This is a genomic window from Erwinia sp. B116 (assembly GCF_002865965.1).
In the GTDB taxonomy this organism is placed as follows: Bacteria; Pseudomonadota; Gammaproteobacteria; order Enterobacterales; family Enterobacteriaceae; genus Erwinia.
In genome coordinates, this window is sequence record NZ_JRZZ01000005.1 from 1 (window position 1) to 115343 (window position 115343).

The 115343-nt window shown below is 60.9% G+C and carries 94 protein-coding genes and 1 pseudogene (1 of these 95 running past the window's edge); 45 read left to right on the forward strand and 50 right to left on the reverse strand.

Annotated elements, in window-relative coordinates; translation table 11 throughout:
- The 5 genes and pseudogenes from NV64_RS05345 to kdpF all read right to left on the reverse strand — a co-directional run.
- A pseudogene (locus NV64_RS05345) lies at positions 1-569 on the reverse strand (two-component system sensor histidine kinase KdbD); the annotation flags it as partial.
- Between the two features lie 193 nt (positions 570-762).
- On the reverse strand, positions 763-1335 hold the full coding sequence (kdpC, locus tag NV64_RS05350) for a potassium-transporting ATPase subunit KdpC (RefSeq protein WP_101505478.1): 573 nt from the start codon (positions 1333-1335) through the stop codon (positions 763-765).
- Positions 1336-1346: 11 nt separating this feature from the next.
- Positions 1347-3395: a potassium-transporting ATPase subunit KdpB gene (gene kdpB, locus NV64_RS05355; protein WP_056240639.1), complete on the reverse strand. Its 2049-nt coding sequence runs from the start codon at positions 3393-3395 to the stop codon at positions 1347-1349.
- Between the two features lie 14 nt (positions 3396-3409).
- A complete protein-coding gene (gene kdpA / locus NV64_RS05360) occupies positions 3410-5095 on the reverse strand; it encodes a potassium-transporting ATPase subunit KdpA (protein ID WP_101505479.1) in 1686 nt (561 codons plus the stop codon).
- On the reverse strand, positions 5095-5184 hold the full coding sequence (gene kdpF / locus NV64_RS05365) for a K(+)-transporting ATPase subunit F (protein WP_082502391.1): 90 nt from the start codon (positions 5182-5184) through the stop codon (positions 5095-5097). The genes kdpA and kdpF overlap by 1 nt, the downstream gene beginning before the upstream one ends.
- 189 nt (positions 5185-5373) lie before the next feature.
- Between kdpF and NV64_RS05370 the strand changes: the two genes are divergently transcribed.
- Positions 5374-5658, forward strand: a complete 285-nt coding sequence (locus tag NV64_RS05370; RefSeq protein WP_056240646.1) for a hypothetical protein — start codon at positions 5374-5376, stop codon at positions 5656-5658.
- On the forward strand, positions 5655-5954 hold the full coding sequence (locus NV64_RS05375) for a type II toxin-antitoxin system RelE/ParE family toxin (RefSeq protein ID WP_101505480.1): 300 nt from the start codon (positions 5655-5657) through the stop codon (positions 5952-5954). The genes NV64_RS05370 and NV64_RS05375 overlap by 4 nt, the downstream gene beginning before the upstream one ends.
- A gap of 55 nt (positions 5955-6009) precedes the next feature.
- On the opposite strand, the gene NV64_RS24460 is transcribed toward NV64_RS05375, so the two are convergent.
- On the reverse strand, positions 6010-6336 hold the full coding sequence (locus NV64_RS24460; RefSeq protein WP_056240654.1) for a hypothetical protein: 327 nt from the start codon (positions 6334-6336) through the stop codon (positions 6010-6012).
- 230 nt (positions 6337-6566) lie between these two features.
- Here NV64_RS24460 and NV64_RS05385 point away from each other — a divergent pair, with 230 nt between their 5' ends.
- Complete coding sequence (locus tag NV64_RS05385; RefSeq protein ID WP_056240657.1) at positions 6567-6962, forward strand: hypothetical protein; 396 nt, start codon at positions 6567-6569, stop codon at positions 6960-6962.
- A 188-nt stretch (positions 6963-7150) separates the two neighbouring features.
- A complete protein-coding gene (locus NV64_RS05390; protein WP_101505481.1) occupies positions 7151-8068 on the forward strand; it encodes a nucleoside hydrolase in 918 nt (305 codons plus the stop codon).
- Positions 8069-8168: 100 nt separating this feature from the next.
- Here the strand turns inward: NV64_RS05390 and fhuB are convergent, their stop codons facing one another.
- From fhuB to NV64_RS05415, 5 genes are all read right to left on the reverse strand, one after another.
- Complete coding sequence (gene fhuB, locus NV64_RS05395) at positions 8169-10064, reverse strand: Fe(3+)-hydroxamate ABC transporter permease FhuB (protein WP_199177624.1); 1896 nt, start codon at positions 10062-10064, stop codon at positions 8169-8171.
- Positions 10065-10072: 8 nt separating this feature from the next.
- A complete protein-coding gene (locus tag NV64_RS05400; RefSeq protein ID WP_072166449.1) occupies positions 10073-10969 on the reverse strand; it encodes an ABC transporter substrate-binding protein in 897 nt (298 codons plus the stop codon).
- Complete coding sequence (locus NV64_RS05405; RefSeq protein WP_101505483.1) at positions 10969-13335, reverse strand: TonB-dependent siderophore receptor; 2367 nt, start codon at positions 13333-13335, stop codon at positions 10969-10971. The genes NV64_RS05400 and NV64_RS05405 overlap by 1 nt, the downstream gene beginning before the upstream one ends.
- Before the next feature lie 88 nt (positions 13336-13423).
- Complete coding sequence (locus NV64_RS05410) at positions 13424-14479, reverse strand: FecR family protein (protein ID WP_056240669.1); 1056 nt, start codon at positions 14477-14479, stop codon at positions 13424-13426.
- Between the two features lie 4 nt (positions 14480-14483).
- Positions 14484-14984: an RNA polymerase sigma factor gene (locus NV64_RS05415; protein ID WP_056240671.1), complete on the reverse strand. Its 501-nt coding sequence runs from the start codon at positions 14982-14984 to the stop codon at positions 14484-14486.
- Positions 14985-15280: 296 nt separating this feature from the next.
- Between NV64_RS05415 and NV64_RS05420 the strand changes: the two genes are divergently transcribed.
- Positions 15281-15490 carry a YdgH/BhsA/McbA-like domain containing protein gene (locus NV64_RS05420; RefSeq protein ID WP_056240674.1) on the forward strand — a complete coding sequence of 70 codons (210 nt, stop codon included), beginning with the start codon at positions 15281-15283 and terminating at the stop codon, positions 15488-15490.
- Between the two features lie 143 nt (positions 15491-15633).
- Here NV64_RS05420 and NV64_RS05425 read toward each other — a convergent pair whose 3' ends face one another.
- On the reverse strand, positions 15634-16098 hold the full coding sequence (locus NV64_RS05425) for an OsmC family protein (RefSeq protein WP_056240677.1): 465 nt from the start codon (positions 16096-16098) through the stop codon (positions 15634-15636).
- Positions 16099-16208: 110 nt separating this feature from the next.
- On the opposite strand from NV64_RS05425, the gene NV64_RS05430 reads away from it, so the two are divergent.
- Positions 16209-16856 (forward strand): GntR family transcriptional regulator, encoded by a 648-nt coding sequence (locus NV64_RS05430; protein ID WP_101505484.1) that lies wholly within the window; start codon positions 16209-16211, stop codon positions 16854-16856.
- 44 nt (positions 16857-16900) lie between these two features.
- On the opposite strand, the gene NV64_RS05435 is transcribed toward NV64_RS05430, so the two are convergent.
- Positions 16901-17764: a helix-turn-helix domain-containing protein gene (locus tag NV64_RS05435; protein WP_233208928.1), complete on the reverse strand. Its 864-nt coding sequence runs from the start codon at positions 17762-17764 to the stop codon at positions 16901-16903.
- Positions 17765-17766: 2 nt separating this feature from the next.
- The gene (locus NV64_RS05440; RefSeq protein ID WP_072166462.1) at positions 17767-18384 is read right to left on the reverse strand and encodes a TetR/AcrR family transcriptional regulator; all 618 of its coding nucleotides are present in this window, start codon (positions 18382-18384) and stop codon (positions 17767-17769) included.
- A gap of 191 nt (positions 18385-18575) precedes the next feature.
- Here NV64_RS05440 and NV64_RS05445 point away from each other — a divergent pair, with 191 nt between their 5' ends.
- The 6 genes from NV64_RS05445 (at position 18576) to NV64_RS05470 (ending at position 25058) form a co-directional block, all read left to right on the forward strand.
- A complete protein-coding gene (locus tag NV64_RS05445; RefSeq protein WP_056240687.1) occupies positions 18576-19643 on the forward strand; it encodes an ImmA/IrrE family metallo-endopeptidase in 1068 nt (355 codons plus the stop codon).
- A gap of 33 nt (positions 19644-19676) precedes the next feature.
- Positions 19677-20111 carry a DUF3368 domain-containing protein gene (locus tag NV64_RS05450; RefSeq protein WP_233208929.1) on the forward strand — a complete coding sequence of 145 codons (435 nt, stop codon included), beginning with the start codon at positions 19677-19679 and terminating at the stop codon, positions 20109-20111.
- A 153-nt stretch (positions 20112-20264) separates the two neighbouring features.
- A complete protein-coding gene (locus NV64_RS05455; protein ID WP_056240690.1) occupies positions 20265-21299 on the forward strand; it encodes a LacI family DNA-binding transcriptional regulator in 1035 nt (344 codons plus the stop codon).
- 202 nt (positions 21300-21501) lie between these two features.
- Positions 21502-22932 carry a sugar porter family MFS transporter gene (locus NV64_RS05460; protein WP_233208930.1) on the forward strand — a complete coding sequence of 477 codons (1431 nt, stop codon included), beginning with the start codon at positions 21502-21504 and terminating at the stop codon, positions 22930-22932.
- Positions 22933-22949: 17 nt separating this feature from the next.
- Positions 22950-23870 (forward strand): TIM barrel protein, encoded by a 921-nt coding sequence (locus NV64_RS05465; protein WP_101505487.1) that lies wholly within the window; start codon positions 22950-22952, stop codon positions 23868-23870.
- A gap of 15 nt (positions 23871-23885) precedes the next feature.
- Positions 23886-25058 (forward strand): Gfo/Idh/MocA family protein, encoded by a 1173-nt coding sequence (locus NV64_RS05470; protein WP_101505488.1) that lies wholly within the window; start codon positions 23886-23888, stop codon positions 25056-25058.
- A gap of 208 nt (positions 25059-25266) precedes the next feature.
- Here the strand turns inward: NV64_RS05470 and NV64_RS05475 are convergent, their stop codons facing one another.
- From NV64_RS05475 to NV64_RS05485, 3 genes are all read right to left on the reverse strand, one after another.
- Complete coding sequence (locus NV64_RS05475; protein ID WP_056240706.1) at positions 25267-25803, reverse strand: cysteine hydrolase family protein; 537 nt, start codon at positions 25801-25803, stop codon at positions 25267-25269.
- A 727-nt stretch (positions 25804-26530) separates the two neighbouring features.
- Complete coding sequence (mntP, locus tag NV64_RS05480; protein WP_056240710.1) at positions 26531-27103, reverse strand: manganese efflux pump MntP; 573 nt, start codon at positions 27101-27103, stop codon at positions 26531-26533.
- Positions 27104-27457: 354 nt separating this feature from the next.
- On the reverse strand, positions 27458-28054 hold the full coding sequence (locus NV64_RS05485) for a short chain dehydrogenase (RefSeq protein WP_056240713.1): 597 nt from the start codon (positions 28052-28054) through the stop codon (positions 27458-27460).
- Between the two features lie 101 nt (positions 28055-28155).
- Between NV64_RS05485 and NV64_RS05490 the strand changes: the two genes are divergently transcribed.
- Both NV64_RS05490 and NV64_RS05495 read left to right on the forward strand, forming a co-directional pair.
- Positions 28156-29043: a LysR family transcriptional regulator gene (locus NV64_RS05490; protein ID WP_056240716.1), complete on the forward strand. Its 888-nt coding sequence runs from the start codon at positions 28156-28158 to the stop codon at positions 29041-29043.
- Between the two features lie 78 nt (positions 29044-29121).
- Positions 29122-29364 (forward strand): DUF1158 family protein, encoded by a 243-nt coding sequence (locus NV64_RS05495; protein ID WP_101505489.1) that lies wholly within the window; start codon positions 29122-29124, stop codon positions 29362-29364.
- 64 nt (positions 29365-29428) lie between these two features.
- Here NV64_RS05495 and mgtA read toward each other — a convergent pair whose 3' ends face one another.
- A complete protein-coding gene (mgtA, locus tag NV64_RS05500) occupies positions 29429-32176 on the reverse strand; it encodes a magnesium-translocating P-type ATPase (RefSeq protein WP_072166450.1) in 2748 nt (915 codons plus the stop codon).
- 771 nt (positions 32177-32947) lie between these two features.
- Here mgtA and NV64_RS05505 point away from each other — a divergent pair.
- The 3 genes from NV64_RS05505 to NV64_RS05515 all read left to right on the forward strand — a co-directional run bounded on the left by NV64_RS05505 (position 32948) and on the right by NV64_RS05515 (position 35096).
- Positions 32948-34276, forward strand: coding sequence for an MFS transporter (locus tag NV64_RS05505; RefSeq protein ID WP_101505490.1), 1329 nt, complete (start codon positions 32948-32950; stop codon positions 34274-34276).
- A 165-nt stretch (positions 34277-34441) separates the two neighbouring features.
- Positions 34442-34813, forward strand: coding sequence for a type II toxin-antitoxin system RelE/ParE family toxin (locus tag NV64_RS05510; RefSeq protein ID WP_056240725.1), 372 nt, complete (start codon positions 34442-34444; stop codon positions 34811-34813).
- A complete protein-coding gene (locus NV64_RS05515; protein WP_056240727.1) occupies positions 34794-35096 on the forward strand; it encodes a helix-turn-helix domain-containing protein in 303 nt (100 codons plus the stop codon). Before NV64_RS05510 ends, NV64_RS05515 begins: the two co-directional genes overlap by 20 nt.
- A 39-nt stretch (positions 35097-35135) precedes the next feature.
- Here NV64_RS05515 and NV64_RS05520 read toward each other — a convergent pair whose 3' ends face one another.
- The 4 genes from NV64_RS05520 to NV64_RS05535 form a co-directional block, all read right to left on the reverse strand.
- Positions 35136-37196 (reverse strand): AsmA family protein, encoded by a 2061-nt coding sequence (locus NV64_RS05520; RefSeq protein WP_101505491.1) that lies wholly within the window; start codon positions 37194-37196, stop codon positions 35136-35138.
- Between the two features lie 58 nt (positions 37197-37254).
- Positions 37255-38031: a cyclic-guanylate-specific phosphodiesterase gene (gene pdeH, locus NV64_RS05525; protein WP_056240733.1), complete on the reverse strand. Its 777-nt coding sequence runs from the start codon at positions 38029-38031 to the stop codon at positions 37255-37257.
- 151 nt (positions 38032-38182) lie between these two features.
- The gene (locus NV64_RS05530; RefSeq protein ID WP_101505492.1) at positions 38183-39478 is read right to left on the reverse strand and encodes an alginate lyase family protein; all 1296 of its coding nucleotides are present in this window, start codon (positions 39476-39478) and stop codon (positions 38183-38185) included.
- A 140-nt stretch (positions 39479-39618) separates the two neighbouring features.
- The gene (locus NV64_RS05535) at positions 39619-41115 is read right to left on the reverse strand and encodes a pitrilysin family protein (RefSeq protein ID WP_101505493.1); all 1497 of its coding nucleotides are present in this window, start codon (positions 41113-41115) and stop codon (positions 39619-39621) included.
- Here NV64_RS05535 and NV64_RS23110 point away from each other — a divergent pair, their 5' ends adjacent.
- Positions 41116-41370 carry a hypothetical protein gene (locus tag NV64_RS23110; protein ID WP_146005453.1) on the forward strand — a complete coding sequence of 85 codons (255 nt, stop codon included), beginning with the start codon at positions 41116-41118 and terminating at the stop codon, positions 41368-41370. It abuts the gene before it with no gap.
- A 9-nt stretch (positions 41371-41379) separates the two neighbouring features.
- On the opposite strand, the gene NV64_RS05540 is transcribed toward NV64_RS23110, so the two are convergent.
- Together NV64_RS05540 and NV64_RS05545 are read right to left on the reverse strand one after the other, a co-directional pair.
- Positions 41380-42654: a dicarboxylate/amino acid:cation symporter gene (locus NV64_RS05540; RefSeq protein WP_101505494.1), complete on the reverse strand. Its 1275-nt coding sequence runs from the start codon at positions 42652-42654 to the stop codon at positions 41380-41382.
- Positions 42655-42883: 229 nt separating this feature from the next.
- Positions 42884-44371, reverse strand: coding sequence for an EAL domain-containing protein (locus NV64_RS05545; protein WP_101505495.1), 1488 nt, complete (start codon positions 44369-44371; stop codon positions 42884-42886).
- Positions 44372-44664: 293 nt separating this feature from the next.
- Here NV64_RS05545 and bcsE point away from each other — a divergent pair, with 293 nt between their 5' ends.
- Positions 44665-46071, forward strand: a complete 1407-nt coding sequence (bcsE, locus tag NV64_RS05550) for a cellulose biosynthesis protein BcsE (protein WP_101505496.1) — start codon at positions 44665-44667, stop codon at positions 46069-46071.
- A 47-nt stretch (positions 46072-46118) separates the two neighbouring features.
- Here the strand turns inward: bcsE and NV64_RS05555 are convergent, their stop codons facing one another.
- The 15 genes from NV64_RS05555 to NV64_RS05625 all read right to left on the reverse strand — a co-directional run bounded on the left by NV64_RS05555 (position 46119) and on the right by NV64_RS05625 (position 68331).
- Positions 46119-47111, reverse strand: a complete 993-nt coding sequence (locus NV64_RS05555) for a glycosyl hydrolase family 8 (protein ID WP_199177625.1) — start codon at positions 47109-47111, stop codon at positions 46119-46121.
- A 16-nt stretch (positions 47112-47127) separates the two neighbouring features.
- Entirely contained in the window at positions 47128-47592 is a 465-nt protein-coding gene (gene bcsD, locus NV64_RS05560; protein ID WP_056240752.1) for a cellulose biosynthesis protein BcsD, read from the reverse strand.
- Positions 47593-47594: 2 nt separating this feature from the next.
- Positions 47595-51635, reverse strand: a complete 4041-nt coding sequence (locus NV64_RS05565; protein WP_101505555.1) for a cellulose biosynthesis protein BcsC — start codon at positions 51633-51635, stop codon at positions 47595-47597.
- Entirely contained in the window at positions 51635-54490 is a 2856-nt protein-coding gene (gene bcsB / locus NV64_RS05570) for a cellulose biosynthesis cyclic di-GMP-binding regulatory protein BcsB (protein WP_233208932.1), read from the reverse strand. The genes NV64_RS05565 and bcsB overlap by 1 nt, the downstream gene beginning before the upstream one ends.
- Positions 54487-56586 carry a UDP-forming cellulose synthase catalytic subunit gene (gene bcsA / locus NV64_RS05575; RefSeq protein WP_101505497.1) on the reverse strand — a complete coding sequence of 700 codons (2100 nt, stop codon included), beginning with the start codon at positions 56584-56586 and terminating at the stop codon, positions 54487-54489. Before bcsA ends, bcsB begins: the two co-directional genes overlap by 4 nt.
- 89 nt (positions 56587-56675) lie before the next feature.
- A complete protein-coding gene (gene bcsQ / locus NV64_RS05580) occupies positions 56676-57473 on the reverse strand; it encodes a cellulose biosynthesis protein BcsQ (RefSeq protein ID WP_101505498.1) in 798 nt (265 codons plus the stop codon).
- Positions 57464-58498, reverse strand: a complete 1035-nt coding sequence (bcsO, locus tag NV64_RS05585) for a cellulose biosynthesis protein BcsO (RefSeq protein WP_101505499.1) — start codon at positions 58496-58498, stop codon at positions 57464-57466. The genes bcsQ and bcsO overlap by 10 nt, the downstream gene beginning before the upstream one ends.
- Positions 58499-58796: 298 nt before the next feature.
- Positions 58797-59804: a dipeptide ABC transporter ATP-binding subunit DppF gene (gene dppF / locus NV64_RS05590; RefSeq protein ID WP_101505500.1), complete on the reverse strand. Its 1008-nt coding sequence runs from the start codon at positions 59802-59804 to the stop codon at positions 58797-58799.
- Positions 59794-60780, reverse strand: a complete 987-nt coding sequence (gene dppD / locus NV64_RS05595; protein ID WP_101505501.1) for a dipeptide ABC transporter ATP-binding protein — start codon at positions 60778-60780, stop codon at positions 59794-59796. Before dppD ends, dppF begins: the two co-directional genes overlap by 11 nt.
- 8 nt (positions 60781-60788) lie before the next feature.
- Entirely contained in the window at positions 60789-61691 is a 903-nt protein-coding gene (gene dppC / locus NV64_RS05600; protein WP_056240772.1) for a dipeptide ABC transporter permease DppC, read from the reverse strand.
- Positions 61692-61699: 8 nt separating this feature from the next.
- The gene (gene dppB / locus NV64_RS05605; RefSeq protein WP_056240776.1) at positions 61700-62719 is read right to left on the reverse strand and encodes a dipeptide ABC transporter permease DppB; all 1020 of its coding nucleotides are present in this window, start codon (positions 62717-62719) and stop codon (positions 61700-61702) included.
- A gap of 191 nt (positions 62720-62910) precedes the next feature.
- Positions 62911-64521, reverse strand: coding sequence for a dipeptide ABC transporter periplasmic-binding protein DppA (gene dppA, locus NV64_RS05610; RefSeq protein WP_056240779.1), 1611 nt, complete (start codon positions 64519-64521; stop codon positions 62911-62913).
- A gap of 651 nt (positions 64522-65172) precedes the next feature.
- A complete protein-coding gene (eptB, locus tag NV64_RS05615) occupies positions 65173-66867 on the reverse strand; it encodes a kdo(2)-lipid A phosphoethanolamine 7''-transferase (RefSeq protein ID WP_056240782.1) in 1695 nt (564 codons plus the stop codon).
- A 466-nt stretch (positions 66868-67333) separates the two neighbouring features.
- Positions 67334-67762, reverse strand: coding sequence for an organic hydroperoxide resistance protein (locus NV64_RS05620; protein WP_056240785.1), 429 nt, complete (start codon positions 67760-67762; stop codon positions 67334-67336).
- A gap of 110 nt (positions 67763-67872) precedes the next feature.
- Positions 67873-68331 carry a MarR family winged helix-turn-helix transcriptional regulator gene (locus tag NV64_RS05625; protein ID WP_101505502.1) on the reverse strand — a complete coding sequence of 153 codons (459 nt, stop codon included), beginning with the start codon at positions 68329-68331 and terminating at the stop codon, positions 67873-67875.
- A gap of 62 nt (positions 68332-68393) precedes the next feature.
- Between NV64_RS05625 and NV64_RS05630 the strand changes: the two genes are divergently transcribed.
- The gene (locus tag NV64_RS05630; protein WP_056240792.1) at positions 68394-68999 is read left to right on the forward strand and encodes an HD domain-containing protein; all 606 of its coding nucleotides are present in this window, start codon (positions 68394-68396) and stop codon (positions 68997-68999) included.
- Positions 69000-69131: 132 nt separating this feature from the next.
- Positions 69132-69755: a hypothetical protein gene (locus NV64_RS05635; RefSeq protein ID WP_056240796.1), complete on the forward strand. Its 624-nt coding sequence runs from the start codon at positions 69132-69134 to the stop codon at positions 69753-69755.
- A gap of 60 nt (positions 69756-69815) precedes the next feature.
- On the opposite strand, the gene NV64_RS05640 is transcribed toward NV64_RS05635, so the two are convergent.
- From NV64_RS05640 to fepB, 7 genes are all read right to left on the reverse strand, one after another.
- Entirely contained in the window at positions 69816-70160 is a 345-nt protein-coding gene (locus NV64_RS05640) for a CaiF/GrlA family transcriptional regulator (RefSeq protein WP_056240799.1), read from the reverse strand.
- A gap of 82 nt (positions 70161-70242) precedes the next feature.
- Positions 70243-73443, reverse strand: coding sequence for an autotransporter outer membrane beta-barrel domain-containing protein (locus NV64_RS05645; RefSeq protein WP_158239877.1), 3201 nt, complete (start codon positions 73441-73443; stop codon positions 70243-70245).
- Between the two features lie 691 nt (positions 73444-74134).
- Entirely contained in the window at positions 74135-76372 is a 2238-nt protein-coding gene (locus NV64_RS05650; protein WP_101505504.1) for a condensation domain-containing protein, read from the reverse strand.
- Positions 76373-76461: 89 nt separating this feature from the next.
- Positions 76462-78597 carry a TonB-dependent receptor gene (locus NV64_RS05655; protein ID WP_101505505.1) on the reverse strand — a complete coding sequence of 712 codons (2136 nt, stop codon included), beginning with the start codon at positions 78595-78597 and terminating at the stop codon, positions 76462-76464.
- Between the two features lie 363 nt (positions 78598-78960).
- Positions 78961-80007, reverse strand: a complete 1047-nt coding sequence (locus tag NV64_RS05660; RefSeq protein WP_056240812.1) for an iron chelate uptake ABC transporter family permease subunit — start codon at positions 80005-80007, stop codon at positions 78961-78963.
- On the reverse strand, positions 80004-81014 hold the full coding sequence (locus NV64_RS05665; RefSeq protein WP_056240815.1) for an iron ABC transporter permease: 1011 nt from the start codon (positions 81012-81014) through the stop codon (positions 80004-80006). Before NV64_RS05665 ends, NV64_RS05660 begins: the two co-directional genes overlap by 4 nt.
- Positions 81011-81970 (reverse strand): Fe2+-enterobactin ABC transporter substrate-binding protein, encoded by a 960-nt coding sequence (gene fepB, locus NV64_RS05670; protein WP_199177626.1) that lies wholly within the window; start codon positions 81968-81970, stop codon positions 81011-81013. Before fepB ends, NV64_RS05665 begins: the two co-directional genes overlap by 4 nt.
- Before the next feature lie 138 nt (positions 81971-82108).
- On the opposite strand from fepB, the gene NV64_RS05675 reads away from it, so the two are divergent.
- On the forward strand, positions 82109-83413 hold the full coding sequence (locus NV64_RS05675; RefSeq protein WP_056240817.1) for an NtaA/DmoA family FMN-dependent monooxygenase: 1305 nt from the start codon (positions 82109-82111) through the stop codon (positions 83411-83413).
- 117 nt (positions 83414-83530) lie between these two features.
- Positions 83531-88120: an amino acid adenylation domain-containing protein gene (locus NV64_RS05680; RefSeq protein ID WP_101505506.1), complete on the forward strand. Its 4590-nt coding sequence runs from the start codon at positions 83531-83533 to the stop codon at positions 88118-88120.
- A gap of 97 nt (positions 88121-88217) precedes the next feature.
- On the opposite strand, the gene NV64_RS05685 is transcribed toward NV64_RS05680, so the two are convergent.
- Complete coding sequence (locus NV64_RS05685; protein WP_158239878.1) at positions 88218-89549, reverse strand: condensation domain-containing protein; 1332 nt, start codon at positions 89547-89549, stop codon at positions 88218-88220.
- A 243-nt stretch (positions 89550-89792) separates the two neighbouring features.
- Between NV64_RS05685 and NV64_RS05690 the strand changes: the two genes are divergently transcribed.
- The 11 genes from NV64_RS05690 (at position 89793) to NV64_RS05740 (ending at position 100102) form a co-directional block, all read left to right on the forward strand.
- The gene (locus NV64_RS05690) at positions 89793-90896 is read left to right on the forward strand and encodes an ABC transporter ATP-binding protein (RefSeq protein WP_101505508.1); all 1104 of its coding nucleotides are present in this window, start codon (positions 89793-89795) and stop codon (positions 90894-90896) included.
- 38 nt (positions 90897-90934) lie between these two features.
- Entirely contained in the window at positions 90935-92215 is a 1281-nt protein-coding gene (locus NV64_RS05695) for an ABC transporter substrate-binding protein (RefSeq protein WP_101505509.1), read from the forward strand.
- A gap of 9 nt (positions 92216-92224) precedes the next feature.
- A complete protein-coding gene (locus tag NV64_RS05700) occupies positions 92225-93136 on the forward strand; it encodes a carbohydrate ABC transporter permease (RefSeq protein WP_056240832.1) in 912 nt (303 codons plus the stop codon).
- Complete coding sequence (locus tag NV64_RS05705) at positions 93133-93975, forward strand: carbohydrate ABC transporter permease (RefSeq protein ID WP_101505510.1); 843 nt, start codon at positions 93133-93135, stop codon at positions 93973-93975. Before NV64_RS05700 ends, NV64_RS05705 begins: the two co-directional genes overlap by 4 nt.
- An 11-nt stretch (positions 93976-93986) precedes the next feature.
- The gene (locus NV64_RS05710; RefSeq protein WP_056240839.1) at positions 93987-94961 is read left to right on the forward strand and encodes a metallophosphoesterase; all 975 of its coding nucleotides are present in this window, start codon (positions 93987-93989) and stop codon (positions 94959-94961) included.
- 137 nt (positions 94962-95098) lie between these two features.
- Positions 95099-95872, forward strand: a complete 774-nt coding sequence (locus NV64_RS05715; protein WP_101505511.1) for a hypothetical protein — start codon at positions 95099-95101, stop codon at positions 95870-95872.
- A 274-nt stretch (positions 95873-96146) separates the two neighbouring features.
- Entirely contained in the window at positions 96147-96893 is a 747-nt protein-coding gene (locus NV64_RS05720) for a sulfite exporter TauE/SafE family protein (protein WP_056240854.1), read from the forward strand.
- A gap of 302 nt (positions 96894-97195) precedes the next feature.
- On the forward strand, positions 97196-97654 hold the full coding sequence (locus tag NV64_RS05725; RefSeq protein WP_056240858.1) for a helix-turn-helix domain-containing protein: 459 nt from the start codon (positions 97196-97198) through the stop codon (positions 97652-97654).
- A gap of 16 nt (positions 97655-97670) precedes the next feature.
- Positions 97671-98246 (forward strand): PIN domain-containing protein, encoded by a 576-nt coding sequence (locus tag NV64_RS05730; protein ID WP_056240864.1) that lies wholly within the window; start codon positions 97671-97673, stop codon positions 98244-98246.
- A gap of 309 nt (positions 98247-98555) precedes the next feature.
- Positions 98556-99098, forward strand: a complete 543-nt coding sequence (locus NV64_RS05735) for an isochorismatase family protein (RefSeq protein WP_056240867.1) — start codon at positions 98556-98558, stop codon at positions 99096-99098.
- A gap of 62 nt (positions 99099-99160) precedes the next feature.
- Positions 99161-100102 (forward strand): GlxA family transcriptional regulator, encoded by a 942-nt coding sequence (locus NV64_RS05740; protein ID WP_056240871.1) that lies wholly within the window; start codon positions 99161-99163, stop codon positions 100100-100102.
- A gap of 179 nt (positions 100103-100281) precedes the next feature.
- On the opposite strand, the gene NV64_RS05745 is transcribed toward NV64_RS05740, so the two are convergent.
- Complete coding sequence (locus tag NV64_RS05745; RefSeq protein ID WP_101505512.1) at positions 100282-101277, reverse strand: acyltransferase; 996 nt, start codon at positions 101275-101277, stop codon at positions 100282-100284.
- Between the two features lie 238 nt (positions 101278-101515).
- Between NV64_RS05745 and glyQ the strand changes: the two genes are divergently transcribed.
- From glyQ to NV64_RS05760, 3 genes are all read left to right on the forward strand, one after another.
- Positions 101516-102427: a glycine--tRNA ligase subunit alpha gene (gene glyQ / locus NV64_RS05750; protein WP_056240879.1), complete on the forward strand. Its 912-nt coding sequence runs from the start codon at positions 101516-101518 to the stop codon at positions 102425-102427.
- Between the two features lie 9 nt (positions 102428-102436).
- Entirely contained in the window at positions 102437-104506 is a 2070-nt protein-coding gene (gene glyS / locus NV64_RS05755; RefSeq protein WP_056240883.1) for a glycine--tRNA ligase subunit beta, read from the forward strand.
- Between the two features lie 273 nt (positions 104507-104779).
- Complete coding sequence (locus tag NV64_RS05760) at positions 104780-105832, forward strand: NAD(P)-dependent alcohol dehydrogenase (RefSeq protein WP_056240886.1); 1053 nt, start codon at positions 104780-104782, stop codon at positions 105830-105832.
- A 33-nt stretch (positions 105833-105865) separates the two neighbouring features.
- Here NV64_RS05760 and NV64_RS05765 read toward each other — a convergent pair whose 3' ends face one another.
- Both NV64_RS05765 and NV64_RS05770 read right to left on the reverse strand, forming a co-directional pair.
- Entirely contained in the window at positions 105866-106159 is a 294-nt protein-coding gene (locus NV64_RS05765) for an HTH-type transcriptional regulator (protein ID WP_056241193.1), read from the reverse strand.
- A gap of 326 nt (positions 106160-106485) precedes the next feature.
- On the reverse strand, positions 106486-106740 hold the full coding sequence (locus NV64_RS05770; RefSeq protein ID WP_101505513.1) for a hypothetical protein: 255 nt from the start codon (positions 106738-106740) through the stop codon (positions 106486-106488).
- Positions 106741-106986: 246 nt separating this feature from the next.
- On the opposite strand from NV64_RS05770, the gene NV64_RS05775 reads away from it, so the two are divergent.
- From NV64_RS05775 to NV64_RS05810, 8 genes are all read left to right on the forward strand, one after another.
- Complete coding sequence (locus NV64_RS05775; protein WP_101505514.1) at positions 106987-107703, forward strand: DUF3053 domain-containing protein; 717 nt, start codon at positions 106987-106989, stop codon at positions 107701-107703.
- A gap of 518 nt (positions 107704-108221) precedes the next feature.
- On the forward strand, positions 108222-110147 hold the full coding sequence (locus NV64_RS05780) for a PTS mannitol transporter subunit IICBA (protein WP_101505515.1): 1926 nt from the start codon (positions 108222-108224) through the stop codon (positions 110145-110147).
- Between the two features lie 90 nt (positions 110148-110237).
- Complete coding sequence (locus NV64_RS05785; RefSeq protein ID WP_056240897.1) at positions 110238-111386, forward strand: mannitol-1-phosphate 5-dehydrogenase; 1149 nt, start codon at positions 110238-110240, stop codon at positions 111384-111386.
- Between the two features lie 95 nt (positions 111387-111481).
- Positions 111482-112006 carry an MltR family transcriptional regulator gene (locus tag NV64_RS05790; protein WP_056240901.1) on the forward strand — a complete coding sequence of 175 codons (525 nt, stop codon included), beginning with the start codon at positions 111482-111484 and terminating at the stop codon, positions 112004-112006.
- Positions 112007-112078: 72 nt separating this feature from the next.
- Entirely contained in the window at positions 112079-112441 is a 363-nt protein-coding gene (locus NV64_RS05795) for a YibL family ribosome-associated protein (RefSeq protein WP_056240904.1), read from the forward strand.
- A gap of 387 nt (positions 112442-112828) precedes the next feature.
- Entirely contained in the window at positions 112829-113458 is a 630-nt protein-coding gene (locus NV64_RS05800; protein WP_056240907.1) for a LuxR C-terminal-related transcriptional regulator, read from the forward strand.
- A 10-nt stretch (positions 113459-113468) separates the two neighbouring features.
- Positions 113469-113933 carry a hypothetical protein gene (locus NV64_RS05805; RefSeq protein WP_146005455.1) on the forward strand — a complete coding sequence of 155 codons (465 nt, stop codon included), beginning with the start codon at positions 113469-113471 and terminating at the stop codon, positions 113931-113933.
- A gap of 242 nt (positions 113934-114175) precedes the next feature.
- Positions 114176-115343, forward strand: partial view of an FKBP-type peptidyl-prolyl cis-trans isomerase gene (locus NV64_RS05810; RefSeq protein WP_158239879.1) — the 5' portion only. 320 nt of this gene lie beyond the right edge of the window; only the first 1168 of its 1488 coding nucleotides appear in the window; the start codon lies at positions 114176-114178; the stop codon falls past the right edge of the window.

Below are 115343 nucleotides of genomic sequence, written 5' to 3' on the forward strand. Positions count from 1 at the left end.
TTCAGCCGCTGGCGCAGGTCGTCCGGCGGCAGATCCACCAGCACGATCTCATCGGCGGCGTCAAAAAACGGGTCCGGCACCGTTTCGCGCACGCGGATGCCGGTGACGCCGCCGACCACGTCATTCAGGCTCTCCAGGTGCTGCACGTTGACGGTGGTCATCACGTCAATGCCGGCGTCGAGCAGCTCGTCGATATCCTGCCAGCGTTTAGGATGGCGCGAGCCGGGGGCGTTGCTGTGCGCCAGTTCATCGATCAGGATCACCGCCGGATGGCGCGCCAGCGCCGCGTCCAGATCGAACTCCGCGTGCCGCTGATGTGCGGTCGCGCGGCGCGGCAGCAGGGTCAGCCCGGCCAGCAGCGCGGCGGTCTCCGGGCGGTCGTGGGTTTCCACCACGCCGACCAGCACCTCCAGCCCCTGCGCCCGCAGCCGCCGTGCCTCCTGCAGCATCGCCCAGGTTTTCCCCACTCCGGCGCAGGCACCGAAGTAAATTTTCAGCTTGCCGCGCCGGCTCTCCGCCGTCTGGCGCAGCAGCGCGTCCGGATCGGGGCGCTGAATGTCATCGTTCATCGTCATCCTGTTAGCCCCTGTCAAAGGGTGATCTTCCTATGCTGGCAGCGCACTGAACATACCGTTCCGCACCGGCTGGATTGCGCAGAGCGCGCCACTGAGCCGACCATGATCCGCCTGCTCACCCCTTCCTGCACGGTTAGCCTGGTTGAGCCTGCTCGTCAGCGCGTCAGTGCGTCAGTGCGTCAGTGCGTCAGTGCGTCAGCTTATCCAGCGCCAGATTTAACTCAAGCACGTTGACCACCGGGTCGCCGATAAAGGCCGGGCGCGGCGTCACGGTATGTGCATCAATCAGCTGCTGCACCTGCTCCAGCGGCAGCTGGCGGGCAGCCGCCACCCGTGGAGCCTGCCAGTGCGCCGCCGCCGGGGAGATCTGCGGATCCAGCCCGCTGCCGGAGGCGGTCAGCAGATCCACCGGGATCGCGCCTTCCGCCTGCGGGTTCTGCGCCCGCAGCGCCTGTACCCGCCCGACGATGGCCTGGTCCAGCGCCGGGTTGCTGGCCGCCAGGTTGCTGCCGGAGGAGGCCAGCGCATTGTACGGTGCGTCACCTGCCGCCGACGGGCGGCCGTGGAAATAGTCGGCGCGGACAAAGTTCTGGCCGATCGGCGCCGAGCCGCGCGTCTCTCCGGCCACCTCAATCAGCGAGCCGTTGGCCGGCAGCGGCAGCAGCCACTGCGCCAGCGCGGTGGTTAACAGAGGATAGAACACGCCGGTGACCAGCGTCAGCAGCAGCAGTAAAATCAGGGCAGGACGTAACTGACTCATAAGGGTTCCTCTTACACCAGGCCGCTGACGGTCAGCAGCAGGTCAATCAATTTGATGCCGATAAACGGCACCAGCAGCCCACCGACGCCGTACAGCCAGAGGTTGCGGCGCAGCAGCGCGGCGGCGCTCAGCGGACGATAGCTCACCCCCTTCAGCGCCAGCGGGATCAGAAACACGATCACCAGCGCGTTGAAGATCACCGCCGACAGGATCGCCGAGTCCGGCGAGTGCAGCCGCATCACGTTCAGGCTGTTCAGCTGCGGATAAGTGACCGCAAACGCCGCCGGGATAATGGCGAAGTACTTCGCCACGTCGTTGGCGATGCTGAAGGTGGTCAGCGAGCCGCGGGTCATCAGCATCTGCTTGCCGATATGCACCACCTCCAGCAGCTTGGTCGGGTTGGAGTCGAGGTCAACCATGTTGCCCGCCTCTTTCGCCGCCTGGGTGCCGGAGTTCATCGCCACCGCCACGTCGGCCTGCGCCAGCGCCGGGGCGTCGTTGGTGCCGTCACCGGTCATCGCCACCAGCCGCCCCTCCGCCTGATACTGGCGGATCAGCGCCAGCTTGGCTTCCGGCGTCGCTTCCGACAGGAAGTCGTCGACGCCGGCTTCGGCGGCAATCGCCGCGGCGGTCAGCGGGTTATCGCCGGTGACCATCACCGTTTTGATGCCCATGCGGCGCAGTTCGGCAAAGCGCTCCTTAATGCCGCCTTTAACGATATCCTTTAACGCCACCACGCCCATCACCCGCGCGCCGTCACAGACCACCAGCGGCGTGCCGCCGCCGCGCGCCACCTGCTCCACCAGCCCGTTCACCGCCGCCGGGAAGTCGCCGCCGTTGCTGTCGATATAGCGTTTTACCGCATCGACCGCCCCTTTACGGATCGCCCGCTCGCCGACGTTCACCCCGCTCATCCGCGTCTGCGCCGAGAACGGGATAAAGGTGGCGTTGAGGCTCAGCAGGTCGCGTTCACGCAGGTTAAATTTCTGCTTGGCCAGCACCACGATGCTGCGCCCTTCCGGGGTTTCATCGGCCAGCGAGGCCAGCTGCGCCGCGTCGGCCAGCTGCTCTTCGGTCACGCCCGGCGCGGGCAGAAACTGCGACGCCTGGCGGTTGCCGAGGGTGATGGTGCCGGTTTTATCCAGCAGCAGCACGTCCACGTCCCCCGCCGCCTCCACCGCGCGGCCGCTGGTGGCAATCACGTTGGCCGCCAGCATGCGGCTCATGCCCGCTACGCCGATCGCCGACAGCAGGCCGCCGATGGTGGTGGGGATCAGGCACACCAGCAGCGCCACCAGCACGGTCACGCTGACCGCGTTGCCGCCCCAGGCGGTAAACGGCCACAGAGTGGCGGTCGCCAGCAGGAACACGATGGTCAGCGCCACCAGCAGAATGGTCAGCGCGATTTCGTTCGGCGTTTTACGCCGGGTTGCCCCTTCCACCATGGCAATCATCCGGTCAAGGAAGGTTTCACCGGGGTTGACGCTGCACTGCACCACCAGCCAGTCGGAGAGGATGCGCGTACCGCCGGTCACCGAGGAGAAGTCGCCGCCGGACTCGCGGATCACCGGCGCGGATTCGCCGGTAATCGCGCTCTCATCCACCGAGGCGCCCCCCTCCAGCACCTCACCATCGCAGGGGATCATGTCGCCGGCTTCCACCAGCACCCAGTCGCCCTTGCGCAGGGTGTCCGCTGCCACCGGCTGGTGCGCGGCACCGTACTTCGCCGCGGCCAGTTTTTTCGCCATGCTGGTCCTGGTGACGCCCTTCAGGCTGTTGGCCTGCGCCTTGCTGCGCCCTTCCGCCAGCGCTTCGGCGAAGTTGGCAAACAGCACGGTAAACCACAGCCACAGCGCGATAGCGGCGGTGAAGGCGGTATCGCCCGGCGTTTTACCTGCGGCCATCGCCGCCGCCAGCAGGCTGGTCAGCACGCTGCCCAGCCAGACGACAAACATCACCGGGTTGCGCAACTGGGTGCGCGGGTCGAGCTTCTTCAGCGCGTCCAGCAGGGCGACGCGCAGCAGCGCAGCATCAAACAGCGCCTGTTGATTACGACTCATGGTTTTCTCCGCCCTTAACGACTGAGCATCTGCAGATGTTCCGCCACCGGCCCTAGGGCCAGCGCCGGGATAAAGGTCAGCGCACCGACCAGCAGCACGGTACCGATCAGCAGCGCGACAAACAGCGCGCCGTGGGTCGGCAGCGTGCCGGAACCGGCGGGCTGGACTTTTTTCAGCGCCAGCGATCCGGCAATCGCCAGCACCGGAATAATGATGCCGAAGCGGCCAGCCAGCATGCAGAACGCCAGCAGCAGGTTCCAGAACGGCGTACTGGCGCTGAGGCCACCGAAGGCGCTGCCGTTGTTGTTAGCCGCCGAGGAGACGGCGTACAGCACTTCGGAGAAGCCGTGCGGCCCCGGGTTGAGCATCGCGCTGCGCCCGGCGTCGGTCATCATCGCCAGCGCGGTGCCGAGCAGCACCAGGCACGGGATGACGAGGATCGCCAGCGCGGTCATCTTCATCTCCCAGACGGTGATTTTTTTGCCGAGAAACTCCGGCGTGCGGCCGATCATCAGCCCGGCGATAAACACCGCCAGCAGCACGAACAGCAGCATGCCGTACAGCCCGGCCCCGACGCCGCCAAACACCACCTCACCGATCTGCATCAGCCACAGCGGCACCATGCCGCCCAGCGCGGTAAAGGAGTCATGCATGGCGTTGACCGCGCCGCAGGAGGCAGCGGTGGTGATCACCGCAAACAGGCTGGAGTTAAGGATGCCAAAGCGCGCCTCTTTGCCCTCCATATTGCTGGCGCTGTCCGCGCCGAGGCTGAGCAGGTGCGGGTTGCCGTTCAGTTCGGCCCACATCACCAGCGCCACCGCCGCGATAAACATCAGCGACATCGCCCACAGCAGCATATGGCCCTGACGACGGTCGCCCACCGCGTCGCCGAAGGCGAAGCAGAGCGCGGCCGGGATCAGCAGGATCGCCAGCATCTCGATCAGGTTGCTGACGATCGTCGGGTTCTCGAAGGGGTGCGCCGAGTTGGCGTTAAAGAAGCCGCCGCCGTTGGTGCCGAGCATTTTGATCGCCTCCTGCGAGGCCACCGGCCCCATCGGCAGCGTCTGCTTCGCCCCTTCCAGGGTGGTCAGGTCGACATAGCCGTGCAGGTTCTGAATCACCCCCTGGCTGACCAGCAGCAGCGCCATAATCAGCGACAGCGGCAGCAGCACACAGAGGGTGATGCGGGTGATATCGCGCCAGGCGTTGCCGAGATCGGCCAGCGCGCGCCGGGTAAAACCGCGGATCAGCGCAAAGGCCACGGCGATACCGGTGGCGGCAGAGAGGAAGTTCTGCACGGTTAAGCCGACCATCTGGCTGAAGTAGCTCAGGGTGCTTTCCCCGGCGTAGGCCTGCCAGTTGGTGTTGGTGACAAAGCTGACCGCGGTGTTAAGCGCCAGGTCCCAGCGGAGGTCCGGCAGCTGCTGCGGATTCAGCGGCAGGCTGGCCTGATTCATCAGTAGCACAAACAGCAGCAGCAGCCCGCCGGCGTTAAACAGCAGGATCGCCAGCAGATAGCGGGTCCAGTGCATACCGTCAGGGCCCACGCCGCTGACCCGCCACAGCATGCGCTCAACGCCCGCCAGACCGGCCAGCGGCCGGTCGTCAATCAGCCGTGCCAGCCCTTTCCCTAACGGGCGGGCCAGCAGCAGCAGCAGGACCAGATAGCTGGCCAGCAGTAAAGAGGCAGAAGCGGCCATCAGAATGCCTCCGCATTGATCAGTGCGTACACCAGGTACGCCAACAGCCCAGACACCAGCACCATGCCGGTAATTACAGCAGCGCTCACAACACACCTCCACAGGCGTTTTACGTTGCAGCTATTGTTGCGAGCGGCGTGCAAAGTTGATGTAAAAATGCAGGTGCGGGGCGTAAAAAAAGTATAAAAACGCTGAGAGAACGATTGAAATTTACGCTGCCGGTGGCGGAAAAAGGAGACATAATGACAACACAAATGACACCACAAAGGATCGCCCCGATGCCGACTATCCATTTCCGGATTGATGAAGCCACCAAACGCCTGGCTATGCAGGCTGCAGAACGGCTGAATATCAGCCTGACTGAGCTGATGCGCCAGCGCGCGGAACAGCTGGCTGCCGAAGAGCAGGCATATCAGGCCGAAAGCCATGAGCGCTGGCTGGAAGCGCAGATCGCTGAGGCCTTTGAGCGTTACGATGGTGGCGAGACGCAGTTTGTCAGTGATGAAGAGGCTAATAACCATATGGATCGGTTGAAGACGCTGGCAGCAAAGGGGGAGCTGTGAATTTCACCGTCCGCTGGGCAACGTCGGCGCTGGCTGACCGGGAAGGGATCTTTCGCTACCTTAACCGTGAAGCTGGGTTTCAGATTGCTCAGCAGACCGATGATAAATTCATCTCCATGAGCCGTTTACTGGCAGAGAACCCGCTCATGGGTGTTGCCACCGTAGCGGGTGAACACCGCCGCCGGTTAACCGTTGTCCATTTTCCCTTTATTATGGTTTATGCGATTGAAGCGCAGCAGATCGCAGTGCTGCGCGTACTGCACACCTCGCGCAGGGTGGCCGATTTTTATCGCTAACGGAAATCCGGCAGAAAGCGCTTCACGTCCACCTCCTGAAACTGACAGCGGCGGCTCAGGACCTGCTGTTCAGCTCACGGATTTGCGCTGCCGGTTTTGCCCCGCCGGTCACCAGCCACACCGCAACGATAATCACCAGCCCGCCGCTGATAAAGCCGCCGGAGAGCGTTTCGCCCAGGAACAGATAGCCCCACAGCACGCCAAACGGCGGGATCAGGAAGGTCACGGTCAGCGTTTTCAGCGGGCTGAGGCAGCCAAACAGGACGCGTAAAAAGGCGGTATTCACCGAACCAAACACCGGCGTGGCCACGCGCATAAACATAAAGCTGGCGCCCCGGATGGCGGCCAGCAGCAGCAGACGCCCGAAATCCCCTTGCTTCACAGAGTTCTCCTGATTTTTATTCACACGCGGGCAGCCCGGAAGTGGTCAGCCGTGCGGCAACACACTGTTACAGGCGGAGCGTATGACTGAACGCAAGCCGTTATCGGACGGGGAATTCGCCATGCGAAAGTGCGAGCTGTGTCGCGATCGGGAGATATGCGTGGGGCAAAGGCTTCTCTTGCCCTCTGCGGGGTGCTTAAATCGGCTGCTGATCACCAAACGGAGGTTTTATGCTGTCCTCACAAACCCTTAGCCTGGCCATCCACCGTAACTGGGTGGATCTGTACGAAACCATCTGGAAGCCGGAGTTTTTCCCGCGCTGGGCGTCCGGACTCAGCCAGGGGCCGCTGGTGCAGGAAGGCAACAGCTGGAAGGGTCAGGGGCCGCAGGGGGCCGTTAAGGTGCGTTTCACCGATCACAACCCGTTCTGCATTATGGATCACTGGATCGACGGCGGTTACAGCAAAGAGATCTTTGTGCCGATGCGCATCGTCGCCAACGAACAGGGTTCACAGGTGCTGATCACCGTCTTCCGCCAGCCGTTACTGTCAGATGAACGCTACGCGCAGGAGCTGGAGTGGGTGAAGCGCGATATGCAGGCGCTGCAAACGCTGCTGACCGGCTAGCCGGCCCCGTCGGCTGAGCTGGCAGGCGGGCCAGTGCTGGCAGCTGAGCTGGCCTGCAGGCAGACGCGTCGGGGCTGGCGGCTGAGCTGCAACCCGGTTTATTTACCTCTGCGGCCAGCCTGCTCTGTCGCCGCGTAATGCGGGCGTACGCCCGCACGATCTACCCGTTTCAGGATAAGGAGTGTCTGATGGAAAAGATTATTTTTGATACCGACATCGGCGTCGACGATGCCTTTGCCCTCGCTTATGCCGCGAAAAGCTGTGACATCCTCGGCATCACCTGCGTATTTGGTAACGTCGCCGTAGAGCAGGCGGTGCGTAACGCCCGCCTGTTCAGCCATAAAATCGGCCTCGATGTGCCGGTGTACCGCGGCAGTTCGCGGCCGCTGGCCCACCTGCCGACCCCGTCAGCCTGGGACGTACACGGCGCAGACGGGCTGGGCGGGGTGTTTGATAACCCGTGGAGCGGCGCGGCAGAAAACGCCATCGACTTTATTATCCAGAGCGTGCGCGATAATCCGGATGCGCTGACTATTGTGGCGATCGGCCCGCTGACCAATATCGCCATGGCGATCAATCAGGCACCGGATATTATCCCGCAGATTAAACGGCTGGTGGTGATGGGCGGCGCCTTTGGCAGCCACGGCCACAGCGGCAACGTCACGCCCTTTGCCGAGTTTAATATCTGGAAAGACCCGCACGCCGCCGACCAGGTGCTGAGCTCGGCTATTCCGGTAGTGATGCTGCCGCTGGACGTGACGCTGGAGGTCACCGTCAGCGGTGACGATATTCGCAGCCTGAACCATCCGGTGCTGAGCACCATCTCTCAGGGCTACCTTGCTTACAGCAAACAGCACGGTGTCGAAGGCATGGCGCTGCACGATACCCTGACCATCGCTTACCTGAACCACCCGGAATGGTTTGGCGTCACCACGTCACCGGTACGGGTAGTCACCGACCGCATTAACCGCGGGCAGACGCTGCGCCAGCTTAACAGCCCGGCAACGCGGGACGACCCGTTTGCCGGCTGCCGCCCGCAGTCGCTGTGCCTCACCGTTGAGGCCGAGCACGTGAAAGCGCATTTTATGGCGGCGCTGCGCCAGTAAACCTGCTGCTGCGCGACAGCTGCAATATCGGCAGCGTCAGCAGCAGCACCAGCACCAGCAACATCAGATGCAGCAGCGGAGCAACTTGCGTGGCGTAACGCTAAGCCTGTACGCGCCGCAGCAGCCATAAAAACCACGGTGCCCCCAGCAGCGCGCAGACGATACCGGTGGACACCGGCCACGGCCAGGCGATATTGCGTCCCAGCCAGTCGGCCAGCACCATCAGCGTGGCCCCCAGCAGCGCCGCCAGCCCGGTCTGCTCCGCCACGCTGCGCGCGCCGCTGTAGCGCGCCAGCTGCGGTGCCATCAGGCCGACAAAACTGATCGGTCCGACCAGCAGGGTGCCGGCCGCCGTCAGCGCGGCCGCCAGCAGCAGAATCAGTAACGTACCCTGCCTGAGATTCACGCCCAGCGTGCGGGCCGTTGCCGCGCCCAGTCCCAGCAGCTGCAGCACGCGGCGCAACAGCAGCGCCAGCGGGATCAGCAGCAGCGCCTGCACCAGGCCCGTTACGGCCGCCGCCGCGCTGATACCGGCGGTAGAACCGGTACCCCAGCTGAGCAGCTGCAGCGCGCGCGGGTCGCCGCTCAGCATCAGCAGGCTGGTTAACGCCCCGCTGATGCTGGTGATGCACAGCCCGGTCAGCACCAGCCGCTGCGGCTGAAATCCGTTACGCCCGCCGAGCCACAGAATGGTTGCCGTAACCAGCAGACTGCCGGCCGCCGCCGCCGGAAACAGCAGCGGCAGCGGCTGGCTGACCAGCATAAACAGCAGCAGCACCGCCAGCGAGGCACCGCTGCTGATGCCAAGCAGCTCCGGGCTGGCCAGCGGGTTGCGCGTCAGCCGTTGTACCAGCACCCCGGCCACCGCCAGCATGGCACCGGCGGCCAGTGACCCGACCATCCGTGGCCAGCGCCACGCCAGCAGCAGGCCGTCCGCTATCTGCCGGTTACAGCCCAGCGACAGCCCGACCGCCAGCAGCAGCAGGCCAGCTAACAGAATAACGCGCCCGGCGCTAAGCGACGCCCCGCAGGCGGGCACCGTCTCCGCCGCCTGCGGCAGACGGATAATGCGCTGGCGCGACAGCAGCAGCAGGATCAGCGGTGCGCTGAACAGCGCGGTGACCGCGCCGGTCGGCACGTCTCCGGCGGCGGGTGAGAGCGTCTGCGCCAGCCGATCGATAAGCCACAGCAGCAGCGCGCCAAACCCCGGCACCCACAGCAGCTGACGGCTGAAATGCCGTACCCCGAGCAGCCGCACCAGCGCCGGGGCCGCCAGGCCAATAAAGCTGATAATACCCAACTGACTGGTGACCAGTGCGCTGAGCACCACGGCGATCAGCAGCGCAAGCAGCCTGACGCGCACCGGCGAGGCACCAAGACTGGCGGCGCTCTGCTCCGACAGGCCGATTAATGCCAGCGGCCGCGCCAGCAGCAGACTCAGCCCGCCGCACAGCAGCAGCGGCAGCGTTAACATGCGCACGCTCTCCCAGCCGTTCTGGCTGAGCGAGCCGGCCTGCCAGCTGAACAGATCGCTGAGGTAGTCGTGGTTGAACAGCACCAGCAGCGTGGAGAGCGCCCCGGCGTACAGGCTCAGCACCATGCCGGCGAGGATCACCTGCAGCGTAGCCAGCCGCTGGCGCGCCACCAGCAACAGCAGCAGCGTGGTCACGCCCGCGCCCGTCAGCGCCACCGGTGCCAGCCCGAACGCCAACAGGCCGGGTGCCAGCACCAGCGCCAGCGCGACGGCAAGGTTGGCCCCGGCAGCCACGCCGAGGGTGGCCGGTTCCGCCAGCGGATTGTGCAGCACCTGCTGAAACAGCAGCCCCGCCAGCGCCAGCGCGCCACCGGCCAGCAGGCTGACGGCCAGCCGTGGCAAAAAGCTGTAGATCAGCAGCAGGTGACCGCTGTGATGGTCTTGCAGCAGCGGCCGCAGCTGCTGTACGGTCAGCGCCAGCGCGGCCAGCAGCAGCAGTAAAAACAGTTTCAGCGGGGTCATGCGCAACATCAGGGCTCACTCAGCAGCCGCAGCGCCAGGCTGTCGGCAAGACGCAGGGCGGTATGCACCCCGCCAAACGGGAAAAAGGGCGGCAGCGCGACGACGTTGCCCTGCTGTACCAGCGGCAGATGCTGCCACAACGCGCCGGACTGGCGTACTTTGCGCAGCCGGTCGGTGGTGGTCGGCAGCTCAACGTAAAACAGCCGGGCGTCCGTCAGCGAGGCCAGCCGGTCGAGACCGACGTTGGCCAGCCCCATGCTGCTGACCGGCTGCTGCCAGGCGTTAACCAGCCCCAGCCGGTCAAGCACCGCCTGCACCAGGCTGTGCTGCCCGTACACCGTGGCGTGTTTACCGTCCTGATTGAGTACCGCCACGCACACCGCCGGGCGCGGCCGCTGTGCCAGCTGCTGCCGGTAGTCCGCCAGCCGCCGTTCGCCGTGGGCGATCAGCTGCTGTGCCACGGCCAGCCGGTTAACCCGCTCACCAAGAGCAAGCAGATAGCGGCACAGCGACTGCCAGGCATCGTCCGCCGCCGGATATACCGTGACCACCTCCAGCGGGGCGATACGCTGCATCGCCGCCATCATCGCCGGTGCCAGCGCATCGCTGAGGATCAGCGAGGGCCGCAGCTGTGCCAGATACTCAAGGTTGGGTTCCCAGTACGGCCCGATATCCGCCACCGCCGCAGGCAGCGGCGGCTGCGGAATGCGCCGGCGAAAGTAGCCGCTGTCCGACAGCGCCAGCGGCGTAATTCCCAGCGCCAGCAGCAGCTCCGCCGCCACCCAGTTGATCGCCACAATCCGCTCTGCCGCCAGCGGCTGCCCGCGCACCGCGTGGCTGAACGCCAGCGGTGCCAGCAGCAGCGCCTGCAGGCAGTCCCGCCGCCGCCATGACCCCTGCTGCATCAGAAGTTGTATTTAACCGAACCGATCAGCGTGCGCTCCTGGCCCGGGTAACAGCTGGTGGCGTCGTCACAGGTACCGACGTAATGATGGTCCAGCAGGTTCTGTACGTTAACGCCAAAGGTCAGATGGTGATTCACCCTGTAAGAAGCACCGGCATCGACCAGCGCAAAGTTTTTCACCGGAATGGTGTTAGCGTTGTCGCCGTACATGCTGCCAACGTAGCGCGTACCGCCGTTCAGCGTCAGGCCATCCAGAACGCCGCGGGTGAAGTCGTAGCTTAGCCAGGCCGAGGCCATGTGTTTCGGTACGTTGGCCTGCTTGTTACCCTGGACGCCATCATTGCTGCGGGCGATCTCCGCATCGGTGAAGCTGTAAGAGGCCAGCGCGTGCAGATTCTCGCTCAGCTGCGCCTGCAGTTCCCACTCCACGCCGCGTGAACGCACTTCGCCGGACGCCACCTGATAACCAGTGGCCACGCCGTTCACCAGCTCGTTGGTCAGCACGTTGGTTTTGGTGATTTCAAACGCCGCCAGCGTCATCAGCAGGTCGGCATCCGGCTGGTACTTGATCCCCGCCTCATACTGGTGGGCCTTGCTCGGCGTGAAGGTCTGGTTGTCGCGGTTGGTACCGCTGTTTGGCGTAAAGGATTCAGCATAGCTGATGTACGGTGCCAGCCCGTTGCCCGCCAGCCAGGTCAGCCCGGCACGCCCGGTCCAGGCATCTTTATCCAGCCAGCTGGTGTTGCCGGTCAGGTTGTTCTGCGTGCGCATGCTGATATCGTCATGGCGGCCACCGAGGGTCAGCAGCCATGACGGGGTCAGGTGGATCTGATCCTGCAGGTAGACGCCGAGCTGAGAGGTGGTCTGATCGTTATTGTTCACCGCGTTGGTCGGATCGGCAATCGCCATGCCGTACTGCGGCTGCCAGACGTTCAGCACCGGTGCCGCCGCGCTGAACCGTTTGGCGTTACCGTCCAGCCAGCTGTAGTCGACGCCCCCCAGCAGGGTGTGGCTGAACGCGCCTGTATTGAAGTCGGCCTGCAGCTGGTTGTCGAGATTCAGCGTCTGCATATGCTCATCAAAACGGATGGCGTTGCGCGACTGCTGGCCGCTGGTGAAGTCGATGGCGCCCGGCAGCAGGTTGTTAAGGATGGTATCGGTCTGCCCGACGCGCAGATTCTGCCGCAGCTGGACTGTTTCTGTCAGCTGGTGGCTGAACTCGTAACCGGCGGTGAACTGTTCGTTACGGAAGTGGTTGTAGCTGTAGTCACCGAGCAGGGTATCCGTTACCTTGCCATCCGGCTGCGTCAGTACCGAGATAGTGCCACCAGAACTGTCGCGCAGGTAGTCCGCGCGCAGCGTCAGGCTGGTGTCTTCGTTCGGCAGCCAGCTGAACGACGGCGCGAGATAGAGGCGATCGTCTTTCACTTTCGGGCCGTTGGCATACTGGAACTGGGTGTTGCTGTCCCGCGCCACGCCGACCAGGCGGTAGAGATAGCGGCTGTCACCGTTGATTTTATCGCTGAAGTCGAACTGCAGCTGTCGGCGGTCGAAATTGCCAAGCTGGGCCTCCACCTCATGTACGCCCTGTGCGGTGGGCAGTTTGCTGACGCGGTTGATGATTCCACCGGCATCACCGAGGCCAAACAGCGTCGATGACGGGCCACGCACCACGTCGATGCGCTCCAGCGCGTAAGGCTCGGTGCGGAAATAGCTGTAGCTGTTGTTGAGCTGGCGCAGGCCGTCGCGATAGTCGTTGGTGGTCAGGGCGTTGAAGCCGCGGATGTAGATCCAGTCATAGCCTTTCGGGTCAACGCCGTAGGTTTCAGTCTTCACCCCCGGCACGTAGCGCAGCGCTTCGGTCACGCTCTGCACGTTCTGCCTGTCCATCTGCTGGCGGCCGATCACCGAGACGGACTGCGGCACCTCCAGCAGCGCGGTATGGGTTTTGGTGGCGCTGCTGGTCTGCTGCGGCACGCTGCCACCCAACGCCCCGCCACGGACGGTCACCGTCAGGGTGTCACCCGCGTCACCCGCAGCGGGCGAGATGGTGATCATATCGTTTTGCCGCTGCCAGATCAGGCCGCTGCCCAGCAGCAGGCGATCGAGTGCACTCTCCAGCGTCATGGTGCCGCTGACCGCCGGGGCTGACTTATTTGCCACCGCCGCCGGTGCCACGATCAGCTGAACGCCGGCCTGTTGCGCCAGCGCATTCAGCGCCGGGGCCAGCGGCTGGGCGGGCAGCGACACGGCTACAGGGGCGGCAGCTACCGCCAGCACCGGCTGGGAACCCAGAGTGACAGCCAGGGCCAGCAGGCTGAATCTAAAGGTTTTTTCCACAGGTGAAGTTAAAGAAAACAGGGTCATGTATCGGTTCCCAAAGGTATGTAATAAGAATCATTACCTTTGAAGACGCTGTGACGGACAAAACCCTGACGTCAGGATGACGTTTTTTTTACGATTTTTTTTCCGCCGTGCTGCGCGGCACGATGAGCGTAGTGTCACCCTGCTTTTTCAGCGTGACCGGCAGCACGGCAGGCAGCGCCCGGGCAAAACTGTCCAGCCGCCCCAGCGCGAAGCTGCCGGTGATGCGCAGTTCCGCCACCCGGGGATCGGCCTGATAGTGCACGCTGCCGTAACGGGCGAACTCGGCCAGCGCCAGCGGCAGCGGGGTGTTGTCGAAACTGACCCGCGCCTGCTGCCACGAGGCCACCGCCTGCGGGGCGATTGCACTCTGCCCCGTCAGCAGGCCGCTGCCGTCACTCTGGCTCTGCTGACCGGCGCGCAGCACGCGCAGATGCGCATCGGTGCGGGCAATCCCCAGCCTGTTCACCAGCCGCCACCAGCCGTAGCGCCAGCCCGCCTGCGGCCCGACGCGCACCGCACCGGAACGCACCGCCACGCTGACGCCCTCTCCGCTCATCGAGTGCGGAATGTAGCGCACGCTGAATTCAGTGCCGAGAACCGTGACGCGCAACGTACCGCTGCGCACCGTCAGCGGGCGCTGCGCCTGATGGGCCACCTGGAAAAAAGCCTGTCCCTGCTCCAGCCAGATCTCGCGATGCTGCGGCCAGTACGCCACCCGCAACCGGGTTTCCGCATCCAGATTCAGTGTGCTGCCGTCCGGCAGGGCGATCAGGCGTTGCTCGCCGCGCTGCGTAGCGTAAACCTGCTCAAACTCTGCCGGCGCCAGCTGCCGCCACAGCGGCCAGATCAGCACCGCCAGCAGCAGTACCGCCAGCGCGGGCCACAGCAGGCGGCGCGGCCGCCGGGCAGGAGCGGCCAGCTCCCGCCGCACCTGCTGACGCAGGCGCAGTTTCTCACTTTCGGGCAGTTCACCAAGCTGTTGCCACAGCGCCGTGGTACGGGCAAACGCGGCGGCATTGTCGCCCTGGGTCAGCCAGTGGTTAAACTGCTGTTGCTGTCCGGCGCGGAAACCGGCCTGCTGTCGCAGCAGCCAGGTTTCCGCGCTGTCAGCCTGTTCGGGCCGTAAGGCATCCGGGGTTTTCATCGCATTATCCTTTGCTGTCCTGCCCGCTGGCGCTGCCTTCCCGGCAGGCCACCATCGCCCGAATAATATGTTTCTCTACCATATTGGTGGAAATCCCCATCTGCTTTGCGACCTCGCTCTGCGACAGCCCGTCAATGCGGTGCAATACAAACGCCTGACGACAGCGCGGCGGCAGCGCCTCGATGATTGCCACCAGTCGGGCAGCGTGCTGGCTGCTCTCCGCCTGCGCCTCTGGCTGCCAGCTCCCGGGAGCGACAATAGAGGACTCATCGATATCCTCAAGATTTTCATGGGATTGTCGTTTACTGCTGCGGTAGCGGTCAATCAGCAGATTGCGCGCAATCTGATAGAGCAGGCCGCGGGGCGAGGCGACGTCCCCGCCGGGGGGCAGCGTTAACGCGCGGCTGAAGGTCTCCTGCGTCAGATCCTGAGCACTGTCGTGGTCACGCAGTTTACGCGTCAGAAAGCGCAGGACTTCAACGTAATACTGTTCAAACGCTGACACGATAACTTTTCTCAGGCGACAGGCAACGGATGGGCGAATGAGCGTAGCATCATGTTGAATGATTATCATTGTTATTTTAATGCTGCCCGCCACCCTTTTCAGCCCGGTAAACGGCCCGGATGTCAGCATTCTTCAGCCAACAGGCCTGAACGTAAATCAACGTCAGATATTGAACAAATTATTTGAATGATTTAAGCAAATCACTCCGCTATCAGAATCGCTTCAATGCGCCTATTATTGTTTTCAACGAAGGCAAACAGCCTTCTCCCAAACAAACTTACTGAAGGAATGACCCTATGAAATCTATCAAAACTATTGCTGCTGTTACCGTACTTTCTCTGGCCTCTTTCGGCGCATTCGCCCAGACCGTGGTCGCTACCGGTTCAACCATTGAGAGCGCAGAAGCCCAAATCGCCGCTCAGGCACAGCAGGCCGGCGCGTCTTACAAAATCATCGAAGCCAGCGGCAATAACACCGTGCATATGACCGCCGAACTGGTTAAATAAGCATCCGGCAATGCCCGAACCCTGCCAGACAGGGGACGGGCATGCCCGTTTTTCTGTACCTGCTGCCCCCCACCACTCACACCGTCCTGCCCTGCTCCGCGCGTACATTCCGCGGCTACCTGCCCGATACCTGAAGACTACCGCTAGCAAACGATCGTTGGCTCACACAGCACCGGGAAGTTCAGCGAATTAGCAATATAGCAAAGCGCATGCGCCTGATGATGCAACTGCCGGGCCTGTTCCAGGTCATTGCCTGCGGCAATGGTCACCTGCGGCCGCAACACCACCTGCGTAAAGCGGCCGGTTTTGCCTTCCACCATGGTTCCCTCTGCGTCGTCGCGGTAGGCCTGCACACGAATCCCGGCTTCCGCACACAGGTGCAGATACCATAATTTATGGCAGGCGGAGGCGGCAGCGACCAGCAGATCTTCCGGATTCCAGCGCAGCGGATCCCCTAAGAACGCCGGATCGGACGAACCAGCAATCGGTGGTTTCGCGCCCGCGTTAAGCACAAAATCCCGGCTGTAAGCCTTGTAGGAAGCCGTTCCCTGCCCTTTGTTGCCTGTCCATTCAACCGCAACCCGATAGTGATGTTCACGCTGTGCCATGATGCCTGCTCCGAAATAAGCTGAGAAAAATGCGCTTTGCTGTGGCGACGGATTGAGAAAGTAAAGCATATGGTATACCATTATTCCAAATGTTTTTCAGAGAACCTGTGATGCTGAATAAGCCAGACTCAACGGCGGAAGTGATTGCCGCTTCACTGCGCGAAATGATTAACCGGGGTGAACTTGCCGAGGGTACACGCCTGATCGAGCGTGAACTGGCCAGCCAGTTTTCAGTCAGCCGTATTCCGATGCGTGAGGCTATCCAGCAGCTGGAGAGGGAAGGTCTGGTCGAAAGCCAGCGTAACCGTGGTGCCGCCGTCAGCAGGCTGACCGCCCGTGACGTCAATGAAATCTATCAGCTGCGTGCGCTGGCAGAAGGGGAAGCGATCGCGCTCAGTGTGATGAACCGCAATGACGAAACGCTGGCACGCGCCGGGCTGGTACATCAGCTGCTGGAAACGGCGCAGACGCCGCAAAAACAGGGCGAGCTGAACCGCGAGTTTCACCACATTCTCTACCAGGGCTGCAATAACGGCAGGCTGCTGAAAATTATTGCCGAATTATGTGCCCAGATTGAGCGCTACGAACAGCTGCAACACCGGCTGCTGGTCGATACGCCGGTGTTTCAGCAACAGCATGCCGCCATTCTGGCGGCTTACCGCCAGGGGGATGCGCAGCTTGCCCGTGAAGAGACGGTGCGGCATCTTGCCTCTGCCCGGCAGCGGGTACTGGAAATCATTGCCCGCCAGCCCGGCTGACAGCGGTAAGTCGCTCCGGCGGCCCGGCGTCAGTGACCGCAGGTTCAGATCATCACCGGAACGAAATAATCGATCTTCAGCTGCCGCCCCTGATGCTGTTCAAACCAGCGTTGGTTGATGCGCTCAATATCGTGGCCGTCGCGGCGCACCGCGCGGGCCAGCGGTAGCGCATGCTCATAAATCAACCCGATAAATTCCGCATAGTGCTGTGATTCGCCGCAGTAGCTGAACTGCAGATAGGTCTGGCGCTCAAGGGTGACGTCTATCTGCTCCACCTCCGCCGACACGGCGGTGGCCGTCAGGCACGTCAGATACTGTAGCGTTGAATGCTCCTCCCCCGCCTTACCGCGCACCACGTTAATCAGCCCATACAGATCCTCCGGCGGCGCGGCCAGCGCGGCCAGCCGCGGCTGCCAGAACTGCTGGCGCTTCTGCCAGCAAAAGTCATCGATGGTGTGCAGCGTAAAGGGGAAGTGGTTGAGCTGGCCGCTGAGCGACAGCGCCTCCAGCTCGACCAGCTGCCCGCTGGGCACCGCCTGCGCGGTCAGGTTCACCGGCGGACACAGCCCGGCGCACGACCAGTCCACGGCATCGCGGTACTGCGCAGGGGTAACGTTAAAGTGGCGCTTAAAGGTTTTATGGAACACGTTGTGGCTGGAGAAGCCATGCTCGCTGCCCACCGTATCAATCTGTTTATCGAACAACCGCAGCATAAAGGCGGTGGAGGTCAGCCGCCGCTGGCGGGCGTAGGTGGCCAGCTTCTGCCCGGTCACTTCCTTAAAAATGCGCTGCAGGTGCCACTTGGAGTAACCGGATTTGGTGACAAAGTCATCGATGGTCAGCGGCGTCTGGATATTTCCCTCCAGCCACTGCAGCAGCTGTTGCACCACTTCTTCTTTGAACGTCATTTTCATATTTCACCGCTACGTCGGGTAGTGGCCAGAAGCCTTTCTCTCAGCGCCAGCGGCGCGCCAACGGCAGAGTGAAGTTTAAGGGAGTGCACCAGCCAGGCGCCGTCGGCGGCCAGCCTGGCTGTCTCATGCTGCGGGTCGCTATCGGTAGACTGATGACGCTGCAGGCGCCCGGCCAGCCACTTCGACCAGCGTTCACACAGCTCCGCAGACGCCATCATCGACAGCGAAAGCGGCACGTGCAGACTGGCTTCTTCCTGCAAAATATCCCGAAAAGACATCATCACATAGGCACGGGTAAAGCTGCCCCAGGCCTCCTCATCAGCCGCCATCAGCCGGTCGATTTCCCGGTCATGTTCGGCTTTAAAGGCATCAAACACCGCATCCAGCAGCGCCTGCTTATGCGGGAAATGGTGGAAGAAGCCGCCCTTGGTCACCCCCGCCGCCTGCGCCACCGCCTGTACCGTCACGGCGGTCAGCCCCTGCTGCGCCGCCATTTCGGCAGCACACTGGATCAGCGCCGCCCGCACCTGCTCCGGCTGTTTTTTACGGTACCAGCCGCGCAGGCAGCATCGGCCGCCATCGTCATTTTCGTCAGTCGGGGGGAGTTTCGACATCATGTCCTCATAAAAGATACCGTACGGTATGTTTTGTGAAGATAGCATAAAGCCCCGCCGGTGAACGCAGCTTTTTTCTTCAGTTCAGGTAAATGTTGTACCGGCTAAATGGACAGTTTACCCATCGACACTGCCCCCCGAGGGTTTATAATAAGTTAACATTTAAATTTTTTATAAACCTGAGAGGCATCATGATTGGAGAACGCTTGCTACGCGCACGCTCAGCTGCAGGTCTGTCGATGCAGGCGTTGGGTGAAGCCGCAGGGGTCAGCGCCAACATGATCAAAAAGTATGAGCACAATCAGAATATGCCCTCTTCCGGCGTTCTGCTTAAGCTTGCAAAAGCATTAAATGTGCGTAGCGAATATTTTTTCCGCCCTTATCAGGTTGAACTTAAAGGGATTGAATATCGCAAACGGGTAGCAACACCCGTTGCGCTGCTAAAACGCATTGAGGCCGATGTTATCGACCAGGCCGAACGCTGGCTTGAACTGGCTAACCTGTGGCCAACGTTTCCGGTAACCCAGTTTGTCCCCCCGCGATACGAGCTGCAATATATCAATGACTGGGATGATATTGAGACACTCGCCGGGCAACTTCGCGACAGCTGGCAGTTGGGTTCAGCACCAATTGCAGATCTGATCGATCTGCTGGAAACACGCGGTATTTTAGTGATTGTTACCGATATCGGTAAACAAACCCGCTTCGACGGTTTGCAGGCAGACGTTGCCGGCAAACCCGCTATTATCGTTTCTTCAAACTGGCCGGGCGATCGTCAACGCTTCACGCTGGCACATGAACTCGGACATCTGCTGTTGCAGGGGCGTTTGTCTGCAGATATGGATGAAGAAAAAGCCTGTAATCGTTTCGCTGCTGCCTTTTTATTGCCAGCCTGCTGCGTTCGACAGCAGACAGGCCAGTATCGCCACCAGATTGAATTTCGTGAACTTTATCTGCTCAAGCAGGAATACGGCATCAGCATGGCCGCCTGCCTGTATCGACTGCTGAGTCTGGGTATTATCAGCCCTGCCCTGCATAAAAAATTAGTCATCCATTTTGCCCGCCAGGGTTGGCGCAGCACAGAACCCGGCACCCCGTACCCACAGGAGAATACCTTCCTTTTTCAGCAGCTGGTTTACCGCGCACTGGGCGAAGACATTATTGGGGAAGCTAAAGCTGCCGAATTACTGGGTCTGTCATTAAGTTCATTCCATCAGGCACGCAAGCTGGAGCCCCCCCATGAGACTATTAATCAGTGACGCCAATATCATTATTGATCTGGAGGAAGGGGGTTGCTGGACGCCTTCTTCACCCTTCCCTGGCAGATCATGACGCCGGATATCCTGTTTTACGAAGAGCTTGAGGCATTCCACCCTACACTGCTGGCGAAAGGCCTTAAACTACAGGAGTTGCTCCCGGCAACGATGGAGTTTGCCTGGCAGCTAACTCAGCGGGTTACAGGCCCAGGCCGTCATGATTGCTTTGCCCTGGCACTGGCAAAGCAGGAAAAGTGCCCTCTGCTGACCGGCGACAGGGCGCTGAGGAAAGCTGCCGAGAGTGAAAAGCTGACCGTCATGGGATCCCTCTGGGTGGTAGAGCAACTTGTCCTGCTGGGGACCATCTCACCTGCACAGGCCAGAACGGCTTACCGACGAATGAAAGATGCGGGCAGGCGACTGCCATGGGATGAAGCCTTACTGCGTCTCGAACAGATTTCAACGATCTGACATCTCTGTTATCCAAAATGAAACATTTCACCTTCCTTCCTGCATAAATAAAAAAAATAATCTGACCTGCGTCATATCCTGATGCAGCCGGCATCCCGCCATACGCCGTAACATGATAGTTTTCTCTCAGTCCCGCTTGTTGAGAATTCTGTGATGAAAAAAACTACCCTGACCGATATTGCCCGCGAAGCCGGGGTCGGCGTTGCCACCGTTGACCGGGTGCTGAACCGCCGTGCGCCGGTGCGCCCGGATACTGAACAACGGGTGGTACAGGCGGCGGTGCGGCTGGGCTATCGCTTCGATCGCGATTTCCTCAGTGAAGTCGCGGCCGTCAGCCTCAACGGCGGGCCGCTGCGCATCGGTATTCTTCTGCTCTCCCGCGACCATTCGTTTTACGACAGCCTGGCCCGTGCGCTGGAGCGGGAAGCCGCGCCGTGGCTGCAGCCGGGTACGGCGATTGAGTTTGTCTTTCACGATATCCACGATATTGAAGCAGCGGCCGCAGACATTGAGCAGATGAGCCAGCGCATTAACGTGCTGGGCCTGATCGCGCTGGATAATGCCCGCATCCGCCACGCGGTGGAGAAGGCGGCACAGAAAGGGGTGAAGGTGTTCACTATTCTGTCCGATTTGTCCCCCTGCGGCCATGCCGGCTACGTCGGGCTGGATAACCGCAAGGCGGGCCGAACCGCCGCCTGGGCGGTACAGCGTCTGAGCGGTAAACCGGGGAAAGTGGGGGTGATCATCGGCGATAACCGCTTCCTGTGCCAGGAAACCTGCGAAATCAGCTTCCGCTCCTATCTGCGTGAGCACGCCACCGGCCATATCGTGCTGGAGCCGGTCAACAGCTTCGAAAATTACGACCGCGCATATCAGATAACCCAGACGCTGATCTGTGACCATGCGGATCTGTCGGTGATCTACGCCCCCTGCGGCGGCGTGGAAGGGGTGGTGGCGGCACTGCGTGACAGCGGCAGAAAGCAGGAGATTACCCTGATCTGTCACGGCCCGCTGAAGGATGAACAGCTGGCGCTGATTGATGGCACGCTCGATATTATCATCTCAAACCGGCTGGAGGAGTTGGCAGCGGCGGTGGTGCAGGCAATGCGTGAAGCGGTGGAGGAGAACCAGCGTGGCTTTAGCTCATCACACAGCAGCTTTGAATTGATAACAAAGGAAAATTTCTAAACCGCGCGGTCGGACCACTTCCCCGCATCGGTGGGGGTCACTCCGTCGGATAAGCGGCTGAAAACACGGGAATGATAGAATATCATCATAATTTTCTATCATAATTAGTGCGATCGCCATCAAAAAACAAACATTCCATCATTGATGATAATAGAATTTTTGTTTGATACTTCCTTCAAATAATAACTGAAGGATGTACCCTGTGCCCTTAACACCACCGAAACATAATATGGCCTATGTGATGGCCATCTGCGCGGTTGCCGCTCTCGGCGGGCTGTTGTTCGGCTATGACTCTTCGGTCATTTCCGGCGCCATTGAACCTATCGCCCACCACTACCGGCTCTCCGCCGCCGAAACCGGCTGGGCGGTATCTAACGTGATCATTGGCTGCGTGATTGGCTGCCTGGTCGCCGGCAAGCTGGCTGACCGCTACGGCCGCAAGTCGATGCTGATTATCACCGCCATTCTGTTTGTGGTCTCCGTTGCCGGCACCGCGCTGGCACCGGACTTCACCACCTTTGTGGTATTCCGCATGATTGGCGGGCTGGGCATCGGCCTTGCCTCGGTGATCTCGCCGATTTATATCGCCGAAGTGGCACCGAAAGACTACCGTGGCCGGGCGATGACCATGCACATGGTGTGCTGCGTCGGTGGCCAGGTGCTGGTACTGCTGACTAACTACCTGATTGCCAAAAATGCCGACCCCGAGTGGCTGAATGCCTACGGCTGGCGCTGGATGCTGGGCGCCGCCTTTGTACCCTGCGTGCTGTTCTTCCTGTTCGTTGGGTTTATCCCCGAGTCGCCGCGCTGGAACGTGATGGTCGGCCGCAACGAGCAGGCGCTGAAAACCCTGACCCGCATTTCATCTGCCGAGCACGCCAGACGCCTGATCGGCGAGATTCAGGACTCGCTGCAGCAGAAAGCCTCGCAGCAGGTGACCAGCGAACGCGCCCGCTTTACCCGTAAGACGTCGATTTTCCTGGTGATTGGTATCGGCCTGGCGATCTTCAACCAGCTGACCGGCATTAACGTCATTCAGTACTTCGGCCCGACCCTGCTGATGAACGTCACCCACAATATGCAGGAAGCAATGTATATGACCATCTGGCTGGCGGTACTGCAGTTTGCAGGCGTGATGGCCGGCATGATGCTGATCGACAGGATGGGGCGTAAATCTCTGCTGCTGATCGGTTCGCTGGGTTCTGCCGTATGTCTGCTGATCACCTTCTGGACCTTCTACAGCGGCATGACCGGCTGGGTGTCGGTGATCGGCCTGTTCGGCTTTATGTTCCTGTTCGGCGGTACCTGGGGCCAGGTGGTATGGACGGTGATTGGCGAGATCTTCCCTACCCGCCTGCGCGGTGCCGGGATGGGCTTCTCCATCTGTGCCATGTGGGCCGGTAACTTCTTTGTCAGCCAGTCGTTCCCGATGATGAACCAGAGCCAGTATCTCAACGAGACCTTTAACGGTGCCTTCCCGCTGCTGCTGTTCGCGGTGTGTTCTCTGGTCTCCTGGTGGTTCGTTAAGGCACTGCTGCCGGAAACCAGGGGCGTCTCGCTGGAAAAAATGGAAGCGCTGATTCTGGAACGCTTCGACACCACCCAACAACAACGCAAAACTGCAACCCACTGATTTTTGAGGACGCCAACATGACCATTCATATTGCTAACGCACCCTGCAGCTGGGGCGTGGATGACCCAAAAAACCCGCACCTGCCGCCGTATGAGAAGGTGCTGAAAGAGGCCGCCCAGGCCGGTTATAAAAGCATTGAGCTGGGGCCGTGGACCTATCTGCCCACCGACCCGACGCTGCTGACCGAAAAGCTGAACCAGTACGGCCTGACGATTGTCGCCGGTACCATCTTTGATGACCTGGTCAGCGAGTCCAACTTCCCGGCGATGGTAGAGCTGACGCACAACCTGTGCCGCAACCTGGCGAAAGTGCCGACCGCCACGCCAGCCCACGGTGCCAACATCCCGGCACCGTACCTGGTGATTATCGACTTCGGCGATGCCGATCGCGCCCGTCTGGCCGGGCAGTATGATAAAGCCGAACGCCTGTCGGACGCCGACTGGCAGCGCATGATCGGCCATATCACCGAAATCAGCCGTATTGCCAAAGAGTACGGCGTGCGTCCGGTGATCCACCCGCACGCCGGCGGCAGCATTGAGTTTGCCGACGAGCTGGAAAAGCTGGTGCAGGATATCCCGCACAGCGTGGCGGGCCTGTGCCTTGATACCGGCCACCTCTACTACGCCGGCATGGACCCGATCCCGGCGCTGGCGCACTACTTTGACCGCATCGACTATCTGCACTTTAAAGACGTTAATGACGCCGTGTTCCGCGACGTGATTGCCCGCGGCATCGACTTCTTTACCGCCTGCGCCGAAGGGGTGATGTGCCCGATCGGCAAAGGGGCGATTGACTACCCGGCAGTACGTACCTTCCTGGCAGAACGCAACTACCAGGGCTGGATCACCATCGAACAGGAACGTGACCCGCGCAACGCCGATGGCAGCCTGCACGACGTGACTGAAAGCCTGCGCTACCTGAACTCCGTCGGATTTTAAGTTAAGGAACCCATCATGATTAACGGTATTAAACCTCTCGATCGCTCCCTGCGCTGGGGCATGGTAGGCGGCGGCGGCACCAGCCAGATCGGCTATATCCACCGTTCTGCGGCACTGCGCGATAACACCTTCGCCCTGGTGGCTGGCGCTTTCGATATCGATGCGGCCCGTGGCCGCGCCTTCGGCGAAAGCCTCGGCGTGGACGGCGACCGCTGCTACCCGGACTACCAGACCCTGTTCCAGCAGGAAGCAGAGCGGGCGGACGGCATTGAGGCGGTTTCGATCGCCACGCCAAACAACACCCACTTTGCCATCTGCAAAGCGGCGCTGGAAGCCGGCCTGCACGTGGTCTGTGAAAAGCCGCTGTGCTTTACCACCGCCGAAGCCAGAGAGCTGGAAGCGCTGAGCAAAGCGCGTAATAAAGTGATCGGCGTCACCTACGGCTATGCCGGTCACCAGCTGATCCAGCAGGCGCGCAGCCTGATTGCCGAAGGCGCGCTGGGCGAGATCCGCATCGTGAATATGTCCTTCTCCCACGGCTTCCATAACGAAGCGGTGGAGCTGGCGAACCCGAGCACCCGCTGGCGCGTTGACCCGAAATTTGTCGGGCCAAGCTACGTGCTGGGCGACCTGGCGACCCACCCGCTGTTCCTGGCCGAAACCATGCTGCCGGAGCTGAAGATCAAGCGCCTGATGTGTTCACGTCAGAGCTTCGTGAAAACCCGCGCGCCGCTGGAAGATAACGCTTTCGTGCTGATGGAGTACGATAACGGCGCGGTCGGATCGCTGTGGTGTTCGGCGGTGAACTGCGGATCGATGCACGGCCAGAAGATCCGCGTGATCGGTTCAAAAGCCAGCCTGGAGTGGTGGGACGAACAGCCAAACCAGCTGCGCTATGAAATTCAGGGCGAGCCGGTACGTATTCTGGAGCGCGGTATGGGCTACCTGGCCCCGCGCGCGCTGGAAGAGGACCGCATCGGCGGCGGCCACCCGGAGGGTCTGTTTGAAGCCTGGTCTAACCTGTACCGCCGCTTCGCCATCGCCATGGACGCCACCGATCGCGGTGACACCGCGCTGCTGGCCGACTTCTGGTACCCGGACGTCCACGCCGGCGTGGCAGGCGTGCAGTGGGTTGAGCGCTGTGTTGAATCGGCTGATGCCGGGGCAACCTGGGTCGATTTCGAGTAACCCGGCGCTAAACCGACCACGATGAATACAGGCAGCAGCCCCTGCGGCTGCTGCCTGTTGCTGTCTGACTTCTGACTTCTGACTTCTGCATCATGCCTTCTGCCTTCTGACTTCTGCATCATGCCTGCTGCCTGGCGGCGAGTTTTACCCGATGCGTTACCTGCCTGCAGAATACGGCCCCTGTCTGAGACAGATGCCGCAACCCCGGTCACTGCAGAGCGACACTCGCTTCCGCCGCCGTCTGCAGCGTGACAAACGGCCCGGCCAGCGTGGCGTTATGGTGGGCGATAATCTGCTCCGCGCTTAACACGCCGCTGTCGGTGGTGCTGTGGGCATCGCTGACCAGCACCACCGTAAAGCCCAGATCCGCCGCCGCCCGGCAGGTGGTATCCACGCAGTATTCCGTTTTCATCCCGACAATCACCAGCCGTTTTACGCCTGCTTCCTGCAGTTGTGCCAGCAGCGTTGTTCCGGCAAAGCAGCTCGGGCGGGTTTTGTTAAAACAGCGGTCACTCTCCGCGCGCGGCAATTCAGCCGCCAGTTGCCACAGCGCGCTGCCCTCTTCGATCGGCGAGCCGGCCGGGCCCGTATGCTGTGCAAAAAACACCGGTGCCTGCTGCTGGTGCGCGGTACGGATCAGGTAGCTAACGTTAGCCAGCAGCGTCTGTTTACTGGCGGGAAGTTGCGGGCCGTGCAGCAGGCCAGCCTGCATATCAATCACCAACAGCGCGGAACGATCGGACATGTGTGACTCCTTTAATTACCGTTAACCGGTTACCACGGAGACACACTGCGCCCCGTCGGTAGCCGGCGGGACGAGGGGGAAGTTTGCTAACTACTCAGGCACGCAAACTCGCCACACGCCGCCGAAAGCGGTGGTGGTGGTTACGGTGGTGAGGAACAGCTGAGTCGTTTGCATCAGGTTAACTTCGCGCACAACGGAAAAAATCGCAAGATTTTTTTAGCACAGAATGCCACCGTCGGGCCGTGGTGAAGGAATACCGGGAAGCAAGGCTTCCGCCGGTCATAAAGGATAAATAAACCGGCACAAGCTGAAGAGGTGATAACCATCGGTCCGATCCCTGGCCGTGGTTATCGAGGGTGTATCTGCTGGTGCTTAACGAACGGCACCTGGCGGCACGTGTTTATAGGTGTCTACATAAGCCTGAAACACGCACCTGAAGAAATTTTTCATGATTGCCTATTGCCAGTAAGGTGGAAAAACGCCAAAAAATTATACATGCAGGACGTTTTTCAGGCAATTTGTTTGAAGCAGATCACACTATTCGCCCTAATTATGCTAACCGAATAGTAAACGAATCCAAAACGACATCCTCTTGATGCAGATTTATCGTCCTGCGAAATGGCGGGAACAGGCTGAAGAGCGATGGGTAAGCCGGTGTGGTTTTGCAGGAACAGGGAACGAGGATCGTCGGCGAAAGGAGTGGATCGCGCGGATCGTCCGGCAGAGCTTATGCCGCCGCGCCCAGATGTTCAATCAGGATGCTGGTGCCGATGCCGATCAGCACCACGCCACCGAAGATCTCCGCCCATTTGCCGAGCACCGGGCCGATAAAGCGCCCCAGCAGAATGCCCGCGGTCGCCATAATCATCGTTGACGCGCCAATTGCCAGCGCGGTGGTGACGATATTCACCTGCAGGAAGGCGAGGCCAACGCCGACCGCCATCGCGTCGAGGCTGGTGGCAATCGCGGTGCACACCAGCAGCCAGAAGCCGTGGCGGGTCGGTGCGTGTTCCGGCTCGCAGGCTTTTTTACGCATCCCTTCCATCACCATCCGCCCGCCGAGGATCAACAGCAGGCCAAACGCCACCCAGTGGTCCCACGCCATCACGTACTGGCTGGCCGCCAGGCCGATCGCCCAGCCAATCAGCGGGGTCAGCGCCTCAATCACGCCGAAGATCAGACCGGTACGCAGGGCTTCTTTCAGGCCCGGACGATGCAGGCTGGCACCTTTGCCGAGCGCCGCCGCGAAGGCGTCCATCGACATAGCAAAAGCCAGAATCAGGGTTGCGTAGAGGTTCATTGGTTTTATCCCGGTCTGAAGCGGCACGGACCGTCTGAAGCGTTAAAAAAGGGCTTATGTTGTAAAAATAACCACAGGCCAGCTCAATTGAAGCGCATCCTAGCATGCAAGCCTGAGGAAAAAAAGACAGTAAAATCATGGATTTGAGTATAGCCTTGGCTATACTTTTTAACAGATGCTATTTTTGCTGCAAAAAAGAACGCGGAAACTCTAAAAGAATTACCGCGTTACACAGAGTGTGGGGTTTTATAACCCCGCAGGGGGTGGGGAAAAAATCGGCAAATTACGACCCGTTTTGCCCGCAGAATTTACACAGCCCGGCGTCAGGCACGCCGCCTGTGGGCGCTGTTGCAGTTACCAGACGCGGTAGACGCGGCCGGTCTCCACGCCGTCCACGCTGCGGCGATAGGCCAGCGCCACCCGGCTGGCCGGGGCGCTTTCAAAGCCGGGGAAGAACGGACCGTAGCTCGCCAGTGCTTCGGTGAGCACCGTCGGGCTGACCGCGTTAATACGCAGGCCGGGCAGTTCGTTGGCCGCCGCCAGCACAAACCCCTCAATCGCCGCGTTAACCGCGGTGGCGTTAACCCCGGTGCGGATCGGCTGCTGCGCCAGAATGCCGCTGGTCAGGGTGAAGGAGCCGCCCGGATTGACGAACTCCCTGCCGATCAGCACCAGCCGCACCTGGCCCAGCAGCTTATCCTGCAGCCCACGGTTGAACTGCTCGCTGCTCATCTCCGCCAGCGGACCAAAATGCACGCCGCCGGTGGCGGAGATCACCGCATCCACCCTGCCAGTTTGCGCAAACAGGTCGCGCACGCTCTCTTCGCAGGTCAGATCCACCTGGTAGTCGCCACGGGTGTGGCCGACGGTAATCACCTGATGGTCGCGGCCCAGTTCGTTAACGATGCCCTGCCCCACGGTGCCGGTGGCGCCAGTCACTAAAATTTTCATCTCTGTTCTCCGTTACGCGTTAAGGCCACCATTGTGGCGCAGTGCGTCCGGCGGAAAAATGCGCGATACTTTCGGGAACTCCAAACTCTGGGTTTGTAATCATGGATAAATTACGCAGTATCGAGGCTTTTATCTGCGCGGTGGAGAGCGGCAACTTTAGCGAGGCCGCCCGCCGGCTGGACATCACCGCGGTGATGGTCGGCAAGCACGTCCGCCAGCTGGAACAGGCGCTGGATGCGCGCCTGCTGCAGCGCAACACCCGCCGCCAGAGCCTGACCGAGGCCGGCGAGCGCTACTACCGGCAGTGCAAAGCCGCGCTGTTACAGCTGCGGCAGGCGGAAGAGAGCGTGGAGCAGATGAAGGGCACTCCGTCCGGCCTGCTGCGCATCAGCGCCCCGCTCAACCTCGGGGCCAGCGCGGTGGCCGGGGTAGTGGCCGCTTACCAGCGGCGCTATCCGCAGGTGAAGATTGAGCTGGATCTCAGCGATGAGTTTGTCGACCTGGTCGGCGAAGGCTTTGATTTTGCCCTGCGCGTCGGCAGGCTGAACGCCGGCGACGGGCTGGTCGCCCAGCATCTGGGCGACTATCAGATGGTGGTGTGTGCCACGCCGGACTATCTGGCGCAGCACGGTACCCCGCAGACGCCGCAGGATCTGTACCAGCACCGCTGCCTGTGCAATATGGCGTGGAACAAAAGCAACGCCTGGCAGTTTGCCGGTATTCCGTGGCCGACCGACGGCAGCTTTGTCTGCAACGACGGCCAGGCGCTGCGCCAGGCGGCGCTGGCCGGAGCCGGGCTGATCCTGCAGCCGCGTATTCTGCTGGCGGAGGATATCGCCGCCGGGCGGCTGGTGGAGCTGCTACAGCCGTGGCGACAGAGCAGCCGGCCGATCCATCTGCTGTGGCGGCAGGATCTCAGTCCGTCAGAGAAGCGCCGCAGTTTTATCAGCTGGATGCGTGAGCAGCTGCCCGCGGCGCTGGCGGTTTAATGATTGAACCCGACTGAGCTTTCACCGAAAATAGCGCCAACTGCACGGGGCCAGCGCGCCCCACCCGATGGAATAATGATGAAAAGTCCGTTTTTAACCTTTCTGATGCCGATGGCCACGCTGCTGCTCGGCTTTCTCTCCGCGCTGCTGCTGCCCGCGCCCAGCTTTGGCCTGGCGCTGGCCCGCAGGCTGGTCGACACCTTCCATCTGGAGGATATCGGCCAGCTCTATACGCTGGTGTTCTGCCTGTGGTTTTTAGTGCTGGGCGCGGTGGAGTACTACGTTATCCGCTTTATTTACCTGCGCTTTATTCGGCCATAGCCCTGCGGCACCCCGCGCCAGCGGTCGGCCGCAACGCTCCCTGTCGCGGCGCGTTCTCACTGGATCAGAACCACTGGCCAAAACGGCGCATATAGAGGGTTTTCACCCCCTGAGTGAGCAGGCAGTAGCCCAGCAGCGTCGCCAGCAGCCACGGGAAGTAGCTCAGCGGCAGCGGCACCAGCCCGAAGGCGCTGCCCAGCGGGGTGAACGGTATCAGCACGCCCACCACCATCACCAGCCCGGTCATCAGCATTACCGGCAGCGCGGCGCGGCTGCGGATAAACGGAATTTTCCCGGTGCGTAGCATATGCACCACCAGCGTTTGCGACAGCAGCCCCTCGACAAACCAGCCGGAGTGGAACAGCGCCTGCGCCTCGACGCTGTTGGCGGCAAACACGTGCCACATCAGCCAGAAGGTGGTGATATCAAACACCGACGAGGTCGGCCCCATCCACAGCATAAAGCGACCGATGTTTTTCGCATCCCACTTGCGCGGCTGACGCAGAAATTCGCGGTCCATCTTGTCCCACGGCAGCGCCAGCTGCGACAGATCGTACAGCAGGTTCTGCAGCAGCAGCTGTACCGCCAGCATCGGCAGGAACGGCAGAAAAGCGCTGGCCACCAGCACCGAGAACACGTTGCCAAAGTTGGAGCTGGCGGTCATGTTCAGGTACTTGATGATATTGCCAAAGGTCTGCCGACCGACGATCGCCCCCTGCTCCAGCACCAGCAGGCTCTTCTCCAGCAGGATGATATCGGCGGACTCTTTAGCGATATCGCTGGCGCTATCGACCGAGATGCCAACATCCGCCGCGCGCAGCGCCGGCGCATCGTTAATGCCGTCACCGAGAAAGCCGACGGTGTGACCATTGTTCTGCAGCGCCTGCACCACGCGGGTTTTCTGCTGCGGGCTGAGGCGGCAGAACAGCGTGGTGTCGGCCACCCGCAGCGCCAGCCGCGCGTCGCTCAGGGTAGCGATCTCGCTGCCGCACAGCGGATCGCCCGGATCCAGCCCGACGTCCCGGCAGATTTTTCGGCTGATGGTCAGGTTGTCGCCGGTGAGGATTTTCACCGTTACGCCATTTTCCCGCAGCGCGGCCAGCGCGGCGGCGGCGCTCTCTTTCGGCGGGTCGAGGAAGGTCAGCAGCCCGCCGAGTACCAGATCGCGCTCGTCATCAAGGGTCAGCGGCCGCGCCGGTTCTGCCAGCGAACGGCTGGCGACCAGCAGCACGCGGAAGCCCTGCTGCTGGTAGCGCTCGGCCAGCAGGCGGATGCGTTGCCGCGCCGCCGCATCCAGCGGCCGCACGACATCACCATCCTGCCAGTAAGCGGCCACCGCCAGCATCTCCTCCACCGCGCCTTTGCAAATCAGCTGCTGCTGCTGCCCTTCGGCCACCAGCACCGACAGGCGACGGCGCTCAAAATCAAACGGCAGTTCGTCGATTTTTCGCCAGCGCCACAGGGAGGCCAGCGCCGGGTTGCCCTGGCCGTGCGCGAGGATCGCCCGGTCCATCAGGTTTTTCACCCCGTTCTGATGACGGCTGTTCAGCCACGCCAGCTGCAGCACCCGCGCATCGGTCTGGCCGTGCAGGTTCAGGTGCCGGTCGAGGCTAATGTTATCCTCGGTCAGGGTGCCGGTTTTATCGCTGCACAGCACGTCCATCGCGCCAAAGTTCTGGATCGCATTCAGCCGTTTCACCACCACTTTGCGTTTTGCCAGCGCGATCGCCCCCTTCGCCAGGTTGGAGCTGACGATCATCGGCAGCATTTCCGGCGTCAGCCCGACCGCCACCGCCAGCGCGAACAGCAGCGCATCGCGCCAGTCGCCGTTGCTGAAGCCATTAATCAGCAGCACCACCGGCACCATCACCAGCATAAAGCGGATCAGCAGCCAGCTGACGCTGTTCACGCCGCGGTCAAACGCCGTCTGCGGGCGCGCACCGAGCAGCGAGCTGGCCAGCTGACCAAACCAGGTGTCGCTGCCGGTGGCCACCACTACCGCCGTAGCGCTGCCGCTGGCCACCACCGTGCCCATCAGGCAGATACCGGGCAGGCTGAGCAGCGCCTGCTCGTCCAGTTCGCTGGCCGCATGCAGCCCCTGCGGGTGGCTGTCGGTGTCATATTTTTCCAGCGGCAGCGCCTCGCCGCTCAGCGCCGCCTGGCTGACAAACAGCGCGCGGGTGCTGAGCAGCCGCACGTCTGCCGGGATCAGGTCGCCCGCTGAAAACTGCACGATATCGCCGGGCACCACGTCCTGCAAAGGCACTTCAACCGCCTGAGATTCGCCGGTTTCATCGTGGCGGCGCAGCACGGTGGCGGTGGTCCGCACCAGCGACTTCAGCGCGTCTGCCGCCTTACTGGTGCGGTACTCCTGGCCGAAGCGCAGCAGCCCGCTGAGGCCGACCATCACCAGCAGGATGGTCACCCCGGTCAGCGAGGTCGGCTCTCCCTGGTGCAGCGGCAGCAGGTAGTCGGTAAAGAAGCCGATCGCCGCCAGCGCCATCAGCACCCAGATAAACGGATTATTGAAGGCCTGCAGCAGCTGGATCGCCGCCGCCGGTGCGCGATCGCGCGCGACCTGGTTAGGACCATACTGCTGCAGCCGTTCGGCGGCCTGCCGCCCGGTCAGGCCCTCGCGCTGGCTGTTGAGAGACGCCAGAGTGCGCTCGGGGCTTGCACTGGCCGCGCTGACGATCGCCAGGTCCTGGGCCATTTTTAGGTTGGCTTTATGCATTTTCATTAGCCAGCTCCTTGAATCAGATGTTTTTTTACGCGCAGGAATGGGCTCCTGCAGACGAGGATTTTTCAGCATATTCAGGGGGGAGGCGGAGCGGGCAGGCGGAACGGAACGCAGAATTACGGCATCGGTCTCCTTCCGGTATGCGCGCCCGGCCTCTCTCGTGACGGAGGTTCTTTCATCGACAGGTCCTTGCGATAAACGGGTTAACAACGCCCGCACGCCAGCGGCGTTAGCGCGGCGCGGGGGCAGCAAAAGGGGGGATGAGACAGCTCGGATTAGGAGGTGAAACAACGCCCGCCGGGTGACGGCAGGCGCACAACGGATGCAGGCCTGCCGTTAAAACATGTCGGTTACAGGGTGACTGTCCAATTGTGTGCTCCATAAAAGAAAGTGGCGAAATTCTAAGCCTGCGACGAGGGTGTTGTAAACCGCCGTGATGGTTACCTTCATCAACCTTTACTCAACGAACTACGAATTCTCCGATCCTCCCGCCGAGGTTGCCACCCACTGCGCTGGTCAGAAAAACCACCCGTTCCTCGGCCGCCGCCGCCGCGTAAATGGAGGGCAGCCGCCGTAAAAGCAGCTTAAAATCGCGATTAGCGCTGAAAAAATCAGCAATTGTCAGCATTTATCGCTGACTGTAAACTTTTATTTGGCCGTTTTGCAGTGAATCACGCCAAAAAATGTCGCTTTAGCCCTGCCATATTCCTGCAAATATCGCGTATCGAACATTATCCTCTTTTCGCACCGTCACCCGGCCCCGTGCGGCTTTTACCCCCATTGAATGGGCGTAAGGCTGTGGGTAGTATTTTGGGTTCACTGAATAAAATATAAGAATCCATTATGCCAGCCACCATCGCACCCTCCATCGACGCCGAACCCGACGCCACGCCCGTAAACTCACGCGGTAAAGTGGTGGTCGCTTCGCTGGTCGGAACCGCTATCGAATTTTTCGACTTCTATATTTATGCCACGGCGGCGGTGATCGTCTTCCCGCATATCTTCTTCCCGCAGGGGGATGCCACCGTCGCCACGCTACAGTCGCTGGCCACCTTTGCCATCGCCTTCGTTGCCCGCCCGATCGGCTCCGCGCTGTTTGGTCACTTCGGCGACCGCGCCGGGCGTAAGGTGACGCTGGTCGCTTCGCTGCTGACCATGGGCATCTCAACGGTGGCGATCGGCCTGCTGCCGACCTACGAGACCATCGGCGTGTTTGCGCCGCTGCTGCTGGCGCTGGCGCGCTTTGGTCAGGGCCTCGGCCTCGGCGGTGAGTGGGGCGGCGCGGCGCTGCTGGCCACTGAAAATGCCCCGGCGAAGAAACGTGCGCTGTACGGCTCCTTCCCGCAGCTGGGCGCGCCGATCGGCTTCTTCTTTGCCAACGGCACCTTCCTGCTGCTCTCCGCGATACTGACCGACGAGCAGTTTATGAGCTGGGGCTGGCGCGTGCCGTTTGTGCTCTCTGCGGTGCTGGTGCTGATCGGCCTCTACGTGCGCGTGTCGCTGCACGAGTCGCCGGTGTTTGCCAAAGTGCAGAAGGAGAAGAAGCAGGTTAAGGTGCCGATCGGTACGCTGCTGAGCAAGCATCTGGGTACCACCATCATCGGCACCTTTATCATGCTGGCGACCTACACGCTGTTCTACATTATGACCGTCTACTCGATGACCTACGGCACCACGCCGGCGCCAAACGGGCTGGGCATTCCGCGTAACAGCTTCCTGTGGATGCTGATGCTGGCGGTGATCGGCTTTGGGGTGATGGTGCCGATTGCCGGGCTGCTGGCCGACCGCTTTGGCCGCCGCAGGACGATGATCGTCATTACCCTGCTGATTATTGGCTTCTCGCTGCTGTTCCCGTCACTGCTCGGTTCCGGCAACCAGACGCTGATTATGGCCTTCCTGGTCTGTGGCCTGAGCATTATGGGGCTGACCTTCGGTCCGATGGGCGCGCTGCTGCCGGAGCTGTTCCCGACCGAGGTGCGTTATACCGGGGCATCGTTCTCCTATAACCTGTCGTCGATTCTCGGGGCATCCGTAGCACCTTACATTGCCACCTGGCTGGCACACACTTACGGGCTGTTCTACGTCGGCCTCTACCTGGCCGCGATGGCCTGCCTGACGCTGATTGCGCTGATCCTGTGTAAAGAGACCCGTAACCAGTCGCTGTTTGACTAACCTCCCGGGCGGCCCACCGCGTGGCCGCCCGCATTTTTTTGTCACTCCCCCTTCCTTGCATACTTTTTTTCAGCGCCACATTCCTGCCTGAAATCGTCGCCATCGACAAAAAAACCGTTCAGTTTATGCTCAAATATAGATTACACTCTATCAGGGAGCATAACCATGTGGACGGTGCTGACCACCGAACTGTTTGAGCAATGGCTGTGGAAACAGGATGTCGCCATACGTAATAAGACGCTGGCTACCCTCAGCCTGTTACAGAAAAGTGGCCCGGTACTCGGCAGGCCGCTGGTCGATAGCGTTAAAGGCTCCGCATTTATCAATATGAAAGAACTGCGAATACAGGTTAGCGGCGTGCCGTGGCGCGCATTTTTTGCATTCGATCCGCTACGCCGTGCAGTCATCCTTACCGCGGGGTGCAAAAAAGGTGATGAAAAGCGCTTTTACAGCCGGATGGTTCGCATCGCCGATGCACAATTTCAACTGCATTTAAACTCTATGGAAGGCCAACAAGATGGGCAGAACACTGAATGAAATACTGGCGCAGCTTCCTGATGAAGACCGCCAGGAAATCAACGACCTGACCCGCCAGCTGGAACTTGAGTACCACCTTTACCAGCTGCGTGAACGGCTTAATCTGACCCAGCGCGATCTGGCGCAGCAGATGGGCATCAGCCAGCCGACCGTGGCGGCGATGGAAAAACGCGGGCAGGATCTCAAGCTGATCACCCTGAAACGCTACGTGGAAGCGCTGGGCGGTGAGGTGAAGGTGGATGTCAGGCTGGCGGATGGCGAGCACTTTATCTTCGCCTTATAAGGGCAGAGCGGCCAGCCAGAAGACCGCTCTGCCCGCCCGCTACTTCCCGCTTTTCATCTGCTGCAGTACCCGCGTGCACTGGTTGTCGTCGTTATCGCTGGGGGAGATCAGCGCCAGCAGCGCGGCGGCCGGCGCCACTACCGCACCGAGCGCCACGGCGGCGGCACCGCGGGCGATCAGCGGCCCGGCTTTCACCCCGGCGTCCGGATTTTTAAAGGTGCCGCGCACGTAGAGCGGCGAGCGCAGGGTAATAATGCGGATGCCTTTGCTGTCCGGGTTGATGTTCAGATCCAGCCGTTCGTTAGCAAAGTTGGCGGTACCGGCGATGTTGATGATGGCGTTCTCGGTATCAAAGACAAACAGCCGGGTGGCGGCCAGCCCGTTATTCACCTGCAGGCTGGCCGCCGCACAGTTGATCTTAACCTCATCGTCGCCAAACAGCTTGCCGACCACGTAGTTGCCGACGTTCAGGCCGACGATCTCCATCAGGCTGCGGCTGATCACGCCGTCATTCATCAGCAGCTTCAGGTCGCCGTTGCTGGTCGCCAGCAGGTCGGCCACCGAGTTACCGCGCCCGCTCAGCGTCGCGTCGCCGTTCATCTGCCCGAGCGCGTTCTGCATCGCCTGCACGTCCGGCATCAGCTGGCGCAGCTTCAGCCCGCGGGCGTGAATATCCGCGCGCCCCTGCATCGGTGACTTATCCCCCGCAAGGTGGATGGTGGAATTGATGCTGCCGCCTGCCATGCCGAAGCGCAGCGGATCGAGGCGCAGATCGCCGTTTTTCAGCGTCAGATGGGTGGAGAGATCGCTGATCGGCAGCGAGGTGCTGTGCTCAATGCGCTTGCCGCTGAAGCGCACGTCGGCGTCCATCACGTCCCAGTTTTTGGTGTCGAACTTATCATGCGGCAGTACGCGATCGGCCGGCTGGCCGGAGGCATCGCCGCGCTTCGCCTTCGCCCGTTCGGTTTTGTCACTGCCCTTACCGGAATTCACGCCGATCAGCGGGCCAAGGTCGGCCATCCGCAGCTGCTTCGACTCCAGCGACCCTTCCAGCTTGGGTCGTGGTTTGATCTGGCTGTAGGTCAGCGAGCCGTGAATGTCGCTGTCGCCAATGTGGCCGTTGAAGTTCTGATAGCGGAATACCGGCCCGCCCTTGTCGCGGAAGCGGGCGCTGAGCTGGCCATCGGTTTCATACGGCGGGGTATCCGGCAGCAGCACGCCGGTCAGGCCATAGAGGTTGGCCAGGGTATCGCCGGAGAAGCGCAGACGCAGGTCGATGCCGCCGAGGTTGAGCGGGTCCTGCACCGTGCCGCTAAGCCGCACGCGGGTGGTGCCGCTGCGCAGGTAGGCCTGAATCGGGAACGGCGTGGTCTGGCTGCGCAGCGACAGCATGCCGCCGATTTTGCCGTCACCGCTCAGCCGCTCGTTTTTATAAGTGCCGCTGGCCTTCCAGCCGAAGACAAAGTCCGCCGCGCCCTTCTCATCGTCCTTACCACCCGCCAGCTGCGCGTAAGGCACCGGTTTGCCCAGCGGGTTAACGGTGACCTGCACGTTGGCTTTATTGATCGCGTCGCGATAGCCGAGGGTGCCTTCGTCAAAGACGATAGTGTCGAGGCGGAAGGACCAGGCGGAAGGGGTTTTAGCGGCGTCTTTATCGTCGCTACCGGCGAGGGTAAAGGACCAGTTATTTTTACCGTCGGCGGTCTGAACCAGCTTCGCCTGCGGCTGTTGCAGTTTGATCCACGGCAGATAAACCTGTTTGCCCAGCAGCGCCAGCGGCGACAGCGTGGCGTCCACCCGTGCCAGGTGCGCCATGGTGACGTCGGCAATTTCCGGCGGGTTGCCCAGCATAATATCCTGGGCATGAACCTGCGGCCACGGCACCCAGCGCCGCCAGCCCGGTTCGCTGCGGTTACGCTGCCAGCTGACGTCCAGATCGCCACGAATGGCAAACGGACGGTTCAGCTCGGCGGAAACCTTGCGGTTGATGGTCGGTTTCAGCCGGTTCCAGTCAAAGGTGGCAATCACCACCACGATGACCGCTACCAGCAGCACCAGAATGGCCGCTACCCAACTCACTACCCTGCCGCTACGAGACATTCCTGTTCCTCACACTGGCTCAACGCTTATGTAAAGATAGTCGAAAAGGGCGTAACGGCTATTTAATGAAGGTCAGCGGCAGCGTCTCCAGCTGCGCAAAAGGGGCCGGCCGGGCAAAGAAATAGCCCTGTGCGGCATAGGCGGGCGAGTTACGCACGGCTTCCCACTCCTCCGCGGTTTCCACCCCTTCGACGATCACCCCTTTGCAGTAGCGGTTGATCAGCGCCAGCAGCATGTTGAACAGGCTGCGCCCTTCATCGCTCTCACGCAGCATAATAAACAGCTCGCGCGCCAGCTTGATGTAGTCATATTTCAGTTCGGTCAGGGCCGAGAAGTTAGCCATCCCCGAACCAAAGTCATCCAGCCACAGCGGCCCCAGCTCCGGCATCTGTGCGACGATCACTTCCTGCGGCAGCACGTGGTGTTCCACCAGCTCGAAGCGCACCCACGGGCAGCGGGCAATCAGCTGGCGCACTTTCCGGTCATGCTGAATCGCCAGCAGCGTCGGCCCGTCAATATTGAGCGAAGCCACCGTATTGCTGGCGATAAAGACTTTTTCCCATTGGAGCAGCAGTTCAAGCTGCTCGGCGACAATCAGCAGGCGTTGAGGGATCTCAAGCGTTGCAAAGTAAAGCTCCGGCGATACTCGTTGGTTCGGGGCGGTGGGGTGAAACACCGCCGTCAGCAGCTCTATCGCCATCAGGCTACCGTCAATACGGTAGATCGGCTGGAAGTTGTAGGCGCGCTGGCACTGATGCCAGTAAGCACGCTCCTGAAGCTGCTGTTGAACGGCAATTGAGGACGGAAGCCGGTGGCTGAGTTGATCCAGCACCATGGTTAAGATCCTTAGGGTTGAGTCCGCCTTCGTTGGCATCCCGTGTGGCAAGTATCGGCACTGCACTGCGGAACTTTATGCACACTGTGATCACATATACCCCTCGATGGTAACAACCCCTGCGCGATTCAATCGCTGTAACAGACGCCTTTTAGGGCGTTTTATCATCATTTGGCCGCGGCTGAGCGCGGGCAAAGCGCGGCACCGACAGCAGCCAGGTTTCGCGCAGAGCGGCCTGTGTGGCTCCGCGGGCGGCCCCGGCCGGCGGCAGCGTCCAGTCCGCCTGTTCGATCTCACGGCGGTAGCGATCGCCGCCCGTCGCGTCAGCGGCCTGTGCCAGCAGCGGAATCAGGCGTACCGCGATACGGTCGCGGTTTTTGTACGGCCACGGCCGGCCGGCGTCACTCCAGGGAGCGATAAAATCCAGTGCGCTCAGCAGCCCCGGCGGCCCCGGCGGGCTGCTCTGCCACAGGTCACCGTTACCGCTGCGCGCAGCCAGCCCGGCCAGCGCGGTCAGCGCCTGTAAATTGAACCAGCTGTAGTGGAAAGAGCGGGTACGCGCCAGCTCCAGCGGCTGGCTGCCGTCGGCGGCAAGCTGACCGTTAAGGCGCTGCCGCGCCTGGCTGACCATTTCACGTACGATCTCAGGCCGCTGCAGGTACCAGGCGATGCCCGCCACCTGGGTACTGTACCAGCTGCCGTGATTGTTTTTCGCCGCGGCTTCGCCCAGCGCCCGTTTGCTGGTTAACAGCCAGTCGAGGTAGTCGCTCAGCCAGCGCCGCATCTGCCGTTCATCGGCCGCCTGCCAGCCGGGGGCCTGGCGCAGCATCACCAGCGCGTCGACCAGCCGGGTGGCAAAGTAGCGGCCGTCGAGCACGCCGGTGTGGCGGCCCGCGGCGATGCCGGGCACCCCCTGGGCAAAGTTCAGATTGGGGTTCATGCGGCTGGCCGGGTCAATAAACCAGTGGCGGATCAGTTCGATGGCGCGGGTGGCGTAGCGGGCATCGCCGGAGAAGTACCAGGCGAGAGTGAGTACCTGCACACGTGAGGTAAAGGTGGCCAGCCGCACGCCGTCGCTGTCGTCGTTTTTGCTGGCCGGGTTCACCTGCCCGTCACGCTGCCGCCAGGGGAGGCCGTCCGCTTTTTCCGGATCCGGCCACCAGTAGGCGCCCAGGCTGAGGTAGTCATGTTTTGTCCCGCCCGGAGGGGTCAGTCGCTTATCCGTCACGCTCAGCAACGGCTGTTTCAGCGCCTTATCCGCCTCGTGCTGCAGCTGCTGCCAGGCGGTCAGCGTCAGCCCGGGGGCGTTGTGCTGCGCCAGCCGCTGACGGTTGAGCGCCAGGTCGGCAGCGTTAAGAAACGCGAACGACTCAGCCTGGCAGGCCAGGCTGAACAGCAGGCCGGCCAGCAGCAGCAGTCGACGTATCAGGCGGATAAGCGGGTTCATGGTGGACTCTCCGGACGGGTGGGACCGGTCGCCGGAGATGCGCGGGCGGGCGATGGTGCTGCAGACCTGCGCAGACCGGCGGTCAGGATGCAGGTGGCCTGAACGGCCACCTGCTACGGCTCACGCGAGTGAGCGTTGACTTACTGCGCGGCGCTGCTCTCGGCGGGTGCGGTGGCGTGGCCGTCGTCAGCCGCCGCCGCCGGGGCTGCGTCAGCGACCGGGGCCATCACTTTCTGCCAGTTCTGCTGCAGCAGCCTGACGTTGGTTTCCGGCTCGCCCGGTGGCTGCATCAGCACCATGGTCATATCCTGGCTTAGCTGCTGGCGCAGCTCCTGATTAAGCATCGGAAGCGTCAGGCCGGCGAGGAACGCCTGGCGCAGCTTCTGATACTGTTCCGGAGCGATATCCACCACCGCATTCTGCTGCGAACGCAGGCGCTGGCTCATCAGCACGTCCGTATCGGTGCGGGCATAGGTGGCAAACAGCTTGTTCAGCTCGTTAGTTTTCTGTGCCATCAGCTGATCGAACTCCGCCTGGCTCAGCCCTTTGTCACGCACGCTGGCCATCTCTTTTGCCAGCAGGTCGGTGGCGCTGACCAGCGCCGCGTTGTCGGCGTCCACATTAATGGCGCACTGCGCGCGCTGGTAGAGCACCCGGCAGTCGAAACCAACCTGCACGCCCTGGGTCTTATTCTCACCCAGGGTACGCTGTACGTGCCAGAACAGCGCTTCCCTTGCCAGGTCACTCTGCCAGTAACGCAGCAGGTTTTGTGATTCGCGGATCGGCGGCCACGGGTTATCCCATACCAGCGACAGGCGATCCTGGCCGATGGCGTTATTCACCAGGTTGACCGGCTGGGTCGGCAGCGGAGAGAGCGTCGGCAGCGCCGACGGCTGATCGCGTTTGCCGGACAGCGGCGAGAAGGTTTTGGTAATCTGCTCGGCCAGGCTGCGGCTGTCGACGTTGCCGACCACGATCAGCGTCATCGCATCCGGCGTGTACCACTGCCTGTAGAAGGCGGTGAGCTGCGCCATATCAACCGGGGTTTTGACCGCCGCGGCCGGTTCATGGCCCAGCAGGGCCGAGCCTTTCAGGCGATAGCGCCACCAGACGTCCTGCGGGTTGGCCGGCCAGGTAGCAATCGGGTCGTCCGCGTTGAGCGCGGTGTTGACCACCTGCTCGTTAATGGTCATTTTGCCCACGGTGGCGGCCAGCCAGCTGAGGGCTTCTTTCACCATTTCCGGACGGTTGTTGGGCAGGCTGAGGTTGTACTGGGTGTAGTCATAAGAAGTCACGGCAGGCGGCAGCGGATGCTGCGGGTCGATGGCCTGCTGCCACAGCGAGCGCTGTTGGGCCGGGTCGAGGGTGGCGTTATGCACCAGCGCCAGGCGCGGCAGCAGATGGCTGTAACCCGCCTGCTGAGCGCTCTCTACCAGCGATCCGGTGTTAACGATCAGCCGAACCTCGACGCGGTCGCTCGGGCGCTGTGGCGTGGTTAACAGCTGCCAGCTAAAACCGTTTTCCAGTTTTCCCTGCTGCCAGGCGGGATCGGGCTGGAGTGTCTCCGCCTGTGCCGCGCCGCCTGCCAGCGCCAGCACTGTCCCACCTATCCAAAGACGCATTCTGGTGCCCTGCATGTGAACCCCTACTCAATCACAAACCAAAAAAAAATCACTGGCGATATGCTTCCTGCTGTACCTGATGTCATCCGGCGGCTGATGCCTTTTGCCCGGTGGTGTTCAGCAAACAGCTTTTTAGACCACGCATTGGCGAGGATGTCACACAGCGGAATAAAAAATCATAAAAAAACCTGGGGTTATTATGCAAATGCCCGCCGCGAGGGCAAGTCGCGGCGGGCATTTGTCGGCTATTTTGATGAATTAACAGCGTAATTTACGATTTCACAGCGCTTTTTCCGCCGTTTTGTCACCTTTCAGCGTGGCCTGCAGTTGATCTTCGTCGAGATGGCCAACCCATTTTGCCACCACCACGGTCGCCACCCCGTTACCAATCAGGTTGGTCAGCGCACGCGCCTCTGACATAAAGCGGTCAATGCCGAGGATCAGCGCCAGCCCGGCCACCGGCAGATGGCCGACCGCGGAGAGCGTAGCCGCCAGCACGATAAAGCCGCTGCCGGTAACGCCGGCCGCCCCTTTCGACGACAGCAGCAGCACCACCAGCAGGGTTATCTGATGCCAGATGTCCATATGGCTGTTGGTCGCCTGGGCGATAAACACCGCGGCCATCGTCAGATAGATGGACGTGCCGTCGAGGTTAAACGAGTAACCGGTCGGGATGACCAGACCCACCACCGATTTCTTGCAGCCAAGCTTCTCCATCTTATCCAGCATGCGCGGCAGCGCGGACTCGGAGGAGGAGGTCCCCAGCACGATCAGCAGCTCTTCTTTGATGTAAGCGATAAACTTGAAGATATTGAAGCCGGCCAGCCGGGCGATCAGCCCCAGCACCAGCACTACAAACAGCACGCAGGTGATATAGAAGCAGATAATCAGCTGGCCGAGCTGCACCAGCGAACCGACGCCGTACTTGCCGATGGTGAAGGCCATCGCACCGAACGCCCCGATCGGTGCCAGGCGCATAATCATATTGATGATGCCGAAGATCACTTTGGCGAAGCTGTCGATAAAGTTGAACACCAGCGTGCCTTTATCGCCGAGTCGGTGTAGCGCAAAGCCGAACAGCACCGCAAACAGCAGCACCTGCAGGATATTACCGCTGGCAAAGGCGCCGATCACGCTGCCCGGGATCACGTCCAGCAGGAAGGCGACGATCCCCTGCTGCTCGGCCTGCTGGGCGTAGACCGCCACCGCTTTGGCATCCAGCGTCGACGGGTCAACGTTCATGCCCGCCCCCGGCTGCAGCAGGTTCACCACCACCAGCCCGATAATCAGCGCAATGGTACTGACCACTTCGAAGTAGAGCAGCGCCACCGCACCGGTGCGGCCAACCGCCTTCATGCTCTCCATGCCGGCAATGCCGGTGACCACGGTACAGAAGATTACCGGGGCAATAATCATTTTAATCAGTTTGACGAAGGCATCGCCCAGCGGTTTCATCTGGGCACCTAACTCGGGGTAAAAGTGGCCGAGCAGCACCCCGACGGCGATCGCGGTGAGCACCTGGAAGTACAGACTTTTGAACAGGGATGTTTTCATTGAGTATCCGGTTTACGACGTGGTGGTTGCGCATATTCTGCCGGAGCGGAGCGGCGTGCACGCTGGCGGCCGCACCCGTTCGGCGAATAATTATTTATAATTTTGTGTTGGAACAGCGCGAAAATAACACCCGGTTAACAGGATTAATACCCGTGGTCGACCAGATCGGCCAGCGTTGTACTGATTTTATGAACTGAATCACGTCAGCAGATAATTTTACCCAAAAGGTTCAATTATCGCTGATTGCTGAGGAGTGCGAAAAGTAGCGGCGGTCAAAAACGGCCGGAGGCAGCGCCTCGGCAAACAGGAAGCCCTGGCCAACCGTAAGGCCGAGCGCCAGCAGCGCATCACGCTGCTGCGGCGTTTCCACGCCTTCGGCGACCACGTCCAGCTCAATGATGCCGGCAATCGCCGCGATAATGCGCACCATCACCTCGTCCGCCGGCAGGGTGGCGACAAAGCTGCGGTCAATTTTGATTTTACTCACCGGCAGCGTTTTGAACTGGCTTAGCAGGTCAAGGTTGGCATAACCCATACCGAAGTCATCCAGCGCCACCGACAGCCCGCTCTGACGCAGCTGACGCAGCAGCTGCAGCGCATGGCCCAGCTCGCCGACCTGCGCGGTTTCGGTGATCTCCAGCATCAGGCTGCCGGGGGCGATCGGGTAGCGCTGCAGCAGCGACTGCAGATGCTCAATTACCAGCGGGTCCCTGAGCTGAATCACCGACAGGTTGGCGCTCAGCGGCAGCGTAATCCCCGCCTGCTGCCAGCCGGTCAGCAGCCGGCAGGACTCTTCCAGCACCCAGCGCCCGAGCGGGCGGATCTCGCCGTTCTGCTCGGCACAGGCGATCAGGTCTTCGGGCAGGCTCCAGCTGCCGTCAGGCTGCTGCAGGCGCAGCAGCGCTTCTGCACCGACCAGCTCGCCGCTGCGCATATCGATCTGCGGCTGCAGCCACAGGGCAAATCTCCCGGCGGCCAGCAGGCCGACGATATCATAGTTGTCCGCCAGCGGTGACGACAGCGCCGCCAGCTGGCGTTGATTACGGTTGTAGTGGCGAATCAACAGGCCGAGCTCATCGTTGCGGTGATAGCGTGGCAGCTCCAGCTGATGGCCTGCCAGCGCCTGTGCCGGCAGGTCGCGCAGCTCATGGGCGATTTTACGCAGTGGCCGCACCATCAGCCGGTTGATGCACCAGCTGATGGCGATCGACAGGATCAGCGCCAGCAGCAGAAAGGTGGTGACCATCGTCGACATGGCACTGAGGATAAACTGATAGACGCGCCAGGAGTCCGCCTGCAGCACCAGCATCGCCAGCGGCTTCGGGTTGGCGGGTTCGACCGAGTAGAGCGGCACGGTAATCTGCACCGGCAGCTCGAACAACCGGGCGACGAACCGCGGCACCGGTTTTTCCGGCTCGAAGTCGGTGTGTAGCGCCTGCAGGCCGTTCGGCAGCACCACTTCGGCGCGGGCGAGGATCCCGGCCGGGCGCAGCGAGTTAAGAATGCGTTCCGCCTGCGGGATATCGGCCTTCAGCACCGCCTGAGACAGCGGCTGGCGCACCGTGTGGGCGACATTCTCCATCTGCTGGGCGTAGTCAATCCTGCGCTGTTGCACAAAGTGGAAAAGCTGGATGACGATAAAAATACAGATGGTGACTACCGCAACGCCTGACACCGTCGCCATCTGCTTAATCGTTAATGATCGACTGATGCGCAAACCTGCTCTCCGAATCCCTGACTACCCGATCCCAAACACCTCGGGCCTACCAGCCCAGAGTATACCTGAAACGCGGGCAGGTAGCGGGACAGCCTGCGGATATCCCACCGGCCGGGCCGATTTCACGACTTACGTTAGCACGCCTGATGAGGATTGGTTTAAGGCTTTTCTTAAAGATTCACGCGCGGTGGCGGCATTTACGTTGTAAGGTATGCGGACTGATAAGAGTTTATCTCATTCTTGTTAAGGACAGTCAGACCTCATAACCGAACATCCGTGATGCGAACACGATTATGACGATTTCATTTACCTTAGGGCTGAGTCAACTTCAGAATGAATTAATACTGATGCAATCGCCGGGCTGCTACTGGGTCACGGTGGATCGTCAGGAGGACGCACGCCTGCTGGTACGGCAAATCGTCGCCGCGCAGCCGATGCTGGCGCTGATCGGTACGGTGGCCGAACCGCCTGAGCTGCTGCTGCCGGACGGGCTGGTCAACAGCGCGGATGTGGCGTTCTTTGCTTTGCCTGAAACGCCTGATGCCCTGCAGCAGCTGACCGATATGCTGTCACGCGGCCTGACATCTGCCCCGCGATTTCTTTTATTTTATCATTCGGCTTCGCTGTGGCAAAAAATAGCGCCCGGGGCGTTAACCCGCTGGCTGCAGAATGTAAAAAACTGGTTATCAGCACGACAGTCAACCCTATTAATCATCACCCGCGAAACGGAAGGTCCCCCCCTGCGTGACCGGCTGCAAACGCTGCACAGCCACATTGATGGACTCTCTCAGCTGGATAAGCAGCCACATGACTGGCAATACCGGATCCGCTGGTGGCGCTATCAGGGCGGGGAGCTGCAGGATAAGACCTTTACGCTGACCACCGACAGCCACGGATTCACCCTGCACAGGGAGGCGGCGCCGGTGATCAACGATGACCTGCTGTTTTTAGCCAGCAGGCATGCCGTCGCCGATATTCTGCCGCGTGGCAGCCAGTGGACGCTGTTCGAAGATAACCACCAGCTGGCACGCGCCGCTGGCCACCTCAGCGCCGCCACGGTGGTGTTCAGCGTTGAGCACAACAGCCAGGTGGTGGAGCTTGCCAGCCACGTTCATGCGCTGCGCTGCCAGCGCGGCAGCGCACTGAAGATGGCGATCAGAGAGACGCGTACCGCACTGCGCTACAGCGATGAACGTCTGCTGCTGGCCTGTGGCGTCAACGCCGTGATCCCGTTCAATACGCCGGACAACCGTTTTCTTGCCGTGCTGGACGATCTGCAGGGGCAGATGTTTAACCGTTTTGTCCCGGCACAGATCGACGTGCTGTTAAAATCAATCCAGCCGCTGAAGGAGAAGGGGTTATTGCCGACGGCGGCTTTTTGCCGGGCGGTACACGGCTTACTGCACAGCTCGGCGCTGCCTGTTGACGGTAAAGGCCTGCTGGTCGCGCTGCAGCCGGTCAGCGGGATGAGCCTGGCAGAGGTGCTGCCACAGTGCCAGCCACGCCGCTTTGGCGATCTGCTGACCACCGCCGATGACCAGATTTATCTGTTCCTGTCATCCTGCCGCTTCAGCGATCTGAGCATCGCGCTGAAATTTATCTTCCGCCGCCCCCATGCCGAGCTGGTGGCGCTGCAGAGCGTCTGGTATGGCGATGCGCAGATCGCCGATGAACTGCGCCAGCTGGAAACCGCAGAGTGACCTGAGGCAGGCCGTACCATGCGGCCTGCCCTTAACGCACCGTTTCCCTAGCGAGCTTTATACGCCAGCCAGGTCAGCAGATGCAGGCTGGAGGAGTAGTAATCTTCCGTTGGCGCCAGCGTATCGTTGAGATAGCCGGTTTCATTCAGCGTCAGATCGCGCACCGCCAGCAGCCCACCGGCCATATTGTAGGTGGCCTTGTTGTTGCTCATCACATCGATCCACGCCGGGGTTTGCAGGCGTGAGAAGTTCATCCAGAAGCGCTGGAACGGCACCAGCTGCAGGCTCTGAGGGTCATACCAGGCGAGATAGAGCGGAATGCGCACCGCATCGTAGCTGAAGCGCGGCGGCCAGGCGGTAGCCGGGGCCAGGCTGCCGTCGGCGTTCAGTACCACCCAGTCCAGCGGCAGGTTGCTGTCGCCAAAGTGCATGTCACCCAGCAGCGCCAGGCCGTCGCTAATCAGCTGATTCCACACCTGCAGATGGCTGCGGCGGGCGAAATCCTGCCAGGCGGGAAAGATAAAGTAGGACGGATTGAGGATCACGTAGGTGTTTTTATTAAACCCCTGCTCGCCGGGCAGCATCACCGTGCGGTTACCGAAGGTGGTGACGTTACGCGCCAGGATCTCACGCTGAATGGCGTCAGACGCCTTCAGCCACGCGGGAACCTGCCATTTTTCACCGGCTTTCAGCAGCGCCCAGGCGATCAGTACATCACCGTCCGAGGCGTTGTTTCTGTCGGCGATCGGATCGGCGGCCGCGGGCTGATAGCGCCAGTAAAACAGCCCGTTAGCCGGGTTTTTCAGGTGGGTTTCGGTCCAGCCCCACAGCTGTTCAAAGCTGCTGCGATCGTTGTAAAACACCGCCATCAGCATGGCGTAACCCTGCCCTTCGGTATGGCTGATGTTCTTGTTACCGGTGTCCTGGATGCGACCATCGCTGGTCAGAAAATGCGTTTTAAAACTGCTCCAGCCGTCTGCGGCGCTGGCCTGAGCCGCGCCCAGCACCATCGCCAGTGCCAATACCATCACCCTCAACATATCCCTGATAATCCTCTTAAACCTGATAACGAAAGCGCAGCGCGGTTTCGCCGCTGGCTTCAACGGCCAGCGCAACGTGCTCACGCCCGCCCTGCTCGCGCAGCCAGCGCGCGTAAAGGCCCAGCAGCACCGCAGCAAACGCCTGCTGCCACTGCTCCGGCGACAGCAGGCTGTCCCCCGGCGGCAGCGCGACGTGATCGATAACCATCGCCGTCTCATACGGCTGAATGTCGATCACCCCCCAGCCAAACCGCGCCAGCACCTGATTAGCCCGTGCCTCCAGCTCGCTGACGGTGGCGGCGCGGCCCAGCGGATAACGGCGGGCCAGGTTATCGCCCATCTGCTGTAAAAATGCCTGGCTTTCGCGCTCGCCGGCGTTGTGCAGCATGCCGTGAATCATCACGCTCAGCAGATCAAACCAGCCGGGCTGGACCTGCTGCTGGCGATAGTAGTTCAGAGTGCGATCCGGTAACTGACTCATGCTTATTTGCCTCCCAGCATGTAGCGGAAATAGAGTTGCGCCGTACTTTCGTTATATTCACCAAAGGTGTCATAGCCGATCTGGCCGCCGATGGTGACGTCTTTATTAATTTTGTAGTCCGCGCCGGCGTGCAGATTATAGCCGATGCCGCTTTTGCTGCCGCCGGAGTAGTAAGCCTCTTTGGCGAAACCGGCGGTGGCCGCCGCCTCCAGCGCCGACTGCCAGTCAGCGTTGTTCGGGAAGTAGGCGCTGCGGTCCTGGGTATAGGACTGATAGCCCGCCGAGCCGCCGACGCGCACGCTCAGATCATCATAGGTCTGCGAATAGTCGACCGGGAACGAGACGCTGACGAAGTTCTGCGGGCTGAAGTAGCCGCCCTGACCGTAGCTGTAGTAGCTGAGGTTTTTCGAGAAATCCATCCAGCTGATGCTGATACCGGTCTTCAGCTCGCGATCGTTATAGTGGAACGGCCGCACGTAGGCACCGGCGTTGCCCACCAGCCCTTTGTTACTGGCCACGTTCTCACCGAGGTAGCTGTAAACGCCGCCGCCGACGTAGAAGCCGGCGTCACCGTCGTCGTAGCTTAACAGCGCGTTACCGCCGTTTTTGGTCACCCGGCCCCAGCTCTTGCCGGAGAGGCGATCTTTGGTGCCAACGTAGGAGAGCAGGCTGTCGGTGACCGCCCGGCGCTCGCCGGTAAGGATCAGCGTCAGGTAGTCGGTGAGTTTCGGCGCCCACTTCACCCCACCGACCAGGGTGCTGAGATCCTGGCCGAGCGGCGTGCTGCCGAGGTCGATTTTGTAGTTGCTGCCGGTCAGCGCCAGGTTCAGCTCGACGCCGGTGGCGCTCTGCGAATCGCTGGAGCTGTTCATCGCCGTTTCGGTGTTCGGCTTACGCGATGACGCCACCAGATAGTTTTTCAGCGCGGTGTTGTTGTTCAGGCTGGTGAGGTTATTCAGCCCGGAGGCGGTCAGCGGGTTGAGGTCGTCAAACTTGATGCCGTTCAGCGCACTCAGCGCCGTCGCCACGCCCGGATTCGCCGCGTTAAAGGTGGCCAGATCGGTGGCGTTAAGCGTCGCCAGGTAGGTCTGCTCACTTTTGATGGTGGTGACCAGGTTGGAGATCGCCTGTTCGCCCGCGCCGGAACCGAGGCGGCGGTAGGCATCGCCGCTGGCGCTGCCCGCACTCAGGGTGATCGGCGTGACGGTAAAGTCAAAGCGTGCGTCGCCCAGCGGGGCGCTGGACCAGGTGAGCGGCGCTTTGGCTTCGTTCAGCTTGCTCAGGCCGTTCTCGCCGTCGCGCCCGCGGATCTGAATGCCGGCCTGGGCCCAGGTGCCGGTATCTTTCTCCATCTCCGCCATCATGGTGTCGATCTGATGCAGCGTCTGGTTCTGCTGCGTCGCCACCTCTGTGCCACCGTTCAGCGGTACGCCGTCAATATTGCGGTAATCGCGGTAGTTCGGCGACTGCTGCCACGGCATGGTGCTGCCATAAGCGGAAGGCGACGGACGCGGCGACAGCGTGGTGCGGTTGATAAACGGGTTATCGGAGGCCAGCAGGCCGCCTACCGACGGATTGCTGCCGGTCTGTGCCCCTTGCAGACCAATCATCTTGCCGCGCGCGGTGCGCAGGTAGCTGAGCGCCTGGTTATGGTCGCCCTCGGCTTCGGAGACGCGGGCCAGCAGCAGCAGGCGCTGCGGCGTCTGTTCACCGCGCAGGCCGCCGGCCAGCGCGCGGGCTTTCGGCACGTCGTCCAGCGCCAGCGCCACGTTGACCGCCCCTTCGCGGGCGTCCTGGGTTGGCGTATCGCGGGTCATCAGGTAGTCATAGACCACCCCCGCCTCTTTATTCATCTTGCCGGACTGATACAGGCGCGCCATGGCAAACATCAGATCGGTGTTCTGCGGATCGTTCTGCACCGCCGAGATCAGCTTGTCATACGCCGCCGCATACTGTTTCTGCTCGCGCAGGCGGTCGGCTTCCTGAATCACCCCGCCGTTACGCAGGCTTGCCAGCTGTGCCGGGGTGCTGCGCGACTGCAGCTCCGGGCTGCTGAGGAAGCTCTGCCCTTCGGCGCCGAGCCCGGCCTGGTTCAGCACGTCCACCTGCGCCGCATAGTCGCCGGCGTTACCCTGCACGCCGCGGCGCATGTTGCCGCGCACCACCGCTACCGCGCTGGCCATATCGCCGGACTGCGCCAGCGCTTTCGCCAGGTTACCGGCGTCTGCCGGGGCGGAGGGCGGGTTAGCCGCCAGCGCCTTCAGCGTGTTAGCCGCCGCCGCGTTGGAGCCCTGGTCGAGATACTGCTTCGCCACGCTCATCTGCTGATTGAAGTTAACCCGCTGCGCCAGCGTGCGCATGTCGGCATTCTGGCTGCGCGCCGGAATGCGCGCCAGCAGGCTGTTGGCCTGCGCCCAGGCCCCGCTTTCGCTGGCAAACAGCGCCGCCGCGTAGACTTCGTTGCTGCTGGCGCCGTTACGGTAAGCAGGCTGCATCACGCCCGAGGCGGCAGCAGCGTCACCCTGCTGCTGATAGATGCGCGCCAGGTCGAGGCGCAGCCAGGCATCATTAGGGAAGCGCTGCATCCCCTGCTGCAGAAGGGTGATGGCGCGCTGCGGGTTGCCGGCGGCCAGCGCCTGTTTCGCGTCACGGCGCACCGGATCGCTGGTGGCCACCGGGCGCGGCGTTACCGCCTCGCGCACGCTGGCGGGCAGCGAGGCCAGCAGAGTGTTGGCCTCTGCCGTGCGGTTCTGCTGACGCAGCACGTAGAACAGCCCCTCTTTCGCCGGGCGGTTGTCGGCGTCAGCGGCCAGCACGCTGCGGTAAGTCTGCTCGGCCTGGTCCAGCTGGTTGTTGCGGCGCAGCACGTCGGCGCGGAACAGCTTCGCCGCCTCGCCCTTCTCACCGCTGGCCTGCACCAGCGGCTCGCTCAGCGCCAGCGCTTTAGCACTGTCGCCGGCTTTCATCGCCTGCTGTGCAGTCGCCAGCTGGCCGTAGAAGCGCGCATCGTCCGCCTGCTGCTGGCGCTGCTGGCTGTCGTTGCCGCCGAGCTTCGCCGCCCGCTCCAGGTAGTCAGCCGCCTGGGCATAGTTACCGCTGCGCTGCGCCACGTAGCCAAGGCCAGCCAGCGCGTCGGCATCCTGCGGGTTGGTCTGCAGCACCTGGTTAAACGCACTTTGCGCGCTGGAGACGTCGCCGCTGTTCAGGGCGGTAAAGCCCTGGCCTTTCGCCGCGCCGCCGACGTTTTTACGGAAGTGGTTCATCACCTCCGTATCCTGCGGGTGGCGCTGCTGGAAATTCTGGTACAGCGTGCTGTCGGCGGGCTGCGGGCCCAGCCACAGCAGCGCCTGCCGCAGTGAACGGTCGGCGTCCGCACTGCCGCCGGCCATGCTTTCCAGCATCTGCACACCTTCGCGACGCGTCGACTCCTGGTAGGTCAGTGCCTTACCCAGCGCCAGCCGCGCGGCGTTGTCCTGCGGGTTCTGCGCGCTGAACTGGCGCAGGTTATCCACCGCCTGCGGCAGCAGGGTGCGGTCCCCGGCCATGGTCAGATAGTACTCTGCCGCCACGCTCGGCGGCGGCACGTTGCCGCTGAAGGTGTTACGCCAGGTCTGCAGCGCGGCGGCGGTGTTGCCGCTGCGCGCCTGCTGACGGGCCAGCGACAGCTGCGCCGCCGGGATGGTCTGCAGCTGGTGGGCGTTATCCAGCTCGACCAGCCGCGGATCGTTCGGCGACAGCGCGCTGAGCCGTTCACGCCATTTGGCCCCGGCGGCGTTGTCGCCGTTCTGCTGCGACCACAGCGACATCAGGTAGATGGCTTCGGTGTTATTCGCATCCACCATCAGCACCTTCTGCAGCGCCTCACGCGCCAGATCGTCGTGCGATTTCTGGTGCCAGTAGTTGGCCTGGGCGAACAGCGCCTGCACCGCCGGGTTTGCGTCTGCCGCCAGCGCGGGCAGGCTGAGCAGCGACAGCGCCAGGCTGCCGCCCGTGATCCAGCTCTGACGTATTCTGGCATTTAACAGCGTGAGGGACGTTTTCATCATTCTTTATCCTCGCCAGAGTCTCGGGAAGGGTTCTGCGGGTGCAAACGCCGCCAGGCGTGACGCTTCAGCAGCGCACAGGTACTGAGTCCGATTAGCAGGGCGCTGAACAGCGCCAGCAGCGCCAGCAGCACCGCGTGCTGGTTGGCGTACCACACCACCATCATGTACCACGGCATCTGGCCGCTCGGGAACTGTGGCCCGACGCGGAAGCTGCGGATACCGGTCTCATCGGTGATCACCGCGGTGTCGCCGCGGATGCCGGCGTTAATGCGCGGCTGGGTCAGATCGTTCTGCAGACGCGCCAGCTGATCGTCATCGGTGGCGACGGTCATCACCACCAGCCGGCTGCTGTTCCACGGCGAGCGATAGCTGACAAAGCCGCGCCAGTCCTCGTTCGAGGAGAAGTAGCGATCGGCATCCAGCGTCTGCTGGGTCCAGTCACCGGTCAGCCAGGCACGGGCTTTATCCAGCGTCCCCGGCACCTTCACCCCCAGCGTATGGTTCTGCACTTCGTACGGCGAAGCGGAGAGCATCTCCTGGTTAAAGGCGGTCTGTTTCAGGGTCGAGACCGACAGCACGTCGCTGTTCTCCAGCCGCTCGCGCAGGGTGCCGCCGCTCGGGATGCCAAACAGCACGTTGTTATGACTCAGCGCCACGCCGGTGGCGTTACCGGAACGGCCTGCCAGATCCAGCAGCGTGCTGATTTCGGCGTTAGCCGGATGCTCCGGCAGCATCAATACGGTTTGCGAGTAGTCCGCCAGCCGCGAGAACGGGAAGGAGGCACCGACAAAGTAAGAGAGGTTCGGCAACAGAGTGAAGTGCCGGGTGTTGCTCAGGTCGATATACGAATCTTCATCAATCCGGCTCTTGATGTTGTTGTTGCTCAGCACGCTGCACGGCGCGCTGGCCTTCGGTTTGATATTGAAATAGAGCTGCAGCTGGTTATCACCGTAAATCAGATACGGGTCGAGCTTCAGGGTGTATTTCTCCTGGCGCGCGTCGCCGCCCAGCCGGTGCCAGATGTTCTCCAGCAGGCCGATTTTGTTTACCGTCAGGTTGCGCAGGAAGGTGCCGTTCAGCGTGACGTTCAGCACCGAGTTATCTTCATCGATCCAGCTTTCCGACGGGAAACGGTAATTAAGCTGCACCGGCAGGGTGTCGCCGTCCCACAGGAACAGGTCCGGCGCCGCACGGAAGTTGACGCGCAGCGCATCGTGCCAGATGCCGTTGGTGGTCAGGTTCTGATCCTGGCGCAGCAGTTCGCTGAGGCGCACCGGGCGTTCGGTATTGATCCAGCGCGGCGCATCGTAAGGTTTACGCACCGGCATGGTTTGTGAGGCCACATCCAGCTGCGGCCGATCGTCGTTGAACGGCTGCATTAAACGCCAGGCCGCCTGGCGCATCTGCGCGTCGTCTTTACCGACCACCAGCAACAGCTTATAGACCGGGTTATCCGGGTTATCGACGATCTGCAGCAGCGGCGTGCTGGCCGCCGGCAGCGTCAGGTTACCGATCTTCTCGCCGGGACGGCCAAACACCACGCCGTTTTTCTCCGGCAGCTGGCCGCGTAGCACCGGGAAGCTGATGCCGCGGTAGTCGGCCTGAATGCCCATCCACGAGGCGAGGATCGCCGCCGCCGAAACGTCACCCGGGTTAACGTTGTCGCTGAAGATCATCGGCACGCTGGCCGGGTTCATGCGCAGCGGGTCGATAAACGGCCGCGGGAAGTTACGCAGGCTGGTACCGATATTCAGCTGCTGGCCTTCCAGCGCCAGGGTGGTGGCGGGCAGGATGGTGACCTGATACTGCTCGGCGCTGTCGCGCTCGCACATCAGCTGGTCGGCGTCGTTGATTTTAAAGCTGAGGTTGTTGTTGGAGACCACCATCGCCGCCGGGATATCCAGCTGGAAATCTTCAGTGTTGCGATCCGAGGCGCTGAGCGGCAGGGTGCCCAACGGCTGGCCGTTCAGCATCAGCTGCAGCGAGGTGTTGCGCGCCGCCAGCGCCTGCGACACCTTCAGCGACAGGTTCAGGCGGGCGTTGGTGATCACTTCATCGGTCGGCAGGGTAAAGACGATGCCGGACTGCAGCTGACCGCCGGTCAGGGTCACGCCCTGCGGCTGGCCCATCTGCGCCACGCTGACCTGGCTGCTGAGCGGCTGGTTGATCGACATGCCGGCCAGCGACGGCGCGCTGCTGGTCGGGGTGGCATCCACCGGCGCAGGCAGCGGCGGCAGGCCAGGAATATCGCTGACGCTGGCCGGCGGCAGCGCCGCGTCGTCTCCGGACGGCAGGCCCTGCTGCCCGCTGTCATCAGCCGGGGCACCAGATCCCGCGCTGGCGGCAGCGTCCGGGGCCGCGCCGGTTGCGGCAGCATTACCGTTTGGCCAGGCCGCATTGCCGCTGGCGGTTGAGTTACCGCCAGCCGCGTTGCCCGCAGCGCTACTGTCATTCGCCGGCCAGGCCGGTGCGGCGCTGCCGCCAGCCGTGGTATTACCGGTGGCAGCAGCATTACCCGCAGCGCTACTGTCGTTCGCCGGCCACGCCGGAGCCGCGTTGCCGCCAGCCGTGGTATTACCGGTGGCAGCAGCATTGCCCGCAGCGCTACTGTCGTTCGCCGGCCACGCCGGTGCGGCGTTGCCGCCAGCCGTGGTATTAGCGGTGGCAGCTGCGCTGCCGCCAGCCGGGGTACTACCGCCGTTAGCGGCGGCGGCCGGGTCACTCTCCTGCCCCTGCGGCATAAAGCTGCGCAGCAGGTCATTGTCCGCGCTGCGGTTAGCCGGGGTCGCCTGGGCGCTGCCGAGGGTCAGTGCGGTGCCGAGGCAAAGCGCGCGCCATACCAGTTTCTTCATGCCACGCCATCCTCTTCCGCTTTCAGCTTATTTTTCCTGTTCGACCGGCCATCTTTCCAGCTCAGCCAGAACAGCTCGAAGACGGTGCGAATAATGGTCATCAGCGAGCGCAGCGGATTGTCCTTGCGGCCCGGCGGGTTGATCCAGGCATCGGCGCGCGACAGCACCACCCGCACCAGCTCACGGCGGCGCGACAGCGGAATATCCTGGAACTGCAGGCGAATAATGCCGGCACTGGCGTCGATCAGGTGCACCGGAATCGAGATTGCGCCGGTCTGCAACATCAGGTCGACCGCTTCGATCTGATCGTCTTCATGACGACGATCCGGCGCCTTCAGCTGCACGCCGCCCATCGACAGGTTGATGGTCTGGCTGCGCGAGGAGATGCCGCTGGCGTAGTGGACAACCACCGGAATACTGACGTCGATACGGATGGTTTTACGCACCTGCTTGGTTTCACGCGCCACGGCGATCGCCGCCATCAGAATAATCAGGCTGAACAGCGCCCAGCCAACGTTAAGCGCGATCACGTAAGGGTCCACGCCGAAGTAGTCATGGGCGAAGGCGCGCACCAGTCCGCTGATCACCCCGGCGGTCAGCAGCAGCGCGCAGATGACGTGCGGGCGCACGATGTTGAAGTCGAAGAAGCCGACGTCGAGCAGGCCGCCCTTATCGGTCACGTTAAACTTACCGTGCTTCGGCGAGATCATGGTCAGCAGCGTTGGGATCACCAGGTGGAAGGCCATCACCGTTTCGTAGATCTCACCCCAGAAGGTGGCGCGGAAGCGGCCGTTCATCCGTGAGTTGACGTACAGCGACATCACCAGGTGCGGCAGCACGTAAGAGAAGATCAGGCTGGCCGAAGAGTGAATGATATTCAGGTTAAACAGCAGGTACGCCAGCGGCGCGGTGAGGAAGATAACCCTCGGCAGGCCGAACTGGAAGTGCAGCATGGCGTTGAGGTAGCACAGGCGCTGCTGCCACTTGAGGCCGCGCCCCAGCAGCGGGTTATCAACGCGGAAAATCTGCGTCATGCCGCGCGCCCAGCGGGTACGCTGCACGATATGCAGGCCGAGACGCTCGGTGGCCAGCCCCGCCGCCAGCGGGATCGCCAGGAAAGCCGAGCCCCAGCCGAGGCGCTGCATTTTCAGCGCGGTATGCGCATCTTCGGTGACGGTTTCCACCGCAAAGCCGCCGATCTCTTCCAGCGCCGAGCGGCGGATCACCGCACAGGAGCCGCAGAAGAAGGTGGCGTTCCAGTTATCGTTGCCCTGCTGCACCGGGCCGTAGAACAGCGCCCCTTCGTTGGGGATTTCGCGCGCCGCCTTCAGGTTACGTTCAAACGGATCCGGCGAGTAGAAGTAGTGCGGCGTCTGCAGCAGCGCCAGCTTGTCGTCTTTGAGGAACGCGCCAACGGTGGCCTGCAGGAAGGTTCGGGTGGCGACGTGGTCGCAGTCAAACACGCAGATCAGCTCACCTTTGGTGATCTTCATCGCGTGGTTGAGGTTGCCGGCCTTGGCGTGGCGGTTGTCATCACGGGTGATGTAGCCGACGCCCACGTCGGCGGCAAAGCGGGCAAATTCGCTGCGCTTGCCGTCATCCAGCAGGTAGATTTTCAGCTTGTCACGCGGGTAGTCGATGCACTGCGCCGCCAGTACCGTGTCGCGCACCACGTCGAGGCTTTCGTTATAGCTGGGGACGTAGACGTCCACCGTCGGCCACAGGCTGACGTCATCCGGCAGCGGCTCGATGTTGCGCTTCAGCGGCCACGAGGTCTGCAGATAGCCGAGGATCAGGATCAGCCACACGTACAGCTCGGCGATAAACAGGCCGATACCGAGGATCGCCTCGACTTCCGAGTTGAAGTGCAGCGTTTCGGTGGCCCGCCACCAGATATAGCGCGTCGACATCATGGCGGAGAGAAACACCATGATCATCGACACTTTCTGGCTTTTAATCCGGCCGAGCAGAAACAGAATGGCGATAGAGATCAAACCGAAGGTGTACTGTTTCTGGCTATCCATCGGGGTAATGATGATCACCGCAACCACCGGAGCCAGTAACAGCAGCAGCAGATAGAACAGGGCTTTTTTCATAAGGTCATCCTGAACACGAACAGGCATTCATTTCGTGGTGGCGACACCACGCGTATTCAGGCATCCCTGCCCGGCATCAGTGCTGATGGTTAACGTGATTTCAGCGGTGCACTCATTTCACCATCGCCGACTTTGATATCCAGCAGGGCGGCGAGGCGTTTGGCGATCAGTTCAATATCAAAGGCCGCCGCAGAAACCGGACTGAAATCAAAAATCGACTGCTGGGAGGCGTTAGCTTCGGCCACGCTCTCATCGCGGTTGACCACCCCAACCAGCTTATCGCCCAGCCGCTGCTGCATAAACGCGGTGACGTCGCGGCTGATATGGCGGCGACTGTCGCTCTGGTTGAGCACGAAATAGTGGCCGCCACGGTGGTTCAGCGCACCGCCGATCATTTTTTCGTTCTCAACCTGCGGCAGCAGCGACAGCGAGGCGGTATCCGCCAGCATCACCACCAGATGCATATCGGCCAGCGCCGCCATGGCTTTAAGCGCCGGACCCGGGCCCGGGGGAAAATCGGCGATGATCACCAGCCCCGGGTAGTTAAGGACGGTGTTCAGCCCACGGACGAGGAAGTTGGGATCGTGGGAGAGATTATTTTCAAACTCCATTCGCTGATCTTCGCTGACGTCGCCGTAAGGCAGTACGAAGATATTGCCGCCGGTGGTCAGGATTGACTGACTCCAGTCAGAGGCCTCTGACGACTTCGCCACATAGCCCCGCCCGTCGGACAGCGGCACGCCAAAGTGCAGGCGCAGCGCGTTCTGCACGTCGAAATCAATTGCCAGCACTTTGCTGCCCCCGCGCGCCAGCGCATGGGCAAGGTTGGCTGCCATAGTGGTTTTACCCACACCGCCTTTAGGGGAACAGACGCAGACTAACGGCATGAGGCAATTTTCTCCAACAGGGGTTGTAATAAACTCTCTTTGGATACCGCGCGGGCAGCGGCACCGGCGGAACCAAATAACTGCTTATAGTGGATATCCGCGCTACTGCTCTGCGTCTGGGCGCTCCACGCAGAGGGGGCAGCAACCGCTTCCCGCGCATCGGCGGTGCTCTGCACCCAGCCCGAAGCCGGGGTCGCTGCCGGCTGGACGGCGGCCGGCGGGAACAGCCCGCGTGATGATGGCGGCACGTCGGCAGACGCGGAGCTAAGCGGTGCAGCTGGCTGCTGTAATGGCGCAGACAGCGGCGTGCTCTGCTGCTGTAGCTGTGCAATGAGCGGCGTGCTCTGCTGCTGTGGCTGCGTCATAAGCGGCGTGCTCATCTGTTCTAGCGGCGTGGCCAGTGGCTCAGCAGGTACGGCAGCCGGTGCGCTCAACGGCGTGGTCGCGGGCTGAACAGGCGCAGCCACAGCCGCCTGCAGCGGCGTCACCGATGCGGCGGCGCGCGGCGGCGTCTGTGCCGCCAGCTGTTCAAACAGCGAACTGCCCGCCGCCGAGGTGATTTGTGCCACCGGCGCCGGGCGCAGGGCCGCCGACTCCGCCGCCGTTTCCGCCGGGGTTAAACCCGGGTGCTGGGCATGCGCGGCGGAGGCCATTGCGGGTGGCGCAGTAACCGGTGCAGCGGCCGCGGCGGTGGCCGATTTCAGCGATGAAGAGATACTGTCGAGCAGTGAACTGCCGCTGGCCGCCGTGGTGGTGGCAAAGGACTGCACCGCCGGTTTAGCGGGCGCGGCGGCCACCGGCGCAGGCGGGGGCGCAAACGAAGAAGGATCGATCGGCTGCGGTGCCGCGACGTCGATACGCTGGCTTTTTTCCAGCACCGAACCTGCGTCATCATTCAGTAACTGTTTGATTATCGCCCAGTTAGTGGTATCTGAATTAAGCGACTGCTCCGACATGTCTTTGAACTCAATATGGTCCGTTTGCGTTTTTTCTTTAAAACGCTGCAAGTCATCATAGCTTTTCATGAGAATGATCGCGCAGGTTGTGGATTTTTCGCAATATAACACACTCTAATAAAGAGTTAAGAGAGTTCTGATGGCATATTCACATTATTTTTGTCAATGAAATTAACGACACTAAGTGAAATTATTCATTGCAGATGTTATTTATCATCTGTGTAATTATCGGTTGGAGTTTATTAATTACGTGAGGGGAATCTTAGGCTTTCGAAATATCTTACGGTTAATTTTCACATTACCGTTATTCCGCTAGCGTTAATGAAAATTTCAGCTAAGGCGACCTCCCTGTCCCCTTAGCCGAACCTTACGGCGTCGGCAGCGTTGCCTCATCCTGCTCAACGGCAAAACAGGCCACCTGCTGTTCACCAAAACGTTTCAGCTGCGGCTGCAGCTGGGTGCAGCTGCTCATCCGCCGGCGGCAGCGGGCGTTAAACGCGCAGCCCGGCGGCGGATTCAGCGGGCTGGGCAGCTCGCCGGTCAGCTTAATACGTTCGCGCCGATCGTCAGGGTTGAGGCGCGGCGTCGCAGAGAGCAGCGCCTGGGTATAGGGATGGCGCGGGTTGGCGAAAATCGCCTCCTTACTGCCCTGCTCCACGCAACGGCCGAGATACATCACCATCACTTCATCAGCAATGTGCTCGACCACCGACAAATCGTGGGAGATAAACACGTAAGAGAGTCCCAGCTCCTGCTGCAGATCCATCATCAGGTTCAGCACCTGGGCACGCACCGACACGTCCAGCGCCGACACCGGCTCATCGGCGATCAGCACGTCCGGGTCCAGCATCAGCCCGCGGGCAATGGCGATACGCTGGCGCTGACCGCCGGAGAACATATGCGGATAGCGGTCATAGTGTTCGGTTTTCAGCCCGACCTTCGCCATCATCTCCAGCGTTTTCTCGCGGCGTTCCGCCCGGCTCAGCGTGGTGTTAATCATCAGCGGCTCTTCCAGAATCTGGCTGACTTTCTTACGCGGGTTCAGTGAACCATAAGGGTTCTGGAAGACGATCTGAATTTTCTGCCGGCGCAGCTGCTGTGCTTTAGGGTCGGGCTGCAGCAGATCCTGGCCCTGGTAATAGAGCTGGCCCTCGGTGGGCGTTTCAATCATGGTCAGCAGACGACCCAGCGTCGACTTTCCGCAGCCGGACTCGCCGACCACCGCCAGCGTTTTGCCGCGTTCCAGGTTAAACGAGACGCCGTCCAGCGCCTTGACCAGCCGCTCCTGGCCGAACAGGCCCTTTTTCACCGGGTAGTGTTTTTTCAGGTCGATCGCCTGCATCAGCAGCGCCGGATTGAGATTTTCAGGCTTCATAGACGGGTCTCCCGGCGTCATCCAGTGGGAAATGGCATTTCGCATAACGTCCGGCCCGTTCATGCATGGCCGGCTCTTCGGTACGACAGCGTTGGGTGGCGTACGGGCAGCGCGGGTTCAGCAGGCAGCCGTCGGGGCGGTCATATTTGCCCGGCACCACGCCCGGCAGGGACGCCAGCCGCGCTTTGTCGCTGGAGAACTCCGGCAGCGCGCGCAGCAGCGCCTGGGTGTACGGGTGCCGCGGTGCCTTAAACAGCTGCGCCGCCGGCCCGGTTTCCACCACCTGCCCGGCGTACATCACGATGATGTGCTGTGCGGCCTCGGCCACCAGCGCCAGATCGTGGGTGATCAGGATCAGCGCCATATTCTCCTGACGCTGCAGATCCAGCAGCAGCTCGATGATCTGCGCCTGGATGGTCACGTCGAGCGCGGTGGTCGGCTCATCGGCAATCAGCAGCTTCGGCCGGCAGGCGATGGCCATGGCGATCATCACGCGCTGGCTCATGCCGCCGGAGAGCTGGTGCGGGTAAACGTCCAGCCGCGAGGCCGGATCGGGAATGCCCACCTGGGTCAGCAGGTCAATCGCCCGCTGACGCCGGGTGCGGCGGTTGCCGCCCTGGTGCACCTTGATCGCTTCCATAATCTGGAAGCCGACGGTGTAACAGGGGTTGAGGCTGGTCATCGGGTCCTGGAAAATCATCGCCACTTCCGAGCCGACCAGCTGGCGGCGCTCTTTTTCGGAGATGCGCTGCAGATCGCGCTGGTTAAACACCAGCTGCTCGGCCATCACCCGGCCGGGATAGTCAATCAGACCCATGATCGCCAGCGAGCTGACCGATTTACCGGAGCCGGACTCGCCGACGATGCCGACCACCTGCCCCTGCTCAACCTGATAGCTGATGCGGTCGACGGCGCGGAAGGGTGCCTTTTCGTCACCGAAGTGCACCGAAAGTTGGTTTACTGTTAAGAGTGCCATCGCGCTGCCTACTGTTTGAGTTTCGGGTCGAGAGCGTCGCGTAATCCGTCGCCCATCAGGTTAAACGCCAGTACCGTCAGCAGTATCGCCACGCCAGGGAAGGTTACCACCCACCAGGCGCTCTGCGCGTACTGCAATACGTCGGAGAGCATGGTGCCCCACTCCGGCGTCGGCGGCTGTGCGCCCATTCCCAGGAAACCCAGCGCGGCCATATCGAGGATCGCGTTGGAGAAGCCCAATGACGCCTGCACGATCAGCGGTGCCAGGCAGTTAGGTAAGATATTGATAAACATCTGCCGCAGCGGCCCGGCCCCGGCCACGCGCGAGGCGGTGACGTAGTCGCGGGTGGTCTCCACCAGCACCGCGGCGCGGGTCAGGCGGATGTAGTGCGGCAGGGCGACAAAGGTCAGCGCCAGCGAGGCGTTAACGATCGACGGGCCGAAAATCGCCACCAGCACCAGCGCCAGCAGCAGGCTCGGCAGCGCCAGCATGATGTCGACTAAACGCATAATCGCCGCGTCAACCGCCCCGCCGACGTAGCCAGCCAGCAGGCCAAACACCACGCCCATCACCAGCGACAGCACCACCACCAGGCAGCCGACCAGCAGCGACAGCCGCGCGCCGTACATCAGGCGCGACAGCACGTCACGGCCGACGTCATCGGTGCCCAGCAGGAACTGCCAGCTGCCGTTTTCATGCCACACCGGCGGCTGCAGCAGCGCCTGGCGGAACTGCTCGGACGGCGCGTGCGGTGCCAGCACGTTGGCAAAAATGGCGATTAACATCATCAGAACCACGTACACCAGGCCGATCACCGCGCCTTTATTACGCTTAAAGTAGTGCCAGAATTCCTGTAACGGGGTCATCGGCTTGGGGGCAGCAGCGGCGCTGCCCGAATTGATCACAGACATATGGCCCCCTATTTTCTGTGGCGAATGCGCGGGTTAACCACGCCGTAAAGCAGGTCAACCAGCAGGTTGACGAGGATAATCAGCGTGGCCACCATCAGCACGCCGCCCTGCACCACCGGATAGTCGCGGCGTTGCAGCGCGTCGATCAGCCAGCGGCCAAGGCCCGGCCACGAGAAGATGGTTTCGGTGAGGATCGCCCCGGCCAGCAGCGTACCCACCTGCAGACCAATCACCGTGACCACCGGCAGCATGGCGTTACGCAGCCCGTGCACCACGATCACCCGCAGCGGCGTCAGCCCTTTGGCGCGCGCGGTGCGGATGTAGTCTTCGCTGAGCACTTCCAGCATCGAAGAGCGGGTCATACGCACGATCACCGCCAGCGGGATGGTGCCGAGCACGATGGCGGGCAGGATCATATGCATCACCGCGTCTTCGAAGTCGCCCGGCTCGCCCCAGATCAGGGTATCGATCAGCATAAAGCCGGTCAGCGGCTGGCTGTCATCAAGAAACACGGTATCGCCGATGCGGCCGGAGACCGGCGTCAGGTTCAGCTGCACCGAGACCAGCATGATCAGCATCATGCCCCACCAGAAGATCGGCATCGAATAGCCGGTCAGCGAGATGCCGACGGCGGTGTGATCGAAAATGGAACCGCGTTTGACCGCCGCCAGCACGCCTACCGGGATACCGACGGCGATAGCAAACAGCATCGCGCAGACGCCCAGCTCCAGCGTGGCCTTAAAGCGCGGTACGAACTCGTCCCACACCGGCACGCGGCTTTTCAGCGACAGGCCTAAATCGCCGTGCAGCACGCCGTTGATATAGGTGATGTACTGCTGCCACAGCGGCTTATCCAGCCCCAGCTGGGCCATCAGTTCGGCGTGACGTTCAGGGGAGATCCCGCGTTCGCCGACCATAATCATCACCGGGTCACCGGGGATCATGTGGACAAACGCAAAGGTTAACAGGGTGATACCAATAAACGTTGGGATGACAAGTCCCAGACGTCGGAGTATGAACTGCAGCATAATCCGGATTCTCTTGTGTTCCCGCCGACCGTAGCCAACGGGATTATTATTGCTCACATCCTGCGGCGGCGTGAACGCCTCCGCGACGCAGCGGACTGCGCCTTGACGACCTGGTTTTGCTTCCGGGCAAAGGGGCCACGCGGCGGCCCCGGCAGAAAGTCCTCAGGACCGGTTCTCACCGGCCCTGAGCATTACTCCTGGATGTCCACGTTATCGAAGTGGTGTTTGCCCAGTGGATCGACTACGTAGCCAGACACTTTTTTGCTGACCGGCTCATAGACGGTGGAGTGGGCAACGATCAGCGCCGGCGCCTGGTCGTGCATCACCACCTGCGCCTGCTTGTAGTACTCAATGCGCTTGTTGTGATCGGCTTCGGCACGCGCCGGCTGGATCAGGTCTTCAAACGGTTTGTAGCACCAGCGTGAATAGTTGGAGCCGTCTTTTGCCGCGGCGCAGCTGAACAGGGTCGCGAAGAAGTTGTCCGGGTCCCCGTTGTCGCCGGTCCAGCCCATCATTACCGTCTGGTGCTCACCGGCTTTGGCGCGTTTCAGGTACTCGCCCCACTCATAGGTGACGATTTTGGCCTTCACGCCGATTTTCGCCCAGTCGCTCTGGATCATCTCGGCCATGCGGCGCGCGTTCGGGTTATACGGACGCTGCACCGGCATCGCCCACAGGTCGATGGCGAAACCGTCCGCCTTGCCCGCTTCTTTCAGCAGCGCTTTGGCTTTTTCGACGTCGTAGCTGTAGTCCTTAACGCTGTCGTTGTAGCCCCACATGGTCGGTGGGATCAGGTTTTTCGCTGCCTGGCCCGCGCCCTGGTAAACCGCGTCGATGATCGCCTGCTTGTTAACGGCCAGCGTCAGCGCCTGGCGCACCTTGACCTCGTCCAGCGGCTTCTTCTCGGTGTTGAACGAGACGTAACCGACGTTCAGGCCCGGCATCTGCATCAGGTTGATGTTTTTATCTTCCTTCATGCGCGCGATATCGGCCGGGTTCGGGTACGGCATCACCTGGCACTCGCCCTTCTGCATTTTGGCATAGCGCACCGAGGCGTCCGGGGTGATCGAGAACACCAGGCGGTCAATCTTCGGCTTGCTGCCCCAGTAGTCCGGGTTGGCCTTATACAGAATGCGGGAGTCTTTCTGGTACTGCAGCAGCTGGAACGGGCCGGTACCGACCGGGTTCAGGTCAAGTTTGTCCTGGGTGCCGGCTTTCAGCATGTTGTCGGCATATTCGGCGGAGAGGATTGAAGCGAAGTCCATGCCCAGATCGGCGAGGAACGGCGCTTCCGGGCGGGTCAGAACAAAGCGAACGGTGTGATCGTCCACCTTCTCAATTTTGCTGATCAGCTTCGGCATATCCATGCCTTCGAAGTACTCGTAGCTGCCGCCGGAGACGTTGTGATACTTGTTGTTTTTATCCAGCTGGCGCTCAAACGAGAACACCACGTCATCGGCGTTAAACTCGCGGGTTGGCTTAAAATCTTTGGTGGTCTGCCACTTCACGCCTTTACGCAGGTGGAAGGTGTAGGTTTTACCGTCTTCACTGACGTCCCATTTCTCCGCCAGGCCCGGAACCAGTTCGGTGGTGCCGGTCTTGAACTCCAGCAGGCGGTTATAGATCGGCACCGAGCTGGCGTCATAGGTGGTGCCCGAGGTAAACAGCTGCGGGTTAAAACCCTCCGGCGAACCTTCAGAACAGTACACCAGCGTTTTGGCCTGCACGCCAGCGGTGATCAGCAGCGCAATGGCGCTAAGGCCGACCTTTAGCATGGCGGATTTTTTGGCGGAGTGGGTCATTCGTGTGCTCCAGTAGTCATGTGATGTTGTGTTGTTGTTTGCTGTACGCCGATCGTTTTTTTTGAGTGATCTGTGCGTGGTGCCTTGCGGCGTCACCAGGATTAGTCGGAATTACATTCCCTTACCTTTTGTAGTGAGGCTCCAATTTGGCAACTGTTGCAGGTAACGTCAATACAAACGAAGGGTATTTACGCAGAGTGTGAGTCACTGCAAGCAACGATAAAAAAAACAATTCGAGCACATTTTTAGCGTTACCGTTTTAAGATATTAAAATAAACGCTATTTCATGCTGGATATTTAGCGACAAACCAGTCAGTTTCATTGCGAAAAAACGCCAAAATTAATCTCTATGTGGTGCGTTATGGCGCGATAAAGTTGTCCATATGGCTAACTTATAGATAAAAATGCTGCAACAGTCGCTGTATTTTCATATATACAACGCAACATTGAGCAGAGTAATACGCGATGCGAAATAAGTGACTGATTACTGGCAGGTTGCCGCTTTTACGCGGTAAATCAGTGCGCCACGCGCGGGGAAGCAGGGCAAAGGAGATACCGGCATGCAGCATAATCTACGGTGATGACCGATCGCAGGGGATCGCGGCTTACCAGGGAAGGACCCGGCCCGTCAGGGCCGGGGTCATACGGAGATCAGGGTTTCGCGGGGGCGGCTTTCGCCTGCGGATCGGCACACCAGTTGTTGGCCGGATTAATGCCGCCGTTCGGCGAGGTGTAACCCAGGCAACCCAGAATGGTGTCATACAGCTCGACGTGGCGGTGCGTGGCCCCGGCGCGCTGCTGCGCCCGCAGGCGATCGAACGCCTGCTGGTTCGTCGGCTCGGCCAGCCAGCTGTCGGAGGCCCAGACGATCATCGGCACGCGGAACTGCTCCGGCGGCGCCATCTGCCGCGGCGTGCCGTGCAGGTGCATATTCTCACTGATTGACTCACCGTGGTCGGCGGCGTAGAACACGATGGCTTTCTTATCGCGCAGCTGGTCAAACACGCTGTCGAGCACCGAGTCGGTATAAAGCACCGAGTTATCGAAGGCGTTAATCAGCATCGCTTTGCTGCAGGTATCGTCCACGCCCATGCACTCAGGCTGGTAGCGGGCGAACTCGCGCGGATAGCGCTGGGAGTAGAGGTAGTGCGAGCCTTTGGTGTGCAGCACCACCAGGTGTTTACCCTGCGGGTGCCGGTCGACCGAGGCCTTCAGCTCCGGCACCAGCAGCATATCGTCGACCGATTTACCCTGGTTGCGCTTTTCGGAACCAATCTGTTCGCGGAACGAATAGCTGTCGGCGTCGGTGTTGTTGTAGAACCACACCTCGCTCTGCATGGCGAACAGCTCCGAGCTGAAGCCCAGCTCTTTCAGCACCGCAAACACGTTCTGCTCCTTCAGCGTGCGGCCCGGGTTATCCATGGTGCCGCCTTCGCGCACAAACATGCAGCGCAGCGACAGCTTGGTGGCGGTGTCGCAGGACTCGCCGCGGAACGCCACCAGGTTTTTCTCCCGCGCCATCTTCGGCGTGGTATCACGGTCGTAGCCCAGCAGGCCCATATGGTCCCAGCGGGTGGTTTCACCGATCACAAACACCACGTAGGTATCATCAATCCCGGCCGGGGCCTGATAGGTAAAGTTTTTCGCCGGGTCGAACAGCGACTCGCCGTGCATCTTCTCGTCATAGGTGGTGTAAGCGAACAGCCCGAGCGCCGACAGCCAGTTAGACGGCAGGTAAGAGTGCGCCACCACCCCGCCGTAGCTGGGCAGGTCGACGTTGGTCAGCTTCTCGTTGGCGCTTTGTGTGCGGTCAAAGTAGCGGATCGGCAGCCAGACCAGCGCCACCGCCAGCAGCAGGGTCAGCAGCGGTTTCAGCCGCTGACCGCGGGTTTTCAGCTGTGCCAGCAGCGTCATCTGCTGCGGGTTGAGCCACAGCAGCAGCAGCGGCAGCACGCTGCCCAGCACCATCCACAGCACGAAGTGCAGACCGATCACCTCTTTCGACAGATCGACGTCGGTGGTCATCACCGAGGCGACGATGCCGTAGCCGATCACCACGTTAAAGTTGGCGATGTAGTAGCTGGCCGAGACCGAGACCAGCACCAGTACGCTGGCGGTCAGCCGGTAGAACCAGCGCCCGCCCAGCGACAGCACGCGCAGCAGCACGAAGGTCAGCAGGGTTGCCGCCAGCACTTCGGCCAGCGCCGACAGCCACTGCATGGCTTTAAATTCAGCAAGATAGGGTTCAAAACGACGGTAAAAAACCGGCAGGTTGAGCAAAATACCAATATAGAAGGCCAGCAGCAGACAGACCTTCTGCTGGCTAAGAGACTTTATAAAATTCATGCGAGCATAATCCTGGCGTAATCTGAACAAAACCCAAACACGATCTAAACGCTAGTCAGACCCTGATGCCGCTTCAGAGTTCGACCGGAGAGCCGATTATCCGCAAGGCCGTCGATTACCAGAGTGTTCTGATGACGAAAGTGGGGGTGTTTCCTGAAAGCAGGGCGCCAGTTAAGCACAGCGGCGGAAATTAGTCTGTCAAAGGCTGTAAAAACATTTTAAAAAGTCAGGATTTCGCAAAAAAGACGATATTTTCCGTTCATGGTCACGCCAGCGGTAATCCGCCCCGGACGGGGGACAGCCCGCCCGGGGTCGGTGAACGGGCCAGTCGCGGCGGCAAAGGCGGGTACGCTGAATCCGCAGCCTTTGCTGAAGGCAACCCGGCAGCGCTGGCGGGTACGCCGGTATCCTCAGGGCAGGATGAGCCGGCGGCCCGCCGCCGGGGCTGGGGCGGGCGTTCGCGGTGTCAGCGCAGGATGTTCAGCGTGACGTCGATATTGCCGCGGGTGGCGTTGGAGTACGGGCAGACGATATGCGCTGCATCAACCAGACGCTGAGCCTCGGCCTCATCCATTCCCGGCAGGTGGATATCCAGCTGCGCCTCAATGCCAAAGCCGGTAGGGATCGGACCAATGCCGACCTGACCTTCGATAAATGCCTCTTTAGGCATGGCAATCTTGTCGCGACCGGCGACAAACTTCATCGCGCCCAGGAAGCAGGCCGAGTAACCGGCGGCAAACAGCTGCTCCGGGTTGGTCACTTCGCCGCCCAGACCGCCCATCTCTTTCGGCACGCCCAGTTTGACGTCCAGTACGCCGTCGGACGAGGTGGCACGGCCATCACGGCCGCCGGTGGCTTTCGCTTTTGCACGGTAAACGACTTTTTCTAATGACATGGTATAGCCCTCTGTAAGTGAATCAGGAATATATTTTGCGATTAAATCGCGCACTACATAAATAACAAAACCTGTCTCTGATGCAGGCAGCGGGATCCCCCCCTGCCTCATTAACCCTGCAGATTATCGCGCAGCGATTCCAGCTGGCCCTTCAGCGACTGCAGCTGTTCCAGATCGCAGGCTGACGCGCAGCGTACCGAATCCGGAATCGATAATGCCTTATCCCGCAGGCCGCGCCCGGCGTCGGTCAGCGTCACCGCCACCTGACGTTCATCCTGACGCGAACGCTGCCGCAGCAGCAGGCCGGCGCTTTCCAGTCGTTTTAACAGCGGGGTCAGCGTGGCAGAATCGAGAAAAAGACGCTCGCCAATCTGCGAAACCGTTACGTCATCCTGCTGCCACAGCACCATCATCACCAGGTACTGCGGATAGGTGATCTCCAGCGGAGCCAGCAGTTGCCGGTACAGCTTGTGCAGCGCCAGGTTGGCCGAATAGAGCGCGAAGCACAGCTGCTGGTCGAGCAACAGTGGCGCATCTGCCGGTTGTTTGTCATCTTTATCTGTAGTCATGAGAGAAAATATAAATAGTGCACTATACAATTGCAAGCAATTTTATTTCAGGGGAGAAAACCATGCAATCACTGGAAGAACGCGCGCGGCGCTACGCCAGCAAAGCCCATGCGGATGCGGGGCAGCGGCGCAAATATACCGATGAACCCTATATCGTTCATCCGGCGGCGGTAGTCGAGCTGGTGCGCAGCGTCAGCGATGATGAGCAGATGCTGGCCGCGGCCTGGCTGCACGACACGGTAGAGGATACCACCAGCACCGGGGGCGATCTTAGCAGCCATTTTGGCGAGCGGGTGGCCGCTCTGGTCGCCGAGCTGACCAACAGCGGCGACAGGCCCGGCCAGAACCGCACGGCGCGCAAAGTCGCACATTTTGAACACACCGCGCACGCTTCACCGGCGGCACAGACCATCAAACTGGCGGATATTATTGACAATACCCGCGCGATTATCGATTTCGATCCCCACTTCGCGCGCATTTATCTGGTGGAAAAGCGTCTGCAAATTGCCCTGCTGACCAAGGGCGATCGCCAGCTGTTTAACCAGGCATCGCAGATCGTTGAGCAGGGTATCGCCCGGCTCAGCCAGCCACCCTACAACGTGCCGCCGGCGTGGTTCGACCGTCAGGCCGAAAAATATCGCCAGCTTGCGCACAAAATCGGCGAATAAGCGACGAAACGCGACGATAAAAACGCCTTAACACGCATTTTGTGCGGTTGCCGGTTGCAGGGCATAGAATGCGAGGAATTGAGCGCTCAATTGCCTACACTCCCCCGTTTTGCCAGCGTAACGGGGAAAATTATGTCGACCGATTTGAAAATTATCAGAAACACCACCATCACCTTTCTGGCCTTTGCCGCCTTTCTTAGCGCGATGATGGGGCTGGTATTTATTGATGTGGTGTGGATGCACAACGCGCTGCATGAAACCTCATTTACCGAAATCACCCAGGAGCTGATCCTCGCGGTCATCGCCCTGCTGTTTTATCGCCGCGCCAGGCGTCTGCCGGCCGAACGCCCGCTGCTGCTGCTGGTGGCCGGCTTCTTCGGCTGTATGCTGATCCGCGAGCTGGATTTCCTGTTCGATCTGCTGCACCACGGCAGCTGGTTCTGGTTTGCGCTGACCCTGACCCTGGTCAGCCTGCTGCTGGCGTGCCGCCAGCCGCGTCTGCTGATCGCCGGGCTGGCTGACTTTATGCGCGCTCCCGGCTGGGGCATGATGTCGGCAGGTATGCTGACGATTCTGGTGTTTTCACGCTTTTTCGGCATGCATGAGCTATGGCAGACCCTGATGCTGGACGGCTACAACCGCACGGTAAAAAACATGGCCGAAGAGGGCAGCGAACTGCTGGGCTACAGCCTGTGCCTGTTTGCTACGCTGATCTACGTCTGCCCGTGCCTGACAATAAAAAGGCAACCGGCTTAAGCGGTTGCCTGATGATGGAGCAGGCAGCGTTCAGGCTGCCTGTGACGTTACCCGACGATGCTAGCGCCATTTCACACGTTGTACCCATATTTCCCGAGAGATCCGTTGCGCCCCTTCAGATTTGACCTTTCTCACCTGCAGCTGAATGCGATCGCTTTTTTGCGTCAGATAGGAAACCTGAAACGACGCGCGTCGCTCGGTGATCTCAAACACGGATGAAATAGTTTTATGATCCACCCACCTTTTCTGCTTCCAGCACCACAAGGCGATCAGCATATATAAGGGCTGGCCGGCATACCTGGCCAGTTCGGCAGGAATACGGCTACCTTCATGGTTACGTTGCTGCACCACTTTGGCGATTCTGCCAGGTTTGGCAACAGAAGGGGTCTTACCGGCATCATTCATCGTTCTCCATCCCTGATAAGTGTCTCGCCCTCCCTGCGGATAGAAAGGCCCCCGCAGTCTGAAGAGCGCGGGGGCGTTTTCATTACCAGGAGTAATTGACGCCAACGTTAGCCTGCCATGGGCGCTCAATATCATTGCCCTTGGTATAGGTGAAGCTGGCGTAGCCGCCGACGTTTTGCATCAGCTTAACTTCAGCCCCGGTCCCAATCTGGAAGGCCGCGTTATCAATGCTGTTGTTGAAGGTATGGTTGTTGATTTTCATCTCATTGCTGTCAGCAAACTCGTTGATCGCCGCCAGGTGCAGATAGGGTTTAACGTAGCCCTGCTGAATTTCAAACGTGTAACCCACATCGGCACCGATTTCGCCCTGCAGTGACTTATAGTCGTCCCCTTTCACCACCATGCCGTTATTCATGGTGTAGTGCATGCCGTCAAAGGTACGTCCGGTTGCTTTGATGTACGGGTCAGCAAAGAAGCCTTCGTACTGCCAGGCATAACCGATCTTCATCCCCAGGCCGTAGCCGTTGGTGGAGAAGTCTGAACGGGAACGCTGGCCGTCAAGCATGTGGGCGTCGCCACTGTTGCTGAAGTGGGTGAACTGCGCCGCGGTATCAACAAAAACACCGTTCTCAAAACGACGTGACAGGTAGAACTGCGCACCGTAGCTGTCGAGATCGCCGCTGCTGTTCATCACCTTAACGTCTGAACGGGCAGATGAGAATGCCAGGCCGCCCAGCCAGCTGCCGCCGCCTTTGGCGTCAAACAGGTTATCGACACCGACCATCACACCGTTGGTCCGCACATCGTAAGCGGCACCGGCGTTGGTTTTATTATCAGACTTGCCGCCGAAATAGCTGACCCACACGCCACCTTCATCCCTGGCGTGGCGTGACGCGTTGAAATGCTGGTTCAGCGCATCGCTCTCCTGCTCGGCAACGTTAACCTGTGACGCCGCCATGCTCAGCGCTGTGGCCGCGCTGTTCGACAGCTCACCGGTTTTTTTAAAGTACACGTTACGTTCGCCGTGCACGGTGTCGTTGCTGACATCCGCTGCCGCATACTGCCAGGCACCCAGTTCGGTTCTGCCGGTGAAGTGGGCATCGCTGCCCTTCTCCAGGTAGTTGACGAAGCTGTGCGGGCTGGTTTCACCCGGGCTCGCCACCAGGCCATTCAGCGCATGTGGCTCAACGCCCGAGCTGGCAACGCGCAGCTGGTAGTTACCCTGCGCCGTACCGCGCACCTGCATCGAGCCCCAGACATAGTCACCGCCAAGGTTGATCAACGGATCGACCACCGCTTTACCGATATTGATGACAGAACCCTGATACTGGCCTTTGGCGTCTTTATCCTGGGTCAGGTTGCCGTGCACGGTCACACGCGCGCTGCTCAGATCCTGATAACGTCCGCGATCGCCCAGCGTGGCGGTGCGTTCATCCAGGTTGACCAGGTTCAGCGTCGAGCCGGACAGGTTCAGGTCGTGCACGTGGCTCTGCACCAGGCCGCCCTTGCCGGTTGCCGCCGCGTTCCATACCGCGCCATTTTTCACGCTGAGATCGGGATTCATCGAGATCACCGCGCTGCCATCCGGCTGAGCGACGCGGGTAATGCCGCTGACGCTGCCATTCAGCGTGCTGTGATCCAGTGCCACGCTCACTGGCGTCCAGGCATTTCCGCTATTGGTGATTAGCGTCTGGTTGATGCTGTTGATCGCGTTGTTATAGATACCGTTCGCGCTCGGAGAGCCGCTGACCTCCTGCGGAGTAAGGATTACCACCGCCTTCGGATCGGTCACATCGGTGAGTTGCACCGCGTAAGCGGTATCGCCGCCGGCATAGATATTGCCGTTCACCACGCTGTTATTGGTGATATTCAGCGCGGTACCGTTATGGGTGCGGTCCAGCGGCGACGCACCGGCCACAGAGGCTCCGGTAGCCGTATAGTCGCCCGTTTTGGCATCCTTTTGCACGGTCACGTTGATCACCGGCTGATAGCCGTCGTGTAACACCTGCACATCACCGTTCAGGGTCGAGCTGTTGACGTCTACCCGGTTAGCATGGCCGTTAATTTTCAGTGCATAGCCGGCATTATTCACGCCACCGGTCAGCACCGAGTTATTTTTAACCGAGGCAAAAAGTCCGGAACCGCTGATAAAGACCGCGGTGGAATTTTTGTCGGCATCGTATCGATAGCTGCCGTCGTTTTTATAGCCTGGCCCCCTGTCGTGGTTATCACTACGAACGGCAGCCAGGTTCTGTGCGATAACCTGGGTATTATCCAGTATAATATTGGGCGCTGTGGCGACCTGATGAGTCAGTACCTGTTTCCCGGCAATAACCTTGCCGGCGCTATCCACACCGTAGTCCACGCTGTTGCTAATAATGCTCAGCCCGGTGGCAAAAGGACGTTTCGAGTAGTCGTGCTCATCGCTAAATTTATGGCCGTTATTTTCCTTACCGGAGCCGGATGCTCCCAGCCGCTCCGCATCGCTATTCAGCGTATTATCGATCAGGCTATTTTTAATCGTCAGCACATCCCGCGCACGATCGTTAATCGTATTTTCCTGCAGATTACCCTCTACAGCCACGGCTCCAACAAGATGATTGATGCTTTTCACCTGCGAGTAAATTTTTGCATCCTGCAGACCAAACTGACCGCCACCCTGCGAAACAGGGTTGATAAAGACATCGGGATCCTGATCCAGCACCAGAGTTTTACTGACCGTCAGCGGGATTTTATGGCCGCTTTTATCTGTGACAAAATTACCTTTAGCATCTTTCTGATATTGAATGACGCCGCTGGCATCCCGCTGGTACAGAGTCACCGTTTGGGTCTTCTGGTAACGGGTATCTTTATTACCCATTTTCAGGCCGTTAACCATACCGACCGGTTGAGATGTTTTATCCGCACCAACCGCATGAACAAGCCGTTCACCGTGCAGGGCCCGTTGATAAGTTTCATTCAGAGGATAATTATCGTCTCCTTCAAGAGTCGGGTTGGCCGGGTCGAGGTAACCTGTGTAACCGCTGCTTTCCACCAGCGTTTTGAAACCGGCGGTATCGGTATTAATCGCCAACCAACCATCGCCCGCAGCTAAATTACCCTTCGGTGGCAGGTAACTCCCGCCAATCGCCACCATACCGCCACCGTTATACTCACCCTTCACGTTCTGACTCAGCTTAACCGTGTCCTGGGCCGCCGGTACGGCTTTTGCCAACGCCGCACCGCTAAAGCAAACCATTACCGATACGGTTAATGCATTCAATTTGAATTTTTTCTTGTTCATCACTGCCATTCCTTATTATCGAATAAAAACCAACAGCCCGCCTTCTCTGGCTGCCGTTTTCTATGAAAATATTCAGACGCGCTTACTACAGAAGTAAGGATTATTATTTCTGTCAATTAAAAAAACCTTAACGCCGAATTTACTCTTCTCAGGCTCCACCCCTTAAATTAAATAAAATTGAATGCAGTGAAGTTTGTTGATTGCAGGTATTCCCTGTAAAACAAAAAAAGATTATCGCCATGACAACCTAAATCAATCAGTAGGTTATTGCAGGGTGTGTCACAACAAATTTTACCCATTCCCACTTGCATTTCTATAAACTAAAAATGTCGCGAGATTTAAAATACATAATGGCGTTTTATTTAAAATAAAATATCGCATTAAAATATGGACTAAAATCCATTATTTTTTTCAGGTTGTCTTACGGTAATAACATTAGTGCAGCGTTTAACGGGTTGGCTTAATGCGCAGGCGGTGGGACGAAAACCGGGCAGGCTAACGGACAGGAGCACAGCAAGGGCAGCAGGTGAGTATCAGATAAACAGGTTTTTACGTACACAAGCAGTCAGGCCGACGGGGAGAGATAAAGAGGCAGGCAGAGTGGGCCAAAAGCACCGCGCGGTAAAGGCGCTCAGGCAGTGCCTTCAGGCAAAGAAAAAGGTACGGGGCGGGTGCCCCGTACCTTTTCAGTTTACAGCGCGAGCTCCGCGCGCAAGCTGGCCAGCAGCGGATCGCTCTCCGAAGGACGTGAGAACAGCCCCAGCAGCGCCTGGGTGGTGGCGGTGATCTTCTCCGCCTGAGCCGCCGTGTAGTGGTCACTGCGGTAAGTCATCATCAGACGCAGTGATTTTTCACCGGCCTCCCACTCTTCCATGATCTCAAACTGCAGGCCGAGGATCGATTCGCTCTTATCGCCGTCCACCTGGCGCCAGACAATCTGCCGGCCGTCCGGCAGCGTGAAGGCACCGTTCAACTTGATGCGCGAATGGATCTGGATAAACGCCTCAAACATATGCGCATCCTCGCGGGCGCCCTCACCCAGCAGCGCCTCTTCCACCATGTCGATCGGCACATCGGTGTGCGGCATTGAGTCGTTGATGGTGCTTTTCACCTGAGCTACCAGCGCGGCCAGCGTTGGCGCACGATCAAAGCGCAGTCGGTGCGCTACCACGGTGGTGAAGTAGCCCACCGTGTCAAAGTAGCGTGCGTCGTTACGTCCGGAAGCGGAGGTACCGATGACCATATCCGCCGGTCCGCCGAGGAAGTGCAGCGTGCTGGCGATACCGGCATAGACCACGTTAAACAGCGAGGCGCTGTGCCGCTTGCTCAGCGCATACAGGCCGGCGGTCACCTCCGACGGCAGGGTAAATTCCAGGTTGCTGCCAGAGAGATCGGTAGTGGTATCAATGATCTGGCTGTCCGCCGCCTGGCCGGAGAAGATCGGTTTACCCAGCGGCACGCCGCGCAGGGTGTCCAGCCAGTAGTTCAGATGCTGCTGGCCGAGGCCCGACTGATGCTGGCCGATGGCAAACTCATGGAACGGGATTGCCGCTTCCTGCCACTGCGGCAGACGGTCAGCGGCACGTGCCTGGTAGGCCTGCTGCAGATCGTCCATCATCAGGTTAAGTGACCATTCGTCCAGCACCATATGGTGGAACAGCAGCGACAGCAGCTGCTCGCCGCTGGCGGCGTCACGGGTAAAGCGCAGGCGCAGCGGCAGCTCGTGAGCCAGATCAAAGAGATGCGCAGCTTCCTGTTTCAGCAGCGCCGCGGCGGGTTTTTGTTCCGCGGCAGAAGGCCAGAACCAGCGATAGTTGCCCAGCTCAGCGGCCGGTACGATACGCTGGCGCACCCCCTCATCGGTGGTCATAAACAGCGTGCGCAGCCCGGCGTGACGCACCAGCACATCGTGCATCGCCTGATGCAGCAGCTCTTCATCGACCTCATCCACAAAACGCAGCACAAACGGCAGGTTGAAGATGTCGCCATAGCCCATCGCCGCGTAGATTTTCCACAGCGACTGCTGCGCCAGCGACAGCGGGGCAGACTTTTCATTAAAGGGCGTTACCGCCGTGGCCGCCGCAGCGGCGGCGGGCTGGTGCTGTTTCGCCTGGGCAGCCAGCGCCTGCGCGGTCGGGTAGCTGAACAGATCGTTAATGCTCACCTCAATCTGATGCAGGCTCAGCAGCCGGCCGATCACCCGGGTGGCAATCAGCGAGTGGCCGCCCTGGTCGAAGAAGTCATCTTCGGCGCGCATCTGCGGCATCGCCAGCGCGTCGCGGAATTCAGTGAGGATTGCCGTCACGATGGCGGCGTTATCAGCGGCTACCGGCGGGGCTTCCGCCGGAGAAGCGACGGCGGCCAGCGCCAGCGGCTGGCTGATGACGCCTGCAAGCGTCAGCGCAACGTGCTGACCGGAGGTCGCCAGGTCGCAACCCGCTGCCGCCGGACCGTTCAGCTGCGCGGGCTGCTGCTGATACGCCGCCGACAGCGCAGCGCTGAGCGCGTCCCACGACAGCTGCTCCGCCAGGATCTGGTGCGCAATCACGGCCAGAATCGCTTCGCCGGACGCCAGGCTGAACAGCATAAAGCGCACCGGCGAGGTATGGTGAAGATCGAACGCGCTGGCCTGCTGCAGCGTTACGGCGTCCAGCGCCTGCTGCACGCTGCTGGCCGGATGACGCGACACCGGCGGCAGCGCGGCGGCGTCGGTGGTTTTAATCAGGCCGCTGCGATCGTCAAAGCGGTAGCGCAGGCTGAAGCAGGGGTTGGCGGCAACCAGTGCCACCAGCCCGCGTTCCAGCTGGTTGAGATCCAGCGCAGCATCCAGCTGCCAGGCCAGCGCATGCTGCACCGGCGGGATCTGCTGCTGGTGGATAAACCACTCCTGCTGTTCAAAGTCACTTGGTTGGATGAGATCGCCGTTCACGTTGTTCTCCTGTTAGCGGCTGGTGCCAGCGGACTGGCCGGAAAAGAGGTCGGGGAGCGCAGGGCTCCCCGGGGGTCGGACGCGGTGTGTCAGAAGTTAAATTCGACGGTGGTACCGACTAAGCGATCGCGCAGCGTGATTGGCACGTTACGGTCGTTAGAGACGATGTTGGTAGAGTGATCGTTATCAAACAGGTTCTGCGCATACAGGGTGGCGCGACCATACTGGAAGGTCCATGCCAGCTGCGCATTTGAGGTCCAGAACGGCGATATGCGGCCGCGATTGTCGTTATCATAGGCGGAGTAGTAAGCGCCACTCCACTTAACGTTGCCGCTCAGTTCCCAGCCCGGGAACAGCATATACCTGGCACCCAGGTTAGCGGTGTAACCCGGGGCACGCGGCAGAGAGTTGCCCTCATTCAGGCTGCCGCTGAACTCTTTGATTTCCGTTTTCAGCAGGCCCACGCCGCCGTTCAGTTCGAAGTCAAAGGTCGGCTTCCATACCGCCCCCAGCTCAGCGCCATAGGTGACGACTTTATCCGCGTTACGGATCACCGTCGAGCCCGATGCCAGACTGTATGGCAACTGCATATCTTTGTAATCGTTATAGAAGATGTTACTGGTCAAATCGAGGTTTGCCGCGTCGATATGATGACGGGAGTACAGCTCGTAGTTCCAGACGTATTCCGCACCATAACTGTAAGTAACGATCGGCGCGGCGAAGGTCACGCCCGCGCCACCTGCGTTATAACCTCGCGCTACTTTTGCACCGTAGGTCTGGCCCTCGGTCGGGTGCCAGGCCAGGTCCAGCTTAGGCAGGAACACATCGTATGTTTCATCAAAATCAACGGCGGATGCACTGCCAATACCGTAACGGCGACGGTGCTCACGCTCAATACGGCTGGAGCCGGTCAGCTCCCACTGTGGATTGAAGGCATACGTCAGCTCGGCGAACGCCGCTTGAGTTTGCGTTTCATCCCGGAAGTTGGCCCCACCGGCGAAGAACGAGGCGAGGTTCACAAACTCGTCCTGGCTGGCGCGGAAAAAGTTCAGCCCTGCCAGACCACGCCAGGTATTGTCATCTGTAGCAAAGTTCACCAGCGGCGAGGTCTGGAACTCGTGACCATCCACTTTGGCACTGACGCCACCCAGCGAATCGGCGATATGGTGACGATGCTGGTTGAAGTCGGTATAAATCATTTTGTTTGAGAGTTTCAGCTGCTCGGATTGCTCCCAGCTGATATCCCAGATGGTGCTGTTGTACTGGCTCTGGAACACCGCGCGGCGACGATCGTATCGGGCCACGTTCGGATTCGTTTCCGGACTCAGCGCTTCATTCTGTGGTGCCACGCTGTCGAAATGGTTAAACGTCAGCATGGTGCTGAGTTCACGCAGGGAAGACGGGTTATACAGCAGCTTCATACGCGCGGTGTTGGTTTCGATCTCTTTAACCTTGTGCGGATACGGCTCATAGTCAACCAGATCAACAAAGCTCAGACGACGCTGACGATCGGCGCTGACGCGGAAGGCCAGCTCATCCTCGACCAGCGGGCCGGAGACCATCGCCGCCATCTGTGAGCTGTGCTGGTTGCCCCAGCCGCCTTTTACCGCGCTCTCCCACTCAAAGGTCGGGTTACGGGTGGTCATGACCACCGCACCTGCGATGGCATTACGCCCCTGCACGTAGCTCTGCGGGCCAAGGAAGACTTCGGCACGATCCATATCCCACAGCGACTGGCTGCTGTAGGCCATTTCGTTGTAGCCAAGAGAACGGCCATCGACGGACATATTGATACGCGGACGGTTACCGGTGACAAACGCACCTGCACCCGTCGCCGGGCCGGAGCCGTCCAGGCCGCGCACGGTCGGCAGATCGTTACCCGGACCCACGTCGGTAATATTGGGGATCTGCTGCATGATGTCGCGGATTTCTACCGCGTGCGGCAGTGCGTCGATGGCGTTTTTATCAAAGACCTTCACGCTGGAGCCGGTGTCGTAAATTGAGCGGTTGGATTTCTCACCGGTGACGATCAGCGTGCCGTCCACCGGGGCTTTTTTATCCTGCTCTGCGGCGTCCGCCTGCTTAGCGTTGGTCGCGGCGGCGGTTTCCGCTGCTGCGGCACTGCCTGCGCCAAAAATGCACAGACTAATCAGCATTGATGAAACTGTTCTTTTGACCACCAGGCCTGCTGCCGGGTGTCCTTGAGCCTTTAAGCGCTCAGCCATGTGTCCTTCTCCTGTCCCAGATGCGCACTGCTTTTTGTTGTTTTGAAAGGTTAAAACGACAATATCATTCACATTACTAATGGCTTTACCGGCCATCATGGCCTGATTTACTGCATATCCCTGCTAATCCGCCAGAGCGTTACCGCCAGCTGATACCAAAACCATTGCGCACTGTGTGGCTTAGCGCATCGTCATGCCGCTTTTTCGGGGTAAGCGGCAGGGAAGATGGTCTGGCAACAGAACGTAAAAATTCGTTAAGGAGGATAATGATTTGCACATGCTAATGCAAATCATTATCAGAGAGATTTCGGGGAAATTTTGAACTTCGCATGAAATGCCCGTTCTAACGGGCACTTATGTGAGTCAGATTTGTCGCGTGCGGGTCAGCAGCCACAGCAGATACAGGCCGCCGATGATGCCGGTCATGCGGCCAACCGGCACGGTCAGCCCGGCGGGCAGCAGCTGGATCAGCAGGTCGGCCAGCATCAGCAGGCAGGCCCCCATCAGCGCCGCGCCCATTACCGGGATGCCCTGGCTGCGGGTCAGGCGTACCACCAGCTGCGGTGCCGCCAGCGCCACAAAGGCGATCGGCCCGGTGGCGCTGGTGGCCACCGCGGCCAGTAGCACCCCGGCAAACAGCATCAGCGCGCGCATCCGCTCGACCGGAATACCCAGCTGGCTGGAGAGGTCGTCGCCCATCTCCATCATTTTCAGCCGCCGGGCGCCGATCAGTATCAGCGGCAGCAGCAGCACGAAGCCGGCCATCACCGGCAGCGCGTGATCCCAGCTGCGCGCGGCGGTGGTGCCCGCCAGCCACAGGTTGGCCGACACCGAGTTATCGAGATCGCCCTTGACCAGCAGCAGGCCGTTAAGGGCATGCAGGATCGCCCCGACGCCGATGCCGGTGAGGATCAGCTGATAGCCGCGCAGCGTGCCGTTCTGCCGCGCCAGCAGCCAGACCACCAGCGCGGTGAACAGCCCGCCGCACAGCGCCCACAGCACCACCTGCAGGGTGCCGCCGTCAAACAGCACGATCTGCAGCAGCGCGCCGCTGGCCGCGCCGGTGGTAAAGCCGATGATATCCGGCGAACCGAGCACGTTGCGCGAAATCGACTGAAACAGCGCGCCGGAAACCCCCAGCGCCGCGCCGACAAACAGCGCCACCAGCACCCGCGGCAGGCGGATATTGCGCACGATATGGTCGCGCATGCCGCCGTCGCCGTGGCCGCTTAACGCCGAAAACAGCTGGCCCGCGCTAATCGGCAGCCGCCCGACGGTCATTGCATAGCAGCCCATCACCAGCGCCAGCAGCAGCAGCGCGGCGCACACCGTCACGTTGCGCGCCGAATAGCGCAGTGACACTCCCCGCCAGCGCAGCACGCTGCCGGAAACCGTCCATTCCTGTTTCATGGCTGAACCCTCTTCCAGCGCCGTACCAGGCCGATAAACACCGGCCCGCCGAGCAGCGCCACCATAATGCCAACGCTGATCTCGCCGGGGTAACCGACCAGCCGCCCCAGCGTATCCGCCGCGACGATCAGCAGCGCCGACAGCAGCATCGCGTACGGCAGCAGCCAGCGGTGGTCGTTACCGGCGAAAGCGCGGGCGAAGTGCGGTGCGGTCAGGCCGATAAAGCCGATCGGTCCGGCCGCCGCGGTGGCCGCGCCGGACAGCAGCACGATCGCCAGCGCGGCCAGCAGCCAGACGCGCAGCGGATTGACCCCCAGCGATTTGCCGAGATCCACCCCCAGCGCCAGCGTGTCCAGCGCCGGGGCCAGCAGCAGCGCCAGCCCGATGCCCAGCGCCACCAGCAGCGTGGTCGGCAGCAGCACGTCGTAGCCGCGCCCCTGCAGCGAGCCCACCGCCCAGTGGCGGAAGCGATCGAAGATCGCCTCATCGCTGTTGACGGTAATCAGCGAGGTCAGCGCCAGCAGCACGATCGACAGCGCCGCCCCGGCCAGCACCATGCGTACCGGGTTATTGCCGCGCAGGCCGCCCAGCGCGCACACCGCAGCACCGGTCAGCGCCGCGCCGCCCAGCGCAAACCAGATGTACTGGTTGATATCCACCAGCCCGAGAAAGGCGATCGCCATCACGCAGGCCAGCGTCGCCCCGGCGTTGACCCCGAGAATGCCCGGATCGGCCAGCGGGTTGCGGGTCAGCGCCTGCATCACCGTTCCTGCCGCGCCGAGCGCGATGCCAACCACCAGCCCCAGCAGCGCGCGCGGCAGGCGCAGGTAGTGCACCAGCAGATGCTCGCTGTTACGGCCGTCAACCTGCCACAGCGCCTGCCAGGTGACCGATGGTGCGATCGGCCGCGAGCCGATAAAGACGCTGCCCAGCGCCAGCAGCAGCAGCAGGATCAGGCCGCAGAGAAATCCCGCGCGGCGCAGCCGGGCGGGCAGGATCGGGGTCATTGCGCGCCGTTTTCCGCAGGCTTAGCGAAGTTTTTCACCACGTCGCGCACGATCTCGTTCGCGCTGTAATAATCCACGCGGAACGAGTTAATCCCGAGGCTATAGACCCGCCTGCTCTTCACCGACGGCAGATTGGCCAGCATCGGATCGTGCAGGAAAGCGTCCACCCGCTCCTGCGGCGCGCGCAGCAGGAAGCTGGTTTCGGCGGTGAGCTGGGTCAGGTTCTCGTAGGTGGCCCAGACAAAATCATTCTGCGCTTTGATGGTGGTCTGCCAGGCCGGGTTCGGGTCTTCCATGGTGAAACCGAGGGACGCCAGCAGGCGGCTGTGCACGCCGCGCGCGGTGGCGATCGGGTTAGGGATACCGGCACCGTTGAAGCTGATGATATTGGCTTTGCCCGGCGGCACGCTGATTTTCGCGCGCGCCTGCTGCACGGTCTGGTCAAATTCGGCAATTCGCGCTGCCGCGTTCTGCTCGTGGCCGGTGGCGACGCCCAGCTTCTCTGCCAGCGCCTGCCAGGTCTGGCCGCCGTAGTCGACGACGATGGTCGGGGCGATTTTACGGAACTCCGCCAGCTGCGCTTTCGCCGAGTCGGCCCCGCCGGTGGAGACCACGATCAGGTCCGGTGCCACCGCATAGGCCTGCTCCAGATCGACGCTGCCGGCCGGCCACAGTTTCTCCAGCTTTTTGGCCTTCGCCACGCTGTCCCACTGCGCATACCAGTCGTTGTTCGAGCCGGTGGCGCTGCCCGCCAGCGGCGCGTCAATCGCCAGCAGCGTGCCGGTGACGGTCACCGAAGTGGAGAGTACCCGCTTTGGCTGCGCCGGAATGCTGGTGGTGGTGCCGTCGGCATTTTTAAACTCACGTGGCCAGCCTTCTGCCGCCTGCCCCTGGAACGCCAGCAGCAGCAGCGCCAGCGGCATAATAAACCGCGATAACAGATTAGTCTTACTCATATTTCCCTTCGCTCTTCAGGGTTAATCCATGCAGCGCCGCAGCCCTGCTCCATTGCGAAATCCTCAAACGACGGGCAGTATATTCCCCGAGCAACGCGACAACAACAGCAGTATTTGCAAGGATATAAGGAGAGTGCAATGGGTCACAACAGGCAGTTATGCGTAGGATTATCACTGGCCGTCACCTGGCTGACGGGCAACGGCTGGCGCCGTAACGACAGTAACGTGGAAGGAATTTACTCAAGCGAATTTTATCTTGATCTCGCGCGTCGCGCCGAAGCGGCGAAAATGGATTTCCTGTTCCGCCCGGACGCCATGTGGCTGTCCCGCCAGGGCGCAGTGGAGTCGCCGCACTTCAGCAGCGTCGATCCGACCCTGCTGATGGCCTCGATCGCCAGCCAGACAAGCCATATCGGCCTGGTCTCTACCGCCTCCACCACCTTCATGACGCCGTTCCTGGTGGCGCGCCAGTTCCAGTCGCTGAACCAGCTGAGCCGCGGCCGCGCGGGCTGGAACGTGGTCACCTCGCTGGCCGGGAATCTCAACTTTGGCCTCAGCGAGATGCCGCCGTCCGAACAGCGCTATGCGCAGGCACGCGAATTTGTTGAGGTGGTGCGCAAGCTGTGGGCCAGCTACCCGAGCGACGCGGTACGCATCGATCGCGAGGCGGCGATTTACGCCGACTTCGACAGGCTGCAGCCGATCGACCACGCTGGCGAGTACTTCAGCGTCGAGGGCCCGCTAAACGTGCCGGCGTGGAACGGCCCGCGCATTCCGCTGTTCCAGGCCGGTGCCTCCGATACCGGGCGTGACTTCGCCGCCAGCACCGCCGATGCGATCTTTGCCGCCACCCCGGACCTGGCCGCCGGCGTGGAGCTGCGTAACGATCTGCGCCGCCGTGCGGTGGCCCACGGCCGCCAGGCCGACGATATCCGCCTGATCCCCGGCGTCAGCCTGTACCTGGCCAACACCCGCGAAGAGGCGCGCGAACTCTACCGCGCCACCCACGCCGGGCTGAACCCGGAGCGCACTTACGCCCGCGCCAGCGAGCTGCTGGGGATTAACCTGCGCGAGCTGTCGCCGGACCAGCGTATCACCCCGGAGATGCTGCCGCCGCCGGGCAAGGTCTTCAGCCAGACCCACGCCATCCTGCTGCGTCGCCTGATCGAACGCGATCAGCCGCTGCTCAGCGATCTGATGACCCGCCCGGAAGTGGTCGGCTCCGCCTACTGGCAGGTGATCGGCACGGTGGAGGACGCGGTAAGCGAGATCCGCCGGCACCACGAGGCCGGCGCGCTGGACGGCTTTATCGCCTGCCCTGGCGGTTCACCGGGCAGTATGGATCTGACGCTGGCGGAGCTGATGCCGCGCCTGAGCGAAGAGGGGCTGCTGCGCAGCGAATACACCAGCAGCACGCTGGGCGGCCATCTCGGTATCGAATAAGTTCAGGTGGTTTAAGGGGATTCTTATTTGGCATGAATGTAATAAGAATCATTTTCATTTAGTTTCGTATTAGCATATATTCGGGCAGTCTTCGTCACTTAATCATGAGGGAATCTGATGAAAGCGCTGACTGCCATGCAAGCCGCCTCCTGGGTTGGCCGGCAATCTGAACCGCATCTCGGGGGCGTTGCCGCCCATCTTTACGCCGAATTCGACGGCCACGCGCTGGACGCCGGCCGGCTGCGGCAGGCGGTGGAGGCGCTGTATCAGGTTCACCCGATGCTGCGCCTGCGCATTAACGCCGACGGCCAGCAGCATACCGACGGCCCGCTGCCCGCCACCCTGCTGCGGGTGGACGACCTGCGCGCCGCTACCCCCACAGAATGTGAAGCCTTTCTTGCCGAACGCCGCCTGCACGGCAACACGCGCCTGCCCGATCTGACCGCGGGCGAGGCCTGTGAGATCGGCCTGACGCAGTTATCCGACGATCGCAGCCGTTTACACGTCGGCCTTGATATGATCGCCGGCGATGCCGAAAGTTTCCGCCTGCTGGTGGAGGATCTGGCGCGCTTTTATCATCATCCCCGGCTGGCGATCGCCGCCACGGAGAACCGCTTTTTCCACTGGCTGGAACAGCACCAGCAGGCGACAAACCTGCAGCAGCGCGACCGCGATCGCGACTGGTGGCGGGCACGTCTGCCATCGATTCCCCCGGCGCCGCCGGTGCCGATTCAGGACGCCCGCTGCCATATCGACCGGCTGGCGGTCAGGCTCGACGCACAGCAGAAGCAGGCGTTAACCGCGCTGGCGCGGCAACAGCATCTGACCCTCAGCGCGCTGTTCCTCGCGCTGTTTGCCGCCACGCTGGCCGAAGGCTGGGCGCTGCCGCGCTTCCGCCTCAACGTGCCGTTGTTCCATCGTGACGACTACGGCAGCAAAAATGACGACATCATCGGCGATTTCACCAATCTGCTGATCTTCAATGCCGAGCCCGATCCGGCAGCCAGCGTGGTGCAGTACGGCCAGCAGGTGATGGCGCAGCTGGGCGAGCTGATTAGCCACGCCGCCTGGCCGGGGGTGAACGTGATGCGCGATCTGTCGCGCCATCACGGCAGCCTGCAGTTCTCGCCGGTGGTGTTTACCGCCGGTTTTGGCATCGACGGTGACGAACTCTGGTCTGAGCAGGTGCAGCGCACCTTCGGCAGCATGAACTGGGTGATCTCCCAGGGGCCGCAGGTGGCGCTGGACGCCCAGGTGGCGGCCTGCGACGGCGGCATTCTGATCAACTGGGACCTGCGCCGGGATGCGTTCCCTGCAGGCAGTATCGACGGCCTGTTCGATCGCTACCACCAGCTGCTCAGCCAGCTGGCGGCCGAACCTGAACGCGCTACGCAGCCGCTGGCCGCGCTGCTGCCGGGGCTGGGTGACGATCGGGCCGCAGATGCAAACGGTGCTGCGGCGGCGGGCCGGGCGGCCTTATCCTCAGCCAGTCACGCCGGCGGTAACGCGGCACAGGGTTCAGACGGACACCCCGGCGGCAACGGTGCGCACGGCTCAGCCGGTGGAGCGGCCAGCAGCGGCAATACGGCCGGACTGGCACAGCCCGGTGCGGCGCGGGCGATGGCGACACCCTCCGGCGTGAGCGGCCGGCCAGCGGCAGCCGACGGCAGCACGCCGCTGACCCCGCTGCAGCAGGCCTACCTGATGGGCCGCAGCGAGCTGTGGTCGCTGGGCGGCGTGGCGATGCACGAATTCCGCGAATACCGCGGCCACGCCGATCCGGCGGCGTTACGCGCCCGGCTGGAGCAGCTGGTGGCGCACTACGCCGCGCTGCGCACCTGCATTGACAGCGACCGCCTGACCCAGCGCGTGCTGCCTGCGGCAGAGGCGCGGCTGCAGGTGGTGGATCTGCGCCATCTTGAGCGTGCGGCGGCCCTGGCGCAGGTCGATACCCTCCGTGAACAGCACTCGCACAACCGTCACGATCCGGCGCAGCCGCCGTACGGCATCGTGCTGGTGCAGCTGGCGGACGGGCCGTTTGATACGGTGATTTTCACCAGCTTTGACGCGCTGATCCTCGACGGCGAGGGCATTTCAGCCATCATCACCCGGCTGTTTGACGACGCGCCGCTGGCTGCTGCTGCCACACCGGCAACCGTCGCAGCGCCGCCGGTGGACGCGGCAAAACGGCTGGCGGATCAGCACTACTGGCAGCAGAAGCTGCAGGACGTCAGCTCGCCGTCGCGGCTGCCGTGGAGCGCGCCGCTGGAGTCGATCCGCCGCTCGCGCTACCGCCGCCAGACCCTGACCGTCTCACGCGAGCAGCTGAAGGCGCTGTCGAAAGTCGGCTCGGCGCAGAAGCTGTTCCGCAACACCACCCTGTCGGCGATTATCCTCGATACGCTGGCGCTGTGGACGCCGGACGGCGAGATCTGCGTCGGCGTGCCGGTGGCCTTCCCGGCGGCGGGCGGCAACCTGACCAACGCCTCGACCTTTATCGTCGCCCCGTGGCGGCGCGATGCCGCTGCCCCGCTGCTGGCACAGGCGGCGGCGTTCCAGCAGGATCTGCTGACCTCACTGGATCATCTGGCGTTCTCCGGCGTCGATCTCTCCAGGCTGCTGCTGAATAAAGAGAGCAGCGCGCCGGGGCTGCCGGTTATCCTGACCAACTGCCTGTCGTGGACCAACCTGCCCGCCGATGCGCCGGTGCGTTTCCACGACGGCCTGACGCAGACGCCGCAGGTGGCGATGGATATCCGCCTGAATCTCGATCAGCACAAAAACCTGCTGCTGAATATCGACTACGCCGAGCAGGCGCTGGATGACGCGATGATTACCGCGCTGCTCGCCGCCATTGGCGAACGCGTGCAGCGGCTGTGCAGCGGCCAGCCCGCCGATCGCGCCGCCGAATTCCTGCCGTGCGATCACTACCGCCATAACGGCGATGAGCAGCAGGTGGCGGCGTATCCGTTCCTCGCGGTGCTGGCCGGTAACCTGTTCGGCGGCCAGCTGAATAACACCGCGCTGATCTGCGGCGAACGCCGCTACAGCTACCTGCAGCTGGGGGAGGCGGTGCATACCGCCATCAGCCAGCTGCAGCAGCGCGACGTGCAGCCCGGCGAAGTGATTGCCCTCCACCTGCCGCGCGGCCCGGAGATGATCATCAGCCAGCTGGCCTGCGCACTGCTGGGGGCGGTCTGGCTGCCGATCGACATCAACTCGCCGCCGGAGCGCCGCCACTATCTGCTGGAGAACAGCCAGCCGCGCTGGGTGGTCAGCCAGGATATCAGCGGGCTGGCCAACGGCATCACCCCGCAGCAGCTGCTGACGCCGGTGGCGGAGCACGGCCACTGTCCGGGGGCCGCAGAGCTGATCGCCCGCAGCCGCAGCAGCGAACCGGCCTACTTCCTCTACACCTCCGGCACCACCGGCAGGCCGAAGTGCGTGGTGCTGAACAACCGCGCCACCGCCAACGTGCTGGCGCACACGATCCAACGCTGGCAGGTGACGGCGGAGGACGTGCTGATCTCGGTAACGCCGCCGCACCACGATATGTCGCTGTTCGACCTGTTCGGCGCGCTGTGCAGCGGTGCGACGCTGGTGCTGCCGGCGGCGGACCAGGAGAAGGACGCCATTGCCTGGAACCGGCTGGTGGAGCAGCACCGCGTCAGCCTGTGGTGCTCGGTGCCGGCGATTCTGGAGATGCTGCTGGCCTGTAAAGCGGAAGGCGGCCTTAAGTCGCTGCGGCTGATTGCCCAGGGCGGCGACTATATTAAACCGGCCACGGTGGCCACCCTGCGCACCCTGCCCGGCCAGCCGCGCCTGTTCTCGCTCGGCGGGCCGACGGAGACCACCATCTGGAGCATCTGGCATGAGATTGAAGCCGGTGATACCGGCCAGGTGCCGTACGGCCAGCCGCTGCCGGGGGTGCAGTACTTTATCTGCAACGAGCAGGGCGAGCACTGCCCGCCGGGCGTCACCGGACGCATCCATACCGCCGGGGCCGGGCTGGCGCTGGGCTATCTGGAGGCAGGGCAGCTGATGCAGCACGACTTTGTCGAGGTGACGACGCCGCAGGGTGAATCGGTGCGGGCGTTTAAAACCGGGGATGAAGGGTACTACCGTACGGACGGCACCATTATGTTTGCCAGCCGCATCAACGGTTACGTGAAGATCCGCGGCATCCGCGTGTCGCTGCCGGAGGTGGAAGAGGCGCTGAAGCAGCACCCGGCGATCCGCGATCTGGTGGTGGTCGACTTTATGGCTGAAGCGCGCAGCGAAGCCAGCCTCGGCCTGATGTACCTGACGCGGGACGACCGGCCGCTGACGCAGAGCGCCCTGCGGGACTTTGCCGCGCGCTTCCTGCCGGCCAGCCATATCCCGACCCGGCTGATCCACGCCACCGCGCTGCCGCTCTCCAGCAACGGCAAAACCGATCGCCATCAGATCCGCCAGCAGTGCATCGCCGCCGCCCCGGCCGCCACCGGTGAAACGCCGCTGCAGAAGGTGCTGAGCATCTGTCAGCAGCATGCTGGCGCCAGCGCCGCATGGGATGAGAACAGCGTGTTTATCAGCATGGGGATGAAGCTGCCGCAGATGCAGGCGATCGCCGCCGATATCAATCAGGCGTTCGGCCGCCAGCTGGCGACCCTGGCACTGATTAAGTGCCGGACGCCGAAGGAGGTGGTGGCGCTGGTGACGGAGTAACGGGGTACACAGCAGACGCTTAAGCGCGTCTGCTGCCTGCACCGTGGCACGGTTTAAACAGGCCGGATAACCCTTTCCGGCCTGATGCCCATTATTTTTACAACAGCTCTGCCAGCCGCCGCTGCAGTGCCCCTTCCTCCAGCGCCCGCCCGATAAACGCCAGCAGCTCCGCCCCCTGATCCGCCAGCTCAGCCGCGTTAAACAGCGCCGGTGACGCGTCCAGATCCAGTTCCAGCCCGCTGCCGTCGGTGCGCGCGCGCCAGCTGAGGTTGCAGCCGTCGACGTTGCCGCTGGCCATTACCGAACGCACGGTGTCGCAGCCGAAGAAGGTCGGCGGGTCAAACGGCATCACGTTAATCAGCGGCGCATAAAGGAAGCGCGATCCCTGGGCCAGGCCGCAGTCGGCGGCCAGCCTCTCAATGCGGTAGCGCCCGCAGGCGCGCAGGCGCTGCAGATCGCCCGCCACCTCTGCCAGCCAGTCGGCCAGCGTCTGCTCAGGATGCAGCTGTAACCGCAGCGGCAGGGTATTCACCGCCAGCGCCGGTACGTAGCCCGCCACCCGCCCGCGGCGGTTCATCAGCGGCACCCAGGCGGTAAACGGCGCGTAGGGCTCATCGCGCCGCGCCGGCAGCGCCTGGCTCAGCCAGGCGGCGCTCAGCGCCAGCAGCAGATCCGGCCAGCCGGTATCGCAGCGCAGGGCCAGCTGCTGCAGCCCGGCGCTCAGCTGCGCGGACGGCTGGCCTGCGGCGTGCAGCGGCGCAATGCAGTAGTCGTCGCGATCGGTACTGAGCACCGGCAGCGCGACACCCGCCACCCGCTCCTGCCAGTAGCGGCGATCCTTCACGCAGCGCGGGCTGGCGTCGTAGGTCAGCTCCTCGTCAAGAAACGCGGGAAAGGCGTTCAGACGCTCGCCCGCCGCGCCCTCGCCCAGCGCGTGGCGGTAGAGCGTGGCGCAGCGGTGTTCAATCAGCGACATGGCGAAGCCGTCGATAATGATGTGATGGGCGCGGATGTACCAGATAACGCGTTCAGGGGCGAGCCGGATCAGCCAGCTGGCGGCCAGCGGATCGTGCAGCAGGTCTAACGGCTTATCGATATCCTGCTGCATCAGATGACGGGCGGCGTGCCCGGGATGCTCGCAGTGCTGCAGATCGAGGATCTGCAGCGCCGGGCGACGTTGCGGGTTGACCCGCTGCTGCGGCAGGCTGGCCCCTTTGGGTAGCCGCAGCTCCAGCGCGAACACGTCGGTCTCCTGCAGGGTGGTGGCGATCGCCTGCTGCAGCGCCTGCACCTGTACGCCGTCGCCAAACTCCACGAAGTGGGCCACGGTGGAAAGCGCCCGATCGCGGTGGCAGAGAAACTCCTGCCAGAAGTCGGCCTGAGCGAGGCTCAGCGGCAGCCAGTCACTGGCTGAATCGTGTTGCGGCATAATCCCTACCTCCGTTAAGCCCCCACCCCGCCGGGTGAAGGGTAAGCGCTTCTGCTGTATTTTACTGCAAATGATAATAACACTTATTATCATCATTGCCCGCGTTGATCGACCCTCCGGCGGTTTTTCTGCCCGCCAGCGTCCGGCAGCCGGCGGGATCGCAAACGTCATCCGCCGTTAATAAAAGCGTCATCCGCGCCCGGCAGGATAGGCGCAACTTTTATTCAGCCGATAAGCCGCCCGATGAGTGACCTCTCCCTGCACCAGATCCACAAAGCCTGGGGCCCGAAAATTGCGCTGAACAACATCAGCTTCTCCGTCGCTCCGGGTGAGTTTGTCGCCCTGCTCGGCCCCTCCGGCTGCGGAAAATCCACCCTGCTGCGCACCGTGGCCGGGCTGGAACAGGCCGACGGCGGGCGCATTCTGTTCCAGCAGACCGACGTCACCCGGCTGCCGCCGGCGCAGCGCAAGCTGTCGATGGTATTCCAGTCCTACGCGCTGTTTCCGCACCTCAGCGTGCGCGAGAACCTGCTGTTCGGCCTGCGCGCCCGTGGTGAAGACGCCCGTCAGTTCCCGGCACGGCTGGCGGAGGTCAGCCGGCTGATGGAGCTGGAGCCGCTGCTCGACCGGCTGCCGTCACAGCTCTCCGGCGGCCAGCAGCAGCGCGTGGCGCTGGGGCGGGCGGTGATCGCCAACAACCGGCTGTGCCTGATGGACGAACCGCTCTCTAACCTCGACGCCAAGCTGCGCCAGAGCATGCGCCGCGAGATCCGCGCCATTCAGCAGAAGCTTGGGCTGACCATGCTCTACGTCACCCACGATCAGACCGAAGCGATGAGCATGGCCGACCGCATCATCCTGCTTAACGATGGCCGCATCGAACAGCACGACACGCCGCAGCAGATGTACAACAACCCGGCCAGCGTGTTTGCCGCGCAGTTTATCGGCGCGCCGCCGATGAACATCATCCCGCTGCTGCGCCAGGGCCAACACCACTACCTCGGCGAAATGCCGCTGCCGGTGCTGGAGCACGGCGGTGAGCAGGATCTCAGCCTCGGCCTGCGCGCGGAGGATATTCGGGTCATCGCCAGCGAACACGCGGCGCTGAGCAGCATGGTGCTCAGCGTGGAATATATGGGCGCCGATACGCTGGTGGTTTGCCAGATCGGCGCCTGCGCCCAGCCGGTGACGATCAAGGTGCCGGGCATGCAGCATTTCAGCGCCGGCAGCCGCATTGGCCTGCAGTGGTCGACCGCGGCACAGTACTTTTTCACCACCGGCGATGGCCGGCGCTGCCGGCCGGCGGAGCAACGTATTCTGCCGCTGGATGCGCGAGTCGCCGTTTAACCTTCTCTACTTTTTGCACGTTTACTCAGGGGTTTACTATGTCTTTTGCACCGCGTTTCTCCCGCCTGGCGTCCGCCATGCTGCTCTGCTCGACGGCCTCCGCCTTTGCCGCACCGGTTACGCTGCAGATGTACTACCCGATCGCCGTCGGCGGTAAGGTCAGCCACACCGTCGAGGCGCTGGTGGCCGACTTTGAGAAGGTTCACCCGGAGATTGAGATCAAACCGGTCTACACCGGCGACTACGCCACCACGGTGACCAAAGCGCTGACCGCGTTTCGCGGCGGCAACGCGCCGCAGCTGGCGGTGATCGGCGACATCGAAGCTTACTCGCTGATTGACGCCGGGGCGATCGCCGCCGCCAGCGATCTGGCGAACGATGCCGGGGGTAAAAAGTGGATCGAGGGCTTCTATCCGGCCTTCCTGCGCCACATTCAGGACAAGGTGTGGGGCATTCCGTTCCAGCGCTCAACGGTGGTGATGTACTGGAATAAAGAGGCGTTCAGCAAGGCCGGTCTCGACGGCGAAACCCCGCCGGCCAGCTGGCAGCAGGTGGTTGATTTCGGTAAAAAGCTGGTGGTGAAGGATGCCCAGGGTGCGGTTTCTCAGTGGGGCATTGAGATCCCGTCGACCCCGAACGGCTACTGGAACTTCCAGGGCCTGGCCGCCACCAACGGCAGCCGGCTGGATAACGGCAAGGGCACCGCCGTCACCTTTAACACCCCGGCCAATATCGAGACGCTGCAGTGGCTGACCGATCTTGGCCAGAAAGAGAATGTCTCACCGAAAGGCGCGATCGCCTGGGGCACCACGCCGCAGGACTTTATCAGCGGCAAAACCGCGATGATGGTCACCACCACCGGCAACCTGACCACGGTGCGTGAGAACGCAAAATTCCCGTTCGGCGTGGCGATGCTGCCGCAGAAAACCCAGCGCGGCAGCCCGACCGGCGGCGGCAACCTCTACGTGTTCAGCAGCGCCTCGGCGGAGCAGAAGAAAGCGGCGATGGAATTTATCCGCTGGGTCTCTTCCCCGGAGCAGGCGGCGCGCTGGAGCATCGCCACCGGCTACGTCGCCACCTCCCCGGCCGCGTGGGACACCCAGGTGATGCAGGATTACGTGAAGCAGGTGCCGCAGGCGCTGGTGGCCCGCGAACAGCTGAAATACTCGCAGCCGGAGCTGTCGACCTATAACAGCGTGCAGATCCAGGAAGCGCTGAACCACGCGATTGAAGCGGCGGTGACCGGCGCGCAGACGCCAGCCCAGGCGCTGGAATCGGCACAGAAGCAGGCCGATCGCCTGCTCAAACCTTACCAGTAACGGCCTCTTATGAGCTCACTGCATACCGTGGATAATGTTGCCCGCCGCCGTGGCCTGTCGCTGCAGCTGTGTGGTTACCTGCTGATTTTACCGGCGCTGGGGTTTCTGCTGCTGTTTACCCACTATCCGGCGCTGGCCACGGTATGGGAGAGCCTGTTCAGCGCGGCGCGCGGCGGGCATCCGGCGCAGTTTGTCGGCCTGGATAACTACCGCGCCCTGCTGGATGACGACATCTTTATGCTGTCGCTGCGCAATAACCTGCTCTACGCGGCGGTGACCATTCCGCTGGCGGTGGCGCTGGCGCTGCTGATGGCGCTGGCGGTGAACCGCCGCCTGCGCGGCAACGCGATGGTGCGGGCCGCGTTCTTTATTCCGTCGCTGCTGCCGATGATCGCCATCGCCAACCTGTGGCTGTTCTTCTACACGCCGCAGCTCGGGCTGCTGAACAAGCTGCTGGCGCTGTTCTCGCTGCCCGCCGTCAACTGGCTGGGGGACCCGGACAGCGCGCTGTGGTGCCTGATGGCGATTTCGGTGTGGCGCGAGGCGGGGTTCTTTATGATCTTCTACCTTGCGGCGCTGCAGCAGATCGACCCGCGGCTGGCGGAGGCCGCCGAGATTGAAGGGGCCTCACGCCGCTACTTCTTCCGCCGCGTGCAGTGGCCGCTGCTGATGCCGACCACGCTGTTTATTCTGATTAACGCCTCGATGAACGCCTTCCGCATCGTCGACCAGGTGATCGCGCTGACCAACGGCGGGCCGAACAACAGCAGCAGCCTGCTGCTGTTCTATATCTACCGCACCGCATTCAGCTACTGGGACCTGCCTGCCGCCTCGGCGATGACCGTGGTGCTGCTGGCGATCCTCGCCGTGGTTGCGCTGATTAAATTCACCCTGCTGGATAAGCGAGCGCATTACCAATGAGTATCAGCCTGTCCGTTCCTGCCACCCGCACCTTCAGCGTCGGCCGCCTGTGCCTGAACGCGCTGATCTGGCTGGCGGCGCTGCTGTGGCTGCTGCCGGTGCTGGTGGCCGTCTGGGTCGCCATTCATCCGGCCAGCGATCAGGGCAGCTTTATCCTGTTCTCGCCGCTGACCGCGCAGAACTTTATCGACGCCTGGCACGCCGCGCCGTTTGGCCGCTATTTTATCAACACCGCGCTGCTGGTGGTGATGATCGTGGTGGTGCAGCTGGTGCTGGCGACGCTGGCCGCCTACGCGCTGGTGCGCTTCCGGCTAAAGCTCTCCGGGCTGCTGTTTGCGCTGATCCTGCTGCAGCTGATGATCAGCCCCGACGTGCTGATCCTCAACAACTACAAAACCATCGGCGCGCTCGGCCTGCGCGACACCCTGACCGGCATCGCGCTGCCCTACTTCGCCTCGGCGTTTGCCATTTTCCTGCTGCGCCAGACCTTTAAAAGCATCCCGCTGGTGCTGGAGGAGGCGGCGACCGTCGAAGGGGCCAGCCGCTTCTATATCCTGCGCAAGATTTATATCCCGCTGGCCAAACCGGTCTACGTCGCGTTTGCGCTGGTTTCAATCAGCTTCCACTGGAACGACTTCCTGTGGCCGCTGGTGATCACCGACTCAGTCACCGTGCGCCCGCTCACCGTCGGCCTGCAGCTGTTTTCTGCCCCGGAACAGGGGGTGCAGTGGGCGCTGGTGGGCGCCGCCACGCTGATGACCTCGCTGCCGCTGCTGCTGCTGTTTTTGCTGTTCCAGCGCCAGTTTGTGCAGTCGTTTATGCGCGCCGGCATACGTTAACGGAGTTTATGATGGCTTTTGAATCCACCCCGCACCCGCTCTCGCCCCTGCAGCTGCAGGCCCTTGGCCCGGTCAGCGCGCTGTATGCCCCGCCGCAGCTGCGCGGCAGCGCCCCGGCCGACCGCACGCTGCGCTTCGGGCTGATCGCCGACCCGCAGTACGCCGACGTTGACGCCGACGTGGCGAAAAACCTCTACTACCGCCACGCGCTGCACAAGCTGCCGCGCGCCATCGCCGCCCTCAACGCCCAGCCGCTGGATTTTGTCATGACGCTGGGGGATATGGTCGACCGGCACTGGGCCAGCTACCGCGCGCTGCTGCCGCTGTATGACAAACTGCACCACCCGCACGGGTTTGTGATCGGCAACCACGACGCGCAGACGCTGGCCGACCGGCTGAGCGCGGCGCAGTCGCCGCCCGCCGGCCTGCCGAAAAGCTACTATCAGTTCCGCCTGGCGGGCTGGCGCTTTATCGTCTTTGACGGCAACGACATCAGCCTCTACTGCAACGCAGGCAACGGCGACGACTGCCAGCAGGCGATGGCGATGCTGGACGATCTGCGTTCCCGCGCCCAGCCGCAGGCGCAGCCGTGGAACGGCGCGGTCGGCCCCGCACAGATGAAATGGATTGAGCAGCAGCTGGCGGAAGCGCAGGCGATCGGCGAAAGCGTGGTGGTGTTTGGCCACTACCCGCTGGCACCGCACACCGGCCATATCCTGCTGAACGGCGGCGAGCTGGCGCAGCTGCTGGCACGCTACCGGGTGCGCGCCTGCTTCACCGGCCACGACCACCGCGGCGGCTACGCGCGGCTGGACGGCACCGACTTTATTACCCTGAAAGGCATGCTCGACGGCGCGGACGACACGCCGTTTGCGGTGGTGGAGCTGCTGGACGGCGTGCTGCGGGTGAAGGGCTACGGCCCGGAGGTCAGCCGTGTTTTACCGTTAAAAGAGGCCGCCCCTGCCCGGATGAAACAGCCCTCTTAACGCCAATCACAGAGACAATCTGCTCTAATTAGAACGCCAGCCGGATGACGCTGGCGTTCTGCTTTTTGCTGTGGATAATTGTGCTGAAAGCATAATAATTCGCCGTTATTTACTCTCTTTTTAATCAGGGAATCGCTATGAACAGGGACCATCCGCTCGCGACCGGCCGCCCCGCCGCCCGCCCCGCCCGTGCATTTATTGCGCAGCTGGTGACGTTCGTTATCAACCCCGCCATCCGCAACGGCCGCGATGAAGCCGCACCGCTGCGCGACGCCGCATGGAACTTTATCGCCTCGGTTTGCCTGGTGGCGCTGCTCACCGGTGGGCTGGGCGCGCTGCTGAACGCGTCTGACATCAGCGGATTCAGCGGCGCGATCAGGCCGGGCTTCCTCACCCTGTTGCTGGCTGCTTATGCGCTGATCTTCGCCATGCTGTTCTGGCTGCTCACCACGGCCGTAATCTCAGTCAGAAAGCGCGGGCTGCACCTGCTCAGCTTTATGCAGGTGCTGCAGAGCTGGGCGGCGCTGAACCTGTTTGTGGTGCTGCTGTGCTGGGCAGCGCTGGATCGGCTGCTGGTTGCCAGTGACGATAAGCCGCTGAGCCTGGTGTATCTGGCGCTGGGCGGCGTGGCCGGCCTGGCGCTGCTGATACTGGCGGCGCGCCTGCTGTTACTGCCGGTGATCCGCTATATGAGCCGCTATTTAAATCTCCCTGCCGCCGCCGTTATGGCCCTGGCGATCGCCTGCGTCAGCGTTTACCTGAGCGCACAGCTGATCCGCCAGTTCAGCGCAGTGGCCTTCGATGCGCAGGCGACCTGCCAGGCGCTGAACCTCAGCCGCAATGCGCCGGGCACACCGGGCCAGATGCCGGAGAAGATGTTTACCGACAGCTGCCTGGCGCAGTTCCGGTGATAGGGTGAGGGCGGGCGTGGCTTGCCCGTCAGAGTTGACGATGACTGACTGAGCAAAAGGTTTCTGCAGGTTTCACGCCGCGACGGCACTGCTCAACGCTGATGCCTTCTGCCGGTCATCGTTCAGGCAGCCAGTACTGTTTCTGACGAATAAATCATCAGCCCGCCTGTAGTATTTTTACGATTGAGCGTTAAACTGAGCACAAATTAATCCGCGGGCGGCACACGCCGCCAGCCCGGCTTTACGCCATCACTGACAGGGAACCGTCAACCCCATGCACGATACGCTTACGCTTTCCGCTTATCTGATCCTCGCCGTCACCCTGCTGGTGGCCTACGTGATTTTCGGCATTGCCGGCTTTGGCAGCGCGCTGATCGCCAGCCCGGTGATGGCGCTGTACCTGCCGCTGTCGCAGATCGTGCCGCTGCTGGCGCTGCTGGATCTCTGCGCAGCCATCATCAACGTCAGCCGCGACGGCCGTAACGCCGCCTGGCCGGAGCTGAGGCGGCTGGTGCCGCTGATGGTGGCCGGCAGCCTGGTCGGTGCCACTATCCTGCTGACCACCCGCCCGGAGATCCTGCTGCTGGCGCTGGGCGTATTTGTTATCGGCTACGCGCTGTGGTCGCTGATCGGCCGTAAACCGGCGCACGCCTTTCCACCCGCTGCCGTGGTGCCCTTTGGCCTGGTCGGCGGCGTGTTCAGCGCGCTGTTCGGCAGCGGCGGCTTTATCTATGCCATCTGGCTCGGCGGGCGGCTGCCGCAGAAAGAGGCGTTCCGCATCACCCAGACTACGATAATCGGCCTCAGCACCCTGACCCGGGTGATTATCTTCGCTGTCGCCGGGGTGTATATGGACTGGCACCTGCTGCTGCTGGCGCTGACCCTGCTGCCTGGGATGATTATCGGCATCACGCTGGGGCGTTTCTTCACCCTGAAAATGTCGCGCGAGCAGTTTCTGCGGATGATTAATCTGATTTTGCTGGCGTCCGGGGTGATGCTGGTGGGGCGGTATTTTGGCTAAAGGGGGTGACCTTTGATGAACCTGTAAGTTGGTCTTACAGGTTGCGTTTTATACAGCCGCGCCCTGGTAAAGGATAGCGCTTACAGCCTGCCTGGCGGCTACCAGTAGCTGTAGAGGGTTTTACAGGCGACCGGACGATAAAATCTACTGCACGGAAGCAACTGCTGGTTGAGTTTTTAGCTTTAGGGCAATGTCCTGCATTCCGGAAACCCTTCTGAGCGCACGTTTCGTTTGTTTCGATTATTGTTATTTTCGTCTATTTCGATTAATCTTGCAGTGACTCACCGACAAAGGTAATCATTATGGCAACGCCATTAATCCCTCTTAACCTTCCCGATCCCTTTGAAAGCGAAGTGGCACAGCGCGGGCAACGGGAACTGGCAGCTTTCCTCTCCACCCGACTGGAAACCCAGCGAATTTCAATCGTCGGCGAAGATAATCAGTCCCACAGTATTGAACTGCCTGCCCGGGCACTGAACCTGCTGGTTGAGGTGCTCGGGGAGCTGGCCGTGGGCAACGCAGTGCAGATCGTGCCAGTGCAGGCCGAACTGACCACTCAGGAAGCCGCCAATATCCTCAACGTTTCCCGTCCGCATATGGTGAAGTTGCTCGAAGAAGGCAAGCTACCGTTTCATAAAACCGGACGCCATCGCCGGGTGCTGTTTGCCGATCTGCTGAACTATAAACAACAGCGTGAACAGCAGAGTCTGGAGGCGATGCAGGCCCTGGCGGATCAGGGGCAAAATTTAGGAATCTATTAATCAGGGAAGTTTAATCATGGGACACTCACCTTATCCGGTGGTACTGGATGCCTGTGTACTCTACCCGGCACGCTTACGGGATCTGCTGATGCATCTTGGAATTGTTGGGCTGTATCAGCCTAAATGGAGCAGCCGTATCCACGATGAATGGTGTCGCAACCTGTTAGCTAATCGGGTGGATATAAAACCTGATGCGCTCAGACACACCGTTCAGTTGATGAATACGGCACTGCCAGATGCCAACATATCAGGGTTTGAATCACTGATTGAAAGATTAAGCCTGCCAGACAGCGATGACCGGCACGTTCTTGCAACGGCTATACGGGCTAAAGCCGAAGTGATTGTTACGCTCAATCAGCGCGACTTCCCATCGGAAATCCTCGCTTCTTATCATATGGAGGCACTGCACCCTGACGAGTTTATCTCCGACCTTTTTGACCTCAACCATGCTCTGGCACTCAAAGCGGTCAGAAGACAACGACAATCACTTCGCCACCCGCCGCTGGCAGTAAAAGAGTTTCTGGAGATGCTGTTTAAGCAGGGTTTACCACTGACGGTCAGGGCGCTGGAGAAATATCAGTATGCGATCTGATCGGCGCTACAAGACCGATCACGGGATGGCGTACAGTTTGATGTGACTTGTTCGGTAAAACCGAACAAGTCAGCGTTTTATAAACGTTACAAGAGTGAGAGATTTTGAGCAGATCAGCAATGTAAGTATCTATTTAAAATGTATTATTCACTTCTCCAGACCTCCCTGATTCTTTTATCAAGATCTATAAACTTCCCCCTACCTCGCGAACCTGTCCCTCCCAACCCCTATCCCGTCCTTTTCTGGCCTTCTCCCCCTCCCCAATCCCGTAGATCATAGCCCTAACCCCACCTCATAAGGAGTCCCAAAATGACCGACACCGTACTGTTAGTGATTGACGCGCAGCAATCCTTCTATCATCGTGGCTACCGTGAGACGCCGGAAACCCCGGCGTTTGAGCAGGCGTTGAGTGCGCTGGTTGCCGGCTGCCAGCAGCGCGGGATTGCGGTGGTGGACGTGCTGCATGAGGATGATGACGAGGCGTTCAGGCCGGAGTCCGGGCTGGTGACCCGCCTGCCGTTTCTCAGCCACCAGCCGGTTGCCACCTTCCATAAGCGGGTGCATAACGCGCTGACTGAATCGGGTTTGCAGCAGTGGCTGGAGCAGCAGCAGGTGAAGCACGTGATCATCAGCGGGCTGCGCAGCGAGCAGTGCTGTGAAACCACCGCCCGCGTGGCATCGGATTTCGGTTATCAGGTGACTTACGTAACGGAAGCGACACTGACCTTCCCGATCACCCATAACGGCATTACCCTGAGCGTGGCCGATCTTCGCCACCGTACTGAGAGCGTGCTGATCAACCGCTTTGCGGATATTGCCACCGTCGAACAGTGTCTGCATAAGCTGGGCTGATGCCAGCGTCAGCATTGTTATCACCGACCTCAAACTTTTCTGTCCGCAGGAGGCTGTCTGCTATGACCATCCCGGTTTATTTTGTCACCCTCCCCGGCGTGATGACGCTGGATATCACCGGCCCGGCAGAGACGCTGGCGCTGGCCGGTGATGCCTTTGCGCTGCGCTATATCGGGCCGGATGAGACGGTGCTGAGTTCCACTCAGATGTTTATCAGCCGCATTGAACCACTGCCGGAGACGCTGCCCGACGGCTGTCTGCTGGTGCTGCCCGGCGTCAGCGACTCGACAGTGTGGTTCGATACGCCGCAGGCGCTAGCGGCGCGCCACTGGCTGATGCGTATGCAGCCCGCCATTCACGCGCAGCGCATTACGCTGGTGTGCATCTGTTCCGGTTCGCTGCTGGCGGCGAAAGCCGGGCTGCTGCACGGCGTACAGTGCACCACCCATCATGAGGTCATCGACCGACTCAAGGTGGCGGAACCGGCGGCGATGGTCAGAGAAAACCGGATTTTCGTGGAAGATCGTGGCATCTGGACCAGCGCGGGCATTACGGCGGGCATCGACCTGGCGCTGCATCTGATTAACCGGCTGTGCGGGCCACGGGTGGCGCTGGAGGTGGCGCGGGAAATGGTGGTTTATTTCCGCCGCTCGGGGGAGGATCCGCAGCTGTCGCCGTTTCTGCGCTACCGTAACCATCTGCACCCGGCGATCCACCGCGCGCAGGATCTGCTGGTGTTACAACCGGAGCAGGCGTGGCCGCTGGAGGAGATCGCCGGCCGGGTGCACGTAAGCCCGCGCCATCTCACCCGGCTGTTCCGCGACCATCTCGGCATCAGCGTGCGCGACTACCACGAGCAGCTGCGGCTGACGCTGGCGCAGCAGCGGCTGCAGCAGGGGGAAGGTAACGAGCGGGCGGCGCTGGCGGCAGGGTTCTCCTCCGCCCGCCAGCTAAGGCGGGCCTTACAACGCTGGCAGGAAGACGCCGGCTTACAGAACCACTAACAGATCATCCCCGCTGAACAATCCGTAGTGCCGATTAATGGCTGAGTACCTCCAGCCCGGCGCTGTTCTCTGTAAGCAACGGTTCTGTTTACGTCACTCTGCACCGTCGGCATTTCAGCTGGCGGTCGAACGGTCATGCCTGTGGACAAGCGGTCCTAAGATGCAGCAGCCCCCTTTTCTCAGCTCACCCATCCCCGCGTATCAATTTTCTTCAGCCCGATCGCCAGCAGCAGGCTGCCGCCGAGGGTGATACTGAAGATCAGCGGGATATCCAGCCACGGCCGGTCGGTGTTGTCCAGGTCGTGGGTGCGCATAAAGTGGATAAACAGCGCGTGAAAGCCGTAGATCGGCAGCGAGTTGCGGGAAATCAGCGCCATAAACGCCGGTACGCGGTCGTTACAGCAGTTTTTAAACAGCACCAGCAGGCTGACCGCGGCGATAAACACCGCCGGGCCGCAGTAGAGGTACCAGGTATCGGCGAAGGCACCGTTAATCGCGAACTGGCGTTTGGTGCCGAAAGCGATCGCCGCCACGCAGGCCGCAAAAACCAGCCCGGCCAGCCAGCCGGTGCGGCGTCCGCCGGTTGCCATCATGCCGATCGCCCGGCCAAACAGCGCATAGAGCAGGTAGTAGATGGTGTCGCCGCTGATATAAAGGTTGATCGGCAGCCAGTGGAAGCGGGCGATGGAGCCGTCAACGGTGTTCGGGTTGGCAACGATCGCCAGCACCAGCGTCACCACCGCCAGATAGCGGGCGCGCACCGGCTTGACCTGGATCAGCGGCGAGAACAGGTAAATCACGATAATCGCGAAGAAGAACCACAGGTGGTAAAACACCGGCTTCTGCAGCAGGTGCGCCAGCGATTTACTCTCGTTAATCGGCGTCAGCAGGGTGATATAAACCAGCGCCACCGCGCTGTAGAACAGCAGGCACAGCACCACGCGGGCAAAGTGGCGCGCCTGGGCGCTGCGCTCGCCGAAAAACAGGTAGCCGGAGATCATAAAGAAGATCGGTACGCAGACGCGGGAAGCGGAGTTCAGCAGGTTCGACATATCCCAGCTGTGCTCACCCACCGACATGCCGGTGGTGACGTACCAGGTGGTGGTGTGGATCATAATCACCATCAGGCAGGCCAGGGCGCGTAAGTTATCTATCCATCCGATTTTCTGCGACATTTCATCCTCATTGTTCGCCAGTTCAGCAGGCTGCGTGTCAGAGCGTAGCCAGGCGGCCGGGCTTCAACAACCTGATGCGGGAAAATTCAGACCGGGATGAGCGGGTTATGCGGCAGGGGCAGCAAAATTAGCCGGGGATAAACGCGCTTACCGCCCGTCAGCACTTTGGTAATCAGCCCGCTCAAAGGGTATACTGACGCCCACTTTTTATAACCACTTCATCGCGTGCGACATCAACATGCAAAAGTTTGATACCAAGACCTTTCAGGGGCTGATCCTGACCTTACAGGATTACTGGGCGCGACAGGGTTGCACCATCATCCAACCGCTGGATATGGAAGTCGGTGCCGGGACGTCTCACCCGATGACCTGTCTGCGCGCTATCGGCCCGGAGCCAACCGCCGTTGCCTACGTGCAGCCCTCACGCCGCCCGACCGATGGCCGCTACGGTGAGAACCCGAACCGCCTGCAGCACTACTATCAGTTCCAGGTGATCATCAAGCCGTCACCGGACAATATTCAGGAGCTGTACCTCGGCTCGCTGAAAGAGCTGGGCATGGACCCGACCATTCACGACATCCGCTTCGTGGAAGATAACTGGGAAAACCCGACGCTGGGCGCCTGGGGCCTCGGCTGGGAAGTGTGGCTGAACGGGATGGAAGTGACGCAGTTCACCTACTTCCAGCAGGTCGGCGGCCTGGAGTGTAAGCCGGTCACCGGCGAGATCACCTACGGCCTGGAGCGCCTGGCGATGTATATCCAGGGCGTGGACAGCGTGTACGATCTGGTGTGGAGCGACGGTCCGCTGGGTAAAACCACCTACGGCGACGTGTTCCATCAGAACGAAGTGGAGCAGTCGACCTACAACTTCGAATACGCCGACGTCGATTTCCTGTTCAGCTGCTTCGAGCAGTACGAGAAAGAGGCGCAGAGCCTGCTGGCGCTGGAAAAACCGCTGCCGCTGCCGGCCTATGAACGTATTCTGAAAGCCGCGCACAGCTTCAACCTGCTGGACGCGCGCAAGGCGATCTCGGTCACCGAGCGTCAGCGCTATATTCTGCGCATCCGTACCCTGACTAAAGCCGTGGCTGAAGCCTACTACGCCTCCCGCGAGGCGCTGGGCTTCCCGATGTGCAACAAGAATAACTAAGAGGCAGCCATGACTGAACAAACCTTCCTGGTGGAGATCGGCACCGAAGAGCTGCCGCCGAAAGCCCTGCGCAGCCTGGCCGAGTCCTTTGCTGCTAACCTGACCGCCGAGCTGGATGCTGCGGGCCTCGCCCACGGTGACGTGAAGTGGTTTGCCGCGCCGCGCCGTCTGGCGCTGAAAGTCGCCGCGCTGAGCGCCGCGCAGCCGGATCGCGAAGTAGAAAAACGTGGCCCGGCGATTCAGGCCGCGTTTGATGCCAGCGGTGCGCCAACCAAAGCGGCCGAAGGCTGGGCGCGCGGCTGTGGCATTACCGTTGATCAGGCCGAGCGTCTGAGCACCGATAAAGGCGAATGGCTGGTGCATCGCGCTAAAGTGACCGGTGAAAGCGCGCAGGCGCTGCTGCCGGCGATGATCGCCACCTCGCTGGCGAAGCTGCCGATCCCGAAACTGATGCGCTGGGGCGCGTCCGAGGTGCAGTTCGTGCGCCCGGTACACACCGTGACCCTGCTGCTGGGCGATGAACTGATCCCGGCGAAGATTCTGGGCATCGACTCCGCCCGTACGATTCGCGGCCACCGCTTTATGGGCGAGCCGGAGTTCACCATCGATAACGCCGATCAGTATCCGCAGATCCTGCTGGAGCGCGGCCGCGTGCAGGCCGACTTTGAGGTGCGTAAAGCCACCATCAAGGCCGATGCCGAAGCCGCCGCGCGCCAGATTGGCGGCGTCGCCGACCTCAGCGAAAGCCTGCTGGAAGAGGTGACCTCGCTGGTCGAGTGGCCGGTGGTGCTGACCGCCACCTTTGAAGAGAAGTTCCTCGCGGTGCCGGCGGAAGCGCTGGTCTACACCATGAAGGGCGACCAGAAGTACTTCCCGGTGTACGACGCCGCGGGCAAGCTGCTGCCTAACTTTATCTTCGTCACCAACATCGAGTCGAAAGATCCGCAGCAGATTATTTCCGGTAACGAGAAGGTGGTGCGCCCGCGCCTCGCCGACGCCGAGTTCTTCTTTAACAGCGACCGTAAGCGTCGTCTGGAAGATAACCTGCCGCGCCTGGAGACCGTGCTGTTCCAGAAACAGCTGGGTACGCTGCGTGACAAAACCGACCGTATTCAGGCGCTGGCCGGCTGGATCGCCGCGCAGATCGGTGCAGACGTCAACCACGCCACCCGCGCGGGCCTGCTGTCCAAGTGTGACCTGATGACCAATATGGTGTTCGAGTTCACCGACACCCAGGGCGTGATGGGCATGCACTACGCGCGTCACGACGGCGAAGCCGAAGACGTGGCGGTCGCGCTGAACGAGCAGTATCAGCCGCGCTTTGCCGGCGATGCGCTGCCGTCTAACCCGATCGCCTGCGCGCTGGCGATCGCCGATAAGATGGATACCCTGGCCGGCATCTTCGGCATCGGGCAGCATCCGAAAGGCGATAAAGACCCGTTCGCACTGCGCCGTGCGGCGCTGGGCGTGCTGCGTATCATCGTTGAGAAGAACCTGCCGCTGGATCTGCAGACCCTGACCGAAGAGGCCGCGCGCCTGTACGGCAGCAAGCTGACCAACGCGAAGGTGGTGGATGAGGTGGTCGACTTTATGCTCGGCCGTTTCCGTAGCTGGTACCAGGAAGCGGGCCACAGCGTGGATACCATCCAGGCCGTGCTGGCACGCCGCCCGACCCGCCCGGCGGATTTCGACGCGCGTATGAAGGCGGTATCGCACTTCCGTACGCTGGAGCAGGCTGCCAGCCTGGCGGCCGCCAACAAGCGCGTCTCCAATATTCTCGCCAAGTCCGACGAGCCGCTGAACGACAGCGTGCAGGCGTCGCTGCTGAAAGAGAATGAAGAGATCAAGCTGGCGACCTACGTTTCAGCGCTGACCAGCAAGCTGGCACCGTACTTCGCCGAAGGCCGCTACCAGGATGCGCTGATCGAGCTGGCCGAGCTGCGTGAAGCGGTGGACAACTTCTTTGACAAGGTGATGGTCAACGCCGACGACAGAGAGATCCGTCTAAACCGCCTGACGCTGCTGGCGAAGCTGCGCGCGCTGTTCCTGCAGGTAGCGGATATCTCGCTGCTGCAGTAGGTGCTACAGTGGTGGCTGCCTGCGGCTGCTATTGCGCGCAGGCAGCGCCGATCGCTGGCTGCTGCCATTGTGCGCGGGCAGCGTAAGCGCTGTGTGTCCTCCCTGCGCTTCAGCGGTGCGGAGTGGGCGTCTGAACCGGGCAGCGGGTTTACCGGCTGTCCGGTTCGGGTCTCTGAAACAGGTTTCCAGACACCCCCCTTTACAATTCCACCTTGCCCCTGACGCCTTAAATCCCTACCCTGTGCCGTTTTTGCCAACCAGGCTGAGACATCAATGCAATCTTACGGATTCGCTGCCAAAGCAGCTAACACCCCGCTGGAACCCTTCACCTTTACCCGTCGCGAGCTGCAGGCCGGTGACGTACACATTGATATTCACTACTGCGGCGTCTGCCACTCTGACCTGCATATGGCGCGTAACGAGTGGGGCGTCAGCCAGTTCCCGCTGGTGCCGGGCCACGAAATCGTTGGTCGCGTGGTCGCCACCGGCAGCGCGGTCTCCGCCTTTAAGCCCGGCGATCTGGTCGGCGTCGGCGTGATGGTCGACTCCTGCGGCCACTGCGCGCAGTGCCATGACGGCGAAGAGCAGTATTGTGAAGCCGGCTTTACCGCCACCTATAACGGCGAGGAAAAGGTGATCGGCGGCAAAACCTTCGGCGGTTATGCCGACAATATCGTGGTCGACAGCAGGTTTGTGGTTTCGGTACCGGAGAACCTGCCGCTGGCCGCGGTGGCACCGCTGCTGTGTGCCGGCGTGACAACCTGGTCGCCGCTGCAGCACTGGAACGTGCAGCCAGGCCAGCGTGTGGGCGTGATTGGCCTCGGTGGCCTCGGCCATATGGCGGTGAAGCTGGCCCGTGCGCTGGGCGCGGAAGTGGTGCTGTTTACCACCTCTCCGGCAAAAGGTGCGGATGCGCTGCGCCTCGGAGCCAGCGAAGTGGTGGTATCGAAGGACGCTGAGCAGATGGCAGGCGTGAAGAACAGCCTGGATATGATCCTCGACTGCGTGGCGGCACCGCACGATCTCGACCCGTACCTCGCCGCGCTGAAGACCAACGGCCACCTGGTGCTGGTCGGCATCCCTGACGCGCCGCACAAGTCGCCGGACGTGACGCCGATCGTCTTTAAGCGCCTGAGCATCTCCGGAACCTCGATCGGCAGCATCAGAGAGACTCAGCAGATGCTGGATTTCTGCGGTGAGCACCAGATCGTGTCTGAGGTGGAAGTGATCCGTCTGGATCAGGTCGAGCAGGCGTTTGAACGGATGCTGAAGGGTGACGTGAAGTACCGCTTTGTGATCGATATGAAGGCGCAGGCCGCCCTGTAAAACAAAAACCCGCCAGATGGCGGGTTTGTTCTTTTATCCCAGCAGCTGTCTGCTGAGACACGGATTCGAATGAATCAACTGCATCAGTTTTTGTGCACTGCCTGACGGACGGGTCTTCTTCGCTTCCCAACTCTTCACCGAGGAAACGCTAACGCCCATTGCCAGGGCAAACTCATCAATCTGCATGCCGGTAATCTCCCGGATGCGTTTGGGTTCAGGCAGTAAAACATCGTCCTTCAGAATCGGGGACAGGGCAATCGTCTGACGGGTAATCACGATCTGTTCCAGACTCGATAGCAGTTCATGCATTGGATCTTTTGTTTCCATTAATTCCATCAGTGCACCTCATTCAACTCACGTAACGTGAACAACAAGAGGATGTAGAACCTGAAGCTCAGGTTCTGAATGCTGGCGAACAGCAGCCGCTGGCGGCCTCAGAGTCGGGCCCACACGGAAAGCACCAGGAACTTAAATACTAGACAATTCCGTGTGATTTGGGTCATATTTTTTGATTATTTTTCAATTCTGCTGAAAATCTCAGCCGCGACTGACTGAAGTCAATTTATCAGCTGATCCGATCGTTGCAGGCAGGGGCGCGGGTAAAAAAAAGGCCGCACAACGGCGGCCCGGGCAGGCAGGATACCGCGTATGGCTCAGGCAAATTGTTGCCTACAGCCGGCCAGCGAGGCCTTACCATCAAACCCCATATTGTTCAGAAACCCGGTCATCCCCCGGTTGATCTCAGGGTTCACCGCAGCAATATAGCGCCAGTCCTTTCCGCCGTAAGCGTTAGTGAACATTTTTGCGAAGCGTTCGAATCCGGCCATACCGCGATCGAATTCGCACAGGTTAAACGCGGCACCGCTGACCTGTGCTGACTCGGTGAGAGTCAGTTGACGTATACTCATTGTCTGTTCTCCATGATTAACGTTAAATTCCATCTACCGACATGATGCTTCGGCAGACAAACATTAACCCACGATAGCCACCTGTTCGATAGATATCGGTCCAATGTTCATGATTTTAGCGTTTTTTAGGTATCAACATCCTTGCGGTGGGTTAGTAATGATGGCTACCTTTAAAAATGCAGTTCGACTATTCTTAGTCGCGGTAGCAATCTTAAAATCACCCGTTTTAAACAGGAGTTTGTTCTTATGACCACAGGACCTGCGCGTGTCTGGATGCGTCTGCTGGTGCCGTTTATGGCGCTGTTTCTGGTGCTGCAGCTGACCGCCTGCGGTGATAAAGAAGGAGATCAGCGCAAAGCGTTTATCGACTTCCTGCAAAATACCGTGATGCGCAGCGGCGAGCATCTGCCGAGCCTGAGCGAAGACCAGAAGCAGAAGTTCGGCAACTATGTCAGCGATTACGCGATTCTTTACGGCTTCTCACAGCAGGTCAATAAAGCGGTGGAATCGGGTATGAAGCCGGTGGTGGATGAACTGTCTGCCATTCGTACCCCGCAGGATTACCTGACGCGCCGCGACTCTCTGCGCCAGGCCAGCGGTGCGCTTGGCGTGCTGGCCCAGCAGATTCAGTCTGCTAAAACCCAGGCGGACAGCAGCAAAGGGACGCTGAAACAGCCGGAGGATCTGAAAACGGTCTATGACAACGTCTATAACAAGGTGGTTTCTCAGCCAGCGGCTTCACTGATCCCGCTATTGCCGGCATTACAGACCCTGAGCCAGGATGCGGTACAGACCGGCGATTTCCTGCAGCAGCAGGGGACGCAGGTGAGCTTCAACGGCGCGGCCGTGCAGTTCCCGACCCAGCAACAGGCGACCCAGTACAATACGCTGATGAGCAATCTGAGCGCCAATACCCAGGCGCTGACCCGGGCGCAGAGCGCGCTGCAGGGCGGATTCCAGTAAGTCACCGCAAGGGGTACCGCGGTGCCCCACATCACGCGCCCCGTCGTCCGCCACCCATTTCCGCAGGCGTCCTGCTCCCTGCAGGCCCTTAGCGACCTCATATGGCGCGTTTTATCAGACTATATCGCTTCGATAGATCCGCGTCACAGAAACGCGACAGATCAATAATCAGCGAAATTCACCCTGAAATTTATTGTGATCTTCATCACACAAATGACACGTAACGCACGTCATCATTTGTGATAAGCATCACAAAAATGAGCGTTTCGCGACGATTTTACATACAGAAAGAGGCGTTCTCACTGCATAAACGTGATCATAATCACTAAAACAACCTGGTTCACCCCACCCATATAGTGACTTAGATCACACTTTATCCGCACGCATCGCAAGCGTCATATTCGCGTGATAGAGTCCGCCTGCATACAGTGATACTGACGGCGTCGCCGTAACGTCTCCAACAAAAATCAACGCGCTCTCTTACTGGGTCAGCGCGTACTCATAAGGGGTGTGTTTATATGTCCTCATCAGATTTTAAGATCAAAGTGCAGAGCTTTGGTCGCTTTCTGAGCAACATGGTGATGCCAAATATCGGGGCATTTATTGCCTGGGGGATCATCACCGCGCTGTTTATCCCAACCGGCTGGCTGCCAAACGAAACGCTGGCCAGGCTGGTCGGCCCGATGATCACCTACCTGCTGCCGCTGCTGATCGGCTTTACCGGTGGCCGCCTGGTCGGCGGTGACCGCGGCGGCGTGGTCGGTGCGATCACCACCATGGGCGTGATCGTCGGTGCCGATATGCCGATGTTCCTCGGCGCGATGATTGCCGGTCCGCTGGGCGGCTGGGCGATCAAATCTTTTGACCGCGCGATCGACGGTAAGATTAAAAGCGGCTTCGAGATGCTGGTTAACAACTTCTCTGCCGGTATTATCGGCATGCTGCTGGCCATCATTGCCTTCCTGGCGATCGGGCCACTGGTTGAGGGCCTGTCGCACATTCTGGCGGCCGGCGTAAATCTGATGGTGCAGAACAACCTGCTGCCGCTGACCTCGATCTTTGTTGAACCGGCGAAAATCCTGTTCCTCAATAACGCCATTAACCACGGTATCTTCTCGCCGCTGGGTATCCAGCAGGCCAGCGAAGCCGGTAAGTCGATCTTCTTCCTGATTGAAGCCAACCCGGGCCCGGGCATGGGCGTACTGATGGCCTATATGTTCTTCGGCCGTGGCAATGCGAAGCAGTCTGCCGGTGGTGCCGCGATTATCCACTTCCTCGGCGGTATTCACGAAATCTACTTCCCGTACGTGCTGATGAACCCGCGCCTGATTCTGGCGGTGATCCTCGGCGGTATGACCGGCGTGTTCACCCTGACCCTGCTGAACGGTGGCCTGGTGTCTCCGGCTTCTCCGGGTTCAATCCTCGCCGTGCTGGCGATGACGCCAAAAGGTGCCTACTTCGCTAACATCGCGGCGATTGTGGCGGCCTTCGCGGTCTCCTTTGTCGTCTCTGCCGTGCTGCTGAAAACCAGCAAAGTGAAAGAAGATGACGATATCGAAGCGGCAACCCGCCGTATGCAGGAGATGAAGTCGCAGTCTAAAGGCCAGACCGGCGCTACTGCCGCTGAAGGCCTGCACGGCGATCTGAGCCACGTGCGTAAAATCATCGTTGCCTGTGACGCGGGCATGGGTTCCAGCGCCATGGGCGCCGGCGTGCTGCGTAAGAAGGTGGCCGATGCCGGCCTGAGCAACATCTCGGTGACCAACTCGGCGATTAACAGCCTGCCGGGCGACGTTGACCTGGTGATTACCCACCGCGATCTGACCGAGCGCGCGATGCGCCAGGCACCCCATGCGCAGCATATTTCGCTGAGCAACTTCCTCGACAGCGGCCTGTATAACGATCTGACCGCGCGCCTGGTGGAAGCCAACCGCAGCGAACAGCACCGTGAAAAGGTCAATGCCACGCTGAACGACAGCTATGATGACGGCCAGGCCAACCTGTTCAAACTGAGCGCCGCCAACGTGTTCCTCGGCAATCACGCCGCGGACAAAGAGCAGGCGATCCGCTTTGCCGGTGAGCAGCTGGTGAAAGGTGGCTACGTTGAGCCGGATTACGTGGAAGCGATGCTGGCCCGTGAAAAGCTGACGCCAACCTATCTGGGTGAGTCGATCGCCGTCCCACACGGCACCATCGAAGCGAAAGATCGCGTGCTGAAAACCGGCATCGTCTTCTGCCAGTATCCGAACGGCGTGAAGTTCGGGGATGATGAAGACGACATCGCCCGGTTAGTGATCGGCATTGCCGCACGCAACAACGAGCATATTCAGGTGATTACCGCCCTGACCAATGCGCTGGATGATGACTCGGTGATTGAACGGCTGGCCACCACCAGCAACGTGCAGGACGTGCTGGATCTGTTGTCCGGTGACGCGCGCGCCTGATCCATAAGCCATTCGTTGATTTCGCCCCAGGGGCCGGGCTTGCCCGGCCCCTGTTTATTGGCTCGTTGACTCTGTAAGAAGGGATTAATTATGAAAGCTCTGCATTTTGGCGCGGGTAATATTGGCCGCGGTTTTATCGGCAAACTGCTGGCCGATGCCGGTATTCAGCTCACCTTTGCCGATGTTAATCAGGCGGTGCTCGACGCGCTGAACGCGCGCCATCAGTACCCGGTACAGGTGGTCGGTGAGCAGGCGAAGACCGAGATCGTCACCGGGGTTGATGCGATTAACAGCACCAGCGACGAGGTTATCGATCGGGTGGCTGAGGTTGATATCGTTACCACGGCGGTTGGCCCACAGATCCTTGAGCGCATTGCGGGCAGCATTGCGAAAGGGCTGGCTAAACGCAGTGATAACGCTAATACCCGTCCGCTGAACATTATCGCCTGTGAAAACATGGTGCGTGGCACCACTCAGCTGAAGGGCCACGTGCTGAAGGCGCTGCCGGAGCAGTATCACGCCTGGCTCGAAGAGCATGTCGGCTTCGTCGACTCCGCCGTTGACCGTATTGTTCCGCCGACAGAAGCCGGCAGCAGCGATCCGCTGGAAGTGACCGTAGAGACCTTCAGCGAATGGATCGTCGATCAGACCCAGTTTAAAGGCCCGCTGCCGCAGATTGCCGGCATGGAGCTGACCGACAACCTGATGGCCTTTGTCGAGCGTAAGCTGTTTACGCTGAACACCGGCCATGCCATCACCGCCTATCTCGGCCAGCTGGCCGGCCATCAGACCATCCGTGATGCGATTCTCGATCCAAAGGTACGTCAGGTGGTTGAAGGCGCGATGCAGGAGAGCGGCGCGGTGCTGATCCGCCGTTACGGCTTTGATGCACATAAGCACGCGGCCTATATCAGCAAGATCCTCAGCCGTTTTGAGAATCCGTACCTGAAAGATGACGTCGAGCGCGTCGGACGTCAGCCGCTGCGCAAGCTGAGCGCCGGTGACCGCCTGATTAAACCGACGCTGGGCACGCTGGAGTATCAGCTGCCGCACGACAACCTGGTGCAAGGCATCGCGGCCGCGCTGCACTATCGCAGCGAGCAGGACCCTCAGGCGCAGCAGCTGACCGAACTGCTGGCGAAACAGGATGTTGCCACCACCCTGGCAGAGATCTCTGGCCTGGATGCCCACAGTGATGTTGTGGCGGCGGTGGTGAAGGCTTACAACGCTGTGTCATAATGTCGGCCTTCCTCACGGATGAACCCTACGGGTGCAGCGCTGCTGCGCCCGTACCGACGCCATTATGCCCCATTACGAATCACGTGCAGGCTCTCATGGAACAACCACAGGCTTTTGAAAATCGGGTGCTGGAGCGCCTGAACACCGGACGTTCGGTGAGAAGCTTTCTGATCGCCGCCGTTGAGCTGCTGGCCGAAGCGGTCAATATTCTGATTACTCAGGTGTTCCGCAAGGATGACTATGCCGTCAAGTACGCGGTCGAACCGCTGCTGCTCGGTGATGGCCCGCTGGGGGAGCTGTCGGTACGCCTGAAGCTGGTCTACGGCCTCGGCATCATCAACCGCAGCGAGTATGAAGATGCCGAGCTGCTGATGGCGCTGCGTGAAGAGCTGAACCACGACGGCAGCGAGTACCGCTTTACCGACGATGAGATCCTCGGCCCCTTTGGTGAGCTGCATTGCGTTACCGCCCTGCCGCCCTGCCCCGACTACGTCAGCGATGATGCGGAACTACGCGCCATGCAGCAGCAACGCTATCTGCAGGTGGTGCGATCGACCATGGTGCTGTCGCTGACCGCGCTGATCGCGCGGATCAGCCAAAAGCAGGCTTTTAAAAAATAACGCCCCTTTTCCCTCTTTCCGCCGCTTTCGTGTATCCTTTGCTGCAATGAATCATTGTTGACGGTTACGGTTATGACAGAAAAAGTGCAGGATGAAATCAGAGCGTTGAGCGACAAGCTGGATGCCCTGAACCATAAAGAACCGACGCTGCTGGCGTCTGGCGACAGCGAGAAGCTTGGCGAGCTGTTGAAAGAGAAAGATAAGCTGCAGGCTGAAATTGAACGTCTGCGCGGCGTGCGGGCTGAAAAACTCAGCAAGGAAGCGCAGCAGCTGCAAAAACTGCCGTTCAGCCGGGCGATCACCAAAAAAGAACAGGCCAACATGGGCGCGCTGAAAAAAAGCGTTCGCGGACTGATTGTGGTGCATCCGACTTCCGCGCTGGGCCGCGAGCTGGGTCTGAAAGAGATGACCGGTTACGCTCGCGCTGCGTTTTAACGCCGGTATCTGACGGATGTCATCCAGGCTGATGTGAAACGTCTCTTTAGACGGCGCGTCATGTCAGCCTTCCCGGAAGATTGCTTTCCCCCGCCTCACCTGCTGTACCTTCCCCCTTGTTGTCAGGCCTTACCCGCTGTCGAATACGCTTATTAATAAAATTTAATATCGCAAAAGCTTTATTTAAATTCTTTTGCGACGACTAACATCGCATAAATTCAATAGCCAGTTATATATATCGCAATTTGCAAAACTGGTGATACTTACTTTTGCCATAATATTAATAACGATACAATATATGGATTAATGTGATGAATTAAGGCGATGACAGCCGCTGAGAGGCGATGTCCGTCTCTCCGGTTAGGGACAACAGTGGATGAAAAACGGATGAACAGAAATCAGCTGACGATCGTAATCAACGACCCTAATCGGTACTTTGCTGACGGGCTCGCCGCCTGTATTTCTGAGTATCTGTTAGCTAAGGGCATTTCGCCTTCGTTTACCGATTGCGTATTTAATTATGATGCAAGAATCCTGTTTATTGCTGCCGAATCCATATCCATCGCCAATTGTCATTACCTTCATCGCCGCGTCTCTACGCGGTCGCTTGACGTTTTTATCCTCCGCGACAGAACACCACTGCCGGATGAGGGCAACATAACCGTTCCCCACTTAGATGATTTTCCGACCTTATACCGTGACAGCCAGCTGGCTGACTTTTACAGAAAAGTACAGAGCCGTACGTCTCCGCATACTGATTTACGCAGTTTGCTTGCCAGGCCCTGCACTCCGCACTCTTTTGGTTTGCTCACCCGGCGTGAAATCGAAGTGCTGCGTTACCTGGCTCGCGGTATCAGTAATGGCGCGATTGCCCGTTTTCTGCTGATCAGCGAGAAGACGGTGAGTGCGCACAAAAGGAATATCATGGCCAAACTCAATATGATCCGCCCTGCTGAACTTAACTACTGGCTACTGCAGGAAGGCTGGTGCGAGTCCTGGTGCGGGCGTGATAAATAAAGAGTCCACGATGATCACCGCGATGTTAACTCCCATTATGTGCAAAAAAAACAGAATCGTTTTGCTCTGTTCACTACTACTGGCCGGCTGCCAACTCTTACCGCAGTCAGAAAAAAAGACCGTAGTGACCCCGCCGACCATTGCTGTAGCACCGGCGACAACCGCGCTGGCAACAAATCGTGCTGAACCGGCGCGCAGTCAAAAAGATGAAGGCGATCGGGTCCGGCTTCAGCAGTGTCAGGGGCAACTGGATGCGCTTAAGACCATGAATCCTGCCCAGTTTAAACGGATGCGTAGTGCCTTCGATTACCTGATGCATGGCGCAGCACAGTATGCCGATCTGCGGAGTAAAACGAATGCAGATACTCAGGACACCGTCGACTCACTGTATCGCTATCGTGCCAATCTCCTTTGCGCACAGATCGCGCAAACGCTGTTGGACAGCCTGACTAACCGGGGCGAGGCACGGCCATGATGGTCCGTCGGCGGATATCCTTCCGGTTGTCGGCAATCACGTTGAGTCTACTCTGCTACTCGTTACTCCAGCACAACGCGCTGGCAGATGAAGGCCCTGCCGTGCTGCAGTTTGCCCGTAAATACCAGCAACAGGCCGCCCCCCCGCGGGAGCGGCCTACCGTAACCCCCACGCGAACCCAAAGAAAACCCTCCCCGCCATCTGATGTTGAACATCAGCAACGGCTGGCGCTGCAACACGAGTTGGAAAAAAGCAGGCAGCAACTGAGTGAGCGCAACCAGCAGCTGTCAGATTTACGGCAAAAAATTACCCGCCTGGAGCGGCTCCCCCCTGCGTCACCGGCGACTCTGCCAGCGGTTCCCTCGCTGAGCGAGGCCGATCGCCAGACGCTGCAAAACCTTGCCAGCACCTTCCGTAATCTGTGGCATTTTTCACCGTCTGAGCTGGCGCTGGCAGAAAAACTCCGGCTGGCCAACCAACGGGCGAAGAAATCACAGCAGCTTGTAAACAGGACACGGCAACGGCAACAGGAGCTGCAACAGCAGCTCATTTCACTGCGCGATCGTTATACGGCGCTGCTCCGTCGCGATGCCACAGGCCAGCAGGCAACGGCACAACAGCAGGCAGAGCTTGAACAGCAGATTGCCGGGCTTAATCATACGAAGCAACAGCTGGCAGACAGTCTGCTAAGAAGCAAAGCAGCAGAAGCACAGCTGGACAGCGTGTTAGCACAGCAGAAAAGCAGCAGCAGCTCCGCCAGCAAGGCCAGCGCCGCGCTGCTGGCCGAAAAAAACAGCGCCGAGGAGAAGCTCAAGGCGCTGCAGGCCAGGCTGGACGAGGTGCTGGCTCAGCAGAAAAGCAGCAGCAGCTCCGCCAGCAAGGCCAGCGCCGCGCTGCTGGCCGAAAAAAACAGCGCCGAGGAGAAGCTTAAGGCGCTGCAGGCCAGGCTGGACGAGGTGCTGGCACAGCAGCAGGTGAAACAATCCGTTGCGGTTAAGCCTGGGGTGGCAGAACTCACTGCTGCACAACTCAGGCAGAAAGCCACGCGCGAAGCCTACGCTATCGGCTTCTCGATGGGCCAGGAAATACTGCAGGTGCAGGCTGAAAATCACAACTGGTCTGCGGTGGACAACGACCGTCGGGTGGTACTGGCAGGCATCGTTGATGCTTTTAAAAACACAGCAAAAATACCGCTGGCAGATATGGAAAAGATCATTGCCAGCGTTGCAACCCAGCTAAACAGCGGCCGGGAAAAATTCATGAACCGCCTGGACAAATCGACGAAAAACTTTGTTAAGGCCTTCATTAACGATAAAAAAACGCATAAGAGCAAACTCGGATTTTGGTATCAGATTGGCTATATCGGGGATACGCCAATTTCGGCGAATACCAGTATTGACGTGGTGGTAA

Coding starts and splice junctions, on each gene's coding strand:
- kdpC (WP_101505478.1), bottom strand. CDS start 1,335: ATGAGTCAGTTACGTCCTGCCCTGATTTTACTGCTGCTGCTGACGCTG.
- kdpB (WP_056240639.1), bottom strand. CDS start 3,395: ATGAGTCGTAATCAACAGGCGCTGTTTGATGCTGCGCTGCTGCGCGTC.
- kdpA (WP_101505479.1), bottom strand. CDS start 5,095: ATGGCCGCTTCTGCCTCTTTACTGCTGGCCAGCTATCTGGTCCTGCTG.
- NV64_RS05370 (WP_056240646.1), top strand. CDS start 5,374: ATGCCGACTATCCATTTCCGGATTGATGAAGCCACCAAACGCCTGGCT.
- NV64_RS05385 (WP_056240657.1), top strand. CDS start 6,567: ATGCTGTCCTCACAAACCCTTAGCCTGGCCATCCACCGTAACTGGGTG.
- NV64_RS05390 (WP_101505481.1), top strand. CDS start 7,151: ATGGAAAAGATTATTTTTGATACCGACATCGGCGTCGACGATGCCTTT.
- fhuB (WP_199177624.1), bottom strand. CDS start 10,064: ATGACCCCGCTGAAACTGTTTTTACTGCTGCTGCTGGCCGCGCTGGCG.
- NV64_RS05400 (WP_072166449.1), bottom strand. CDS start 10,969: ATGCAGCAGGGGTCATGGCGGCGGCGGGACTGCCTGCAGGCGCTGCTG.
- NV64_RS05405 (WP_101505483.1), bottom strand. CDS start 13,335: ATGACCCTGTTTTCTTTAACTTCACCTGTGGAAAAAACCTTTAGATTC.
- NV64_RS05410 (WP_056240669.1), bottom strand. CDS start 14,479: ATGAAAACCCCGGATGCCTTACGGCCCGAACAGGCTGACAGCGCGGAA.
- NV64_RS05420 (WP_056240674.1), top strand. CDS start 15,281: ATGAAATCTATCAAAACTATTGCTGCTGTTACCGTACTTTCTCTGGCC.
- NV64_RS05425 (WP_056240677.1), bottom strand. CDS start 16,098: ATGGCACAGCGTGAACATCACTATCGGGTTGCGGTTGAATGGACAGGC.
- NV64_RS05430 (WP_101505484.1), top strand. CDS start 16,209: ATGCTGAATAAGCCAGACTCAACGGCGGAAGTGATTGCCGCTTCACTG.
- NV64_RS05435 (WP_233208928.1), bottom strand. CDS start 17,764: ATGACGTTCAAAGAAGAAGTGGTGCAACAGCTGCTGCAGTGGCTGGAG.
- NV64_RS05440 (WP_072166462.1), bottom strand. CDS start 18,384: ATGTCGAAACTCCCCCCGACTGACGAAAATGACGATGGCGGCCGATGC.
- NV64_RS05445 (WP_056240687.1), top strand. CDS start 18,576: ATGATTGGAGAACGCTTGCTACGCGCACGCTCAGCTGCAGGTCTGTCG.
- NV64_RS05455 (WP_056240690.1), top strand. CDS start 20,265: ATGAAAAAAACTACCCTGACCGATATTGCCCGCGAAGCCGGGGTCGGC.
- NV64_RS05465 (WP_101505487.1), top strand. CDS start 22,950: ATGACCATTCATATTGCTAACGCACCCTGCAGCTGGGGCGTGGATGAC.
- NV64_RS05470 (WP_101505488.1), top strand. CDS start 23,886: ATGATTAACGGTATTAAACCTCTCGATCGCTCCCTGCGCTGGGGCATG.
- NV64_RS05475 (WP_056240706.1), bottom strand. CDS start 25,803: ATGTCCGATCGTTCCGCGCTGTTGGTGATTGATATGCAGGCTGGCCTG.
- mntP (WP_056240710.1), bottom strand. CDS start 27,103: ATGAACCTCTACGCAACCCTGATTCTGGCTTTTGCTATGTCGATGGAC.
- NV64_RS05485 (WP_056240713.1), bottom strand. CDS start 28,054: ATGAAAATTTTAGTGACTGGCGCCACCGGCACCGTGGGGCAGGGCATC.
- NV64_RS05490 (WP_056240716.1), top strand. CDS start 28,156: ATGGATAAATTACGCAGTATCGAGGCTTTTATCTGCGCGGTGGAGAGC.
- NV64_RS05495 (WP_101505489.1), top strand. CDS start 29,122: ATGAAAAGTCCGTTTTTAACCTTTCTGATGCCGATGGCCACGCTGCTG.
- mgtA (WP_072166450.1), bottom strand. CDS start 32,176: ATGCTGAAAAATCCTCGTCTGCAGGAGCCCATTCCTGCGCGTAAAAAA.
- NV64_RS05505 (WP_101505490.1), top strand. CDS start 32,948: ATGCCAGCCACCATCGCACCCTCCATCGACGCCGAACCCGACGCCACG.
- NV64_RS05510 (WP_056240725.1), top strand. CDS start 34,442: ATGTGGACGGTGCTGACCACCGAACTGTTTGAGCAATGGCTGTGGAAA.
- NV64_RS05515 (WP_056240727.1), top strand. CDS start 34,794: ATGGGCAGAACACTGAATGAAATACTGGCGCAGCTTCCTGATGAAGAC.
- NV64_RS05520 (WP_101505491.1), bottom strand. CDS start 37,196: ATGTCTCGTAGCGGCAGGGTAGTGAGTTGGGTAGCGGCCATTCTGGTG.
- pdeH (WP_056240733.1), bottom strand. CDS start 38,031: ATGGTGCTGGATCAACTCAGCCACCGGCTTCCGTCCTCAATTGCCGTT.
- NV64_RS05530 (WP_101505492.1), bottom strand. CDS start 39,478: ATGAACCCGCTTATCCGCCTGATACGTCGACTGCTGCTGCTGGCCGGC.
- NV64_RS05535 (WP_101505493.1), bottom strand. CDS start 41,115: ATGCAGGGCACCAGAATGCGTCTTTGGATAGGTGGGACAGTGCTGGCG.
- NV64_RS05540 (WP_101505494.1), bottom strand. CDS start 42,654: ATGAAAACATCCCTGTTCAAAAGTCTGTACTTCCAGGTGCTCACCGCG.
- bcsE (WP_101505496.1), top strand. CDS start 44,665: ATGACGATTTCATTTACCTTAGGGCTGAGTCAACTTCAGAATGAATTA.
- NV64_RS05555 (WP_199177625.1), bottom strand. CDS start 47,111: ATGTTGAGGGTGATGGTATTGGCACTGGCGATGGTGCTGGGCGCGGCT.
- bcsD (WP_056240752.1), bottom strand. CDS start 47,592: ATGAGTCAGTTACCGGATCGCACTCTGAACTACTATCGCCAGCAGCAG.
- NV64_RS05565 (WP_101505555.1), bottom strand. CDS start 51,635: ATGAAAACGTCCCTCACGCTGTTAAATGCCAGAATACGTCAGAGCTGG.
- bcsB (WP_233208932.1), bottom strand. CDS start 54,490: ATGAAGAAACTGGTATGGCGCGCGCTTTGCCTCGGCACCGCACTGACC.
- bcsA (WP_101505497.1), bottom strand. CDS start 56,586: ATGAAAAAAGCCCTGTTCTATCTGCTGCTGCTGTTACTGGCTCCGGTG.
- bcsQ (WP_101505498.1), bottom strand. CDS start 57,473: ATGCCGTTAGTCTGCGTCTGTTCCCCTAAAGGCGGTGTGGGTAAAACC.
- bcsO (WP_101505499.1), bottom strand. CDS start 58,498: ATGAAAAGCTATGATGACTTGCAGCGTTTTAAAGAAAAAACGCAAACG.
- dppF (WP_101505500.1), bottom strand. CDS start 59,804: ATGAAGCCTGAAAATCTCAATCCGGCGCTGCTGATGCAGGCGATCGAC.
- dppD (WP_101505501.1), bottom strand. CDS start 60,780: ATGGCACTCTTAACAGTAAACCAACTTTCGGTGCACTTCGGTGACGAA.
- dppC (WP_056240772.1), bottom strand. CDS start 61,691: ATGTCTGTGATCAATTCGGGCAGCGCCGCTGCTGCCCCCAAGCCGATG.
- dppB (WP_056240776.1), bottom strand. CDS start 62,719: ATGCTGCAGTTCATACTCCGACGTCTGGGACTTGTCATCCCAACGTTT.
- dppA (WP_056240779.1), bottom strand. CDS start 64,521: ATGACCCACTCCGCCAAAAAATCCGCCATGCTAAAGGTCGGCCTTAGC.
- eptB (WP_056240782.1), bottom strand. CDS start 66,867: ATGAATTTTATAAAGTCTCTTAGCCAGCAGAAGGTCTGTCTGCTGCTG.
- NV64_RS05620 (WP_056240785.1), bottom strand. CDS start 67,762: ATGTCATTAGAAAAAGTCGTTTACCGTGCAAAAGCGAAAGCCACCGGC.
- NV64_RS05625 (WP_101505502.1), bottom strand. CDS start 68,331: ATGACTACAGATAAAGATGACAAACAACCGGCAGATGCGCCACTGTTG.
- NV64_RS05630 (WP_056240792.1), top strand. CDS start 68,394: ATGCAATCACTGGAAGAACGCGCGCGGCGCTACGCCAGCAAAGCCCAT.
- NV64_RS05635 (WP_056240796.1), top strand. CDS start 69,132: ATGTCGACCGATTTGAAAATTATCAGAAACACCACCATCACCTTTCTG.
- NV64_RS05640 (WP_056240799.1), bottom strand. CDS start 70,160: ATGAATGATGCCGGTAAGACCCCTTCTGTTGCCAAACCTGGCAGAATC.
- NV64_RS05645 (WP_158239877.1), bottom strand. CDS start 73,443: ATGAACAAGAAAAAATTCAAATTGAATGCATTAACCGTATCGGTAATG.
- NV64_RS05655 (WP_101505505.1), bottom strand. CDS start 78,597: ATGGCTGAGCGCTTAAAGGCTCAAGGACACCCGGCAGCAGGCCTGGTG.
- NV64_RS05660 (WP_056240812.1), bottom strand. CDS start 80,007: ATGAAACAGGAATGGACGGTTTCCGGCAGCGTGCTGCGCTGGCGGGGA.
- NV64_RS05665 (WP_056240815.1), bottom strand. CDS start 81,014: ATGACCCCGATCCTGCCCGCCCGGCTGCGCCGCGCGGGATTTCTCTGC.
- fepB (WP_199177626.1), bottom strand. CDS start 81,970: ATGAGTAAGACTAATCTGTTATCGCGGTTTATTATGCCGCTGGCGCTG.
- NV64_RS05675 (WP_056240817.1), top strand. CDS start 82,109: ATGGGTCACAACAGGCAGTTATGCGTAGGATTATCACTGGCCGTCACC.
- NV64_RS05680 (WP_101505506.1), top strand. CDS start 83,531: ATGAAAGCGCTGACTGCCATGCAAGCCGCCTCCTGGGTTGGCCGGCAA.
- NV64_RS05685 (WP_158239878.1), bottom strand. CDS start 89,549: ATGCCGCAACACGATTCAGCCAGTGACTGGCTGCCGCTGAGCCTCGCT.
- NV64_RS05690 (WP_101505508.1), top strand. CDS start 89,793: ATGAGTGACCTCTCCCTGCACCAGATCCACAAAGCCTGGGGCCCGAAA.
- NV64_RS05695 (WP_101505509.1), top strand. CDS start 90,935: ATGTCTTTTGCACCGCGTTTCTCCCGCCTGGCGTCCGCCATGCTGCTC.
- NV64_RS05700 (WP_056240832.1), top strand. CDS start 92,225: ATGAGCTCACTGCATACCGTGGATAATGTTGCCCGCCGCCGTGGCCTG.
- NV64_RS05705 (WP_101505510.1), top strand. CDS start 93,133: ATGAGTATCAGCCTGTCCGTTCCTGCCACCCGCACCTTCAGCGTCGGC.
- NV64_RS05710 (WP_056240839.1), top strand. CDS start 93,987: ATGGCTTTTGAATCCACCCCGCACCCGCTCTCGCCCCTGCAGCTGCAG.
- NV64_RS05715 (WP_101505511.1), top strand. CDS start 95,099: ATGAACAGGGACCATCCGCTCGCGACCGGCCGCCCCGCCGCCCGCCCC.
- NV64_RS05720 (WP_056240854.1), top strand. CDS start 96,147: ATGCACGATACGCTTACGCTTTCCGCTTATCTGATCCTCGCCGTCACC.
- NV64_RS05725 (WP_056240858.1), top strand. CDS start 97,196: ATGGCAACGCCATTAATCCCTCTTAACCTTCCCGATCCCTTTGAAAGC.
- NV64_RS05730 (WP_056240864.1), top strand. CDS start 97,671: ATGGGACACTCACCTTATCCGGTGGTACTGGATGCCTGTGTACTCTAC.
- NV64_RS05735 (WP_056240867.1), top strand. CDS start 98,556: ATGACCGACACCGTACTGTTAGTGATTGACGCGCAGCAATCCTTCTAT.
- NV64_RS05740 (WP_056240871.1), top strand. CDS start 99,161: ATGACCATCCCGGTTTATTTTGTCACCCTCCCCGGCGTGATGACGCTG.
- NV64_RS05745 (WP_101505512.1), bottom strand. CDS start 101,277: ATGTCGCAGAAAATCGGATGGATAGATAACTTACGCGCCCTGGCCTGC.
- glyQ (WP_056240879.1), top strand. CDS start 101,516: ATGCAAAAGTTTGATACCAAGACCTTTCAGGGGCTGATCCTGACCTTA.
- glyS (WP_056240883.1), top strand. CDS start 102,437: ATGACTGAACAAACCTTCCTGGTGGAGATCGGCACCGAAGAGCTGCCG.
- NV64_RS05760 (WP_056240886.1), top strand. CDS start 104,780: ATGCAATCTTACGGATTCGCTGCCAAAGCAGCTAACACCCCGCTGGAA.
- NV64_RS05765 (WP_056241193.1), bottom strand. CDS start 106,159: ATGGAAACAAAAGATCCAATGCATGAACTGCTATCGAGTCTGGAACAG.
- NV64_RS05770 (WP_101505513.1), bottom strand. CDS start 106,740: ATGAGTATACGTCAACTGACTCTCACCGAGTCAGCACAGGTCAGCGGT.
- NV64_RS05775 (WP_101505514.1), top strand. CDS start 106,987: ATGACCACAGGACCTGCGCGTGTCTGGATGCGTCTGCTGGTGCCGTTT.
- NV64_RS05780 (WP_101505515.1), top strand. CDS start 108,222: ATGTCCTCATCAGATTTTAAGATCAAAGTGCAGAGCTTTGGTCGCTTT.
- NV64_RS05785 (WP_056240897.1), top strand. CDS start 110,238: ATGAAAGCTCTGCATTTTGGCGCGGGTAATATTGGCCGCGGTTTTATC.
- NV64_RS05790 (WP_056240901.1), top strand. CDS start 111,482: ATGGAACAACCACAGGCTTTTGAAAATCGGGTGCTGGAGCGCCTGAAC.
- NV64_RS05795 (WP_056240904.1), top strand. CDS start 112,079: ATGACAGAAAAAGTGCAGGATGAAATCAGAGCGTTGAGCGACAAGCTG.
- NV64_RS05800 (WP_056240907.1), top strand. CDS start 112,829: ATGAACAGAAATCAGCTGACGATCGTAATCAACGACCCTAATCGGTAC.
- NV64_RS05805 (WP_146005455.1), top strand. CDS start 113,469: ATGATCACCGCGATGTTAACTCCCATTATGTGCAAAAAAAACAGAATC.